This window comes from Oleomonas cavernae (assembly GCF_003590945.1).
GTDB classification, from domain to species: Bacteria; Pseudomonadota; Alphaproteobacteria; order Zavarziniales; family Zavarziniaceae; genus Zavarzinia; species Zavarzinia cavernae.
The window spans coordinates 1049244-1161991 of sequence record NZ_QYUK01000011.1 but is presented as its reverse complement, the minus strand read 5'-3'; the positions used below and the strand labels follow the sequence as shown (position 1 = coordinate 1161991).

The following is a 112748-nucleotide window of genomic DNA, read 5'->3' as shown; positions in this document are numbered from 1 at the left end:
TGCCCGGCGACATTGACGGCCTGGAAGGCCACCGGATGATCGGCCTGCGCTCCCTCTCCACCGGCGCCGTGCGACCGCTGGAATTCATGGTGGAGGGATCGCTGCGCAGCGTGACCCTGCCGACCCTGGTGTCGGTGACCGGCACCGAAAGCTACCTGATGGTGGCCCGGCTGGGCCTTGGGCTGTTTCAGGTTCCACGTTTTCACGCGGCAGCGGATCTGGCGCAGGGCACGCTGGTGCCCCTGCTCGCCGCCTGTCCGCCGCCGTCGGTGCCCGTCTCCCTGCTCTATCCAAGGAACCGGCAGCTATCGCCCCGGGTCCGGGTCTTCCTCGACTGGGCCGCACGGATGTCCGCCGGCAATCTCGGGGTGGCGGCCTAGCCTATGGAACCCGGCGCGGTTCGGCGGCGAAGGTGCTGAGGCCCAGCCAGCGCTGCATGGCGCCCGCGATCGCCGGATCGCCATCCAATTCCAGCCGGCCATCCTCGATCTCGCGCCGGGCGACGGCGATCCCCATCCAGATCGCGGTCATGATCCGCAAGGAACTGGTCACCAGCAGGTCGACGTCGAAACCCGGATCGAAACCGCACAGGTCGACCTTGCCGTCGTCGACCACCAGCCACCAATTCCGCTTGGCCTGGGGCAATTCCGGGTACTGAAACTGAATCGTACAGCGCCGGGGCGGCAACGGCTGGGGATTGAGGTTGCGGCGCATGTCCCACATCAGCAGCGAGGGATCGAGATTCTTCAGCGAAAGCTGGGATTCCACCCATCGCTGCCCCCAGAAGCCCATGCCCAGGACGATGGGCCGCAAATCCTCCCCCGCCGGCGTCAGGCGATATTCGGCAACCCCCTTGGCATTGGGCACCGCGGCGATGACCCCCGCCCGCTCCAATTCCTTCAGCCGCTTCGACAGCAACGTCGGCGACATGCGCGGCACGCCGCGCCGCAGGTCGTTGAATCGGGTGGTGCCGCACAGAAGCTCGCGCACCACCAGCACCGTCCAGCGCGAGCACAGGATTTCCGATGCCATCGCCACCGGGCAGAACTGGCCGTAGCCGCCTTCGCCGTCCATCGTCACCCCCGTCACCACGCCGGCGGACAGCATACGCGCAAAGCGGGGGTGGAACACGCCGCCAGTACAGTTCGTGAACTGGACCCCGGCCGATGCGACGGGGATTGTATCGGCGATCATGACACGCATGGAGGGAGCAGACATGAGCCAGGCCGTACAGGTTTCAACAATCATCGCCGCCACGGTGCCGACCCCGGCCGAACGGGTGCAGCCATTGCTGCCGGTCCTGGCAGGCCGGGCGGCCGCCATCGACGAGGGCGACACTTTCGTGACCGAGAACTACGCCCTGTTGAAGGAGGCGGGCCTGATCGAGGCCGGCGTGCCGGCCGAACTGGGCGGCGGCGGGGCCACCGTGGCCGAACTGGCGGAAATGCTGCGCCTGCTGGCCCACGGCTGCAGTTCGACGGCCCTGGCCTTTTCGATGCACACCCATCAGGTGGCGATCCCGGCCTGGCGCTGGCAACACCAGAAGGCGGCGGCGGTCGAGCCCTTGCTCAAGCGCGTGGCGGGCGAGCGGATCATCCTTCTGTCCAGCGGCGGCTCGGACTGGATCGGCGGTTCGGGCGAGGCCCGCAAGGTCGAGGGCGGTTACCGCGTCTCGGCACGGAAGGTCTTCACCTCCGGCGCCGCGGCCGGCGACCTCTTGATGACCGGTGCCGTGGTGCGCGGCGAGGCGGGCGACTCCGTCATCCATTTCGCCCTGCCCATGAAGGCGCCCGAGGTGCGGGTGCTCGACACCTGGCGGACGCTGGGCATGCGCGGCACCGGCTCCAACGACGTGGTGGTCGAGGATTTCTTCGTGCCCGACGCGGGCGTCGCCCTGACCCGCAAGGCCGGCGAATGGCATCCGCTGTTCCAGACCATCTCGACCATCGCCTTCCCGCTGATCTATGCCGTGTACTTAGGCGTCGCGGAACGCGCCCGCGAGGTCGCGATCGAGATCGCCAAGGCGAAGCCGGCGACGGAAGACATGCTCGCCCTGGCGGGCCGGATGGATACCGCCCTGCGCGCCGCCCAGCTTGCCCATGGCTGGATGCTGCGCGTGGTGGAGCGCAACGCCCCCTCGGCGGATACGGTGAACGAGGTCATGATCGGCCGCACCCTGGTGGCCCAGCATGCGATCGAGGCCGTCGACCTGGCGCTGGAACTGGCGGGTGGCGCCGGCTTCTACCGTGCCCGCGGGCTCGAGCGGCTGTTCCGGGATATCCAGGGCGCCCGCTTCCACCCGTTGCAGGCCGGGCCCCAGGCCCGCTATGCCGGCGCCATGGCCCTGGGCCAGCCGGTCGCCCGGATATTCTGAAACAGACGAGGAGACGGCCATGCTGGTAGCGAAAGACCGTGTGGAGGTGAGGATGGAAATTCCCGGCGCCGTGATCCGTCAGCGCATGGATTTCGGCGACGCGAGCGGATACGGCCGGATCAGCGCGGAGTATTTCACGCTGGCCGCGGGCGTCGATACCACGCCCCTGTTCCAGGGGCTGGAGGGCGATCTGTGCCAGTGCCCGCACTGGGGCTTCGTCTTGCGCGGCCGGCTTACCACCACCGACGCGGACGGCAGGCAGGAGACGGCCAGCGCGAACGATCTGTTCTACTGGCCGCCTGGGCACAACGTGAAGGTCGACGCCGATGCCGAGATCATCATGTTCAGCCCCCAGCACGAGCATCGCCACGTCATCGACCACATGATCGAGAAGACGAAGGCCTGAGGAAGAACAAGGCCTCAGGCGGGGGCCGTTGCGGTCGGCGCGGTTACAGCGCCGGCCGCAAGGTCGCCCCCTGCTGGAACCGCCGCACCGCGCGCAGGCCCAGCCACACGAAGATCACCAGCACCACGGCCTGCACCGCGCCGAAGACCGGGTCGGTCGGGTTGATCGGCGTGGGCGCCGCCGGATTGAGCGCCGGCACCTTGGAAAAGGTCTGGGCGATGGCGACGAAGGCCAGGAAATACTGGGCGGCGACCATCGAGGCGGCATAGATCCGGCGCCACGGGCCGGCCAGGCCAAAGCCGTAGCGCCCGATGACGGCAGCCGCCAGCAGGATCAGCGAGATCGCGCCCACGATGTGGGACGGCAGGATCTGCGTGAAGGGAAAGCCGAAGCCGGTGGCGCTGGTCACGATCGCGCTCACCAGGAAGATGGCGGTCGCCAGCGGCGTCTCGCGGCGCTGGATCAGGCCCGCGACCATCAGGAAGCCGACGGCCAGCGCAATCAGGCTCGCCCAGGTGTGAAAGCCCGTGAATGTGGTCGGATCGAACATGATGCCCCTCCATTGTCGCACGCAGCGGCTGTTCGCTGCCCAGCCTCAAGTCTAGTGCCAACCGCCGCGCGGGATACTGTACGCCAGATGGTCGCCGCCTATACCTTGGTTTAACGGGTGGGCTGGAGGGGGGTGGCTGCCGTACAGGCACTTGGAGGGCTGGAAGGGCGAACAACGCTCATGCCAAGCTGAAGGCCTTCCGCGCAAAGATCTCCAGGCTTTACCGCGGCAACGCCAGCACCTGCCCCGGATAGATCAGGTCCGGGTCCTTGATCTGGCCTTCGTTCGCCCGGTAGAGGTCGATGTACCGCGTCCCCGTCCCCAGCTCGTTGCGGGCGATGCGCCACAGGCTGTTGCCGGGCTGGACGGTGAAGCTGGTTGTTTGGGCGGTGACGATGCCGGCGCTGGCGACCGCTTCCGGCGTGGCCCGTTCGAAGGGCAGTTCGCGGCGGGCGATGACCTTGCCGTCGGCGCCGATCTCGTCGAGACGCAGGGCGTAGCGGCCGGGGTCGACGGCTACGTCGGGGGTTACGCGCCATCGGCCGTCGGGGCCCGCCGTGGTCTGCGCGATCAGGCGCTCGCCCAGGTAGATGCGGATGGTGGCGCCGGGCTGGGCCCGGCCGGCCAGGATCGGGGCACCGTCGGCGCCGTATTCGACCAGGTCCAGGGTGGGCGCGCTGCCGGTGGGCAGCGGCGCGCTCGCCGGCGTGCCGCCCGGCCCCTGGAGAATCTTCGAGGGTTCGGCCGCGCCGGCCTGGTCGCGGTTGGTGAGCACGGCAACGGGAGGCTCGCCCGTGCCGGCCGTCGCCGGCGGCTTGGCCCGCGACGGCACGTCGACCAGCACCACCTGGTCGGAGCGGACCGAGCGGCCGTCGGGCAGCTTGGCTTCGAGCGAGAGTTCGAGCGTGCCCTCGGGCAGCGGCTTGTCGATCATCATGGCCCAGGAGCCGTCGGCCCCGCTGGCCGACGTGCCCAGGGGGGTGCCGTTGCCCCGGATCTCGACCTGGGCCTGGGCAGGCGCCCGGCCGGCCATCACGGCGGTGCCGTCGGCGGCGATGCGGGCGACGTCGAAGGTGGGCGGCACCAGGGCCGGCGCGGCGGCATCGCCGGGCGCCGCTCCCGCGGGCGGGGGGGCGGCTGCCGCGGGCGGCGCGGCGGCGGCGGGCGGCACGTCGACGCCGCGGGTCGCGGGCGGGGCCGCCCCGGCATCGGCCGCCTGCGGGCCGGGCGCGGGCGGCGCCTTGTCGGCGGCCGAAAAATGCCACAGCAGGCCCAGGAGAAGGGCGACGGCCAGGGCGATGCCCCCGCCGACGGCGACACGTTTTCCCCGCTGCTGTTCCAGAACCGCCGCCATGGCCTCGAGTCCCCCGCGACGGGGCCGATACGCCAAGCCCCATCAGTTACTGACGGGATTACCATGCCTTACCGGGGGCAGGCTGAGAAGATAGGTTGCAATTGCAAGACGGTCTTCGTCGGTCAGGTGGCTGGTGCCGTCGTCGACCACCTCCGCCATCGAGCCCTGGACATTGTCGAAATCGGGCATGGTCCCGCTGGCCAGCACCTCCGCGATGTCCTCGGCCGACCAGGTGCCGATGCCGGTGTCGCGGTCGGGCGTGATGTTGGGCACTTTCTCGCCGTCCGGGCCATCCGCCGTCCCGGCTAGGTTGAGGCCGATCAAGGCCCCGCCCAGGGGGCTGCGCGGGGTGTGGCATTCGCCGCAATGGCCCAGTGCCCGCACCAGATAGGCGCCGCGGTTGACCTGCTCCCCTTGACCGGGCCGGGGCCTGAACTCGCCGGGGCGGAAGAACATCTGCTTCCAGCCCGCCTGCAAGGCGCGCCACGAGAAGGGAAAGGCCACCTCGTGGGCCTTGCGCGGGGCGGCGACTGGGGCGAGCGAGAACAGATAGGCCTTGATCGCCAGAGCGTCCGCCCGGGTCATGCCGGTATAGGAGGTGTAGGGAAAGACCGGGAAATAATGCTCGCCCGCGGGCGAGACGCCCTCGCGCAGCGCGCGCAGGAAATCCGCGTCCGACCACTTGCCGATGCCGGTGTCGGGGTCGGGCGTGATGTTGGGGGTATAGAAGGTGCCGAAGGGCGTCGCCATGCCCCGCCCGCCGGCAAAGGGCTGGCCGCCCTTGGGCACCGTGTGGCAGGCCATGCAGCCACCCGCCCGCACCAGATAGGCGCCGCGGGCGACCTGCGCTTCGTCGGCGATGGCGGGCTGGCCGGCGACGGCGATAAAGGCCAATGCCAGGGCCCGGATGATGCGCTGGAGCAGCATTGTGCGTCCTTCGAGACGCCGCCTTCGGCAGCTCCTCAGGATGAGGTAAGTCCTTTTGCCATAAAGATTTTCCTCATCCTGAGGAGGCCCGGAGGGCCGTCTCGAAGGACGCAAGTTGGCCGGGCCTTACTTCTCGGGCCCGCGGAAGATCTTGTGGCAGGCGCCGCAGGCCTCGCCGGCCTTGTCGACCGCGACACCCAGGGCGGCGGGGTCGCCGGATTTGGCCGAGGCCAGCACGGTGTCGGCGGCGGCCTGGAAGGCGGTCAGCTTCTCGTCCCAGCCGGCCTTGTTGCTCCAGATCTCTGGCAAGGCCCGGCTCTTGGGCGTAATCGAGCCTTCGGTGAAGAGTTCGGGGAGGGTATTGGCGACATCGACCAGGCCCTGCGCCTTGGCAACATCCTCGGGCGTGATGGTGCCGGCCTTGGCCGCCGCGGCCAGCGCCTTCAAGGCAGCGCCGTTTGCCTTCATGCCGGCCTCGCGCTTTTCATACAACTCGTCGGGGGTCGCCGCGAGCGCGATACCGGCCAGGCCGGCCACCAGGCCCAGTGCGAGGGCGAAACGCGGGCCGTGAAGCTGACGCAAAGCCATGCTAATCCTCCAAAACGTTCGGGTTTCTACCGCGCCCCGGCGAAAACATAATACAATCATACCCCCCGGGCCATCCGGCCCGCTCTGGATCCGAGAAAATCATGTCACCGGTCAAAAGCCTTTGTGTGTTCTGTGGTGCCTCCACGCCCAAGGATCCCCGCTTCGTCGAGGCGGCCGCCCGGTTCGGCCGCCTGCTCGCCGCCGAGAGGATCGAACTGGTCTATGGCGGCGGCGCCCTGGGGTTGATGGGCACCATTGCCCGGGCCTGCCGCGACAACGGCGGCCGCGTGGTGGGCATCATCCCCACCTTCCTGACCAAGCTGGAAGCCAAGCTGGAAGACATCGCCGAGACCATCGAGGTCGAGACCATGCACCAGCGCAAGCGCCTGATGTTCGAACGTTCGGAAGCCTTCGTCGTCCTGCCGGGCGGCATGGGCACCCTGGACGAGACGGTGGAAATGACCACCTGGGCCCAGCTCCAGCTCCACACCAAGCCGATCGTGCTGGTCGACTACCTCGATTATTGGCAGCCCTTCCTGGCCCTGGTCGACCATGTCATCGCCACCGGCTTTGCCCGGCCTGCGACCCGCGACATCTACACCGTGGTGCCCGATGTCGCCGCCGTCCTGCCGGCGCTGGCGGGCCTCACCATCGATCACAGCCCCACGCCCATGCCGGTCGCGGAATAATTTTGCGGCACTGCATCACTTTAGACGATTGGGGGGCTGATCACCGCCAATCGCTTGTGTATGGTGCCGCCCATCCACTCCCACAACCTAAGGAACGGGTCAGCATGGTCGCGAAGATTAAGGTCGCCAATCCGGTCGTCGAGCTCGACGGCGACGAAATGACCAGGATCATCTGGACCTTCATCAAGCAGAAGCTGATCCTCCCCTACCTCGACCTGCCCATCCAGTATTTCGACCTCGGCATCGAGCATCGCGACGCCACCAACGACCAGGTGACCGTCGATTCCGCCAATGCGATCAAGGCGGTCGGCGTCGGCATCAAGTGCGCCACCATCACCCCCGACGAGGCCCGGGTCGAGGAATTCAAGCTCAAGAAGATGTGGAAGTCGCCCAACGGCACGATCCGCAACATTCTGGGCGGCGTGATCTTCCGCGAGCCGATCATCTGCACCAACGTGCCCCGCCTGGTGCCCGGCTGGACCAAGCCGATCGTGGTCGGCCGCCATGCCTTCGGCGACCAGTACCGCGCGACCGATTTCAAGATCCCCGGCAAGGGCAAGCTGACCATCAAGTTCGTGGGCGACGACGGCACCGTGATCGAGCACGACGTGTTCGATTTCCCCGGCAGCGGCGTCACCATGGCGATGTACAACCTCGACGACTCGATCAGGGACTTCGCCCGCGCCTCGCTCAACTACGGCCTGCTGCGCAAGTGGCCGGTGTACCTGTCGACCAAGAACACCATCCTCAAGGCCTATGACGGCCGCTTCAAGGATATCTTCCAGGAGATCTTCGACGCCGAATTCAAGGCGCAGTTCGACGCCGCCGGCATCGTCTACGAGCATCGCCTGATCGACGACATGGTGGCCTCGGCGTTGAAGTGGGAAGGCGGCTATGTCTGGGCCTGCAAGAACTACGACGGCGACGTGCAGTCCGACACGGTCGCCCAGGGCTTCGGCTCGCTGGGCCTGATGACCTCGGTCCTGATGACGCCGGACGGCCAGATCGTGGAAGCGGAAGCGGCCCACGGCACGGTCACCCGCCACTACCGCGAGCACCAGAAGGGCAAGGCGACCTCGACCAACCCGATCGCCTCGATCTTCGCCTGGACCGGTGGCCTGAAACACCGCGCCAAGCTGGACGACAACGCCGACCTCGCCCGCTTCTCCCAGGCCCTGGAAGAGGTCTGCGTCGAGACCGTCGAGTCGGGCAAGATGACCAAGGATCTCGCGATCCTGATCTCCAAGGACCAGCCCTGGCTGACCACCGAGGCGTTCCTGGATACGCTCGACGTCAACCTGCAGACGAAGCTGGCGTAACGCTGACAGTAGCTCTCTCCGCTGAAAGCGGAGAGAGCGGAGATTTGTGTGCCACGTAAGCTGACGAGATGGCGATACTGGCGAAGCCCTCGAAGCCCTCGAAGCCCTCGAAGCTACTCGATGATGTCGATCCGTTTCAGAGGAGGGACAACAGTGCCCACAAAACCGAAGAAAACTGGAATATCAACACCCACGGTCGATTCTGAATTGTTTGACTGCGCAAAACGCGCATGCAAGAATTCGTATGCACCCTACTCAAGGTTTCGCGTGGGGGCTGCGGTCCGGGCAGCTTCAGGTAAGATATATACAGGGACTAATGTGGAGAATATCGCTTATCCACTAGGGACCTGCGCTGAAGCTGGCGCCATCGCCGCAGCGCGTGTTGCTGAGGGCGGCAACCTTGTGCTTGTAGATGTGGCCGTCTACGCAGAGGCGGGAGATGCACAGCATGTGCCTTGCACGCCCTGTGGTGGTTGCCGCCAGCGCATTCTTGAGTTTGGCAAAAATGTTCGTGTGCAGTTTTTTGGTACTGACCTTTGCTGCCACGAGGTCACCTCTGGCGATTTGCTTCCATTTTCTTTTGAATTTGACAGCAAGGCAGAACAATGAGTAAACCTGAGGCGACGTTACAGAATGAAGATGCGCACTATCAGACCTTACTCCTCCTTAAGGATGAGCAATGGAACATAAAGTATTTATACGATAGATTGAATATTATCGATAGTAAATCAAGCGCATTACTTAGATTCAATGGCGTTATATTTGGATTTTTAGGATTATTGGTTTTCAGATTAGTAGATAAGTTTGATCCACTAACACAACAATCCCCTTTCCCTTACCCATTTTCTATGATGCTGCTTTGCCTTTTTTGTTTTTTATTTCTAGCTTATGCGGAGTTTTGCTGCGGTATAATATTTTACCTGAAATTTGATAGAATAACAGATATAAAATACCTTGAGTGCTACAAGAAAAACTTCTTTAATATAACGATAGATAGAGAGCGCTGGTTTAGAAGAGCCCTTTTGTCAACATATCTGGGAAATTTTATTTTTGTGGGTTTATTTATTGCGATAACAGTAAACGAGCTAATCGCATTGTATTGAGAAATTCTCAAAAAAGGAAAAACAGCACCCCAATTACCTTCTACGTGAACAGCGCTGTAAAGTTGGCACCGCTTCGCTGCCCGTTCCCGTCATGGATCCCTATGAGGCCACGACAACCGGTTCGGGGCGCATCTCAACCCAAATGGTGCCGCGCCAGGAAGTCGTCGATCAGGGTGTTGACTTCGGCCGGGCATTCCAGCCCTGCCAGGTGGGCGGTGCGTTTCATCACCGTGAATTCAGCGCCCGGGATCGACCTGGCCATCGCGGCCGTTTCGGCGACCGGAAAGGTGCGATCCTCCTCCCCCGCGACGACCAGCACGGGGGTGCGGATGCGCGCCATCAAGCCATGCTGGTCCGGCCGCGCCGGCACCACGCTGCGGATCGCCCAATAGACCGAGCGGGCATTGGCCCGGCCCACGGCGGCACGGATCGCCTCGCCCACCTGCGGCCGTTCGCGGGCCGACGTGGGACCGATGAAGGCATCGACCGCCTGGCCCACCATGAAGCCCGGCACCCTGCCCGCCCGCCACAGGATGCGGGTGAGCAGGAAATACTCGAGCTTCTGGCGCCAGCCGCAGGCCGAGGCCGTGCAGTTCATCAGGATCGCCACGCCGACGCGGGCAGGATAGGTCGCGGCGAAGGTGCCGCCGATCATGCCGCCCCAGGAATTGCCGACGAAGTGCGCCCGGTCGATGCCCAGGGCATCCAGGATCTCGACGATCGCCCGGGCACATTCTTCGAAACTGAACAGGCGGGTCAGGGCCTGGCTGGCGCCGTGCCCCGGCGAATCGACCAGGATCACGCGGTAGCGGTCGCTGAAATGCGCGGCCTGGGCTTGCCACATGCCGCCGTCCATCAGCAGGCTGGGCCAGAACATCAGGGCCGGGCCGCTGCCGGCCAGACGCAGGCGCAGGCGCCCCAGGCCGGTATCGACATGTCGGCTTTCCATCGACTCGCCCATTCCCGACCTCCCGCGGCGCTTGTTGGCCCCAGGCTAGGCTCCAAGGCGGGATCGGCAAATGATATGTGCGCGGGTCATCCCATGAACGATGTTCATGGGATGACCCGCCAGCATTGCGCTGTCACCGGCAACCAAAGCCTTTGGTCTGCCGCCATCGCGTTTCGTCGGTGGCAGCTCAGTCCTTGGCCGCGGCATTGAACGCATCGAGCGCTTCCTGCCCCCAAGCCTCCCGGCTCTTGTAGTTTGGCGTACCGGCCTTTTCGAAGTTTTTCTCGAACGCTGCCACGGCATCCCCCAAAGCTTTGGTTTTCAGGACAGCGGAAATGGTACTTTTGTATTCGTGTACAAGTTCATGCTTCAGGTAGCCGTAATTGGCGAAGTCGGTTTTCCAGTCCAAGGCGTTCTTGTCGCACCAGGCAAAAAAACTCTTGCGACGCGGACCTGTCCATTGGGCCCAGCCATAGCCGCCTTTTCCTTCTGGCTGCCCGATCTCGTGCAGATTGCGAAAGCCATTGCACTCGTGTCCGATATTGCCGAGCACGCCGGCCGCCTGAACCTGATTCAATTCGAAATCCGCCATCAAATTGTGCATGACGCCAGGTGCTTTCTGTTTGAAAAGAGTGTGATCGGCCATTCTTGCCTCCCCTCATCAATCCTGTTCGCGACGTGATTATTCGGCGATATTGTTTCGGAGCACGACCGTGTGGGCAGCGCCTTTCGCAAGGCCGTTCGCATCAGTGGTGACCCGGGTGCGCAGCACGCGATCGCGCACATTGCCGCCGATCAAATAAATCTGCTTGGCCTGGAGATCGGTGCGCACCACCAAGTCGCAGTGCGAGGGAAAGGAATCGCCGCCGGCCTTTATGTAGGCAGCGATGTCGTCCAACCCCCAACCGGATGTATCGACCTGGGCGGGATCTTCGGACTTTCGACCCCGCCACATGAGATCCCCGACGAGCGGGACGATTTCGTCCGAACGGTAGGCGACAATCGTGTCCTGCGTGTTTCCCGATAGGCGATTGAGCACCGCCTTCGAGACGTAAGTGCTGTGGCTCATCGAATAAGGAAACCGGCTCTTTGCCCCGGCCGTCCGCATAACAAAAGAGATAAAGGCAGCCGACCAAGGCTCGGCCTTTTGGGACTCCCAACCATCGCTGTCCGGGTAGACGCCGACCTTCATATAGGTCCACGTCCGGTGCCTCCATCCGTCCTTGGATTCATCTCCGGGCACCCCATGGCTGCCGGGCGCCGTGTGAATTTGCAGCGTGCTGCTCTCCCCATCGACATACGGGCTGCCAAAGAACCACCACTCCGCCATCGCAATAGCGGCGGCACGTTGATCGAATTCAGTAACAACCATGGTCTCCCCCGTTTCTGGCATTCGTATTTCGGTTGACTGCTGAAACCCCTTCAAGGCTTGGGAAGCGTCATGCGATATTCGAGTGGGCCGCCGTTCGGCACACTGTCGAACATGACCAACACCCGAAGCTGACTACCCTCCATGTCAAGGACGGTGACAGCTTCCGCCTTGCCTCTCTGACCCTCCACGGTTACATCCGCCAAGGTCGCCAGTAGTGACGAAGCGCCAGTCTGAGGATCGAAGACAAACAACGAATAGGGAACGTCCGATTGTTCCAGCGTCGGCCCCGCGAGCACCAACCCCCGCCCGTCCGCCGCCGGCAACATCGTCAAATCGCGAATTCCCGCCCCCTGCCCCAGCGGCAGGCGCATGACGCTTGGCGCCTTCGCGGCGAAAAGCAGATCCGGTGGCACGCTGACGATGAAGGCCTTGCCGTCGCTCGAAGGCGCACGCAGCCCGACGAGCAATGTGCCGCCAGCCACGGCCAAGCCTTCTATGTTCAGGCCGCCGTCGGCCAACGGCTTAGCGAAATACGCACCGATATCCGGTGCTTGCCGCAACACGTCGGAAAGCCGATAGGTACGCCCGGTCACTACCGGATGAGCCGGATTTGCCACTGACACCCGGATAAGGAGAAAAGAGGAGCTTCGAAATTCCACATCCTTGCGGCTGCATCCGTGTGAGCCCACGACGAGGAAGTCTGTCCCGAAAGCCGCCACGGCCTCGCCGTCCAGATCCTTGAATTTCTTCGTACCGCCAGTGCAGCCGTGATCCGCTGGCGGTGTGCCCGTGGCATCGGCAGGTGCGCTGGTGTCTATCAGGGAAATTTCGTTACCGACAACCAGCTTCCCCTCAGCGAGGGTTACGAACTGTGCCGAGCGGTTCTCGTCATTGATCACCAGACAGCGTTTTTCTTGTCCGGCGACCTCCAAACAGGCGATACCGCTTATGTCTCTTGCCGCATCTTCCGAGGATTTGCCGTGGAAACTCCCGATGACCGGGATCGCGGCTGTCGGCTGGAGCGGTGCGATTGCCTCAGCAGCCAAGAGATCGCTGATGGCCCCAGCGCAAGCCAGCACCATCACTACCGCTAAAAGCAGCGATTTTCTCATCTCTTGTTCCCCCGACGATGCAACGACGACTGCAATCATCAAGGGCATTCAATCATCGATTGAATACTCGATCAACAATATACCTTCAAGGGTTTCGACAAAACACGATCGCGCCGAAGTTAAAACCTGGGCGCGACACCGGACATAGGTCTTGGAAAAGCGAACGCGCGCTCAAACTCTTGCAGCAGGGTCGAGTAGCGTTGAGAGCCCCCGCCAGAAGTTCGACGTCCACTCGCCGTCCACGAGTAAATGGCGAGGGGGACTGTTCACGCCGCGAACAGGAAATCCGCGGCGGTCACATTGGTGTGGGCAATGCCGACCAGGCGCACGCTGTCGCCGCTGCCGTTGAAGGTCACCAGCGTATCCCCGCCGTCGGCCGCGATCGACCCGCCGCCGCCGGTCAGTTCGGCCAGCGAGTGATAGCCGAAGCCGGCGACGTCGAGCTTGTCCTGGCCGTCGCCGAAATTGTTGATGGTGTCGGCAGCCGAACCGGCGGCGAAGACGAAACTGTCGGTGTCCAGGCCGCCGTCCATGGTGTCGTTGCCGCCGCCGCCGGTCAGCGTGTCGTTCCCGTTGAGGCCCGACAGGTTGTCGGCCCCGGCATTGCCGGTGATCTTGTTGGCCGAGGCATTGCCCACGCCGGTGGACGCCGCCGTGGTCAGGAACTCCAGGTTCTCGAACACGCTGGCGAGGGTGTAGCTGGCGAAATTGACGCGGACCGTGTCGTTGCCGCTGGCCCCCGCCTCGTTCACCACGTCGCCCGCATTGTCCAGGATGTAGATGTCGTCGCCGTGGCCGCCGCGCAGCGTGTCGTTACCCGTGCCGCCGTCCAGGATGTCGTTGCCGTCGAGGCCGTAGAGCGAATTGGCCCCGCTGTTGCCGATGATCAGGTTGTTGAGGGCATTGCCGAAGCCGCTGAACCCGCCGGTGCCGAGCAGGGTCAGGTTCTCGATGTCGACCGGCAGGGTGTAGCCCAGCGTGGTATTGACCAGGTCGGTGCCGTCGCCCTGGTCGTCGACATTGTCCAAGCCGCTGTCGACGAAATAAGTATCGTTGCCTGCGCCGCCCGACATGTAGTCGCCGTCGGCCCCGCCGTTGATCGTGTCGTTACCCGCCTCGCCGTAGAGCTGATCGCCGGCGGCACCACCCGTCAGCGTATCGTCGCCGCCGTTGCCATGGATCACATCATTGTTGTAGCCGCCAGTCACCGTATCGTTGCCGCTGCCGCCCTGCACCGCCACCGAGTAATTGGTCAGGGCGCCGTAATTGAGTGTGTTGCCGGCATCCGAAAGATGCAGGACCGAGATGCCCATGTATACCAGGCCGGTCAGGTTCGCCGTGCCGCCGTCGAGCAGGCGGATCTCGTAGGTACTGATGTAATTGGTAAAGCCGGTGAAGGTCGCGGTCGACATCCGCAGCTCGGTCGTGTTGGAGTAGAGCCCCTCCATGCCGCTCACGGTCGCAACCGACAGGTCGACCAGTGGATCAAGAGCTGCGAACTGAAGTTGGTCCACGCCAGCGCCACCGTTGTAGACCTCCCCTGCGACGAATTCCGAAGCTGCATTGACATAGAAATAGTCATCCCCGTCGTCGCCGTTGATCGTATCCATGCCGGCGCCGCCGGTGAGATTGTCGCCGACATCCCCGCCATTCAACGTGTCGTCGCCGTTGCCGCCGTTCAATGAGTCCGCGGCGCCGCCGCCGCTCAGCGTGTCATTGCCGTCGTTGCCGGCCACCGTATCGGCAACCACGTTGCCGATGACGGTATCGCCGGCCGTTCCGCCCTGGATGCTGCCGAAGCCATAGATCGTGATACCCGAGAGGTCGATCGTGTTGCCGGCGTTCGAAAGGTGCAGGACAGTCGCGGATACGCCAGAGACCGTGGACAGATTGGCTGTTCCGCCCGTCATCAGCCGGACCTCGCCGGCAGCGAAGTAGTCACTGAAGCCGGCGAACTGCGCCGTGGTCAGGCGCGTCTCGGTGGCATTGGAAACCAGCTGTTCCATGTTGCTGATCACCGTCGCCGACAGGTCCACCAGGGCAACGAAACCCGCAACATGAAGCAGATCGGAATTGGCACCGCCGTTGTAGGCCTCCGCCGCGACGATTTCCGCCCCATCGTCGATGCGCAGCGTATCGTCGCCGTCACCACCGTTCAGCGTATCCTTGCCCAGGCCGCCGACGAGGGTGTCCGAACCGCCGTTGCCGGTGAGGGTGTCGTTACCACCGTTGCCCAGCAGCGAATCGCCGTTGAGGCCGCCCGACAGCGTATCCGCCGCCGTGCCGCCCTGGATCGCCGTGAAGCCGTAATTGGTCAAGGCACTGACATCGACCGTCGTGGCGGTGTTGGCCAGGTACAAGGTGCTGAGGTACATGCTGGACTGGGTCGCCATGACGAGGCTGCCGCCATTGGTGAGCCGGGCATCCGCGACGCCGATCGTGTCGGTGAAGGCGCCCAGCTTGGCAACCGTCGCCTGGGTTTCGGTGGCATTGGAGGAGAGCTGCTCGATGCCGGTGAAGGTGGCGAGGGCCAGGTCCAGCACGGCGCCCCCGCCGTTGTAATCGAAGCGGTCCGTGCCGGCGCCGCCGTTATAGACCTCGCCCGCCACATAGTGGCTGGGATCCGTGACGCTCAGGATATCGTCGCCGCCGGCGCCGTTGACCGTATCCTGCCCGGCCCCACCGGTCAGTTGATCGTTGCCGTCGCCGCCGGTGATGACGTTGTTGGCCGCGTTGCCGACGCCGGTGGCGCCGAAGTTGAAGGTGAACTCGAGATTCTCGAAATTGGTGCCCAGCGTGAACCCGGCCAGGCTGGTGCGCACCGTGTCGGTGCCCTCGGCCGCCGCCTCGGTGATCGTATCGGAAGCGTCGACGACATAAGTGTCGTTGCCCAGGCCGCCCGTCATATTGTCGTTGCCGGTGCCCCCGTCCAGCGTGTCGTGGCCGTCGCCACCGGTCAGGGTGTCGACGCCCTCGTTGCCGGACAGGATATTGTTACCGGTGTTGCCGATGATGATGTTGTTGAGGTCGTTGCCGGTGCCGTTGATGAACATGGTCCCGGTCAGGGTCAATTGCTCGATCGCCGTCCCTAAGGTGAAGCTGACCGAGGCCTGGACGATATCGGCCGAGCCGCCGCCGCCGGTCTCGTCCGCCGTGTCGCCCGCGTTGTCGGCGATATAGGTGTCGTTGCCCGAGCCGCCCTGCATGGTGTCGGCGCCGGTGCCGCCGTCCAGCGTGTCGTTGCCCGAATTGCCGATCAGCGTGTCGTCGCCGCCCAGCCCTGAGAGGACATTGGCGCCCGAGCCGCCGGTCAGCGTGTTAATCCCGCTATTGCCGGTGCCGTTGACCGCGGCACTGGTGGTGATGATCAGGTTCTCGACCCCGCTCGCCAGGGTAAAGCCGAGGGAACTGCGCACCGTGTCGGTGCCGCTGCCGCCGGTCTCACTCGCCGTGTCGCCGGCCGCATCGACGAAATAGGTGTCGTCGCCCGCCCCGCCGCGCATGTCGTCGTCGCCCGCGGCGCCATCGAGCGAGTCGTTGCCCGCCCCACCCAGCAAGGTGTCGTTGTCACCGCCGCCGTTCAGCGTGTCGTCGTTGTCGCCGCCGTCCAGCGTGTCGTCGCCCGTGCCGCCGGTCAGCGTGTCATTGCCGACCAGGCCATAGAGGCGGTTGTTGACCGTGTTGCCGGTCATGGTGTTGGCAAGGTCATTGCCGGTACCGGTAATCGAGCCGGTGCCCTGCATCAGCATGTTTTCCACACCGGCCGACAGGGTGTGGGTGGCCGTGGTCTTCACCAGGTCGGTGCCGCTGCCGCCGCCCTCGTCGACCACATCGCCGGCACTGTCGACGCTGTAGGTATCGTCGCCGGCCCCACCCTGCATCAGGTCGGAACCGCGGCCGCCGTTCAACTCGTCATTGCCGTTGCCGCCCACCAGCGTGTCGTTGCCGCTGTTGCCCAGCAGGTCGTCGGCGCCCGTGCCGCCCAAGATGATGTTGGCGACGCTGTTGCCGGTGCCCGCGAAGGCGCCGGCGCCGGTGAAGGTCAGGTTTTCCAGATAGCTGGCCAGGGTGAAGGTCGCCAGGACTGTCTTGACCTCGTCGGTGCCCTGGTTGGCTTTCTCCTCAACCGTGTCGCCGGCATCGACGATGAAAATGTCGTTGCCCAGGCCGCCGCGCAGAATGTCGGCGCCGCCGGCCCCGTCGAGCGTGTCGTTGCCTTCCAGGCCGTTGATTTCGTCCGGATCCGCCGTCCCGTTCAGGACGTCGTCGTTTGTCGTGCCGTTGATGATCGCCATGGTGGCCCCCCGACCATTATTTTGGTCGGCGGTTTCCCCCCGCGCTTCATGAACGCAGCCCGCCGACGCCATTACTTGTCGGCACAACTATATCATGCTCGTTTCGTAAAAAAATCGCCTGAACCCCCCTCAGCCGGTATGCATCCACTGTGGTGACAAAATACCTGACGGTAATTGGAATACCTCTAACAAGGACGATACTCGGATCCCGCAGCGCGAGATAAGCGGCGCAAAGAAAAATGCGCCGCGCTGCAACATGACATCATGACATAAGTGTCAGATTCATTTCAGCCGCCACGGCCGCGCCGGCTTCCCCGGTCAAAGCACCGCAGGAAATACGAGCCCGCCGCGTATTTTCAGGAGCGGTATGCCATGCCATGGTGGCGCCCGTCCGAGCAGCGTGCCCAGCGGAGCCCTAGAGAATGACGAATGACATTGGCTTGATCGGCGCCCCCCGTCGCCGCCGCTGGCCCTGGATCGTCGGTGGCGTGGCGCTTGTAATCGTCTTGGGCCTGATCTTCTGGCCCCACAGCACCACCTCGCCGTACAAGGTCCAGGCCGTGAGCCAGGGCACCTTGACCGTGTCGGTCAGCGCCACCGGCACGATCCAGCCGGTCGACCAGGTCGAAGTCGGTGCCGAAATCACCGGCCGCATCGTCGAACTGCTGGCCGACTACAACGACCAGGTCAAGGCCGGCCAGGTCCTCGCCCGCCTGGACACTGCCCTGCTGGAAGCCAAGGTGAAGCAATCCGAGGCCAACCTGCTGTCGGCCCAGGCCGCCGTGGCCGAGGCGCAATCCGCCGTCGTGCTGGCCGAAGCCAAGGCCAGGCGCACCCAGGCCCTGGCCAGCACCAGCGTGGTCTCGGCCCAGGCCCGGGATATCGATATCGCCGAACTGGCCCGGTCCCGCGCCGCCAAGCAGGCGGCGGAAGCCGGCGTGAAGGTGGCCGAGGCGATCTTGTCCTCCGACCGCTCCAACCTCGACAAGGCGACCATCCGCTCGCCCGTCGACGGCGTGGTGATTTCCCGCGATGTCGAACTGGGCCAGACCCTGGTCGCCAGCCTGCAGACGCCCGTGCTGTTCAAGGTCGCCCGCGACCTCAAAGCCATGGAGCTGTATCTCGACGTCGACGAGGCCGACATCGGCCATGTCGCGGTCGGCCAGAAGGCCAGCTTCTCGGTCGATGCCTACCCGACCAGGCTGTTCGATGCCGAACTCACCTCGGTGCGCCTCGCCCCAAAAGCGAACAGGGCGTGGTGACCTATGAGGTGCTGGCAAGGGTCGCCAATCCCGAATTGCTGCTGCGCCCGGGCATGACCGCCACCGCCGACGTGATCAGCGCCGTGCGGAATGACGTCCTCCTGGTGCCCAACGGCGCCCTGCGCTTCACCCCCGCCGATGCCGCCATCGATCCGCTGGAGAAGCTGCCGCCCGACCAGCGGCGTATCTGGTTGCTGGAGGACGCCACCCCCAGGCCGCTGATCGTCACCATCGGCCTGAGCGACGGCCGCCTGACCGAGGTTTCCGGCGCCGGCCTGGCGGCCGGGGCCCAGGTGATCGTCGACATCCAGCGCGAAACCCCGGCCCGCTGACGCCATGACCCTGGTCAGCATGACGAATATCCGCAAGGTCTATGGCGAGGGCGAGGCGCAGGTGATCGCCCTCGACGGCATCGACATGACCATCGCGGCGGGCGAGTTCGTCGCCGTGATGGGGCCCAGCGGCTCGGGCAAGTCGACCACCATGAACATCATCGGCTGCCTCGACACGCCGACCTCGGGCTCGTTCCGCTTCAACGATATCGAGGTGACGACGCTCGACCGCACCGGGCGCGCCCTGCTGCGCCGGAACTACCTGGGTTTCGTGTTCCAGGGCTTCAACCTGTTGAAGCGGACCAGTGCCCTCGACAATGTCGAACTGCCCCTGGTCTATCGCGGCATGGCCAAGGCCCAGCGCCGCGAACTGGCCGCCGCGGCGCTTGAAATGGTCGGCCTCAAGGGCCGCGAGCGCCATACCCAGGCCGAGCTGTCGGGCGGGCAGCAGCAGCGCGTGGCGATCGCCCGCGCCATCGTCACCCGCCCGGCCCTGCTGCTGGCCGACGAGCCCACCGGCAACCTCGATTCCGAGCGCAGCCGCGAGATCATGGAACTGCTGACCGACCTCAATCAGGGCCAGGGCATCACCGTGGTCATGGTCACCCACGAGCCCGACATGGCCGCCTATGCCAGCCGCCAGATCCGCTTCCTCGACGGCCGCATCCTCTCGGACGTGCGCGCCGACCGGGTGCCGGCATGATGTCCTTTGCCGCCACCCTGCGCATGGCGTTCCAGGAGCTGCGGCGCAACCTGATGCGGTCGGCCTTGACGACGCTGGGCATCGTCATCGGCATCGCCGCGGTGATCGCCCTGGTGACGCTTGGCCAGGGTGCCACCGCCAGCATCACCAACGAGATCTCCAGCCTGGGCCGCAACCTGATCATCGTGGCCCCGGGCAATGCCGGCAAGGGCGGCCCGCCCCAGGCGGCACCGCCGTTCAAGCTGGCCGACGTCCGCATCATCGAGCGCGACGTGCCCGACGTGCTGGCGGTCGCCGCCGTCTCGACCGCCGCAGCACCCGTGGTCCTGGGCAGTGCCAGTTGGGCCACAACGGCGATCGGCACCGACGCCAATTACCTGGCGGTGCGCGAATGGGCGCTCAGCGCCGGGCGGCCGTTCGACGACGGCGAACTGCGCTCGGGCCGCTCGGTCTGCGTCATCGGCCAGACCGTGGTGCGCGAGATCTTCGGCGCCCAGGATCCCATCGGCGCGCCCTTGCGCATCGCGGGCTTCCCCTGCACCGTCATCGGCACCCTGACGGCCAAGGGCCGGTCGATCCTGGGCACCGACCAGGACGACCTGGTGATGATGCCGCTCAAGACGTTCCAGCGCCGGGTCTCCGGCTCCCAGGACGTCAGCCTGATCATGATCTCGGCCGCCAGCGCCGAGGCGACGCCGAAGGTCAAGACCGACATTCAGGCGATCCTGCGCGAGCGCCGCCACATCACAGCGAACAAGACCGACGATTTCCAGGTCAACGACGTCTCGGAAATCGCCAAGATCATCGGCGGCGTCACCGTCATCCTGACCGCCTTTCTGGGCGCCATCGCCGCGATCTCGTTGCTGGTGGGCGGCATCGGCATCATGAACATCATGCTGGTCGCGGTGACCGAGCGTACCCGCGAGATCGGCATCCGCCTCGCCATCGGCGCCCTGGAACGCGAGGTGCTGGCCCAGTTCCTGTCGGAAGCCGTGCTGCTGTCCCTGTTCGGCGGCATGATCGGCGTCGTCCTGGGGTTGACCTTGTCCGCCGTCGGCACCCAGCTCCTCGGCCTGCCCCTGCTGATCGACCCGGGCGTGGTGGTCCTGGCGACCTTGTTCTCGGGCCTCGTCGGCATCGTCTTCGGCTTCTTCCCCGCCCGCCGCGCGGCCCGGCTCGACCCCATCGACGCGCTCCGGCACGAGTAACGCGCTGGTTCGCGTCTCAGGGCGTGGCGGCCGCCTTCCCTGAGACGTCGCGCAGCACACTGGGAAGATTCCGACGAACGCCTTCGCGAAACGCGGCGAGGCTCTGCTCGTCGGATTGCGGCGGCCAGCCGCCCGGTCCTGTCAGCGCACGAATGGATTGATCCCAACGTTGGGCATCACCTGGCGTACTCGTCTCGTAGAACCTCATCGAGGCCAAGGCCTCGGGTGACGCATTGCAGAGGACGGCATCATCCCGGCGCCAGCTAAGGGTACGCGCCTCAAGCGCAAGTACCATGTCCGAAAGCCGCCGCAGTTCATCGGCCGATCGCCCCGCAAGGCTCGCGAAGACGGGCTTTGCCTCGACAAGCAGGACCGGGATTCGGGTCGCCGCAATCTGCCGGTTGGGGCACTTCGCCCCATCGGCCAACGCCACAACATACATGTAGGAGGCCAGGAGCGCCGCTGTTTCGGACAGGTTGCGAAGCGGCGGTTTCCCCAGGACCCTGCCTTGCGATGCCAACCAATAGTTTTTCATCTGGAGCATCGATACGAGCATGCTGTCGCCATTGCGGATTCGGATCATCGCCAGGTCAAGCAGGCCCCAGAACTCGGCCTCGTCCTTGTAGGAAAAGGCGAGCCGGCTATAGGCCGTGTAATTCTTCACGGCCAGACAACGAGCAGCCGCCTTGACCACCGGCAGGTCCAGCCTCGCCCGCCGTTGCGGGTCACTCAGGATATCGGGTACCGGATCGGGGCCGACGATCAGCCCCTGCTCCACCATCGAGAGCGCGGCCTTGTCCGGTCCCGACACGGCCCGGGCACATTCCTCGCCCAGCGCGACACGCGGGTCCGAGGTTCCGCCGACGGCACCGGCCGGTCCCCCTGGATCGGCGGCACATCCCGCCAGAAGCAGAACCCCACCAACAAAGATGCCGGACAGAGCCCCCGTTCGCATCGCCACCACATCCGATAAGTTGAATTCCCACATCATCTGCGACCCGAAAAGATAGGGCAAGCCTGTATCGTGTAATTGCCGCTCCTTCCCTGGTTGCGCCGGAATGCTTCACGTCGGCGGCGAAAAACCAAAGCAGGAGAGGCGCCATCGGCGCGCTCAGGTACGAGTGGAAGACACCATTTTCGTTGAGGCTGACATCGTATATGATATCCCCCGCGTATGTTTTCGATACGAACCTCATAGAGACTATTTCGAAAAACTTGCCCCGCCCGTCGCTGAGCCGCTCGGACAGCCGAGTTGCGTGGTTCGACAGGCTCACCATGAGGAAAATCTTTCTGCCACAAAGATTCTCCTCATCCTGAGCCTGTCGAAGGACGCCCGGCCTCTCGGCGAGACAGGATTTTCAAAACAGTCTCTCAGTCGCCGAGAAGCAATTCGGCTTGATCGTTCGACGGCCCGGCGAATACTTGCAACACCTTGGCTCCCACATCGCAGGAGGAGAAAGGAAATGAGTGCGTCGTCCTACCCGTTGCGCCTGCCGATTTACCTGATGGAGCAGGCCAAGGAAGTTGCCGCCGCGAGCGAAACGTCGCTGAACCAATTCTTCCTTGCCGCTATTGCAGAGAAGGTGGGCGAGGTACGGACCACACTGAAGGAACGGGCGGCTCGTGCCGACCTGGACAAGGCGCGCGCCGTGCTCGACCGCGTGCCGGATGTTCCACCCGGCGATGACGATCCCTGGCCACCTGCAGATCGATTGAAGTAGGCAGGTTCCCGGCGAAACGCCCCTTCCCCGCTTGGCGCCGGAATGCTTCACTCCGGCGGCGAAAAACAAAACGAGGAGAGGCGCCATGGCGCTGGATGCCGAGACGCGGGCGCAGTTCATCGAGACCCTGGGCCGCTTCGTGCGCGAACGCCTGCGCCCGATCGAGGCCAAGGTGGCCGAGGATGACGCGATCCCGGCGCAGATCATCGCCGAGATGCGCGAGTTGGGCCTGTTCGGCCTGTCCATCCCCGAGGAATACGGCGGCCTGGGCCTGTCTCTGTCGGACGAGATCGAGGTGATGTTCACCTTCTGCCAGACTTCGCCCGCGTTCCGCTCGGCCTTCGGTACCAATGTCGGCATCGGCAGCCAGGGCCTGGTGATCGATGGCACGGCGGCGCAGAAGGCCAGGTACCTGCCGAAGCTTGCGACCGGCGAGCTGGTCGCCTCGTTCTGCCTGACCGAGCCCGAGGCGGGCTCGGACGCCGCCTCGCTGAAGACCAGCGCGCGGCTGGACGGCGATACCTATGTCCTGAACGGCACCAAGCGTTACATCACCAACGCGCCCCATGCCGGCCTGTTCACCGTGATGGCGCGCACCGATGCGGGCAACAGGGGCGCCGGCGGCATCTCCGCCTTCGCGGTCGAGGCCGGAACCCCGGGCGTCCATGTCGGCAAGCCGGACAAGAAGATGGGCCAGCAGGGTGCCAAGATCGCCGACGTGATCTTCGAGGATGCCCGGGTGCCCGCCGCCAACCTGATCGGCGGCATCGAGGGCAAGGGCTTCAAGACCGCGATGAAGGTGCTGGACCGCGGCCGCCTGCACATCTCCTCGGTCTGTGTCGGCGTCGCCACCCGCCTGCTGGAAGACAGCATCGCCTATGCCCGCGAGCGCAAGCAGTTCGGCCAGGCGATCAGCGAGTTCCAACTGGTCCAGGCCATGCTGGCCGACTGCAAGACCGAGCTCTATGCCGCCCAATGCATGGTGCGCGATGCCGCCCGCCGCTTCGATGCCGGCGAGAATGTCTCGACCGAGGCGGCCTGCGCCAAGTATTTCTGCTCGGAAATGGTCGGCCGGGTCGCCGACCGCGCGGTGCAGATCCATGGCGGTGCCGGTTACGTGGCCGATTACGGGATCGAGCGCTTCTACCGCGATGTCCGCATCTTCCGGATCTATGAAGGCACCAGCCAGATCCAGCAGATGGTCATCGCGCGCGGCCTGACACGGGCCTGATCCCATGCTGGGCCAGGCGCCGATCATCCTCGAATACCCGGCGGAGGTACTGATCCTGCTGCTCGACGGGATCGGTGTCTTCGTCTTTGCGATCAGCGGCGCGACGCTGGCCCTGCGCCAGCGCCTGGACCTGTTCGGCGTGCTGATGCTGGCCTTCGTCACCGCCCTGTTCGGCGGCATCACCCGCGACCTGCTGCTGGGGGCGACGCCGCCCGAGACGCTGACCTCCTGGCACAATTTCGCCATCGCCATGGTGGGCGGCACCTTCACCATCTATGCCCAGACCTGGGTCGAGCGGATCAAATGGCCGGTCCGCCTGTTCGATGCCATCGGCCTTGGCCTGTTCGCGGCCGCGGGCACCCAGAAGGCGCTGGCCTACGGTGTCGATCCCTTGATGGCCGCCGTGGTCGGCATGATCACCGGCATCGGCGGCGGCATCCTGCGCGACGTGCTGGTGACCCGCACGCCCCTGGTGCTGCAGTCCGAGATCTATGCGGTGGCAGCCCTGGCCGGCGGGATCGTGGTAACGCTCGGCGCCTGGGTGGGGCTGCCGGCGCTGACCACCATGCTGATCGGCGCGGCATTGTGCGTGGCGCTGCGCCTGCTGGGCCTCTATCGCCAGTGGACCTTGGCCGTGCCACGGCGCAGACTCCGCAAGTAGCGTCCATCGAGGGAGCGTTCGATGTCCGAGAAAGGCCTGGTCTTTCCCAGCCGCCCGCTGACGGCCCGGCCGCCCGGCACGGGGCTCGCCTCCAGCCTGTGGTCGATCCTGGTCGCCGTGCTGGTGCTGGGCGGCTTCGTGGTGATCACCGTGCCGCCGATCCCCGATCTTCTCGCCGACTGGTCGATCCGCAAGACGGCGCAGCCCTCCCCCAATAGCCAGATCGCCGAGGGCGAATGCAAGACCCATCTGGTCCTGGTGACCTGCAACGCGACGCTGACGCTTTACCGGCCCGGTCAGCCCAAGCTCGAACACGAAACCACGATTTATTTCGTCGATCTGCACACCGGGGACTACAGCGCCATGGTGATGGCCGATCCCGCCCGGCCGGAATATCTGACCACCGACCTGGCCCTGGAGACCTTCTGGAACCGGGCGATCACCCTGGGCCTGTCGATCCCCCTGTTCGCGCTGCTGGCCTGGGGCATGCTGCGCTATGGTTTCGGCCGGCTGCGTGAAGGGCGCCGGCTGCGCGCTGCCCTGCGCGACAAGCCGATGCGGCCCACCATGCTGCGCCTGGAAGGCCGCGGCCCGAAGGGATGGGCGGTCGCCGGTGTCGATCACAACGGGGCGCCGGTGCGCCGGGTGTGGGCCGTGCCGCGCCGGGCAAAGCCCGTCGTCCTCGATGCCGACAAGGGGCTGATCCTGGGTGTTACCGTCGATGGTTCGGTCGCCATGCCGCTGGACGCCAAGTTGCGCTGGGTCGATTTCACCAAGCAGGAACGCGAAGCCCTGTCGAACTCGCTCACGGCTTGAGAGGACATCCTGCCTCACCCTGCGAATAGGGCTTCCCATCGTCCCGCCGGCGAACGATCCTGATCGAATGAACGATCGACAGACTCGTGCGGCAGTTGCCCTGCCCCTGATATGGGCAGAACTGGCCATGGCATCGTGGGAAACCATTGTGCACAGAACCTTCCTGATGATGACCGGGAGTTGCACGGTGGAAGAGTATCAGCGGATGACGGTCGAGAAGCTTCTCGCCCTCAGCCACTCGACCCAGATCCTGGTGTCCGGCCGCACCGGCCCGGCCGCCATCGCTTCGGCCTTGCGGCCCTGGCACGGCCCGGCGACCGCCAACGCCAAGCGCCTCCGGGGTAGCTGAGCCCCCTCCAAGCGGACGATGCCGCCGGGGCACCGGCCGGGCACTGTCACCCCCATAACGATAAGGGGGATCCGCCATGGCAACAGGAACCGCGCCGGACATGGCCCGGGTGTTCGAGCCTGTGCGCCTGGCCGGGCTTACCCTGCGCAACCGCCTCAAGAAGGCCGCGACCTTCGAAAGCCGCTCGCCCGGCGGCGTGCCGAGCGTGGCACTGGCGGATTTCCACGCCGGCGTCGCCCAGGGCGGAACGGCGCTCACCACTGTCTCCTACTGCGCCGTTTCGACCGACGCCCGCACCTTCGCCAACCAGATGCACATGCACGAGGGGATTTCGGGCGAGCTGCGCCGGCTCTCCGACGCGGTCCACGCCCATGGCGGCGCGATTGCCGGCCAGCTTGCCCATTGCGGCGCCTTCACCCGGCTGCGCCCGGTACGTAGCCGCCGGCCCAAGGGGGCATCGGCGCGGCTCAACGATTACGGCGTCCTGGCCGGCATCCCCTTCGCCGATGCCATGGGCAGCGCGGATTTCGAGGCGCTGCTGGCCGATTACGCCAGGGCCGCCCGCATCCTGGTCGGGGTCGGCTTCGACGCGCTGGAAATCCACATGGGCCACGGCTATCTGCTCAGCCAGTTCATCAGCCCCGCCACCAACAAGCGCCGCGACGACTATGGCGGCTCGCTCGCCAACCGCATGCGCCTGCCCCTGCGCGCGCTGGACGCCGTGCGCAAGGCGGTGGGCGACCAGGTGCCGCTGATCGCCAAGATCAACCTGGCCGACGGCTTCAAGGGCGGCCTGGAGACGGCCGAAGCGGTCGAGGCCTGCAAGCTGCTGGCACAGGGCGGCATCGATGCGATCGAAATGAGCGGCGGCTTCGTCAGCAAGACGCCCATGTACCTGTTCCGCGGCGCCAACCCGATCGACTATGTGATCAAGGGCGAGGCCAACCCCCTGTTCCGCGCCATGCTGCGCCTGATCGGCCGCCGGGTATTCCGCAGCGATCCTTTCACCGAGTTGTTCTTCCTCGACCAGGCCCGCCGTGTCCGCGCGGCGGTCGACGTACCCCTGATCTACCTGGGCGGCGCCACCTCGGCTGACGGTATCGCCCGGGCGATAAACCAGGAAGGCTTCGATCTCGTCTCGATCGGCCGCGCCCTGCTGCACGACCCCGATTTCGCGCAAGCCCTGCGCACCAACCCCGGCCACGTCAGCCCCTGCAACCACTGCAACGCCTGCGTCGGCACCATCGGCCAGCCGGAGGGGACAAGGTGCCTGCTCCATACGGCTTGACGCAGGTTCGTCCGGGGCCTTGCGCGCAAAACGGGGCCGGTCCGGCTTGCACGGCCGCCAGCACAGGAGGACGATGACCCACATCGTCGGCTGCATTTTCCTGGGGGAGGGAAACATGCCTGCTGGGTGGGGACACAGCGCCCGTTCGGGCGCGCCTGTACACGCGAATAGGCTCGTTGCCTGCCTTCTGGCCCTGGCGGTGGTCGCAGCCTGGCTGCTGGTGGCGCCGGGCGCACGGGCCCAGCAGGCGCCCTATCTCGAACTGGTCGAAACGGTGCCGGACCAGACCGGAAGCCATTGGGTCCAGGTCAGCCCGGGAGCAATCTCGCTGCGCGAGCCCCAGGGCGCCTATGCCGGCCAGATCGCCTGGTCGGCACCGCCGGCCACCATGGATGCGACGGGCTTCTCGATCACCGTCAATGTGCAGGTGCAAGGGCCTGCCGCCCGCATCCAGGCCGGCGGCGAAGTCGGCGGCAGCGGATTCGACATTGTCGAGAACCCGCCGGGCATCCTGGTACTGGCCGAAGTCGGCGAGAGCAAGTCGGGCAGCGCCACGCTCACCGTCAGGCCGCGGAGCGGGCTTGCCGACGGCTCGATCGCCGAACTCCTGGTCGGCGCCTCCTTCGGGCCGCATGTGATCTACCGCTACCGCGTCTCCAACACGGCCGGCGGCACGACCGGCGGGATGCCGCCTCCCCTGCCCCCGCAGATGCCGGCGGAAACCTTGGAGGCGGTGCTGGATTGCCCCAGCGAGATCGTCCGCTCCGCCCTTCCGTCGATCATCTGCAATATCGTCATCACCAGGTGGCGCCGCAACACGTCCGCGCCGGTCGAGGTCCTGATGCCTGCGGCGATCGATACTTTCGGCAACCACCCCAGCGGGCTCCAGGTGCTGGGTGCCGGATCGCACGACGTCTTCGAATGGGATAGCCCCTACAACTGGAGCCTGCTGGTCTTTGCCTGCCCGTCGCAACAGGGGACCGGGGCCAACTGCTACGACTCGGCCACGGTTCCCGACGCCCCCGCTTCGGTGCCGATCATCGTGCGCCAGAAGGGCGGCCCCGACGTCAACCTGCTGCTGACCATGAACGTGATCGGCCGGGGTGGGACGGGAACCGGCGGCGCCGGGCAAGGCACCACCGCCCGCATCGGCAGCGCCTGGCGGGCCGGCGACTTCTTGCACATCGAGACCGGGGCGCTTACCACCGGCCCGATCCTGCTCGACTGGCTCAGCGCCCGCTGGCAGATCGAGCCGGTCGCCGGCACCCCCTTTGTCCGCTTCCGCAACCACTGGAAACCCGACCACTATATCCACGTGGAGTCAGGCACCGTCGCAGCCGGGCCGATCAGCCCCGATTGGTGGAGCGCCATGTGGCTGATCGAGCCCTTGGAAGGCGGCCGCTATGTGCGGATCAGGAACCGCTGGCGGGAAAACGACTACCTGCACATCGAAACCGGCACCCTGCAGGCTGGACCCATCCAGCCCGGGTGGTGGAGCGCCGTCTGGTGGGCCCTGCAATAGCCGCCTGCCCGGCCAGCCGCGCCGCCGCCGCCGCGGTGCGCGGCAACCGTTCCCCTTGACCTTCTGCTCGCACTGCGCAAAGAACCCACCGGGTTTTATCTGCGCAGAACCAGAAGACCGAGGAGAGTTGATAATGAGCATCCGTTTCGACAATCGCGTCGCCATCGTGACCGGCGCCGGCGGCGGCCTGGGCCGCAGCCACGCCCTCGCCCTGGCGGCCCGTGGCGCCAAGGTGGTGGTCAACGACCTGGGCGGCGCGGTCGATGGGTCGGGCAGTTCGGCGGGTGCCGCCCAGCGCGTCGTCGACGAAATCAAGGCCCTGGGCGGCGAAGCCGTGGCCGACACCAATTCCGTGTCGACGCCCGAGACCGCCGAAGCCCTGGTGAAGACCGCGATCGACACCTATGGCAAGCTGGACATCCTGATCAACAACGCCGGCATCCTGCGCGACAAGAGCTTTGCCAAGGGCGAGCTCGCCGACTTCAGGCTGGTGCTGGAAGTCCACCTGCTGGGCTCGGTCTATGTCACCAAGGCGGCCTGGCCGCACCTGCAGGCCAACAACTATGGCCGCGTGGTGATGACCTCGTCGGCCTCGGGCCTCTACGGCAACTTCGGCCAGGCCAACTACGGCTCGGCCAAGCTGGGCCTGGTCGGGCTGATGAACACGATCAAGCTGGAAGGCCAGAAGAACGACATCCGCGTGAACACCATCGCGCCGGTCGCCGCCACCCGCATGACCGAAAACCTGCTGCCGCCGGCGGTTCTCGATACCTTGAAGCCGGAACTGGTCACCTCGGGCGTGCTGCACCTGGTTCAGGAAAACAGCCCCAACGGCGTGATCCTGGAAGCGGGTGCCGGCTATTACTCGGTGGTGCAGATCGTCGAGGGCACGGGTGCCAAGCTGGGCGCCGATGCGACCGTCGACGACGTGGCCGCCGCCTGGGACAAGATCAGCGACATGAGCGGCGCCACCCCTGCCTTCTCGTCGAACGAGAAGCTGGCGACCATCTTCGCCTCGTAATCGATTGTGCGTTTCTCGTCATCCCGGCCTTGAGCCGGGATCTTGTGACGCGAAAGCATCGAGAACACTGGTCTTGAGATCCCGGATCTGCGCTGCGCTCCGTCCGGGATGACGCAAGAAGACTGCGGGGCCCTTCCGGGCCCCGTTTTCGTTCAGGCCAGGCGCGCCCGAAATTCGAGATAGGCCGCCAAAACCGCCTCAGGCGCCTCGACCTGCGGGTAGTGCCCGACCTCCTTCAGCATGGTGACATCGGGGCTGGGCACCAGTTCGCGGTAGCGCGCCACCATGTGGGCGCCGGACACCGGATCGACCGCGCCATCGATCAGTTTCAGCGGCACCGGCGAGCGCTGCAGGGCGCCGACCCAGCGTTCGCGATGCCGGCGGCGCTCGGGGATATAGCGGATCAGCTTGTGCATGATCCGCGAGCCGCCGCCGGCCGACATCAATTGCCAGAAGCCGTCGATCACCGCCGCACTGGGCGGCGTGCCTGGCCCGAAGAGGCGGCTCATCGTCCGGGTGAGCCGCTCCTTGTTACCCAGGCGGCCGACCAGGGGCCCGAGCGGCGACAACAGCAGCTTCTGTGTCAGGACCGCGCGATGGGTCTCGGGAAACAGGCCGCCGTTGAGCAGGCCGACGCTGAGGATCTGCGGCCGGTGCCCGCCCTCGCCCTGGCGGGCCAGCAATTCCTGGGCGACGGTGTCGCCATAGTCATGCGCCAGGATGTGATAGCGCCCCACCCCCTGCCGGCGCAGGAAGGCCTCGAACAGGTCGGCCTGGTCGAGGATCGAGTAATCATAGGCGCGCGGCTTGGCCGAAAAGCCGAAGCCGATCATGTCCAGGGTCAGCAGCCGGAAGTGCCGGCTCAGGGCCGGCCACACCGCTTCCCAGTCCCACGAGGCGGTGGGAAAGCCGTGAATGAGCAGCAGGGCCGGCTTGCCCTCCTCGCCGGCCGCCTGCCAGAAGATCCGATGGCCGCGGTAGTCGAAGCTGCGGCCGCCGGCGCGCCAGGCGGTCAGCGGGATCTGGATCATCATCGGCCCTCGAACCGGCCGGGGCGCTTCTCGAAGAAGGCGGCGATCGCCTCGTCGTGATCGTCCGTGTGATGGGCCAGGGCCTGGAACGCGGCCGACATTTCCAGCACGCTCTCGTAAGGCGCCCGCTCGCCCTCGCGCAGCAGGCGCTTGGTCAGGCGCAGCACGTCGGGCGGCTGCGCGGCGATGCGGCCGGCGAAGGCGCTCGCTTCGGCCGCCAGTTCGGCATCCGGCACGACGCGCGAGACCAGGCCCCAGTCCCTGGCGGTGGCGGCATCGATCAGGTCGCCGGTGAAGAACAGCTCCGCCGCCCGGGCCGAGCCGATGAGACGTGGCAGGATCCAGGCCCCGCCGTCGCCCGGCACCAGGCCAAGCTTCAGGAACGAGACGGCGAACTTCGCCGCCTCACCGGCGATGCGGATATCGCACAGGCAGGCCAGGCCGCAGCCCTGGCCGATGGCCGGGCCGTTCACCGCGGCGATGGTCGGCACCTCGATATTGCGGATCGCCTGGGCCAGCCTCTGCACCGTGCGACGATAGCTGTCACGCTGGACCTTGGGGATGCCCGCCAGGATACCGACCTTGTCGCGCATGTCCTTGACATTGCCGCCGGCGGCGAAGGCGCTGCCCTTGCCCGTCAGGATGACGGCGCGGACCGAACGGTCGTCGTTGGCGCGCTGGCACAGCGAGACGAAATGATCGAGTTCCTCGAGCGAGCCCAGGGCATTGCGCGTCTCGGGCCGGTTCATCACCAGGCGGACGACGTGACCATCCTGTTCCCACAGCACCGGGTCGGTTGACGTCATGATGCCTCCCTAAGGCGTCATCCCGGCCTTGAGCCGGGATCTTTCAACAAGATTGCGTGCTGGTCACGAGATCCCGGCTCAAGGCCGGGATGACGACGTTGGCTTGAGTTTTCATTTCAGATGATCGGGGCGTCGAAGCGCAGGAGGTGGACGGCGCTGCGGTCGTCCTTGATGCCGAAGTCGTCGTCGTCGATCACCACCAGGGTGCGCTCGTCGATCCAGGTCATGCCTTCCAGCTTGGCCGGCAGGCCGGGCTCGCGATCGGAATCGACGATCAGCCGCTTCTCCAGGATGGGAACCCCTAAGCGCCGCAGGGCCCGGCCGTCGGTCTCCTCCAGGGTCGGGCGGCGCTCCGGGTCCATCCAGGCGGGGTCCAGGCGCATGTCGGCGGTCAGGCGGACATGGAAGATCTTGGACGAACGGTCGACCCGTTCCACCACGAGCAGGTCGTAGGGCCCGACCGAGGTCATGTCGCCCACCTTCACATCCTTGCGCTCCGCCCCCGGGTCGCCACGGAAGGCGACGGGCCGCTCGAAGCGGTAGAGATGCTCGCACTCGACCTCGCGCTTCTTCACGTCGAAGGTGACGATGCGGATGTTGCGCGACCATTTGGCCACTTCAGGGACCGGGTGTTCGAGCGGGCTTTGCGTGACGAAATGCAGGTAGCGGCCGTCGGGCGACAGGGTCAGCCCCTCGATCCCGCGATTGAGCCGGCGCTTGGCCCAGATCTCGGGCAGGCGCTCGCGCACCGGATAGGGCGCCTTGCGATAGAACTTGCCCACGCCCTTGGGGACAATTCGCTCCATCACCGTCCCGTCGGCCGCGACATGCAGCAGGCTGGGGCCGTATTCCTCGCCCACCCAGAAGGTGCCGTCCTGGGCGGCGGCGATCGCCTCCGGGTCGACCCCGCCGGGATCGCCGTGCAGCAGATTTCCCTTCAGGTCGAAGGCCTGCTCGATCTCGCGGGCATGTTCGGGGTCGCGCGGGTTGGGCAGGCCGGTGATCGGCTCGCCCTTGGCGTCTTTGAGGCCGATGCGCGCCGCCAGGCGGATGCGGATGGCGCTGATGTCCAGGCTGATGATCGAGGGCTGGAAATCCGGCTGGGGAAAGATCTTGGCGTCGCCGTCGCCGGCGCACAGCACGTCCGCCCCGTTCCCCAGGATCTTGGACGCCTCGTCGCAAGGGATGTTGGGGCCGCGGTCGGTGATGGCGAACAGCTTGCCCGGCGGATCGCCCGGGCGCCGCGACAGGCCGGAACCGATGCCCAGGGACAGGCGCAACTCGCGGCCTTCGGCACCGACGATCTTGCCCAGGTCGAAAGGCCGGATGGGCAGTGCGATGCGGCGTATTTCAATCAGCTTGGCCGGCATGGCGAATCACGTTTACTCCCTGGGCGTTCATTCTACCGCTCTTGCCTTCGCCTCGCGCTGTCGTGCCAACGGCGCAGGCTGAGTGTCGAGAGTGCCGTGAGAAGCCCGAAGATCGCAATCCCCGCGACGGCAATCAGGGCCAGCGCCGCGAACATGCGTGGCACGTTCAGCCGCTGCCCCGCCTCGATGATCCGCCAGGCCAGGCCCGTCGCCCCGCCGGCCGTGGTCGAGGAGACAAATTCGGCGACCACCGCCCCGATCAGGGCCAGGCCCCCGGCTATGCGCAGGCCCACCAGAAAATGCGGCAGGGCCGAGGGCAGGCGCAGCAGGAACAGCGTCTGCAAGCGCCCTGCCCCTTGCAGGCGGAACAGGTCCTCCAGCCCCGGATCGACCGAGCGCAGCCCGAACATGGTGTTCGACAGGATGGGGAAGAAGGCGACGATGGTGGCGCAGACCAGCATCACCGCGAAAGGATCCTCGACATAGATCAGCACCAGGGGCGCGATCGCCACGATCGGCGTCACCTGCAGGATCACCGCATAGGGGTAGAGGCTGCGCTCGATCCACCGGCTCTGCACGAACACGACGGCCAGCAGGAGGCTGGTCACGGCCGAGGTGACGAGGGCCGCCAGCGTGATCTGCAAGGTGACGAGCAGGGACGAGGCCAGGATCACCCGGTCGTTCCACAGGCTGGCCGCGATCACCGACGGGGCGGGCAGGATATAGGGTGGCAGGTCGTTGATGCGGACCATCGCCTCCCAGGCGCCCAGGACCACGAGGGCGACCAGCAGGGGGGCCAGGCGCTGCGCATGGCTCATGCCGCCTGGCCCATCGCGGCAGCGAGACTGGCCGAGACCCGGCCGCAGGTCGCGGCATAGTCGGCCGAGGCGCGAAAGGCCGCCCCCATCGCCGCATGAGCGGTGTCGTGGCTGGCCACCAGGTGTCCAGGGCGCGGCGCCATCACCACGATGCGGCTGGAGAGATAGGCACTCTCGAACACGCTGTGGGTCACGAACAGCACGGTCAGGCCAAGCCTCGCCCACAGGGCATAGAGCTCGTCGTCCAGGCGCAGGCGGGTGATCTCGTCGAGGGCGGCAAAGGGCTCGTCCATCAGCAGCAGGTCGGGCTTGGCCGAGAAGGCCCGGGCGATCGAGACACGCATCTTCATGCCACCCGACAATTCCCGCGGCACGGCCCGCTCGAAGCCGCTCAGCCCCACCTGCTCGATCGCCGCCTGGGCGGCGCGGGTCCGTTCGGCCCTGGCCACGCCCTTGAGGCGCAGGGGCAAGGCGACATTGTCGAGCACGCTGGCCCAGGGCATCAGGGTCGGCTCCTGGAATACCACCCCGATCTCGGGCCGCCTGCCCGCCCAGGCGAGAGCGCCGGCGCTGGGCTGTTCCAGCCCCATGATCAGGCGCAGCAAGGTGGACTTGCCGCAGCCCGAAGGCCCCAGGATCGACAGGAACTCGCCCCGTGCCACGGCCAGGTCGACACCGTGCAGCGCCTGTGTCCCACCGGGAAACCGGTGGGACAGGCCCGCGATCTTAAGCAGGCTCACTTAAGGCCGACGCCCTTGTTCACGAATTGCAGGGAATAGGCCTTGGCGAAGGCCAGGTCGGCCGGGTAGATGCCGACCTTCACCGTGCCGTCGAAGAAGGATTTCCAGCGTGCATCGGTCATCGCCCCGATGCCCAGCGTCAGGGCATCGCCGGATTCGACGATGCCGTGCTCGTTCAGCACCTTGATGGCATAGGCCAGTTGCTCGTCGTCCATTTCAGGGTTGGCGGCCTTGATCGCGGCATTGGCCTTGGCGGGATCGCCATGCAGATAGGTCTTCCAGCCGATGATCGAGGCATCGACGAAGCGCTGGACCACGTCGGGATGCTTCTCGACGAAGTCGCGCTTCACCTCGATCGTGGTCGAATAGGTGTCGTAACCATAGTCGGCCAGCAGTATCACCACCGGTTTCACCCCGGCCTTCTGCACCGTGAAGGGTTCGGACGACAGGTAGCCCTGCATCACCATCCTGGGGTCGGCCATGAAGGGGGCAGGCGAGAAATTATAGGGCCGCACCTGATCGTCGGTATAGCCCTGGGTGTGCTGCAGCCACAGCCAGAAGGTCTGCATCGCATCCTTCGACAGCATGATCGGCCGGCCCTTCAGCGAGGCGAGGTCGGTCGCCCCGGTATCGGGGTGGGCGATCAGCACCCGCGGCTCCTTCTGGAAGATCGAGGCGACCGCCAGGACGGGGATGTTGTTCTGGACATAGTTGAGGGCGCCGTAACCCTCGCCGCCCATGTTGAAATCGATCTTGCCGGCCGCCAGCAGCAGGGAATGGTTCACCTGCGGCCCGCCCATGCGGATCTCGACCTCGAGCCCGTATTTCTCGTAAGTGCCGTCGGCGACCGCCTGGTAGAAGCCGCCATGTTCGGCCTGGGCCAGCCAGTTGGTGCCGAACACCACCTTGTCCTTGGCCACCGCCGGCGCCGCCGCCAGGGCAGCCGCCATCACCAATCCCGCCAATCGCCCCAGCATGCCCGCACTCCACCGTTTTGGATGCAAACAGGATAAGGCGTGGGATGGGATGGGCAAGCGGAACCTGGAAACCACAGAACGTCATTCCGGCGAAGGCCGGAATCCATTCTGGGCCAGCGCGCGACGTCTCAATGGATTCCGGCCTTCGCCGGAATGACGGGGAAAGAGTCCCCTCCGCCGCGGCAGAGGGGACCAGATCAGATTACGACGCGGCCTGAAGCGGCGGCGCCTTGCGTTCCTGCTTGATGCCTTCAGCCACCAGGAAGGCCAGTTCCAGGGCTTGGGCGGCGTTGAGGCGCGGGTCGCAGTGGGTGTGGTAGCGGTCGCCCAACTGCTCGTCCGAGATCTCGACGGCGCCGCCGATGCACTCGGTCACGTTCTGCCCGGTCATCTCGACATGGATGCCGCCGGCATAGGTGCCCTCGGCCTGGTGGGCGGCGAAGAAGCCGCGCACCTCGGCCAGGATGCGGTCGAAGGGCCGGGTCTTGTAGCCGGTCGACGACTTGATCGTGTTGCCGTGCATGGGATCGCACGACCACACCACCTTGCGGCCCTCGCGCTTCACCGCGCGCAGCAGGGCGGGCAGCTTGCGCTCGACCTGGTCGTGACCCATGCGGGTGATCAGGGTCAGGCGGCCGGGCTCGTTGGCCGGGTTCAGGGCGTCGATCAGGGTGATCAGTTCGGACGGCTCCATGCCCGGGCCGACCTTGCAACCGATCGGGTTCTTGATGCCGCGCATGAACTCGACATGGGCGCCGTCCAGGTTACGGGTGCGCTCGCCGACCCACAGCATGTGGGCCGAGGTGTCGTACCAGCCGCCCTGGGTCGAATCCTCGCGCGTCATCGCCTGCTCGTAGCCCAGCAGCAGGGCCTCGTGGCTGGTGTAGAAGTCGGTCTGGCGCAGGCTGGGCGTGGTCTCGCCGGTGACGCCGCAGGCGGCCATGAAGTCCAGCGACTCCTCGATCCGCTGGGCCAGGTCGCGGTAGCGCTCCATGGTTTGCCCTGAGACGAAGCCCATGTTCCAGCGGTTCACCTGGTGCAGGTCGGCGTACCCCCTTGCGCGAAGGCGCGCAGCAGGTTGAGCGTCGAGGCCGCCTGGAGATAGGCCTGGAGCAGGCGGTTGGGATCGGGCACCCGGGCTTCCGGGTTGAAGTCCATGCCGTTGACGATGTCGCCGCGGTAGGACGGCAGGCTGACGCCGCCGATTTCCTCGTTCGGGGCCGAGCGCGGCTTGGCGAACTGCCCGGCCATGCGGCCCACCTTCACCACGGGGCAAGCCGCGGCATAGGTCAGCACCACTGCCATCTGCAGGATGACGCGGAACATGTCGCGGATATTGTTGGGGTGGAATTCGGCGAAGCTTTCCGCGCAATCACCACCCTGGAGCAGGAAAGCACGGCCTTCCGCCACCTCGCCCAGCGACTTCTTCAGGTTCCTGGCCTCGCCGGCAAACACCAGCGGCGGATACGACCGGAGCTTGCCTTCAACCACCTCGAGGGCGGCGGCATCGGGATAGTCGGGCACCTGCCGGATCGGCAGGTTGCGCCAGCTGTCGGGGCTCCAAGGCTTACCCATAGGACTTTCCAAACCTAAATAAGGCCAAAATTGATAGGGGAAACACATATAGGCGCTTCACCTGCGCTTTGCCAGCCTTTGCGCGGGCGGGTGGAGGCCCCCTGTGCCGCAATCGATCAAGGCGATGGCGGTTCCAGACAAGCCGCCCGAAGCGTGCTCCGCCACCGTCAATTCGACGGCCCGCCGACCGCCTCTGATCTTTGAGAAATATAAGATTCCGTAGCGGTAAGCGGTGTTGTCCGCGCCCCGACCATCTGGAAGACTGCACGCCGTGATCGAGTCCGAACGAAGCGGGCAAACCCGCCGGCAATGACCACCACCCACCCTAAACAGCTCGACACCGGGAGGAAGTAACCATGGCATCGATATCCCTGCATCCGTCCATCGACAATGGCATTGCGCCGGGCTCGAAGGATTTCGCCGGCGGCACCTTGGTGTGCAAATGCGCCGACCGGCCGGTCAAGGTGAGCGTGGCGGCGCAGACCGCGCACAACCACGCCTGCGGCTGCACCAAGTGCTGGAAGCCCAAGGGCGCCATCTTCTCGGTCGTCGCCGTGGTCTCGCGCGACAAGGTCTCGGTGACCGAGAACGCCGACAAGCTCGCCATCGTCAACAAGGACGCGCCGATCCAGCGCCATGCCTGCAAGGGCTGCGGCGTCCACATGTACGGCCGCATCGAGAACACCAACCATCCCTTCTACGGCCTCGACTTCATCCACACCGAACTCTCGCCCCAGAGCGGCTGGTCGCAGCCCGAATTCGCCGCCTTCGTCTCCTCGGTCATCGAATCCGGTGTCCGGCCGGAACAGATGGGCGCCATCCGCGGGCGCCTGCGTGAACTGGGGCTGGAGCCCTATGACGCGCTCTCGCCGGCCCTGATGGATGCCATCGCCACCCATGTCGCCAAGGCCTCGGGCGCCCTGGCGGCCTGATCACCGAACTTGCACACAACCGGCCGGGCCGCGCGCCCGGCCGGCTTTGCCATAAGGAATACTGTCATGGACGTTCGCGCCGCCGTCGCCTTCGAGGCCGGCAAGCCGCTCGAGGTCACCACCGTGCAACTGGAAGGCCCGCGCGAGGGCGAGGTGCTGGTCGAGATCAAGGCCACCGGCATCTGCCACACCGATGCCTTCACCCTCTCAGGCAGCGACCCCGAGGGCCTGTTCCCCGCGATCCTGGGCCACGAGGGCGCCGGCGTGGTGGTCGAGGTTGGGGCCGGCGTCACCACGCTCAAGCCGGGCGACCATGTCATCCCGCTCTATACCCCGGAATGCCGGCAGTGCGACTACTGCCTCAGCCGCAAGACCAACCTGTGCCAGAAGATCCGCATCACCCAAGGCCGCGGCCAGATGCCCGACGGCACCTCGCGCTTCTCCTACAAGGGCAAGCCGGTGCTGCACTACATGGGCACCTCGACCTTCGCCAACTACACCGTGGTGCCGGAGATCGCCCTGGCCAAGATCCGTACTGACGCGCCCTTCGACAAGGTCTGCTACATCGGCTGCGGCGTCACCACCGGCATCGGCGCGGTGATCAACACGGCCAAGGCGACGGCGGGCTGCAATGCCGTGGTCTTCGGTCTGGGCGGCATCGGCCTCAACGTGATCCAGGGCTTGCAGCTCGTCGGCGCCAACATGATCGTCGGCGTCGACCTCAACGACGACAAGGAAGCCTGGGGCCGCCAGTTCGGCATGACCCATTTCGTGAACCCGAAAAAGGTCAGCGGCGACATCGTCGCCCACCTGGTGGAACTGACCAAGGGCGGCGCCGACTATAGCTTCGACTGCACCGGCAACACCACGGTGATGCGCCAGGCGCTGGAATGCGCCCACAAGGGCTGGGGCGAGAGCGTCATCATCGGCGTCGCCGGGGCCGGCCAGGAGATCTCGACCCGGCCGTTTCAGCTCGTCACCGGGCGGGTCTGGCGCGGCACCGCCTTCGGCGGCGCGCGCGGCCGTACCGATGTGCCCAAGATCGTCGACTGGTACATGGACGGCAAGATCCAGATCGACCCGATGATCACCCATGTCCTGCCGCTCGAGCAGATCAACGACGCCTTCGACCTCATGCACCACGGCAAGTCAATCCGCGCCGTCGTCACGTTCTGAGGTTTTATGTCGTCATCCCGGCGAAGGCCGGGATCCATTTCCGGGCAGCTCGCGCTGGATCAGAATGGATCCCGGCCTCCGCCGGGATGACTCCACACAGGGTTGGAGTAACCCCATGACGATCGAAACCGTCGAGACCCACCGCGCCCATGGTGGCACCCAAGGCGTCTATCGCCACGCCTCGGGTGCCACCGGCACCACCATGACTTTCGCGGTCTTCGTGCCGCCGGCGGCGGCCAAGGGACCCTGCCCGGTGGTCACCTATCTGTCGGGCCTGACCTGCACCCATGCCAATGTCATGGACAAGGGCGAATACCGGCAGGCCGCGGCCGAGCTGGGCCTGATCGTGGTGTGCCCCGACACCAGCCCGCGCGGGGAAGGCGTGGCCGACGATCCCGCCTGGGACATGGGCCAGGGCGCCGGCTTCTATGTCGATGCGACGCAAGCCCCCTGGGCGCCCCATTTCAAGATGTGGTCCTACGTCACCCAGGAGCTGCCGGCGGTGATCGCACAGCATTTCCCGGTCGACACCGCGCGACAGGGCATCACCGGCCATTCCATGGGCGGGCACGGCGCCCTGACCGTCGCCCTGCGCCACCCCGGCCGTTTCAAGTCGACCTCGGCCTTCGCCCCGATCGTCGCCCCCACCCAGGTGCCCTGGGGCCAGAAGGCCCTGCCCGGCTATCTGGGCCCCGACACGGCGCTGTGGCGCCAGCACGACGCCGTCGCCCTGATCGAGGATGGCGCCCGCCCGCCCGACCTGCTGGTCGACCAGGGCACCGCCGACAGCTTCCTGGCCGGCCAGCTCAAGCCCGAACTGCTGCAGGCCGCCTGCGATGCCGCCGGCATCCCCCTCACCCTGCGCCTGCAGGAGGGCTACGACCATTCCTATCACTTCATCTCGACCTTCATGGCCGAGCACCTGGCATGGCACGCCGAGCGCTTGAAGGCTTGAGCCGATTTTCGCCAAACCGTCACGCAAAGCGCTTATCTTGCCGATTTGAGATCCAAATCAGTGAGATAGGCCCATGAACCTTGATGACGACGAAGTCGTGGCGCGCATCCGACGCGACATGATGGACAGCTACGAGGAAGAGCTCGAACTGGAACTCGAGGACCACGAGTTCGGGCCCGACGGCGAGGAAGTGAGAGCGCCGGACACGGCCGAGGAAAAGGAATTCCGCCGGTTCTATTTCCGCGAATTGCTGCGCCTGCAGACCGAATTGATCAAGGTCCAGGACTGGGTTGTCAATTCGCGCCAGAAGATCGTCATCGTCTTCGAGGGGCGCGATTCAGCCGGCAAGGGCGGCGCCATCAAGCGCATCACCCAGCGCCTCAATCCCCGCGTCTGCCGGGTCGCCGCCCTGCCCGCGCCCAACGACCGCGAACGTACCCAATGGTACTTCCAGCGCTATGTCTCGCACCTGCCGGCGGCCGGCGAAATCGTCCTGTTCGACCGTAGCTGGTACAACCGCGCCGGCGTCGAGCGGGTGATGGGCTTCTGCACCGACGACGAATACGAGGAATTCTTCCGCTCGGTGCCGGAATTCGAGCGGATGCTGGCGCGCTCGGGCATCAAGGTGCTCAAGTACTGGTTCTCGATCACCGACGAGGAGCAGCACATGCGCTTCCTCAGCCGCATCCACGACCCGCTGAAGCAGTGGAAGCTGAGCCCGATGGACCTTGAATCCCGCCGCCGCTGGGAGCTCTACACCAAGGCCAAGGAAGTGATGCTGGAGCGCACCCACATCGCGGAAGCGCCCTGGTGGGTGGTGCAGGCGGTCGACAAGAAGCGGGCGCGCCTCAATTGCATCAATCACCTGCTGACCCAGATCCCCTACGAACCGGTGGAACACCCCGCCATCGTCCTGCCCGAACGGACCCGGCACGACGACTATATCCGCAACCCGGTGCCCCAAGAGATGCTGGTGCCCGAGATCTACTGATCTCCTCCCTTGCGTCGTCCCGGCCGCCGCGCCGGGACGACCACCCCCCTTTCCCAAATCCCGGCCCGCCCGCACTGCCTAGTCCGCATGGACCATGCAGTGAACCGGCATCGGCGTGATGTTCAACCAGATCGGGAACAACCCGGCGGCCTACGGTGGAATCACGTGGCCGGTGGGGTGGCGATTTTGGCGATGATCGCCTTGTGAGGCGTGCCCGTCAGGGCAACGGCCTGATCCAGCAAAAGGGTGCACCGGGTTTGTTGGTGCAGCCAAAGCCGCGACAGACGGGGTCAAATCGGGGGTGTGCGTCATGGTAAAAGGCTTAAGCAATCGGCGCCGGGCATCGCGCGCCGTCGTCCGTGCCAGCGTGATCGCCGGCATCCTGGGCGGCACCGCCTCGGCCCTGTCGGAAGTGATCGACTTCGACAACGGTGCCAGCCTGTCGGTCAATGTGACCACCACCTACCAGGCCGGCATCCGCGCCGAAGATGCCAGTCCCCGCTCGTTCTCGCCCACGACCGACTATGCCCATGTCGTGCTGCTGCCGCAGATCCCGATCCTCCAGCCGATCGACGTCTCGACCCATGTGCCGCGCAGCTACAATTTCGACGATCCCAACCGGAATTTCGAAAAAGGCGACATGTTCACCAACATGTTCAGCGCCCTGGTCGAGGCCAACTTCAAATACGAGGACTGGGGCTTCAAGGCCAGCGGCAACGCCTATTACGATTTCGTCTATCACGCCGACAATTCCAACGACGTCAACTTTCCCGACGGCATCAACAAGCACGGCGGCCCGGCCGACGAGTTCACCGGCCAGACCCGCTATGCCAACGGCGGCCGCTTCCGCGCGCTGGATGCCTTTGCCTATGGCACCTTCGATGTCTTCGGCACCGACCTCTCGCTGCGTGTCGGCAACCAGGTGGTGGCCTGGGGCGAGAGCCTGTTCTTCGGCAATATCTCGCTCAGCCAGGGCGTGGTCGACACCACAAGGGCGAATACGCCGGGCGCCGAGGTCAAGGACATCCTGCTGCCGGTGCCGCAGGTCTCGATGAACTGGGGCGTTACCGATCGGCTCAGCATCCTGGGCTATTACCAGTTCGACTATGACTACAACCAGCTCGATGGCGTGGGCAGTTACTTCAGCCGGTCCGACATCATCGGGCCGGGGGCCGAATTCGCCTATGGTTCGGTCAACCCCTTCCCCGATGTCATTGCCAATTACGCCTCGGCCTGCACCCTGAGTTCGTCGATTCCCAATTGCAGCGCGCTGGGCCTGCCGCCGCAGATCGTGCAGATCCTGTCGAACCTGCTCAGCAACAACCTGCTGGGCATCGGCGATGCACAGAACGGGCGCTTCGACGTCGCCTACCGGGGCGAGAAGAAGCCCAACAACAATGCCCAATGGGGCCTGGGCCTGAGCTATGCCCTGACCGACGACATCAACGCCGGCCTTTATTTCCTCAAATACCACGAGAAGAACCCACTACCGGTCTTCGGCATCTCGACGGTACAGACCGACCCGTTCCGGCCCGGCACCCTGGGCGGCGCCCTGACCAGCGTCTGCGGCCTGCTGGGCATCGATTGCAGCGGCATCCAGCAGCAGGTCACCAATGCGATCGACAATATCGTCGCCGACGTTGCCCCGCTGTACCTGCCCTATACCTACGTCGCGCAATATTTCGACGACGTGAAGCTCTACGGCGCCAGCGCCTCGACCACCATCGGCCAAGTCAATCTGGGCTTCGACTTCGCCTACCGTCAGGATGCGCCGATGCTGGTCGACGGCAATATCTCAGGCATCACGGCACCCCAGCCGGTGCGGGGCGATGTCGTCCAGACCAATTTCAACGCGCTCTACGTCATGGGCTCGACCCCGTTGTGGGACTCGCTCAGCATCGTCGGCGAGGTCAGCTTCAACTATGTCGTCGATCACGAGACCCTGTACCTCTACGACATCCACGGCCAGCCGCTGAAGGACGGCAATGGCAACAACATCAACAAGTTCGACGACCTGACCGGCGACCGCTTCTCCTGGGGTTATCAGGCGCAGTTCGAATTCGGCTACAACGATGTCTTCCCCGGCGGTTGGGACATGTTCGTGCCGGTCATCGTCGGCCAGGCGATCGGCTCGCCGGCCTATAACGGCTCGCTGGGTGCCTTGACCGGCAACGGCGATTTCCGGGTCGCCACCGGGGTCAAGCTGCGGCACCTCAACAACCTCGAGGTCAGCATCATCTACAACGCCTTCCTCGGCTCGTATCACCGGGTCGAGCGGCCGCTGGCCGACCGCGACTATGTCGTCGCCACGGTGAAATACACCTTCTGACCTGCCCCCCGGTGCGGGGCGACTTGCATACAAGTGGGGTAGACAAGCATACGGGTGGGCGGGCAAGGTCGGGGCAACCCTTCCCGCCTTAGGCCGTCATGTCCGATGAAAAAAGTCCTGCTCGACCCGTTCCTGCTCGCCCTGATCGGCGTGGTCGTCCTGGCGGTGGTCTGGCCAGCTCCCGGGGTGACCGGCGGTTTCCTGCATATCGAATGGGTGGCATCCTACGGCATCGCCATCGTCTTCTTCCTCTACGGCCTGACCCTGGCGCCCGAGAAGATGCGCGCCGGCCTCAGCCATTGGCGGCTGCACCTGGTCGTGGTGCTGGCGACCTTCGCGCTGTTCCCGCTGGTCGTCCTGGCCGCCGGCCCGGCAGTGCGGCCCCTGCTGCCGCCCGAGGTGTGGATCGGCTTCTTCTATATCGCCGCCCTGCCCTCCACCGTCTCGTCGTCGGTGGCCATGACCTCGCTAGCCAAGGGCAACATCCCCGGCGCCCTGTTCAATGCGAGCCTGTCCAGCCTGATCGGCGTCTTCGCCACCCCGGCCCTGATGGCCTGGTTCCTGGCCAGTTCCGGCGCCGCTTCCCTGCCGCTGGGCGATGTCATCCTGAAAATCGTGCTGCTGGTGCTGGTGCCGACGGCGGTGGGGCAGCTACTGCATCGGCCGCTGGCGGCCTGGGTTGCGCGCAACGCCGGCTGGATCAAGACCATCGACCGGCTGGTGATCCTGTCGATCGTCTACAATTCCTTCTGCAATTCGATCGCCGAGGGCATCTGGACCCGGCACGAGCCGATCCTGCTGGTCGAGATCGCCGCCGGCGCGGTGGCCCTCTTCTTTATCGTCTACGGCCTGCTGCTGATCCCGTGCAAGCTGCTGAAGTTCAACCGCGAGGACCGTATCGCCGCGCTGTTCTGCGGCTCCAAGAAATCGCTCGCCACCGGCGTGCCGCTGGCCGGCATCATCTTCGCCACCATGCCGCCGGCGGCGCTGGGCCTGATCATCGCGCCGATCATGCTCTATCATTTCCTGCAATTGGTGATCGTCAGCGTCATCGCCAACCACTACGCGGCGCAGAAAATATAGTCACAGCCGTCATCCCGGCGAAGGCCGGGATCCATTGTCGTGGAACACGAGATGGATCTCGATTGCCATTGCCATGGATCCCGGCCTTCGCCGGGATGACGATCAGGTCGTTATTGCCGTCATATTTCAAACCGAAGGGATCCCCTTAGATGTTACATCTCTCGACGGTGGATGACGTGTTTGAACTATCGGGTCGGAGTTCGGTCATTGTCGTGCCGGGGATACCGAGGCACAGCGAACACAACTGGAAAATCAGGGGTGGCGACGCCGTTACGCTCGAAACGCCCGACGGCGACATCCTCGAAACCATCGTTGGTGGTATCGAATTCTCATCGCCGCCGCATCCAGACTTCATTCCTATTATGCTCGGTCCTGGCATAACAAAGCAGATGGTTCCTATCGGCACGAAGCTATGGGTCGACGAAAGCGCGACTTCCTGAACCATTCATGAGCTCACAACCTAGGCCGCATCCTCCGCCCGCACCAGGCGGTAGCCCACGCTGGGCTCGGTCTGGATATAGCGAGGCTGGGCCGGGTCGGGTTCCAGCTTGTCGCGCAGATGGCCGATGTAGACCCAGAGGTATTGCGTATAGTCGGCCTGGGCCGGGCCCCAGACGGTTTCCAGGATCTGCCGGTGGGTGACCACCCGCCCGGCGTTCAGCACCAGGACACGCAGCACATCCCACTCCCGCCGCGACAGCTTCACCGGCGCACCGCCTTTCGTCGTGACACGCGCGGCGATATCCACCCGCAGGTCTTCGGAGGCCCAGACCGAGTCGGCCGGGCTGGCGTCGCGGTGGCGCAGGGCGGCGCGCAGGCGGGCCAGCAACTCGCCGGTGCCGAAGGGCTTGGTCACGTAATCGTCGGCACCCAGGTCCAGGGCCTTGACCTTACTCGCCTCCTCGCCCCGGGCAGAGAGGATGATCACCGGCACTTTGGTCCAGCCGCGCAGGTCCTTGAGCACATCGATGCCGTCGCGGTCGGGCAGCCCCAGGTCCAGCAGGATCAGGTCGGGCCGGTTGGCCCGCGCCCGCCGCTCGGCATCCGCCGCCGTCGCCGCCTCGACCATGTGATAGCCATGGGCGCCCAGGCTGGTGCGCAGGAAGCGGCGGATCTGCTCGTCGTCATCGACCACCAGAATGGTCACGGCGGGATCAGGCATCGTCGCCCTCGCTGTCGGGCGGCGGCAGCGGGCCTATGGGATCGATGGGCAGGGTAACGCGGATCATCGCCCCCTCGCCCTGCGGCGCCGGCAGCGCCTTGATCGTGCCGCCGTGGACGCCGACGAAGCCCTTGCAGATCGACAGGCCCAGGCCGGTGCCGGCCTGGCGCCGGTCGCCCGCCCGCACCCGGTAGAACTTGTCGAAGATCAGGTCGCGCTCGGCCTCGGGAATGCCCAGGCCCTGATCAATCACATCGATCACGAGATTGCTGCCGGCGCGGGCCAGGCGCATCACGATCTCGCTGCCGGGATCGGAATATTTCTGGGCATTGTCGAGCAGGTTCACCAGCACCTGCTCGATCAGGATCGCATCGAGGTTCATGGGCGGCAGGCCGGGTTCGGCCTCGACCCGCACCTGGTGGCGGGCCAGCAGGGTCTTGGCCCGGCGCAGGGCGCTGCCCACGACATCGCGAATATCCATCCAGGCCCGGCTGGGCTTCAGCACCCCGGCCTCCAGCCGGGTCATGTCCAGCAGGTTGCCGACGAAGCGGTTCAGGCGCTCGCTTTCCTCCTGCACCGTGTCGAGCAGGTCGTTGCGGTCCTGTGCCGTCAGCCCTTCGTGGTTCAGGCGCAGGCTGGTCGCCGCCCCCAGGATCGAGGCTAGCGGCGTGCGCAGGTCGTGGCTGATCGAGTTGAACAGCAGGCTGCGCAGATGCTCGGTCTCGGCGGCGACGCTGGCCTCGGCCAGTTCATCGGCTAGGCGCACCCGCTCGACCGCGATCGCCGCCTGGTCGCACAGCGCGTCGACCAGGCGCCGCTCGTCGGCGTTCAGGGTCCGCTCCGCGCCCTTGCGCTCGATGCCGATGACGGCGGCGGGGCCGGACGCCGTCTTCATCGGCAGGAACAGCCGCTCGGCCCCGGCAGGGTGTCGGCGCCGCGACCGGCGGGACGGCCCTGGTCCCAGCACCATTGTGCCGCCGCCCGTTCCGCCTCGCTCAGCGTGTCGTCGGGCGGGTAGCCGGCGCGGATGTCGAGGCGGCCGGTCTCGTCGGGCAGCAGGAGCACCACGCGCGCCTTCAGCATCGAGGCCAGTTGATAGGCGATCGCCCACAGCAGATCGTCGAGCGCGGTCACCCCCGCCAGCTTGCGCGCGAAACTGTAGAGCGCGGCGGCATCGGCCGCCCGCCGCCGTGCCGCCTCGGCCAGCAGGCGCAGGCGCGCCGCCAGCCCGGAGAGAAACACCGCCACGCCCAGGAAGACGAACAGCGCCATGATGTTCGCCGGGTCCGCCACGGTGAATTCGTAAAGCGGCGGCATGAAGAAGAAATTATAGGCCAGCGTGCTGGCAAGCGCCGTGAACAAGGACGGCCAGCGCCCGAACGAGAGGGCCGAGGCCATCACCGCGGCGATATAGAACAGCGATACCACCGAGTTGGAGCTGACCATCGCCGCCAGTTGCGCGGCACCGGTCACGGCCGCCACCAGCAGGGTGCTCCACAGGAACGGCTTGGGGTCGAACGAGGCCTTCGCGACCGGTTCCGTCCGCGCCGCCGCTTCGACCTTGGCCTTGGCGACGGCCTCCAGATCCGGCAGGACGTGGACCTCGATCGGCCCGGCCCGGCGCAAGAGGCGCGAGACCAGGGAGCCGCGCAGCCATTCCTCGAAGCGGGACTGCCGCGATTGCCCCACCACCATGCGCGTCACGTTGCGCTCGTTGGCCGCCGCCACCAGGGCTTCCGCCGGGTCGGCACCGCTCACCGTCAGGGCTTCGGCGCCCAACTGCTCGGCCAGGCGCAGGGTATCGGCGATCTGGTCCCGGGCGGCTTCCGAGAGGCGTTCGTGGGCCAGGGTCTCGACATAGACGGCGAACCAGCGGGCATGCAGGCGTTCGGCGATGCGCGCCGCCGCGCGCACCAGGCGCTGGGACGACGGGCTGGGACTGACCGCGACCATCAGGCGCTCGCCCGCCGGCCAGGGGCCGGAAATGGCATGGGCCCGCATGTAGTGGACCATCTGGTCGTCCACCCGCGCCGCCGCCTGGCGCAGGGCCAGTTCGCGCAGGGCGGTGAGGTTGCCGGGCGAGAAATAGTGGCGCACCGCCCGGGTCGCCTGGTCGCCCAGGTAAACCTTGCCTTCCTTCAGGCGCTTCAGCAGGTCTTCGGGCGTCAGATCGACCAGTTCGATCTGGTCGGCCCGTTCCAGCACGCTGTCGGGCAGGGTCTCGCGCACCCGGATGCGGGTGATCTGGGCCACCACGTCGTTCAGGCTTTCCAGATGCTGGATGTTCAAGGTGGCATAGACGTCGATCCCGGCCGCCAGCACCTCGTCGACATCCTGGTAACGCTTGGGATGTCTCGACCCCGGCGCATTGGTATGGGCCAGTTCGTCGATCAGGACCAGGGCCGGCCGCCTGGCCAGCACCGCGTCGATATCCATCTCGTCGAGTTCGCGCCCGCGATAGGCGTGCAGTCGGCGCGGCAGGATTTCCAGGCCCGCCAGCTTGTCCAGGGTCTCGCGCCGGCCGTGGGTCTCGACCACGCCGACGACCGCGTCGATGCCGTCGCGCCGGGCGGCATGGGCGGCCTCCAGCATGGCATAGGTCTTCCCCACGCCGGGGGCGGCGCCGAGGAAGACCTTGAGCTTGCCGCGCCGCTCGGCCTGCGCGTCGGCTAAAAGCGCGTCGGGGGCCGGGCGGGCGTCTGAGTCGGCTGCTGGTTCGGGCAAAGCGCCCTTCCCTGGTTATTGTGGGCCGAGCTTATCAAGGGCGAGGTTCAAGGCCAGAACATTGACCCGCGCCTCGCCCAGCACGCCCAACTGGCGGCCCTGGATGTGGGCTTCGACCAGCGCCTTCACCCGGGCCTCGTCCAGGCCGCGGAGGCGGGCAATTCGCGGCACCTGGTAGAAGGCCGCCGCCGGCGTGATGTCGGGATCGAGGCCGCTGCCCGAGGTGGTGACCAGGTCGACGGGGACCATGTCGCCGCCATCCTCCGCCTTACGATCGGCGACGCCCTGCTTCACCCGGTCGATCAGGGCCTTGGAGGTGGGGGCATAGTTGGAGCCCGACGAGGCCGCGGCATCCCAGCCGGCTCCGGCGGCCGAGGGCCGCGAATGGAAGTAGCGTTCCCCAGCGAAGCCCTGGCCGAGAAGCGAGGAGCCGATGACCTGGCCGGCCTCGTTCCTGACCAGGCTGCCATGGGCCTGGTCGGGGAACACGGTGGTGGCGATGCCGGTCAGGGCCAGCGGATAGAGCAGCCCCGTGATCACCGTGAAGGCGGCGACGAGAACCAGGGCAGGACGGATGAGCGACAGCATGATGTTGGTCTCCGGATCAGGCCAGACCCAGCGCCGAGACGATCATGTCGATCGCCTTGATGGCACCGAAGGGCAGCAGGATGCCGCCCAGGCCGTAGATCAGCAGGTTGCGGCGCAGGAGAGACGCGGCGCCGACAGCGCGGTAGCGCACGCCCCGCAGGGCGAGTGGGATCAACGCGATGATGATCAGGGCGTTGAAGATGATGGCCGACAGCACGGCGCTTTCCGGGGTCGACAGGCCCATGACGTTGAGGCTGCCTAGCTGGGGATAGGTCGCCGCGAACATCGCCGGGATGATGGCGAAGTATTTGGCAACGTCGTTGGCGATCGAGAAGGTGGTCAGCGAGCCGCGAGTCATCAGCATCTGTTTGCCGATGCCCACCACCTCGATCAGCTTGGTCGGGTCACTGTCGAGGTCGACCATGTTGCCGGCCTCGCGCGCGGCCTGGGTGCCGGTGTTCATGGCGACGCCGACATCGGCCTGGGCCAGGGCCGGGGCGTCGTTGGTGCCGTCGCCGCACATGGCGACCAGGCGGCCCTTGCCCTGCTCTTCCCGGATCAGGGCCAGCTTGTTCTCGGGCGTCGCCTGGGCCAGGAAGTCGTCGACGCCGGCCTCGGCCGCGATGGCCGCGGCGGTCAGCGGGTTGTCACCGGTGATCATCACCGTGCGGATGCCCATGGCGCGCAATTCGGCGAAACGCTCGCGGATACCGCCCTTGACCACGTCCTTGAGGTGGACGACGCCCAGCAGGCGGCCGTTCTGGGCCACCCCCAGGGGCGTGCCGCCCGACCTGGAGATGGTCTCGACCGCCGTGTTCCATTCGCGCGGCACGCTCTGCGAGCCGACGAAGGCAAGCACCGCATCGACCGCGCCCTTGCGGATCGACACGGGCCCACGGACGGCATCCTTGTAATCGATGCCGCTCATGCGGGTCTGGGCGGTGAAGGGCACGAAATGGGCATCCATCGGCCCCATTTCATGAGCGCGGATGCCGTATTTCTCCTTGGCCAGGACGACGATGGAACGGCCTTCCGGCGTCTCGTCGCGCAGCGAGGCAAGCTGGGCCGCCTCCGCCAGGTCCTTGAGGTTCACGCCGGGCATGGCGATCAACTCGGTCGCCACCCGGTTGCCCAGCGTGATCGTGCCGGTCTTGTCCAGCAGCAGGGTATCGACGTCGCCCGCCGCCTCGACCGCGCGGCCCGATGTGGCCAGCACGTTGAAGCGGATCAGGCGGTCCATGCCGGCGATGCCGATCGCCGACAGCAGGCCGCCGATGGTGGTCGGGATCAGGGTAATGAACAGCGCCGCCAGCAGCACCACCGGGACCGAACCGCCGGCATAGTTGGCATAGGGTTCGATCGTCACCGTGGCGAAGACGAAGATGATGGTGAGGCCGGCCAGCAGGATCGACAGGGCGATCTCGTTGGGCGTCTTCTGGCGCTTCGCCCCTTCGACCAGGGCGATCATACGGTCGAGGAAGGTGTTGCCGGCAGCCGCGGTGATGCGGACCTTGATATGGTCCGACAGCACGCGGGTGCCGCCGGTGACGGCCGAGCGGTCGCCGCCGGATTCGCGGATCACCGGGGCCGATTCACCCGTGATCGCGGATTCGTCGACCGAGGCGATGCCCTCGATCACCTCGCCGTCCGACGGGATGATGTCGCCGGCATCGACCACCACGACGTCGCCGACCCGCAGCTTGTTGCTGGACACGGTGGTGACCTGGCCCGTGTCGTCGACACGCCTGGCCATGGTGTCGGAGCGGGTGCGGCGCAGGCTGTCGGCCTGGGCCTTGCCCCGACCCTCGGCCACGGCTTCGGCGAAGTTGGCAAACAGCACGGTGAACCACAGCCAGGCGGCGATTTGCCCTGAGAAGGCGCCGCCGGTACCCGTCACCAACTCGCGGATGAAGACGAAGGTGACGAGAACCGAGATGATCTCGACGACGAAGATCACCGGGTTGCGGATCAGGGTCCTGGGGTTGAGCTTGGCGGTACTGTCGACCAGGGCCCGGCTGACGATCTTGCGATCGAACAGCGAGATGGGCCGGGCGTCGTGGGTGATGGACATGATGGATTACCTCAGAACAACTGGCCGGCCTGGAGGGCGAAGTGCTCGACGATCGGGCCCAAGGCCAGCGACGGGAAGAACTCCAGCCCGCCGACGATCAGGATCACGCCCACCAGCAGGCCGACGAACAGCGGCGTGTGGGTCGGGAAGGTGCCGGCCGAGGGCGGCAGCTTCTTCTTGGTGACCAACGAGCCGGCAATGCCCAGCATCGGCATGATCATCAGGAAGCGGCCGATCAGCATCGCGATCCCTAGGGTGGTGTTATAGAAGGGGGAGTTGGCGGTGAGGCCCGCGAAGGCACTGCCGTTGTTGCCCGTGGCCGACGAGTAGGCATAGAGCATCTCGGAGAAGCCGTGCGGGCCGGCGCTGAGCAGGCCCTTCAGGCCGTCCGGGCTGACTGCGGCGATCGCCGTGAAACCCAGAATGCTGAACGGCAACACCAGCAGCGCCAGGAAGGCCAGGCGCACCTCGCGGCTCTCGATCTTCTTGCCCAGATATTCGGGCGTGCGCCCGACCATCTGCCCGGCGATGAAGACCGCGAGGACGACGAACAGCAGCATGCCGTACAGGCCGGCACCGACACCGCCGACGATGATCTCGCCCAACTGGATGTTGATCATCGGGATCAGGCCGCCCAGGGGCGTGAAGCTGGAATGCATGGCGTTCACGGCACCGCACGAGGCGGCGGTGGTGGTGGTCGCGAAGATCGCCGAATTGACGATGCCGAAGCGAACCTCCTTGCCTTCCATGTTGCCGCCGGGCTGCAGCACGGTGACCTGCTGGTCGATGCCGGCGGCAGTGAACTGCGGGTTGCCCGCGGACTCGGCGCTATAGACGACGCCCAGGCCCACCAGGAACATGATCCCCATGGCGGCCAGGATGGCCCAGCCCTGGCGCTGGTCCTTGACCATGCGGCCGAAGGTATTGGTGAGCGAGGCGCCGATCGCGAAGATCGCCACCATCTGTAGCAGGTTGCTGAGCGGCGTCGGGTTTTCATAAGGGTGCGCGGCATTGGCGTTGAAGAAGCCGCCGCCGTTGGTGCCCAGCATCTTGATCGCCACCTGGGACGCGACCGGCCCCTGGGCGATGGTCTGGCTGGCGCCTTCGACCGTGGTCGCCTGGACATAAAGATCCAGGTTCTGCGGCATGCCCTGCCACACCAGCACCAGCGCCAGCACGATCGAGATCGGCAGCAGCACATAGAGGGTAACGCGCGTGATATCGACCCAGAAATTGCCCAGGCCCTTCATGCTGGCACGCGAGAAGGCGCGGATGAAGGCGATGGCCAGCGCAATGCCGGTGGCGGCCGAGGTGAAGTTGTGTACGGCGAGGCCGACCATCTGGCTGAAATAGCTCATGGTGGCTTCGCCGACGTAGGACTGCCAGTTGGTGTTGGTGGTGAAGCTGGCCGCCGTGTTGAAGGCAAGATCCGGGCTCAGCGCCGGCAGCCCTTGCGGGTTGAGCGGCAGCACGTCCTGGAAGCGCAGGACCAGATAGGTCACCAGCAGCCCGGCCAGGTTGAACAGCAGCATGGCGACGCCATAGGCCAGCCAATGCTGATCGGACTTGGCGTCGACACCGCCGGCGCGATAGAGCAGCCGTTCGATCGGCCCGAGGACGGGCGACAGGAAGACCCGCTCGCCCTGGAACAGCCGTGCCATGTAGCCGCCCAGCGGCTTCACGCACAGCAAAACGAGACCGCAAAAGATTGCGATCTGCAAAATACCATTCGAGGTCATGGGAGGACTCGCTTCAGAACTTTTCGGGCCGGATCAGGGCGTAGACTAGGTAGCCGAGGATGAAGACGGAGACGGCGGCGCCGAGGGCATATTCCATGGCCGCCTCACATCCGCTCGCAGGCATAGGCGTAGGCGACGCTCAAGGCGAAGAAGGCCAGCGTCACGCCGATGAAGAAAAGGTCCATGTGTCAGGCTCCTGAATGCAGCCCGCAAGATAGGGTGGCGCCCCCTAAACGCGCCCTATGAGAAAACCCGCCGTCGTCATCCCAGCGAAAGTCCGGGATTTTGCTCGGAACGGTTTTTTGACCGTTTGGGCCCGCTCTTTTTCGTCATGGCCGGGCGAAGTCCCGGCCATCCACGTCGCCACGCCGCCTCTTGCGTCAACGGATGTAGCTCGTCCCGACGTGGATGCCCGGCACAAGGCCGGGCATGACGATCAAAAATGGTTCCAAGGTTCCCAAGGACAGCCAGGCGATCCCGGCTTTATCCGGGTGTCGGCGATGCTATTCTCGGCCCCGCCATCCCGCGTCATGGCCAGGGAGTCAGAACAAGCATGAGTGCCCACCCCCGTGATGAGGCGTCGCCCGTCACTGCCTTCGGCCCCGATTTCCCCTTTGCCTTCGACGACTGGATCGCCCACCCCGCCGGCCTCGCCGATCTACCGGCCGCCGCCCATGGCACCGAGGTTGCGGTGATCGGCGCCGGCATTGCCGGCATGGTGGCGGCCTACGAGCTGATGAAACTGGGCCTCAAGCCGGTGATCTACGAGGCCGGGCGCATGGGCGGCCGGCTGCGGTCGGAGCCGTTCGAGGGCGGCAGCGGCCTGATCGCCGAATTGGGCGGCATGCGCTTTCCCCGCTCCTCGACCAGTTTCTATCACTATCTCGACACGCTGGGGCTCAAGACCCGGCCCTTCCCCAACCCGCTGAACCCGGCGACCCCCAGCACCCTGATCGACCTGGAAGGCCGGCAGATCTATGTCGAACAGGGCGGCGAGTTGCCGCCCCTGCTGCGCGAGATCAGCGAGGCCTGGTACGACGCGCTGGAGGACGGCGCCGATTTCACCAGCCTGCAGCGCGCCATCCGCCGCCGCGACGTGGCCACGCTCAAGGAAATCTGGAACCGCCTGGTGCCCTTGTGGGACGAGCGCACTTTCTATGATTTCGTCGCCACCTCGCGCTCGTTCAGCCGGCACTCCTTCCGCCACCGCGAGGTGTTCGGCCAGGTGGGTTTCGGCACCGGCGGCTGGGACAGCGACTTTCCCAATTCCATGCTCGAGATCCTGCGGGTCGCCTGCACCAACCTGGACGATAACCAGCACCTGGTCGAAGGCGGGGTCGAGCAACTGCCGCGCGGCCTGTGGACCCTGGCGCCCGAGCGCCTGGTGCACTGGCCGGCCGGTACGACCCTGGCCAGGCTGCACGGCGGCGCCACCCGCGGCGCCGTCACCAGGATCAGCCGCACCGCGCCCGACGAGATCGGCATCACCGACCGCTGGGGCGACTCCCGCCGCTACAAGGCGGTGCTGGTCACCTGCCAGTCCTGGCTGCTGACCACCCATCTGCATTGCGACGAGAGCCTGTTCTCGCATCGCCTGTGGATGGCCCTGGACCGGACGCGCTACATGCAATCGTCCAAGACCTTCGTCATGGTCGACCGGCCGTTCTGGCACGACCGCGACCCGGTCACCGGGCGCCACACCATGAGCATGACCCTGACCGACCGCATCACCCGCGGCACCTATCTGTTCGACAACGGCCCCGACAAGCCGGGCGTGATCTGCCTGTCCTATTCCTGGATGAGCGATGCCCTCAAGGTGCTGCCGCTACCGGTCGAGCAGCGGGTGCAACTGATGCTCGACGCGCTGAAGCGGGTCTATCCGGACCTCGACATCGGCCGCCACATCATCGGCAGCCCGATCACGGTTTCGTGGGAGAGCGACCCGCATTTCCTGGGCGCCTTCAAGGGCGCCCTGCCCGGCCACTATCGCTATAACCACCGCATGTACACCCACTTCATGCAGGGCGAGATGCCGCCCCAGGAACGCGGCATCTTCCTGGCCGGCGACGGCATTTCCTGGACCCCGGCCTGGGCCGAGGGCGCGGTGCAGACGGCGCTCAATGCGGTGTGGGGCATCGCCCACCACCTGGGCGGCAACAGTCCGGCCGGCAATCCCGGGCCGGGCGAGGCCATGCCCCGCATCGGGCCGATCGCGCTGGGCGATTGAGCCTAGCTCTTGGTGGGCTTCTTCGCCGGGGCCGGCGGCTTCTTGGCCGAGGCAGGCTTGGTGGTGGCGGGCTTGGGCTTGACAGCCGGGGGCTTCTTGGTCGAAGCGGGCTTGGGCTTGGCCGCGGTGGGCTTGGGCTTGCCGGGCTTGGCGGCGGCGGGCTTGGGCTTGCCCGGCTTGGTCGCCGCCGGCTTGCGGCTGGAGGCGGGCTTGGCGACGGGCTTCTTGCCCGGCTTACGGCTGGCCGCCGTGGGCTTGGGCTTGCCGGGCTTGGCAGCCGCGGCAACAGCCCTGGCCCTGGTGGCCGCGGTCGCCACTTCGAACTCGCCCTCGCGCCGGTCGTAGACCAGCGCCTTCATGTCCGGCCCCTGGGCCTGGAACTCGCGCGGGTCGTAGACCGACAGCGAGCGGTAGTCGGCAGCGTAGAAACACGACAGGCCCGCGGTGCGGCAGACCGTGTCGACCGCCACCTCGGTGGTCTCGGTGCCCGAAGCCCCCAGGTCGACGCGCTTGGCCAGCAGGCCGCGATCGATCGAATTGGTGCTGAAGAAGACCTTGAGGTCGGACCGGGCGGCGATGGTGTCGAGCACGTTCTGGGCCGTGCCCTGGGTTGCGCCGCCCAGGGCGACGTTGCCGTCCAGCGTATCGCCGCTGAGCCCGACCTGTGCCTGGGGCCCGGCGGCGCGGCCAGCACTGGGATCGATCGCGGCAAAGGCGGCGACATCGTCACCCGCCTCCTCCTCGGCAATCTCATCGACTTCTACCGACGGGCTGGACACCGGGTTGGCCAGGCTGGCCACGGTCCCGGCGACTGCAGCGGCGGCGACGGAACGGGTGCCTGCGACCGCCGTGGGGGTTCCCCCGCGACACGCGCCTTGGCACAGCCATCGAGCATCGGCAGGCTGATCGCAAGGCAAGCCAAAGCCACCCAATGTATGGCGGAAACACGCGCCATGCCCCTCGTCCTTTGCCCCTCAAAGGCGGGTCGAACGATCGAACCCCGCACTGCACTATACATGAGTCGCACGCAGCTTCGTGGCGGAAAGCTCCCGGTGCAACGGCAAATCGACACTGATTAACCCGTTTGCCTTAACGTTGCGGTTAATCGAGCCCGTCCCCCGGCAACGGCCCGCGCGGGTCGCGGACCCAGGCCTCGATATCGCGCCACGCCCGCGGCCCCCGCAGGTCGCGCATCAGCATGTGATAACCCCGGGTGTAGTCCACCCGCCGAAAGTCGGGCGTGGCCCGGCGCAATGCCGCCGCAATGGCCTGGACCGACTCGAAGCGCACGAGCTGATCGTCGAGGCCGTAGAGCAGCAGGGTCGGGCAGCGGACGGCGGCGGTGGTGCGCTTGGCCTCGTCCATCAGGTCGACTAGGCCTTGCAGCGCATCGACGCGGGTCTCCTTCGCGACATTGGGGTCGTCCCGCAACTCGCGCATGATCGCCGCGTTGTCGGTCGGCTTGACCTGAATCCCTTCGGGCGCGTTGATCCGGTTCCAGGGCATGGCGAAGGCCATGCCGTCGAGCAGCCACTCGCCCGGGAACGGAATGTCCGCCCGGCCCCAGACCGCGGGCGCGACCAGGATCAGGCCCTCGACGGCCGGCGCATCAGGCCCCGCCATCAGGTTGATGGCGACCGCAGCCCCCATGCTCTCGCCCAGCAGATAGAGCGGCACGCCGGGATTGCGCGCCGCGACCAGACGCACCGCCGCCGCCGCGTCCTCGACCAGGGCCCGGGTACCGGGCCACAACAGCCGGGTCGGGCTTTGCCGGCCAAAGCCGCGCTGGGTATAGGCATAGGTGGCAATCCCGCGGCTGGCCCAGAACCGGGCCGGCAGGGCGAAAGCATGGGCATAGTCGTTGAACCCGTGGAGCGCCACGATCACCGCTCGCGGCTTCTCCCCCGGCGGCGGCGCCCAGACGGTGAGCGGCAGGACCGTCCCGTCGGCGGTCACGATCGCCCGATCGTCCAGGCGCGCGGTCTGGGTGGCTGGGCCCGTTCCCGTCACCACCGCCCCGCACCCGGCCAGCAATACGGCTGCCAGCGCGATCACAGCAACGCGGGATCGGCAAACAAGGAAACGAAGGGGCGTCATGCCACGCTAGCCGCGTCGCCTGGGCGGTCGGCCTCGTTTGCGCGCGGTCGCCTTTTTCGGCTCCTCATCTGCCTTGGTGCGATGGCCCACCAGCCATTCATAGATCCGCGTCGCGGGCCGCCGCACCTCGGGGCTGAAATCGAGCAGGAAGCGCTCGCCGCGTACATAGGCGACGAAAGCGGCGTAGACCGGCGCCTGCCGGTCGTTGTGCCCCGTCTCCTCGAACCAGACGATCAGCTTCTCGCCATAGCCTCGAGCCTGCGCTAGGCGCAGAAGGCGGTAGAGGTCGTCAGTGTAGCTATTTTCACCGGTCTCCAGGTCGCCGTTCAGGGCAGCGTCGAGATTGGCAGTCGCGGTGCCGAAATTGTCCCGCGCCAGCTCAAGCCCGGCGTCGAGGAGCTTCAACCCGGCCGGATCAAGTTCGCTGAGGGCCGAGCGCAGCCCAGCCGCTTCCTCGGTCCGCCCGGTGGCCAACCAAAGCCACGCCAGATTTGTATCGAGCAGCGTTTCATTCTCGGGCGAAACGTGTCGAGACTCGCGGTAGGCATTTTCCGCTCGGGCATAGTCCTTGAAACGATCGGCGAGCAGATTGCCTTTTATGACGAGCGCTCCCGCAGCCCGCTTGCGCAGCGCGGGCTCTCCGGTATCGCCGAACCGGGCGAGTACCTCGTCATAGACGGCGATCGCCTGCTCGCTCCGACCCAGGCCCCCCAGCCTGTATCCCTTGTTGACGAGCGCTCTCGCAACCTCCTCGCGCAGTGTGGGCTCCGCAGCATCGCCGAAGCGGGCAATCATCCCGTCATAGACGGCGACCTCTTCCTCACTCAGACCCAGAACGCCCAGCCTGTACCCCTTGTTGATGAGCGCTCTTGCAACCCCCTCGCGCAGCACGGGTTCGGCGGCATCGCCGAAGCGGGCGACCACCTCGTCATAGACGGCGATCGCCTCCTCGTTCCGATTCAGATCGCCCAGTGTGCTTCCCTTGTTGACGAGCGCTCTCGCAACCTCCTCGCGCAGCGCGGGCTCTCCGGCATCGCCGAAGCGGGCGATTATTTCGTCATAAATATCGATTGCCTCCTCGCTCCGATCCAGGCCACCTAGCGTGATCCCCTTGTTGGCAAGCGCTCCGGCTACCTGCTCACGCAGCGCGGGCTCCGCAGCATCGCCGAAGCGGGCAATCATCCCGTCATAGACGGCGACCTCTTCCTCACTCAGACCCAGAACGCCCAGCCTGTACCCCTTGTTGATGAGCGCTCTCGCAACCTGTACGCGCAGCACAGACTCCCCGGCATCGCCGAAGCGGGCGACCACCTCGTCATAGACAGCGATCGCCTCCTCGTTCCGATCCAGGTCGCCCAGCGTGATTCCCTTGTTAACGAGCGCTCTCGCGACCCGCTCGCGCAGCGCAGGCTCCGTGGCATCGGCGAAACGGGCAATCATCCCGTCATAGACGGCGACCTCTTCCTCACTCAGACCCAGAACGCCCAGCCTGTACCCCTTGTTGATGAGCGCTCTCGCAACCTGTACGCGCAGCACAGACTCCCCGGCATCGCCGAAGCGGGCGACCACCTCGTCATAGACAGCGATCGCCTCCTCGCTCCGATTCAGGCCGCCCAGCCTGATTCCCTTGCTGATGAGCGCTCTTGCAACCCCCTCGCGCAGCACGGGTTCGGCGGCATCGCCGAAGCGGGCGACCACCTCGTCATAGACGGCGATCGCCTCCTCGTTCCGATTCAGATCGCCCAGTGTGCTTCCCTTGTTGACGAGCGCTCTCGCAACCTCCTCGCGCAGCGCGGGCTCTCCGGCATCGCCGAAGCGGGCGATTATTTCGTCATAAATATCGATTGCCTCCTCGCTCCGATCCAGGCCACCTAGCGTGATCCCCTTGTTGGCAAGCGCTCCGGCAACCTGCTCACGCAGCGCGGGCTCCCCGGCATCGCCGAAGCGGGCAATCATCCCGTCATAGACGGCGATCGCCTCCTCGCTCCGATTCAGGCCGCTCAGCCTGATTCCCTTGCTGATGAGCGCTCTTGCAACCCCCTCGCGCAGCACGGGTTCGGCGGCATCGCCGAAGCGGGCGACCACCTCGTCATAGACGGCGATCGCCTCCTCGTTCCGATTCAGATCGCCCAGTGTGCTTCCCTTGTTGACGAGCGCTCTCGCAACCTCCTCGCGCAGCGCGGGCTCTCCGGCATCGCCGAAGCGGGCGATTATTTCGTCATAAATATCGATTGCCTCCTCGCTCCGATCCAGGCCACCTAGCGTGATCCCCTTGTTGGCAAGCGCTCCGGCTACCTGCTCACGCAGCGCGGGCTCCCCGGCATCGCCGAAGCGGGCAATCATCCCGTCATAGACGGCGATCGCCTCCTCGTTCCGATTCAGATCGCCCAGTGTGATTCCCTTGTTGACGAGCGCTCTCGCAACCTCCTCGCGCAGCGCCGGCTCTCCGGCATCGCCGAAGCGGGCGATTATTTCGTCATAAATATCGATCAAGATCTGAGGGCTCTCGGCTGTCTCCAGACGCGAAGCCAAATCGCCGAGATCACCAAGCTCGGTGCCGGTCCGCGATTGTTGCAAGTTAACAGCTGTGCGCATGGGCATGGCGCTTTCACCGGCCGCCTGCCGGCTGTAGCGAGCGGGATCCTCGACATATTCCACGGCCGCATCCACCGCCTCGCACCACATGGCGTGCAGGGGGCCAGCACCCGACCGCGCCCGTCCCGCCGAGGAAATGCGGCGCAGTTCGTCGGATGAATAGAAATTCGCCAAGAACGCCACCAGCCAGCGCACTCTTTGTTTGGTGCGGCGCGTGCCGTGGCGCATGAGATACCAGATGTTGAGAAAGCGCTCGACGAGTTGGTAACCCGAGCGAGCGCCCGAGACCGACACCTCCTCGATCAGCCCATCGTTCTTGAGGCGGGAGAGTTGAGGTGAGATCGTCGTCACCTCGATCGCCGTGGCTTGGGCCAAGTCGTGCGACGTGATGGGGTCCCAATGCAGCGCTACGGCATCGATGACGGCACGCTGCAATGTGGTGCGGTATTCCTCGACCCGTGCCTTGTAGTAGGGCGTCACTTGGTCGAGCAGGGCTTCGAGATCAGCCATGACCGTGTCGGTTTCGGCACTTTCGAGCAGCCGGTAGAGCATGGCCAGTACGCGCGGGTTGCCGCCGGTGAGTTCGTGCAGGGTGTGCAGGCGCTCGGGCTCGCGGTGCAGGATTTCGATGACGAGCCGCCCCGCCTCTCCCCGTACCTCGGCGAGAGCGCGCAGACACCGCACGAGTTCCTCGCGTGACAGCGGTTCCAGCAGGTGGGGGGCGAAGAATTCGTAGAAGGCAGCGGTGCGATCCCCGGTCTGGCGCAGGATTTGGGTCGCCGCGCCGTAGAGGATCGGCCCGCCGGGCGCCTGTAGGGCACGCCGCAGGGCCCATTGCTCCTGCTCGCCCAGGGCATCCACGATCAGGTCGAGATTGTCGACCAGCAACAGCGGCCGCAAGCCGAGCCCGCTCGCCTCGGTGATAAAGATTTCGCCGGCGGCCCCCTCCTCCCGCCAGACCGGGCTCGCCGTGAGCTGATCGAGGCGAGTGGCCATTTCATGCCGGTCATTGGCTTCACACCATTCGGCGAGCGCGTCAGCGCAATTGCGCCAGAAGTCGGCCAAGGTCAGCACATTGTACTGCTCCTCACGAAAGCGCAGCGGGACGAAGCGACAGCGGAGGTCGTCGTCGCGGGTGACACCGATGGCGACACGCCGCAGCAGGCTGGTTTTTCCCATCCCGCGCGGCCCCACGATCAAGTGGTGCTCGGCCGGCGCATCCGCCGACACCACTCGCAACTGGTCCAGCAGAAAGGCGGCGAGATCGCCGCGCGCGATGAAATTGGCCAAGAAGGCTTCATCGTCGAGCCGATCCTGATTGTAGAACGACATGCTCATGCGTGCAGATACCTCAACCAATAGCGCCTTAGAAGGCCGGAGCTAAAGCGCCAACGCCCCGCCCTATCTTGGAGGAAGCCGTCGTTGGCCAGGACGCAGAGCATATCCTTGAGCAGGCGCACCGAGATCGTTGGGTGTTCCGATCGAAGCCGGGCGAACAGCGTATCAAAAATCTCGCCGTCCACCGCCTCGCAGCAGACATCGAGGATGGCGTGGAGGAGGAGGCGTTCGGCCGCGGGGAAGTTCTTGTCGATATGTTCTTCCCAGGCCGCGAAGTTACTGCGATAGACGGGCTCGAGCAGCGCCGCGAAGGCCTCGTCGATATCCTCCTTGCGGGCGCGGCGCCGTCCGCTGAGGTTCTCACCTCGGGGCTCGATACGGTTGGCAACGAGCTTGAGATAGTAAGGTGAGAGCCACCCCAGTTCCGCCGCCAGATGGGCGAGCCCCTCCGCGTCAAGGGCGAAAGGTTTTCGGACCAGACCGCGGCTGCAGCAATCGGCGAGGTAGGAAGCGGCCGCAGCTTCGCCGAACGGGTGCAAGGCGAATACTTCGAGGTCGAGGAATGCACCTTGTATGCCGCTGCGCCGGGCGACCGCGTCCAGGCCGATGGAGCCGGTCAACAGCCAGCGCACTCCCGGATAACTCTGCCGCAGATTGCGCAAGTGGTAGAGAAACGCCTTGGTCCCGTCGGGGTCTTGCGCCAAGCGTTCCATCACGAAGAGCGAAATTTCGTCGATCAGGATCACCGTGGGCTTTCTCGCATCGTCGAGCGCGGCGACCAGCGCTTCGGCGAAATCCTTGGCATCGAGCCGACCTAATGCCTCGATCGGGTTTCCGTCTGCGGTACCGGCCAGGAACTGCTTCAGGCGCTGCTTGAGGTTTCGAGTTAGCTGATCGGCGAAACCGGCGGTCTGTTCGAGTTTGCGGCAGAGCGCACCCAGAAACTCCTTTTCGGTACGCATGCCCTCGACATCGAGAAATACGATCTCCCATCCATTTCTCAGCAGATCGTCCGCGACCTCCCTCATCAGCCAAGTCTTGCCGACACGGCGCGGCGCGAGCATTTGAACGCTCACACCTGCCTCAAAGATGCGAATCAACTCCGCCCGCTCCTCGCGCCGATTGTGCATATTCCCTCCCGATCCAGAATCCAAGAGAGGCTATTCAAAAATGAATAAATCCACAATAAAATAAATTCATAATCAGATAATTTCAATTTTACCCAATCAAAGTAAGGCGGCAACCGCCGCGCGCAGGGCGGGCAAGGCGTCGGTCGAGAACCAGGGATTGCGGGAAAGCCATGCGTTGTTGCGCCAGGAGGGATGGGGAAGCGGGAAGACCTCGGGAAGATAGGCCCGGAAATCGCCCACCGTCTCGGTCAAGCTGGCCCGGGCCCGCGTCCCCAGGTGCCAGGCCTGGGCATAGGCGCCGATCGCCAGGGTCAGACGGATTTGCGGCAGGCCCTCGATCAGGCCGGCGCGCCAGGCGGGCGCGCATTCCGGCCGCGGCGGCCGGTCGCCACCGCGCGGATCGGTGCCTGGATAGCAAAATCCCATCGGCAGGATGGCGATCCGCCCCTCGTCATAGAAGGTTTCGCGGTCTATGCCCAACCACTGGCGCAACCGATCGCCCGACGGATCGTTGAAGGGGATGCCGGTCTCGAAGACGCGCATGCCCGGCGCCTGCCCGGCGATCAGCAGCCGGGCGCTGGGCCGGCCGCGCAACACGGGACGGGGTTCGTGGTCCATCTTGGCCGCGCACAGGCGGCAGGCCCTGACCCGGGCGAGGAGCTGGTCGAATGGCTCGGCTGTCATCAGTTGAATCTGGCGCAGGAAGTTCCCGCCTGTCTCGTTTCATGACCATAGTGAGGCGCAGGGCAGATGGCGTGCCGAATGGCGGAATTCGAGAATGAGCGCTGAATTCGGCGCAAGTATGGTGCCGGAGGACGAAGCGCTGATGCGGCGAATCGCGGTCGGCGACGAGGCTGCTTTCGCGCTGCTGATGGACCGGCACCTGTCGCGTGCGGTGGCCCTGGCCACGCGCGTCACGGGCAGCCGTGCCGTGGCGGACGAGATCGCCCAGGAATGTTTCCTGCGCGTCTGGACCAAAGCGGCCAGTTGGCAGCCGACTGCGCGCGTCTCGACCTGGCTGTGGCGAATTGTGATGAACCTATCCCTCGATCATATGCGGAAAGCCCGCCCCGAACCCCTCGACGACGTGCCCGAACCGGTCGATCCCGGCCTCAGCCCGGAAGCGGAGACGGAACGCAATGCCCTGGGCCGCGCCCTGGAGGCGGCGCTGGCCGGCCTGCCGGCCCGCCAGTCCCAGGCCGTGCGCCTGTGCCTGATCGACGGCTTCAGCCAGTCGGAAGCCTCCGCCGCCCTCGACGTCACCGAGGGTGCCCTTGAATCCCTGCTCGTGCGGGCCCGCCGGGCCCTGCGGGCCAGTCTCGCCGCCTATGCCCCGGCGGAGGTCGGACAAGCATGAGCCCGCAGCAGATCTACCAGTTCACCGACGATCTCGACCGCTTCGGCCCGGATCTCAGCCTGTGGCCGGCCGACCGGCTGGGCGACGCCAGCCGCCTGCTGGCAACCTCGGCCACGGCACGGGCCCTGCTCGACGATGCCGTGCGCATTGCCGGACGATTGGCGCGGCCGGCGCCGGAGGTCAGCGCCTTGAAGGCGCGCATCCTGGCGGCGGCCAGGGCCGGCGGCCAGGCAATGCGCGACAATGTGGTGCCGTTTCGGGCGCGGCCGATCGTGACCCGGGCCGGCATGGCGCTGGCAGCCTCCCTGGTCTTCGGCCTGTTCGTCGGCTGGACGGGCATGATCAGCGATCCCTTGAGCAACAGCGGTGGCGACGACCTGGACGGCTCCACCATTCAGGCCCTGATCGTGGGAGACAACTATGACTCGTGAGCGCCGCTGGATCGTCGGCCTCGCCATCGTCGCGACCCTTTCGCTGGCGCTGAACCTCGTGGTCGCCGGCATCGTCATTGCCCATCGGTCGGACCCGCCGCCGCCGCCGTTCGACCTGGGCAGCCCCGGCGTCATCGACCAGATGTTTCGCGATCTGTCGCCCGAAGGCCGCGCCGTCATGCTGGAAAGCATGCGCGACGGCCGCAAGGAATTGCGCGACAGCTTCAAGGCCCTGCGCGAGATCAAGCGCGAGATCAAGCATATCATCGAGGCCGACACGGTGGATCAGGTGGCCCTGACGGCGGCTCTGGACCGGCTGGCCGGGCTCACCACCGCCGTGCAGGCCCGCCTGCAACAGGCCTTTGTCGAAGGTGTGGTCAAGCTCTCGATCGAAGACCGCAAGCGCCTGCGGCCCGGCCGCGGCGGCCCGCCGGGAGACGGCCCGCCGCCACCGCCCCCACCGGGCGACGGCCCGCCGCCTCAGGTGCCGTAAGCCTGGGCCAGCAGTTCGTAGGAGCGCAGCCGGGCGGCGAAGTCGAAGGTGATGGTCACGATCATCAATTCGTCCGCCCCGGTCGCCGCCACGATCTCGTCCAGCCTGGCCTTCACGCCCGCCACCTCGCCGGTGATGCCGCGGGCAGCGACCTGGTCGAGGCGGCGCCTGACCTCCGCCGGCAGCGCGGTGAGATCGATGTGGGCCGGATCGGGGAACGGGATGTTGCGCCCGGCCAGCAGGTTCAACACCCACAGGTCCCGCGTCCTGGCCAGGTAACGCGCCTCGTCCTGGGTGTCGGCGGCCAGCGCGAAGATCGCCAGCATCACCCGGGGCTGGGCCAGCAGGCCGGGGCGGAAGCTGCGCCGGTAGGCCTCGAGCGCCACGGCGAGATTGTCCGGGTTGATGAAATGGGCATAGGCGAAGCCGCAGCCGATCGCCCCGGCATAGGCCGCTGAATCGCCGCCCGAGCCCAGCAGCCAGACATCGGGCATGCCCGGCCCCACGGGCTGCGCCGCAACCCGGGCGAAGGGATGGTCCGGCGGCAATGGCCCGCGCAGGAAGCCGCACAGGTCGACCAGCAATTCGGGAAAGACTTCCGGGCCATAGCCGGTCGGCCCGGGGCGCAGGGCCGCGGTGGTCAGTTGATCGGCGCCCGGCGCCCGGCCCAGCCCCAGATCGATCCGGCCGGGATACAGGGTCTCCAGCATGCGGAAGCTCTCGGCAACCTTGAGCGGTGCATAGTGGCTGAGCATGACGCCGCCGGTGCCAAGGCGGATGGTCGAGGTCTGGGATGCCAGGTGCCCGATCAGGATTTCAGGCACCGAACCCGCGAACGCCGCCGAAGCGTGATGCTCGGCACACCAGAAGCGGTGATAGCCCAGCCGGTCGACGGCCCTGGCCAGTTCGATGGTCTCGGCGATCGCCTGGGAGGGCGTCCCGCCGGCGCGGATCGGCGACTGATCCAGGACCGAGAGGCGCGGCCTCATGCCTTGCCCCGCAGCGTGGGCACGATGCCCTCGGCGATCAGTCGGTCGACCTCAGCCGGCGTGTAACCCGCCGCAGACAGGACCGCGCGGCTGTCGGCGCCGAAGGCCGGCGGGGCACGGCGCACGCTGGCCGGCGTGCGGCCCAGCTTCACCGCCGGGCCGACGCTGCGCCAGCCGTCGTGCTCCACCACCATGTCGCGGTGGCTTGTATGCGGGTGGGTCAGGACCTGACCGATCGTCTGCATGGGCCCGGCCGGCACGCCCGCCGCCAGCAGCTCGAGGGTGAAGGCCTCGCCGTCAACCTGCGCCAACAGCGCCGTCATGACCTGTGTCAGCGCCGGGCGATTGGCGCTGCGTGAGGAATTGGTGCGGAAACGCAGGTCGTCAGCCAAGTCCGGCCGGCCCAGGATCTGGCAGCACTTGCGGAACTGCCCGTCGTTGCCCACCCCAGGAACACCGGGTTGGTACGTGTCTGGTAGAGATCGTAAGGCGCCACATTGGCGTGGCTGTTGCCGGTCAGGACCGGTTCCTTGCCGGTCATGAACCAGTTGGCGGCGTGGGGATGCTGCAGGGAGATGCCGGTATCGTAGAGCGTCGCCTCGACGAACTGGCCCCTGCCCGAGCGTGCCCGCTCCGCCACCGCCATCAGGATGCCGATGACCGCGTTCATGCCGGTCGCCATGTCGATGATGGCGATGCCGATGCGCACCGGCCCCGATTGCGGCGAACCGTTGACCGAGATCAGCCCGGTCATCGCCTGCACCACCGCGTCATAGCCCGGATTGCCGCCCAGCGGCCCGTCGGCGCCAAAGCCTGAGACGCGGCAATGGATCAGGCGGGGAAACCGCTCGCTCAGCACGGCCTCGAAACCCAGGCCCCAGCGCTCCATCGTGCCGGTCTTGAAATTCTCGACCAGGATGTCGGCCTCTTCGAGCAGGCGCAGCAGCACCTCGCGCCCGGCCGGCTTGGAAATGTCCAGGGCCATGCCCTGCTTGTTGCGGTTGATGCCGGTGAAATAGGCGCTGGCATCGGGATCGCCCGGGGCATAGGGCGGGCCCCATTCGCGGGTCTCGTCGCCTTGCGGCGGTTCGATCTTGATCACGTCGGCGCCGTGATCGCCCAGGATCTGGGTGCAATAGGGCCCGCCAAGCACACGCGACAGATCGATTACCCGCAGGCCTTCCAATGCCCCACTCATGCCCGACGCTCTCCGCTCTTCTTCGCGGGCCAGTGTGTGACGGCGCAATCGGTGGCACAATGGCGGCGGCAACAAGGACGGGAGAAGCCATGCCACGCCTAGAATTCTTTTTCGATATCTCCAGCCCCTGGACCTACCTCGCCTTCACCCAGATCGAGCAGGTGGTGGCCGAGATCGGCGGCACGCTCGACTACCGGCCGATTCTGGTGGGCGGCGTGTTCAACGCGGTCAACGACAGCGTCTATGCCTCGCGGGAGAATCCCAACCCGGTGAAGCTGCGCCACTATGTCAAGGACCTGGCCGACTGGGCCCGTTATGTGGGCATCACCATCGGCCAGCCGCCGGTGTTTCCGGTGAACAGCGTGAAGGTCATGCGCGGCTGCTTCGTGGCTGCCGAGAAGGGCTTGCTGCGGCCCTACGCCCGGGCCCTGTTCGAGGCCTATTGGGGCCGGCTGGAGGATATCTCGCAGGACAGCGTGATCGTGCCGGTGCTGGACCGGGTTGGCATCGGCCGGGCGGAATTCTTCGAGAAGATCGGGACCGCGGCCTACAAGGACCGCCTGCGCGCCAATACGGACGAATTGATCGCCCGGGGCGGCTTCGGCTCGCCGACCATGTTCGTCGACGGCACCGACATGTATTTCGGCAACGACCGCCTGCCGCTGGTCGCCGCGGCGCTCCGCACAAAGCCCTCTCCTCCGCGGGAGGAGAGGGTTGGGTGAGGAGGTCGTGAAGGCAGACACCGGCATCTCGCGGCGGCGCGACCCACCTCCCCCAGCCCCTCCCCCCGCAAGCGGGCGGAGGGGAGCGGAATCGGGCTGATCAGTCGTCGTTGCCAGGCTCGTCGTCGAAGCCTTCGTCTTCGAATTCGAGCTCGGCGATGAGCAGCACGGCGCTGTCGCCCTGGTCGTCCTCGATCACGTCGATGGCGCCGATTTCATAGACATCGACTTCGTCCTCGTCGAACGGCATGGCGAGCCGCAGCTCGGTGTTGCCGTCCAGCTTCGACAGTTCGGCGATCAGTTCCGATACCTTCATGGCGCTTACCTCTTGGCCCGTGCCGGCCGTTGCAAAGTCCGGCGACCATAGCCGGACTTTGTTGCAAGTCGAGAGGCTTTTATCGGCGATCCCGCATCCGGGGATCAGGCCGCCTTGGCCTCGATCGCACGCAGGATCGCCGCCAACGCCTCGTCCGCCTTGGCACCGTCCGGGCCGCCGGCCTGGGCCAGATCGGGGCGGCCGCCGCCACCCTTGCCGCCCACCGCCTCGACACCCACACGGATCAGGTCGACCGCGCTGAGCGAGCCCGACAGTTCCTCGGTGACGCCCACCACCAGGGCGGCCTTGCCGTCGTTCACCGCCACGAAGGCGACGACGCCGGCGCCGATCTGCTTCTTGGCCTCGTCCACCAGGCCGCGCAGATCCTTGGGGTTCACCCCGTCCAGCTTGCGCGCGACCACGGTGACGCCGCCGACCTGCGCCGATGCCATCCCCTCGCCGCCGCCACCGCCGCCGGTGGCCAGCTTCTTCTTCGCCTCGGCCAGTTCGCGCTCCAGCCGCTTGCGCTCGTCGAGCAGCGCCGCGACCCGGTCGGGCAGTTCGGCCGGCGTCGCCTTCAGGGCGTTCGCGGCCCGCTTCAGCAGGCTTTCCTCATCACGCAGATATTTGAGCGCCGCCTCGCCGGTCAGCGCCTCGATCCGGCGCACACCGGCGGAAACGCCCGATTCCGACAGGATCTTCAGGACGGCGATATCGCCGGTCCGGCGCACATGGGTGCCGCCGCACAGCTCGGTCGAGATGGCATGTTCCAGGTCTTCGCCGCCCATCGAGACGACGCGCACCTCGTCGCCGTATTTCTCGCCGAACAGGGCCAAGGCGCCGGCCCTCACCGCGTCGTCCGGGGTCATCAGGCGGGTGGTGACGCCGCCGTTGCCGCGGATGGCGGCATTGACCGCATTCTCCACCGCCTCGATCTCGGCCTCCGACATCGCCTTGTTGTGGCTGACGTCGAAGCGCAGGCGATCTTCCGCGACCAGCGAACCCTTCTGGGTCACATGAGGGCCGAGGACGTCGCGCAGGGCCTTGTGCAGCAGGTGGGTCGCCGAATGGTTGGCACGCAGCCGGTCGCGCCGGACCGTGTCAATGGCCAGATGCACGGTATCGCCCACGGCGATCTCGCCGCCCTCGACCGTGCCCTGGTGCAGGTGCAGGCCCAGCTTCTTGGCGGTATCGGCCACGGCCACGCTGTAGCCTGGGCCCCGAATGGTCCCGGTATCGCCGGCCTGGCCGCCGGATTCGCCATAGAACGGGGTCTGGTTCACCACCACGCTGACCTTGGTGCCCGGGGCGGCGCGATCGACGCGCTTGCCGTCCACCACCAGGCCGACCACGCGGGCCTCCGCCTCGTTGGTGTCGTAGCCCAGGAACTCGGTAGCGCCCACCTCTTCCTTCAGCTCGTACCAGACCAGATCGGTCGAGGCCTCGCCCGAGCCGACCCAGGCCTTGCGCGCCTCGGCCTTCTGGTGCGCCATCGCCGTGTCGAAACCCTCGGTGTCCACGGCGATGTTACGCGGGCGCAGGGCGTCCTGGGTCAGGTCCAGCGGAAAGCCATAGGTGTCATAGAGCTTGAAGGCGACGTCGCCCGGCAGGGGCTGGCCTTCCCCTAAATCGGCGACCGCCTCGTCCAGCAGCTTCAGGCCGCGTTCCAGGGTCTGCTTGAAGCGGGTTTCCTCCAGCTTCAGGGTCTCGGTGATCAAGGCTTCCGCGCGGATCAACTCAGGATAGGCCATGCCCATCTGGCCGATCAGCGCCGGCACCAGCCGGTACATCAAGGGATCCCTGGCGCCGATCAACTGGGCGTGGCGCATGGCACGGCGCATGATCCGGCGCAGCACGTTGCCGCGGCCCTCGTTCGAGGGCATGACGCCGTCGGCGATCAGGAAGGAGGAGGAACGCAGGTGATCGGCGATCACCCGGTGGCTGGCCTTGTGGATGCCGTAGGGATCGGTCGCGGTGGCATCGGCCGAGGCGAAGACCAGAGCCTTCATCAGGTCGGTGTCGTAATTGTCGTGCACACCCTGGAGCACGGCCGAGACCCGCTCCAGCCCCATGCCGGTATCGATCGACGGCTTGGGCAGGTTGATCCGGCTGCCGTCGGCCGACTGCTCGTACTGCATGAACACGAGATTCCAGATCTCGATATAGCGGTCGCCGTCGGCGTCCGGGCTACCGGGCGGGCCACCGAACACGCCGGGGCCGTGATCGAAGAAAATTTCCGAGCACGGGCCGCAGGGACCGGTATCGCCCATGGCCCAGAAATTATCGGACGTGGGGATGCGGATGATGCGCTCGTCGGGCAGGCCGGCGATCTTCTTCCACAGGGCATGGGCCTCGTCGTCGGTGTGATAGACGGTGACCCACAGCTTGTCCTTGGGCAGGCCGTATTCCCTTGTGATCAGGTTCCAGGCCAGCTCGATCGCAGTGTCCTTGAAGTAATCGCCGAACGAGAAGTTGCCCAGCATCTCGAAGAAGGTGTGATGCCGCGCGGTATAGCCGACATTGTCCAGATCGTTGTGCTTGCCGCCGGCGCGCACGCATTTCTGGGCGGTGGCGGCGCGGACATAATCGCGCTTCTCCTTGCCGGTGAAGACGTCCTTGAACTGGACCATGCCGGCATTGGTGAACATCAAGGTGGGATCGTTGGCAGGCACCAGCGGGCTCGACGGCACATGCCGATGGCCGGCCTTCACGAAATAGTCGGTGAAGGTGGAACGGATCTCGTTGATGCTCTTCATGATCCTCTGAACCGTGACTGGGCCTAAACGCTTGATCGTGCTTTCTTACCGGCTTGGATGCGGCAGGACCATTGAAAAACTCAATACTCGTCATCCCGGATGTAGCGCAGCGCAGATCCGGGATCTTGCGACCAGCGTTCTCGGCGTCCGATCGTCACGAGATCCCGGCTCTGCGGCCGGGATGACGAATTTTTGGAACCGCCTCTAAGACGGCACCGCGGCGGTCAGGCCGACGGGGTGCTTGGCGTAGAACACGGTCACGAAATCCGCCACCTCATAGGTAAGGGGTGTGTGGGCGGGAAACCAGAGCACGTCGCCGGCAACACAATCATAGGCCTTGCCGGCCGACGTCACCGTGAAGGCGCCGTCCAGGACCACGACCAACTCGTCGAAGGGCAGGCTCCAGGGGGCGGTCAGCTTGCGATAGGTGACCACGCCGCCGCCCATGGACTGGCTGATCTCAGGGCCGACCAGCTTGGCGATGCGGGCGTAGTCCTTCTCGGGCCTGTCCGGGCTGCCCATGTAGGTCTCGAAGGTGCGGTCGGCCGCCTTGAAGCACTTGATTTCAGGCATCGGCATCCTCCATCAGGCGGGCCACGAGGCTTTGGACATGGTGGATCGGCGCTTCCAGCGCCGGCGAGAAGCAGCCACCCTCGAAAGCCCTCGAGACCCGGCCCCGCTGCAAGCGCTCGACCATCCCGATGTCCTGGACATTGAGGTCGCCCCACAAAGCGTAGAGCGCCTCGCGCCTGGGCCCGAAGCGCTCGGCCGTCGCGCCCTCGCCCGGGAAATAGAAGTCGAGACGTTCGATCGAGCGGCCATGGTCGACGGGGGTGACGGTCACGGTGAAATAGTGATCGGGCATCAGGAAGATCAGCGTGTTGGGAAACAGCGCCAGGAATTCGCCGGACCGGGCCAGGCTCTCGGGCAGGCCGGGGAACCTCGGCAGGGCTTCGGCGCCCGGCTCGTCGCGCGCCGCGGTCAGGTTGCCCGTGCCGACCACGAAGCCGTCGATCACGTCGTAATGATCTTCCGCCTTGGAATATTCATTCACCTGCGGGTGGACGAAGGGCAGATGGTAGGTGTCACAGAAATTCTCGACGATCAGCTTCCAATTCGCCGCGACCTCGAACTCGACCTGCCGGGTGTGACTGGCGGCGGCGAAATCATAGGCCTGCCAGCGCCGGTACAGCGCCGCCGCATAGTCGCCGAAGTCGGGGGCATCGCCCGACAGGTTGACCAGGATCAGGTCGTGCCATCGGGCCAGGCGCACGGGTTTCAACCCGTTGGCGGCGGGATCGAAGCCCCGCACCTCGTGGCTGGCCATGCCGCCGAAGAAAGGTGTCGCCCGCAAGGCCCCCTCCAGGTCGTAGGCCCAGGAATGGTAGGGGCAGCGCAGCAATTGGCCATGGCACGCCGCCTCGACCAGTTTCAGGCCACGGTGCATGCAGACATTGTGGAAGGCCCTGATGGTGCCGTCCCGGCCGCGGACCAGGACGATGGGCTGGCCCACGGCATCGACCGGCAGGGCATCGCCGGGCTGGGGGAGATCGGCGCCGACCGCCACCGCCAGCCAGGACCGCGCCAGGACGCGGTCCCGCTCGACCGCGGCAAAGGCCGGCCCGGTATAGGCGTCGGCGGGCAGGCCCTGGGCTTCGACCAGGGGCCGGTCAAGGCGGGCAAGGAGGGAACTGGGTTGTGGCATTGGATGGAATCCGTATAAGCAACAATGAGTTATAAAATACTCCTAATGCTCCACTTCACGTCATCCCGGCCTTCGCCGGCATGACGGCGCGAGGTATTACGACAGGGCCGGCATGATCACGAACAGGGCGGAGGCCGGCCGGTCGGCGGCGGCATTGAAGAAGGTGTGCGGCTGGCGCGGGTCGTAGGTCAGGGTGTCGCCGGGGCCAAGGGTGATCACCTCGCCCTCCAGCCGCAGGGCAACCTGTCCCGTCAGGCAGAAGACGAAGACCTCATTGGCGGCCAGGCGGTAAAGCTCGTCGCCGCCGCTGGCGCCGGGTGCCATCTCCGACAGCACCGCCTGGAAGCGCGCGGTGCCCTTGGGCGAGACCAGGAAATCATCGAGGCCGCTGCCGCCGAATTCGATCGGCTGGCGGTCCCAGGCCCGCACCACCTGCTCGGGCGTCGCGTCGAACAACGCGCCCACCGGCAGCGCCAAGACATCGCAGATCGCCAGCAGCGAGGCGACCGAGGGCGAGGTCTGGTCGCGCTCGACCGCGCTGAGAAAGCTTTTGGTGAGGCCGGTCCGGGTCGCCAGGGTGTCGAGGGTGAGGTTCAGTTCGCGCCGCCGCTCGCGCAGGCGGTGGCCGATCAGGGCCTTCCTGCGGGCGCGTTCGGTCGCAAGAGCGCTCATGCGTGTTTCCATAGGGTCATGGAAGTACGCTATGGCTAAACTTTTTAAATCACTAGTGGATTCTCAGACCACGCACAAAAAAACGGGACGCCGATGGCCGGCGCCCCGTGGGGCCTCGTCCAAAGAGCCCAGATCAGATTAGGCGGTGCCATCCGGCCGCGGCAATGGCCGGATGGCAAAATAGTTCGGTCGCCTCAGGCGTCGGCCTCGCTGCCGTCGGCATCCGCTTCGGGCGCGCCCGCCATGGCGGCGGAGACGATGCCGGCATTGGCGCGGATCTTCCGCTCGATCTCGTCGGCCATCTCGGGATGGTCGGCAAGGAACTGCTTGGCGTTCTCGCGGCCCTGGCCGACCCGCTGGCTGTCGTAAGAGAACCAGGAGCCGGATTTCTCGACGATGCCGGCCTTGATGCCCAGGTCGATCAGCTCGCCGGTCTTGGATGTGCCCTCGCCATACATGATGTCGAACAGGGCCTCGCGGAACGGCGGGGCCAGCTTGTTCTTGACCACCTTCACCTTGGTCTGGTTGCCGACCACCTCTTCCTTGTCCTTGATCGCGCCGATGCGGCGGATGTCGAGGCGGACCGAGGCATAGAATTTCAGTGCGTTGCCGCCCGTGGTGGTTTCCGGGCTGCCGAACATGACGCCGATCTTCTGGCGGATCTGATTGATGAAAATGACCATGCAGTTCGACTTGGAGATCGAACCGGTCAGCTTGCGCAGGGCCTGGGACATCAGGCGCGCCTGAAGGCCGACGTGGCTGTCGCCCATCTCGCCTTCCAACTCGGCCCGGGGGTGAGTGCCGCCACCGAGTCGATGACCAGCACCTCGACCGCGCCGGAGCGCACCAGCGTATCGGCGATCTCGAGCGCCTGCTCGCCGGTGTCGGGCTGGGAAATCAGCAGCTCGTCAGTGTTGACGCCCAGCTTGCGGGCATAGATCGGGTCGAGTGCGTGTTCGGCGTCGACGAAGGCACAGATGCCGCCCTTGCGCTGGGAATTGGCCACCACCTGCAGGGCCAGGGTGGTCTTGCCCGAGGATTCCGGCCCATAGATCTCGATCACCCGGCCGCGCGGCAGGCCGCCGATGCCCAGCGCGATATCGAGGCCCAGGGAGCCGGTCGAGACCGCCTCGGCCTCCACCACGCTTTCGCGGGCACCGAGTTTCATCACCGAGCCTTTGCCGAAGGCCCGTTCAATCTGCCCGAGGGCGGCCTCTAGGGCCTTCTGCTTATCCATTGTGTCCGATCCAACGACGCGCAAAGCAGGCGACGACATGAGGAGATCCCCCTTATTTCAAAGCCGCGGGCAGTATTCAACCTGCAGCGAATGTACCTTATTTGTTCTCCTTCGCAATCACCTTTTGTTCCAGTTTTTCCACTAGCGGCCGTCGAGCACCTCGCGCACGAGCTGGCCCAGTTGCTTCAGGCTGAAGGGCTTGGCCAGGAAGGTAAACGCCAGCCCGGGGTCCAGGCTCTTGCGGAACTGTTCCTCGGCATAGCCCGAGATCATGATGACCTTCAGCGCCGGCAACCGCTCCATCGCCATCCGGGCCAGAGTCGGCCCGTCCATCGACGGCATGACCACGTCGGAGACCATCAGGTCGATTCGCTCGGTCCCCGCCTCGATCAGGTCCAGCGCTTCCTCTCCTGTCGCGGCCTCCAGCACACGGTAGCCCTGGCGGCGCAGGGCGCGAACGGCGAAATTGCGCACGGCATCCTCGTCCTCGACGATCAGGATGGTCTCGCTGCCCGAGGTGGCCGGCTCGGCCCGCTCGGCCGGCTCGGGCACGGCTTCCGCGGCCCCTTCGACATGGCGCGGCAGCAGGATGCGGAAGGTCGTCCCCTGCCCCGGCTCGCTCTCGGCGACGATCGAGCCGCCGGTCTGCTTGACGATGCCGTAAACCGTCGACAGGCCCAGGCCGGTGCCGGCGCCGATTTCCTTGGTAGTGAAGAAGGGCTCGAAGATCTGGGGCAGGACATCGCGCGGAATGCCGTGGCCGTCGTCGGTGACCTCGATCATGACATAGTCGCCGGGCGGCAATTGCATCGCGGCGATCCGCCTGGCCTCGCGCTTACCGGCGTTGCGGGTGCGGATCTGGATGCGCCCGCCCTCCGCCATGGCATCGCGGGCATTGACCACCAGGTTGATGATCACCTGGTCGAACTGGCTGGGATCGACGCGGACCAGCCCCAGGTCCTGGGCATGGTCGAGGTCGAGCTTGATATTGGCGCCGATCAGCCGGCGCAGCAGGGTCGAAAGATCGTTCAGGGTATCGCGAATGTCGATGATCTTGGGCCGCAGCGTTTGCCGCCGCGAGAAGGCCAGGAGCTGGCGCACCAGGTTGGCCGCCCGATTGGCATTCTGCTTCACCTGCATGATGTCCGGGAACGAATCGTCCTCGGGCCCGTGCCGGGTCAGCAGCAGGTCGCAGAAGCCGATGATCGCGGTCAGCAGATTGTTGAAGTCGTGGGCGATGCCGCCGGCCAACTGGCCGACCGCCTGCATCTTCTGCGACTGGACGAACTGCGCCTCCAGCGCCTTCTGGGCGCTGACGTCGATCATGTAGACGATGCGGGTCGGCCGCTCGCCGCTGCCTGCCCGCCTGGCCCGGGTGGCGAACATGCGCGTGGTAATCGCCGGCGTCGCCTTGAAGCGCAACTCGGCACTGGTGCCCTCGACCCCGGCCAGGACCTGGGCGAAATCGGCGGCGGTCTTGGCCTCGCCCTCGGGCCATTCGATCAGGTCGCGCAGATTCCTGGAGAGGATCAATTCGGTGTCGGCGACGCCCAGCGCCAGTTCGGCGAAGACCGGGTTGGCCTCCTCGACGCTGCCCTCGGCGGTCAGGGCGGCGATCCCCACCGGGGCATCGTCGATGAAACGCCCGAAGCGCTCGGCCGATTCCGCCAGGGCCTGGACCGAGCGGACGATTTCGCGCAGGTCGATGACCAGACCGCCGCGCGTGCCGCCGCCCAGCACGTCGGTCTGCAACACCACCTCGACCGGGAACGGCGGGCCGTCCAGGGGCAGCAGGTCGGCGTGGAAGCGGTCGTCGCCGGCATCCTGGTTGTCGGCCGGCTTGAACAGGCCGAAGACCGACATCTTGCCGCTGCCGACCTCCTCGACCGAGCGCCCCAGCCAGTCCGCCAGGGTGCCGTTGACGCCGGTCACCACGCCGTCGCGGTCCATTTCGAACCAGCCCAAGTCCGCGTGCTCGAAGATGCCGGGGTCGATCCGCGTCGGCCCCGCCAGTTCGCGCACGCTGAGCAGATAATAGTTGGTGAAGGGGCGCACCGGCCGGCCGGCCACTTCGACCTGGCGCCCGCCGCGATCGAGGATGAATTGCTGGGGCGTGCCGTCGGCCGGGAAATCGAGCCAGGCCTCGGGCACGGTCTCCTCGGGCAGGCGCGCCCGGTGCCAGGGCAGATTGTGCTGCAGAATCAGCCCGCCCGGCCCGACGATGGCCCGGGCGACCGACGACAGCGCTATCGCCGGGCCCATTTCCTCCATCATCGTGTCCAGCGCTTCGCGCTGGCGCCGCCTGGCAATCGCGTTGCGGATGGTGATGGCGCTCATCGGAATCGCCACGGCGATGGCGCCCACGAGGCTGTAGCGCAGGTCGTCGATGGCGATGCCGACGCCGATCAGGGCGCCGCCGGCACCGGCCAGGGTGCCGCGCACAAAGGGCAGAATCGACCGCGGTTCGCGGCGGCGCCCATTGGTACGGTTCGATTCCGGCTCGGCCATGTGTACTGCTTACGGGACTGGCGCGCGCTTTGGAAGCGGCCCGCGACGGCGCAGCACGAAGCCGATCACTTCGGCGACCGCGCGGTAGTGTTCGGGCGGCACTTCCTCGTCGACCTCGACCGTGGCGTAGAGCGCCCGGGCGAGCGGCGGATTCTCGAACAGCGGCACCGATGCCTCCTGCGCCACGGCCCTGATGCGGGCGGCGATGGCGTCGACACCCTTGGCCACCACCACCGGCGCCGCCATGCTGGCACCGTCGTATTTCAGGGCCACGGCATAGTGTGTCGGGTTGGTGATGATGACGTCGGCCGTGGGCACCGCCGCCATCATGCGCCGGCGCGAGCGTTCCCGCTGCAACTGGCGCAGGCGGCCCTTGATGGCGGGATCGCCTTCGGCCTGCTTGTGCTCGTCCTTGACCTCCTGCTTGGTCATGCGCAGGCGGCGCAGGCGATCGAGGCGCTGGAACAGATAGTCGGCGCCGGCGATCACCGTCAGCACCGCGAGCGCCCCGCCGAACAGCCGGATGATGGTATCCAGCACCAGCCCCGCCAGCAGCCCGAATTCATAGCCTGGTGCGGCGACCAGGGCATCGAAGGTGGGGAGTGCCGCCATCGTCGCCCCGACGCCGACGGCGACGATCTTGGCGATACCCTTGAGGAACTCGACGAAGCCGCGGCGCGAGAAGATCCGCGACAGGCCCTTCATCGGCGACAGCTTCGACAGGTCGGGCTTCAGCTTCTCGGTCGAGAAGATCAGCTTGTGCTGCAAGGCGTGGGCGCCGATCGCCGCCGCCACCAGGAGCAGCAGCGGCAGGCCCAGGGCCACCATCAGATCGCCCCCCACCTCGCCCAGCAGGTCGCTGCCGGCGCGCCCGTCCATGGGCATCTGCCAGCTATGGTCGATCAGCCCGGCTAGGCGGCCGCCCAGCGCCGGGCCGGTGACGGTGGCAATGAGGATGATCGCGCCCAGCCCCGCCGACAGCATGAACCAGTGGCTGACCTCGGCACTTTGCAGGACGTCGCCGCGCTTTTCGGCATCGGTGATGCGTTTGGCGGAAGGGTCTTCTGTTTTGCCGGAATCGTCTTGTTCTTCAGCCATGCCGCCTCACTGTACCAGGGGGCCCAGCGCATCGACGAAGCGATCCGCGAACAGGCTGATGCTGAGGCCGATGGTGGCGGCAAACAGCAGGAAGGCCAGCGGCAATTGCAGGGGCATGGCGATGAAGAAGACCTGCATGACCGGCATCAGCCGGTTCATCACCCCAGCAGCACGTTGAAGACGATGCCGAAGGCAAGGAAGGGTGCTGCCATCTGCAAGCCCAGGGTGAAGGTGTCTGCAACCACCCCGGTCGCCAGCGTGGCGAGGTCGCCGACGGCCAGCGGCGCGGTCGCCGGAAACAGGCGGTAGCTTTCGGCCACCGCGCCGATCAGCAGATGGTGCAGGTCGGCGAGGACGATCACCGTGGTGCCCGTCATGATGACGAAGTTCGCCGGCACCACCGATTGGGTCCCTTGCGTGGGATCGACGTTCTGCGCGACCGCCAGGCCCGACTGCACCGCGATGATGCTGCCGGCGACATGCAGCGCCACCATGACCATGCGGGCGATGCCGCCGATGGCCAGGCCCAGCAGCACCTCGCCGCCGATCAGCGGGACCAGCAGGGCCGCCTGCACCGGCAGGGCAGGCAGGGCGCCGGCCTGGGGCGCAATCAGCACGGTGAGGAACAGGGCCAGGATCAGGCGGATGCGGGAGGAGACGTACATCTCGCCGAACACCGGCAGGACCATGACCATGGCGCCGATGCGGGCAAAGACCAGGGCCAGCGAAAAGACGCCGCCGGGCAGGATCTGGTCCAGCATCGAGGGCGCCTTACCCGCCGGTGCCGCCGGAGACGATGCGCGCCATGATCTCCTGCGTGAAGGTGCCCATGGCGGCGCCCATGAACGGCAGGAACAGCAGGAGTGCCGCAAAGATCGCCAGGATCTTGGGGACGAAGCTCAAGGTCGCCTCCTGGATCTGGGTCAGGGCCTGGATCAGCGAGATCGACAGGCCGACGATCAGGGCGACCGCCATGATCGGCCCCGAGACCAGCATGATCGTCAGCAGCGCTTCGCGCGCAACATCGAGGGCTTCACCGGCGTTCACGAGGACTTCCTTCTGGCTCGTCCGTGGGCAGCTTCAGTGCGTCAGATCGGCATCCGCATAATGTCCTGGTAGGCGGCCACGACCTTGTCGCGGACGGCCACCACGGCCTGCAGGGTGACGTCGGCATTGGTCAGGGCCGTGACCACATCGGTCACGCTGGCCTTACCGCTGGCGGCGGCCAGCGAGGTCTGGTCGGCACGGGCGCCGGTGGCCATGGCGCTGTCCAGCGCCTGGCCCAGCACGTCGCCGAAGCTGGGACCGGCCTGGGCGCTGCCCATGCCGGCGGCGGGGGCCGCCTCGGTGCCGGTGCCGGCACCACGGCGCAGGGCATCGGTATAGGCGCTCAAGGCGCGGCCGGCGATCGGGTCCATGGTCTGTCTCTCCGTTAGCCGCGCAGCAGGTCGATGGTGCGCATCAGCATGCTGCGCGCGCTGTCGACCACGTTGAGGTTGGCTTCATAGGAACGCTGGGCCTGGCGCATGTCGCTGACCTCGACCAGCATGTTGACGTTGGGGGTACGCACGTAACCATTGGCATCCGCCGCCGGATGACCCGGCTCGTAGCGCGTGCCGAATTCGGACTGGTCGCGGGTCACGCCCTTGATCGCCACCGTGTCGGTGCCGGTTGCCCGGTCCAGCTCGCTGGCGAAGGTCACCACCTTGCGGCGATAGGGATCGTCGCCCGGCTTCAGGCCCACGGTCTCGGCATTGGCCAGGTTTTCGGCGATCACGCGCATGCGCACGCTTTGCGCCCGCATGCCGGCGGCCGAGATCATCAGGGTCTTGTTCAACTCGTCGATCGCCATGATTTCCTCAACCGCTCTGGCCGCGACCCAGCGCGGTCTTCAGCATCGACACCTGCTTGCGGTAGATGCCGGTGATGGTGTCGTAGTCCATCTTCGTCTCGGCCAGGCGCGCCATCTCTTCCTCGAGCACGACGGCATTGCCGGACGGGGTGGTCTCGAAATCGTCGGCCCGGGTCGACAGCGCCGTGCCGCGGTTGGGCTCGATGGTGCCGCCCAGGTGGCCGGCCGCCGTCACCGCCAGGCCCGCCGATGCGCTGGGCGTGGTGCTGCCCGACTGGGCCGCGACGTGACGGGCGAAGCTGTCGGGTGCCAGGTCGCGCGCCTGGTAGCCGGGGTATCGGCATTGGCGACGTTCTGCGCGATCACGCGTTGCCGGGCGCCCAGGAATTCCATCCGGCGCACCAGCATGCCGATCACCGGGATGCGATCCAAATCCATCGGGCTTTCGCCTCTGCCAGTCGTTGCGACCGAGGCCATGCTGCGGCCATCGCACTTAACGGCTGGTAAACGCCTCGGTGAGCACTCGTTAACCTTAATCGCGCAAGATCGGCCAACGTTCGAAGGAAACGACCCGCCGATGACCGAACCCCATCCCCCCGACAGAAGGCCGTGGCCCTGTCCTACGCCCCGGGCGAGGACGAGGCGCCGCGGGTGGTTGCCAGCGGCCGCGGCGAAGTGGCCGAGCGGATCATCTCCCTGGCCCTGGCCCATGGCGTGAAGGTGCGCGAGGACGGCGACCTGGTGGAAATCCTCGAGACCATCGAGTTGGACGAGACCATCCCGCTGGCGGCCTTCGCCGCCGTCGCCGAGATCCTCGCCTATGTCTACATGGCCAACAACCGGCTGCGCGACCTGCGCCTTGGCGGGGGCGCCCCATGATGCCGGAGCTGCTGCGGGCCGGCATCGCGCTGGCCGCCGTCGTCGTCCTGATCCTCGCCTTCGGCGCCGTCATGCGCCGTTTCGGCCACGGCCCGGCGACCCGCGCCGGCAAGCGCCTGGCGGTCACCGAATCCCTGAGCCTGGACGCCCGCCGGCGCCTGGTCATCGTGCGCCACGACGGGCGCGAACATCTACTGCTTCTAGGCCCGGCCGGCGACCTGGTGGTCGAGCGCGGGCCGCTGCCGCCCGAGACGCCATGAGGGAGACGCCATGAGCAAGTTCCTGCCCCGGCCGGCGATCCTGATCGGCCTCGCCATCGGCCTGCTCGGCTTTGCCGGCGCCGCCGCCGCGCAATCGCTCTCGCTCGACCTGGGCGGCGACCGCTCGGGCATGACCTCGAACCTGGTGCAGATCATCGTCTTGGTGACGGTGCTCAGCCTGGCCCCGTCGCTGCTGGTGGTCATCACCTCGTTCGGCCGCCTGGTCGTGGTGCTGTCCCTGCTGCGCAGCGCCATCGGCGCCCAGCAGACGCCGCCCAACACGATCCTCATCGGCCTCGCCCTGTTCCTCACCGCCTTCATCATGGCGCCGACCTTCGACAAGGCCTGGAAGGACGGCATCTCGCCCTATATGGAAGGCCAGATGGACGAGCGCGCCGCCTTCGACGCCAGCGCCGCCCCGTTCCGCGACTTCATGCTGAAGCACACGCGCGAGCCCGACCTCGCCCTGTTCATCGATTTAGGGAAAATGGAACGCCCCGCGACCCCGGAGGCGACGCCCCTGATCGCCCTGGTGCCGGCGTTCATGATTTCCGAACTGCGCCGCGCCTTCGAGATCGGCTTCCTGCTGTTCATCCCGTTCCTGGTGATCGACATGGTGGTGGCGTCGATCCTGATGGGCATGGGCATGATGATGCTGCCGCCCGTGGTGATCTCCCTGCCCTTCAAGCTGATCTTCTTCGTCCTGGTCGACGGCTGGCACCTGACCGTGGCCAGCCTGATCCAGAGCTACGGCGGCGGCTGACAACCAATCTTGCCAGTACGGCCCGGGGCGGTTAACTGTCCATCAGCACCGGCAACGCTGGATCGGCCATGCTGAAGGAATTCGGTCACGAGATCTGGATTGCGGACGGACCGCAGGTCGCGGTCGCCGGGTTTCACTATCCGACGCGAATGGCCGTCATAAGGCTCGCGGACCGGGGCCTGTTCATCTGGTCGCCGACCCGGCTTACCGACGCCCTGCGGGTAGAAGTGGATGCACTCGGCGAGGTGCGGCACATCGTTGCGCCCAATTCGCTTCACCACCTGTTTCTGCCGGAATGGCAGCGCGCCTATCCGGCCGCCAGGCTCCACGCCCCGCCGGGACTGCGCAAGAAGCGCCAGGACATCGCCTTCGATGCCGACCTCGGCGATGCGACGGACCCGGATTGGACCGGCGAGATCGACCAGGTCCTGATGCGCGGCAACCTGATCACGACCGAGGTGGTGTTCTTTCACACCAAGAGCGGCACCGTGCTCTTCACCGACCTGATCCAGCAGATACCAGCCAACCTGCTCTCGGGCTGGCGGGCCGTCGTGGCGAAACTGGACCTCATGGTGGGCCCCGAGCCGTCGGTGCCGCGCAAGTTCCGCCTCGCCTTCACCAACCGCCGCCCCGCGCGTGACGCGCTGAAGCACCTTCTCGCATGGCCCGCCGAGAAGGTGCTGATGGCCCACGGGGCACCGGTCGAGAAGGATGCCCCCGCCTTCCTGCGCCGTGCCTTCGGCTGGCTGATCGGCCCCCGGGCCTAGGGGACAAAATCCAACGTTTGGCTCCCGGTCTGTGAGCCTCCTGATCTCACCCCGTCGTCATCCCGGCGAAGGCCGGGATCCATTCTGGGGTAGCGCGCGATGTTGCAATGGATCCCGGCCTTCGCCGGGATGACTCGATAGCCCGGATGCCTCCACGGGTATCGAGCCTTGGATTCGATCCCCTAGGGTGCCGGGCGGTCCAGTTCGGGGTAGTGGCGGAAGATGCCGGACTCGTTGAAGGGGATGCGCCGGCTCGAGGCCAGGTAACGTGCGATGTTCGGGCGGCTGCGGACCAGTTCGCGCAGGGCCGACAGTCCTGGATAGTGCTCGGCGAAATTCTTCATGGCGCGGGGGAAGGCATAGTGCAGCCCTTCCACCACCTGGAACAGCGACAGGTCCACATAGGTCAGCGACTTGCCGAATATGTGGCTGTCGCTCTTGGGGTTCCGGGCCAGCACGCGCTCGAAATAGCCCATGTATTTGGGCACCCGGTGCTCGAGGAAATGGCCCGCCCGCAGCTTGGCCGTCTTCTTCTGGTCCTCGTAGTAGAGCTCGACCGCGATCGGGTGGTGGGTGTCATGCACCTCGGCGACGAAATCGGTGATCGTCAGTTGCAGCCCGTTCAGGACCAGGCGCTTGGCCTCGGCCTTAACAGATCGCTAAGCGCCTATTGATTAGCCTTGGCAGCCGCGACGGCAATGGCCGAGCGGCGGCGGCGCGCCTGGACCCGAAGGCCGCTGCCCTAGGGGCAGAACGCCGCGCCGGTGCTCGCGTTGATACACATCAAACCCCTTGGATACCAATCATTAATATACTCGCTCGACAATGGGCTCGATCATGCAGACACCGCCAACGGATCATCACCTGCGCCGGCCCGCCGTCATCGTCCTGGATGACGACCCCGATATTGCGCAGGTGCTGCGGATCAGGCTGGAGCGTGACGGTTTCAATGTCATCACCGCCCCCACCCTGGGCGAATTGGAGGCAGCCTGCCGCCGGGCCCTTCCGGCGGCGGTGGTGGTGGATCTCAACCTGGGGTGCCATGACGGCCTTCAGGCTTCGGAACTCCTCGCGAAATTGAGGTTTCGCGGGCCGGTCTTCCTGATGAGCGGATCGGACGAGCGGGTCATCGGCGCGGCCAGGCGTCACGGCGAGACGCTGGGCTTGAGCATTCCCGGCATCTTCCACAAACCCTTCTCGCTTTCGATGCTCTCCGCCGCGATCCGGGCCTCCGTCGCCGTGCCCGATGATCCCGACGCCAGTTCGGTCGCGGCCGACATCAAGAACGGCATCATTCGGCCCTATTTCCAGGTCCAGGTCGATCTGGCCACGGGCAAGATCGTGGGCGCCGAAGCCCTGGCCCGCAGAGTACCCTTTTCCGGCGCGGTCGGGCTGCCGGGCGGCTTCCTGCCGATCGTGGAGCGAGCAGGCCTTTGGTGCTCGCTGACCGAGCGCATCCTCGCCGACACGGCAAAAGCCATCGAGCACTGGCGGGAGTCCGGCATCTCGCCGTGCAAAATCTCGGTCAACCTGGCCGCCGTCAATGCCTCCGATCCCGACTTCGGCCTGACCGCCGCCAGCATCCTGAATGCCCGCAGCGTCGATCCCAAATGGATCAGCTTTGAAGTAACCGAACAGACCGCCATGTCGAACACCGGTGCATCCCTGCGCGCCCTGACCTGGCTGCGGATCAAGGGCTTCGACCTGTCGCTCGACGATTTCGGCACCGGGTTCTCGTCGCTTTCCGTGCTCCATGCGATGCCGTTCTGCGAGCTGAAGATCGATCGTTCGTTCGTCCAGCGCATCGGCAACGACCGGGACGCCCGCGTGATCGTCAAGACGACGATCGACCTCGCTCACAATCTGGGCCTCCTGTGCGTCGCCGAAGGGATCGAGGACGAAGCCACCTGTGCCGCCCTGGCGCAGATGGGCTGCGACCGCGGCCAGGGTTACCTGTTCGGCAAGGCCGTGGACGCCGCGACCTTTGGCAACCTGCTGAAATCCGGAGCGATCGACATCCCATGCAAGACACCACCCGCCGCCACCTGATGGCGATCGCGGCCGGCGCACTCCTGGCCGCCCGTGCCGGCCGCGGCCTTGCCGCCGAGCAAGCTTTGCTCACTGTTGCCAACGCCGCCGGGGCGGCGACCGCATTCGACAGGGCCGCCCTCGAAGCCCTCCCCCAGGCCACGATCGCCACCATGACGCCGTTTACCGAGGGCATGTCGGACTTCGGCGGCCCGACCATGCAGGCCGTGCTGGAAGCCGCCAACGCCACCGCCGGCACGCAGCTCAGGCTGACGGCACTGAACGACTACACGGTCGACGTGCCGATGAGCGATCTCGCCGCCTACGGGCCGATCCTGGCGATGCGCCAGGACGGCAAGCTCCTGTCCGTCCGCAACAAGGGCCCGCTGTGGCTGATCTATCCGCTGTCGCAGCGGCCGGAGCTGAACGTGCCCAAGGTCCACGACCGGCTGATCTGGCAGGTGAAAACCGTGGCCGTAACCTGACAATGCCCCGGCGAAGCCGCTGGCTTTGGATCGCCACCACCGTCATCGCCGCGATCTATATCGCGGCGTCCACCTATGTGGTCGCCCGTCTCGTCGAGACGCGCCAGCTTATCGGCAACACCTACCGCACCGGAAGCTGGGCCGCAGTCCAGTTGCAACAGGAATACGACCGCCTGCTGGTGGCCGACCTGTGGGCCGAAATCGATCGCACGCCCGCGCGCTATGACGCGCTGGGCGAACGCTACGACATCTTCTGGAGCCGCCTGATCATCCTCGAGACCGGTGTCGATGCCGAAGGCGTGCGCCAGATCCCCGGCGTCACGGAAACCCTGAAGAAGCTGCGCGCCGCCCTCGAGGCGACGGACCGGCGGCTGGGCCTGGACGGGACGTCGACGCGGATGCCGGCCGATGCCCCGCAAATCATCCGCCAGTCGCTGGCCGGCGAAGAAAACGGCATTCGCGAACTGGTCCGCTACACCCAGATGCAGGACCAATACGTCTACAATCGCGGCGCCCTCGTTCAGATCGCCGCCGAAATGATCATCTACCTGTCGGCCCTGTTCGTGCTGGGCCTGTGCTTCATCGCGCTGGCGATGATCCAGGCGCGCCGGGCCAGCGGCCTCTATCGCGAAGCCAGGGCCGCGAAGGCGGATGCGAACCGGCTGAGCCTCGCCATCGCCGCCTCCAGCGACGCGATCGCGCTCACCGATCCCAACGGCTGCTTCACCGCCATGAATCGCGCCCATCTGGAGATGTTCGGCATCCCCTCGTCGCAGGCCGTCCTCGGCAAGGCCTGGACCACCCTGTACTCGCCGGCCGAGCACGAACGGCTGATGCAGGAAATCATGCCGGAACTGGAGGCGCGCAATCACTGGCACGGCCACGCCGTGGGTCAGACCCTGAACGGCGACACCATCGACCAGGATATGAGCGTCACCCTGCTCGACGACGGCGGCATGCTGTGCATCAGCCGTGATGTCACGCGCCAGCGTGCCGATGCGGAAACCCGGCGTCGGCTGGAAGAACGGCTCGTGGTGGCGCAGAAAATGGAGGCGATCGGACGCCTGGCCAGCGGCTTTGCCCATGATTTCAACAATGTCCTGGGCTCGATCCAGGGCTATGCCGAAATCATCGAGGACGCGGCCGGTGGGGAAGCATCGGCGCGGCGCTTCGCCGGCCAGATTCTGACGGGTGTCCGGCGGGGCCAGAACCTGGTGGATCGCATCATGGGCTTTGCACGCCCGCGCCGCGGCGGCGGCGCCGAGACCTGCAATCTTGCCGCGGCCGTCGACGAGGCGGCCGGCCTGCTGATCGGCGCCCTGCCCAAGGGCATGACCTTGTCGGTGACCGGGACGGCGTCGGACCTGAAGGTGGACATGCCGGCAGATCAATTGATCCAGGTGCTGATGAACCTGGGTGTGAACGCACGAGACGCCCTGGGCGGCGGCCGCGGGCAGATACGCATCCAGATCGCCGGCCCACAGGATTTTTCCACCGATGCGCCGGTTCGCCTGGGATCGCGCCAGGCCGATCGGCGCTACATCAGGCTGGTTGTCGAAGACGATGGCTGCGGCATCCCCGAGAGCCAGTTGGTCAAGATCTTCGAACCGCTGTTCACGACCAAGCCCGAAGGCTCGGGCACCGGCCTGGGCCTGGCGGTGGTCCACGGCATCGTCACCGCCCACGGCGGCGAGATCGCCGTCTGGAGCACGCCCGGCAAAGGCACCCGCTTCGAACTCCTGCTGCCGCTCGCCAAGGGCGAAGCAACCCAGCCGGCCGCGGCGCCCGAGGCCGAAACGGCACCGCAGGCGCTGCGTGTCCTGCTCGTCGACGACGACAAGTACCTGTCGGAGGCCGCGGGGGAGGCCCTGACGCGGGCCGGCCATCACGTCGAATTCGCCAACGACGGCGAGTCGGGCCTTGCCGTGCTGCGCAACCGGCCCGGCGCCATCGATGTCGTGCTGACCGACGACCTGATGCCCGGCATACGGGGGCCGGAACTGATCCGCCGCCTGCGCGAACAGGGAAATCTCGTCCCGATCGTCTTGTGGTCCGCCAATGCCGACAGCCAGACCCTGGACGAAGCGGGCATCGTCGGCCCGGCCGTGAACGTCGAATTCTGCAGCAAGCCCGTATCGACGACCGAGTTGCTGGCGACCTTGCAGCGGGCAGCGTCGCCGATCCTGCGGCAAGGCCTGCGCTCCCGCTGATCTGCCGACGGGCATGACGGCCGGGGCAAGCCGGGATTCGGCCTCCCTTGCGCTTTCGCAGACCTGTGGCCATAATGCCACAGGTCCGTTAGCGGGGGCAGACGGATCGGGGGCCAGCAGTGGCGATCTTGAGTTTTTGGGCGCGGCCGGCAAAGGCCCGCCCCTTCCCATGGCCTGGGCGATGCCAAGCGGCGCGCCGGGGGCCTTTCTCATGTCTTGTCCTCTCCAACCCGCGAGGCCTGAGCGATGAGCACTATCAACGGGACGGCAAATGCCGAAACCCTGAACGGGACGGCCGACGCCGATACGATCAGCGGCCTGGGCGGCGACGACACGCTGGTGGGCAATGCGGGGGCCGACAGTCTCGACGGCGGCACCGGCGCCGATCGCATGGTCGGCGGCGCGGGCAACGATACCTATTACCTCGACGACATCGGCGACACGGTTCGGGAAATCAGCAGCGACAGCACCGATGTCGACACGGTCGTCACCGGCCTCGCGGCCTATACCCTGGGCAGCTATGTCGAGAATTTGACCCTGACACTGGCGACGGGCGCCACCGGGACCGGCAATACCCTGGCCAACCTGCTTGTCGGTTCAGCGGGCGACGACCTGCTGGACGGCAAGGCCGGGGCCGATGCCATGCAGGGCGGTGCCGGCAACGACACCTATTTCCTCGACGATGCCGGGGACAGTGTCGTCGAAGCATCGGGCAAGGGCACCGACATCGTCATCACCAGCCTTTCGGCCTATGCGCTGGGCGCCAATGTCGAGAACCTGACCTTGACCCGCGCCGCCGGCGCTGCCGGCACCGGCAATACACTGGCCAATACGATCATCGGGGCCGCAGGGGCCGACACGCTGGCCGGGGGCGACGGCAACGACACGTTGGACGGCGGCTTTGGCGGCGACGCCATGCAGGGCGGCAGCGGCAACGACACCTACTACATCGACGACGCGGCCGACAGCGCCGTGGAGCTTGCGGGCGAAGGCACCGACAAGGTCGTCATCCTGTTTTACGAGCAGTTTCCCGTCATCACCCTCGGCGACAATATCGAAAACCTCGACCTGCCCTCGGGCGCTTCGGAATCCCCGATCGATGCCACCGGCAATAGCCTGAACAACCACATTACCGCCCAAGGCTCGTCGGGCCTGACCGTCCACGGACTGGCAGGCAACGACACGATCGAGTCGGTCGATGCCTTCATCGTCGAACTGCATGGCGACGACGGCAACGACACGCTGAGCGTGACAGGCATGGACGGCGGCATCCTCGACGGCGGCACCGGCCGCGACAAGATGTACGGCGGTGCCGGGAACTGCACCTACCATGTCGACAACATCGGCGATGTTGTAACGGCATCGATCTCCCAGGCCGCGAATGCCGCCGACACCGTCGTCACCGGCCTGGCCGCCTATACCCTGGGCGCCAACCTGGAAAACCTGGTGTTCGATTTCGCCGGCACGCCGGCCGACGCCACGGGTACGGGCAACGAGTTGGACAACCACATCACCGGCAGCGACGGCAACGACACGCTGGGCGGTCTCGACGGCAACGATACGCTGGACGGCGGGCTCGGCCACGACACGATGACGGGCGGCGGCGGCGATGATTCCTATATGGTCGACGATGCCGGCGACGTGGTGACGGAGGCCGCCGGCGGCGGCGTCGACACGGTCGCCACCAGCCTCGCCAACTATGTCCTCGGCGCCAATCTCGAGAACCTGTCCCTGACCCGCGCGGCCGGCGCGACGGGCACCGGCAACGCGCTCAACAATACGATCGTTGGCGGCGATGGTGCCGATACGCTGGACGGCGGCACCGGCGCCGATACCCTGCGGGGCTGGCTGGGCAACGACATATTCCATGTGGACAATCTGGGCGACGCGGTGATCGAACTGGCCGGCCAGGGTACCGACCTTGTCCAGACCAGCCTGGGCAGCTACACGCTGGGCGCCAATATCGAGAATCTGGCCCTGGAGAATGCCGCCGGGGCGAGCGGCTTTGGCAACAGCTTGAACAACCTGATCTTCGGTGCCTCGGGCAACGACACGCTGGACGGATCGAGCGGCGCCGACACGCTGCGGGGCGGCACCGGCAGCGACACCTACTATGTCGACAACACTGGCGATGTGATCAACGAGGACGCAAGCGGCGGCATCGACACGGTCCGCTCCTCCGTCAGCTACACGCTGTCGGCCAATGTCGAGACCCTGATCCTGACCGGCGCCTCGCCCCTCAACGGCACCGGGAGCGCCGATGCCAACACGCTGTTCGGCAATGCCGCCGCCAACACCCTGAACGGCGGGGCGGGACAGGACACGCTGGTGGGCGGTAGTGGCGACGATCACTATTTTGTCGACGACGCCGGCGATGTGGTGACCGAGGCTTCGGGCGGCGGCACCGACACGGTCAACAGCACGGCCGGCAGCTACACGCTCGGCGCCAATGTCGAGAACCTTGTCGTCAGCACGGCCGGCGGCGGTGCCGGCACGGGCAACACCCTGAACAACACGATCACCGGCGGGGTCGGCAATGACACGCTGGACGGGGGGGCCGGCGCCGACACCATGCAGGGCGGGGCGGGCAACGAGATATACCATGTCGACAACGGGGGCGATGTGGTCATCGAGTTCTCGGGCGGCGGCACCGACCTGGTGATGACGACGCTCGGCACCTACACGCTGGGCGCCAATGTCGAGAATCTGGCCCTGGAGAATGCGGGCGGGGCCAGCGGCTTCGGCAACAGCCTGGGCAACCTGATCTTCGGCACCTCGGGCAACGACACGCTGGACGGATCGACCGGCGCCGACACGCTGCGGGGTAGTGCCGGCAACGACACCTATTATGCCGATACCGCCGGCGACACGATCATCGAGGATGCCGGCGCCGGAACCGACACGGTCCGCTCGTCGGCGAGCTATACGCTGTCGGCCAATGTCGAGACTCTGGTCCTGACCGGCGGCGTGTCGATCAACGGCACCGGCAATGCTGATGCCAATACGCTGACGGGCAACAGCGCCGGCAATACGCTGTCGGGCCTGGGCGGCGACGACACGCTGAACGGCCTGGCCGGCGCCGACACCATGCGCGGCGGGGCGGGCAACGATACCTATTATGTCGACAACACGGGCGACGTGATCGTCGAGGATTCCGGCAACGGCACCGACCTTGCTCATTCGGCCGCCACCTACACGCTGTCCGCCCATGTCGAGAACCTGACCCTTGACGGCGCATCGGCCATCGACGCCACGGGGAACGGCGCCAACAACAGGCTGACCGGCAACAGCGGCGCCAATACCCTGTCCGGCCTGGGCGGGGACGACCGGCTGGCCGGCGGCGGCGGCAACGACAGCCTGTTGAGTGGCGCGGGCAACGACAATTTCGTCTTCGCCCCCGGCGGCGGCCATGACACCGCCGACTACAAGGACGGCCTCGACCAGATCAATGTCGTCGCCTACGGCTACCACGGCTTTGCCGAGATGCAGGCGGGTGGCGGCGGCATCGCCTCGATCAACGGTGGCGCCGATACGCGCGTAACCTTCAGCGCCGGCAATTTCGTCGACCTGATCGGCACGCCGCTGGGCGACATGGGCACGAGTTCATCCGACTTCATCTACGCCTCGTGAGAACGCAAGCCCGGTCGCGGCCGTGCAAGATGAAATAAGTATTGCCCCCGTGAAACCGTGGCGCTGGCCGAGCGCGGGCAGCCCTTCTTCAGTTTCGGATTGACAAGACCGAACCGGATCAAAAACATGCCGGGATCACAGGCCCGTCATCGATCGAAGTTGAAGCAGGGAATAAAGCATGTTGTTTGTGACGCATCACAAATGCGCCTCCACGCTCAGTGGCCGATACGTCAAGCAGCTCTGCCTCGACAACGACCTCACCTTCTATGGATCGCCGCGGGGCAACAGGCCGCCCTCGCCGGACCACGACGTGAATTTCCTCAGCAACGCCTCCTACCCGTTTTTGACCGAGCATGTCGCCCGGCGGGCCATCCACATCATTCGCAACCCGCTGAACGTCGCCCAATCGGCCTACTACTCGCACCTGCGCTCGCATCCCGTGAAGAAGACGCTGCCCATGCTGGTGGCCCAGCGCCGCGTCCTCGAGCAATGCTCGCCGGAAGAAGGCAAGATGCTGACCGTCGTCTTTTGCGAGCGGAATGACTTCTTTCATCTCACGCCCGGACCGCTCTGCGGGTTGCGGCAATGGGATTATGACGACAACCGGTTCGTGACCGTGCGCATGGAAGATTACGGCGACCGCATCGACCTCGCCTTGTCGCGCGCCGCGGCCGAGCAAGGGGCCGACCTGAAATGGCCGGACGCGAGCGCCTTCACCTTCAAGGCCATGTCCGGCGGCCGCGCGCCCGGCGTGGTCGACGAGAACTCGCCCTATCGCTCGGGCCACCCCGACGCCTGGCGCACCGAGCTGCCGCGCGGGGTGATCATCTATATCCGCGAGCATTTCAGGCCGCTACTCGAACGGTTCTACCCGGACTCGCTCGCGGACTAGCGCGTCTCGGGTTTAGTCGGAAGCATCACCCTCCGATTTGCCGCTGCGGTGTTTGAGGCGCCAAGAGACCGCCCCTCTTCGAGGTTAATGCATGATACTCCAGCCGTCATGACCGGGCTTGTCCAGGTCATCCACGTCGGGACGAGCCACATCCGTTGACGGCATAGGCAGCTTGCCGACGTGGATGGCCGGGACTTTGCCCACGGCTGTCCGGTTAAGGAAATCGGGTTGTTTCACGGCATATGCGTACCACTCTTAATCGTCATGACCGGGCTTGTCCCGGTCATCCACGTCGGGCCGAGCCACATCTGTTGACGGCATAGGTAGCTTGCCGACGTGGATGGCCGGGACTTCGCCCGGCCATGACGAGTTAGGGTGGTGAGGATGGAAGGAAAACCACCCGAAGGAAATGGCCTCCCACGCTCGTTTTCCTTAAACGGACAGCCGTGGGACAAGCCCGGCCATGACGAGTTACGGCGCGTGTCTTATAGAAGCGGCCAGACGCCTAGTTGATCGCGTTCAACTGACCCGCGGCCAGGCGCTGGCGCAGCATGTCCATGAAGCCGGTGTCGGCGCCGGCATTGGCCATGGTCTGGGCCAGATTGCGGGTGGCGATGGCCGAGGGGTCGGTCGTGCCGGTCAGCATGGCGAAGGCCTCGGCGCTCTTGCTCTGGGCCATCGAGGGGCCCCACTTCTGGACCAGCGCCTTCAGCCGCTCGGCATCCTTGGCCAGCGCGGCGGCGATGGCGAGGCGCAGCGCCAGGCGTTCGGTCCCGGCGCCGGGCGGCCCGCCGGCGGGTGGCGTTACATTGGCCAGCAGGCGGCCGAGGCTTTGCGCAGCGCCGGCCCAATCGCGGGCATTCCAGGCGATCTCGGCCCCCAGGCGCGCCGCATCCTCGCTGCTATCGCCGGCGAGCAGGGCCTTGGCCTCGGCGCCGCGGCCGAGATCGGCCAGGGCGCCGGCGCGCAGCAGGCGGCGCAGCCGGGCGGTGGCTTCGGGCAAGGTCGGCTGCTCGGTCCCGTCGAGCACGCCCAGTGCCTTGGCGGCTTCGTGATCCGCCAGGTGCAGCAAGGCGAGATTGGCGGCGACCTGGGCCTGGGCGATCCCCTGCAGGCGGTAGGTGACCTGGTGGGTGAGCAGCGTCTTGGCCTGGTCCAGCAACTCGACCTGGATCAGCCGGTCGGCCAGACGGCGGATCATCTCGTCGCCGTCGGCCCCCAGGGGGGTCAGGTCGCGGTAGTCGAAATAGAGCGCCACCGCCTGGACCGGCGGCAGGGCATCGGCCGCCCCCAGCAGGAACAGGCGGCGGAAGGCGGCGACCTGGGTTTCGGCCAGGGCATCGCGGCCGGGGTCATCGGGAAACAGCTTCATGGCAACGCGCAAGGTCTCCAGACCGTCACGCCAGCGCCCTTCGGCCAGTTGCAGGTCGGCCAGGCGGCGCAACACGGCCAGTTCCTTGGCGTCGCCGCGCCAGGCATAGCGCAGCCGGTCCAGCCGCTCGATCGCCTGGGGCCGCGTCATGGTGCCGTCGGCCAGGCCAAGTTCGATCAAGCCCAGTTCGGCATCGACCCGGGCGGTCCGTTCACCGCTGGCCAGGGCCGCCTCGAATTGCTCGCGGGCAGCCGGTACATCGGCGTTGCGCAGGGCGACGCGGCCGGCCAGGGCCTGCGCCTGGGCCTTGGTCGCGGCCGTGGCGGCCCGTTCGCCCAGCGCGCGGGAAAACTCGGCGGCAGCGGCCAAGTCGTCGGCGGCCAGGGCGGTATCGGTCATCGCCGCCAGCAGCCGCGTGGCGATATGGGCCGGGTAGTGGTCGACCGCCGCCGTCCCGGCGAAGACCCGGTGCGCCTGCGCCGTCTGCCCCTGGGCGGCCAGCGCATAGCCACGCCACAGCACCGCATCCGGGGAAAATTCCAGGGCCGGCAGGCTCAGGTCGGTCAAGGCTTCCGCCGGACGCTCCTGCATGGCCTGGGCGATGCCCCGCATCTGGCGAAAGCCCAGGTCATCGGCCAGGGCCGGATCGTCCTGCGCGATCAGCTTGGCGAGGCCGATCGCTTCGGCGCCCAGGCCCTGGGAGACCAGGTAGCGGGCAAAGCGCAAGCGGGCCTGCTGCCGGTTCGCCGGTTCGGCCGTCGATACCTCGCGGGCAAGCTGCGCCCGAAGGTCACCGACATTGCCCGGCAGCGCCCAGGTGCCGACATCGAGGCCGGCCTGGGCCGGTCCCCGGCCGTGGCCCGGCACCGCCGGCGGCGTTCCCGACAAGGTCAGCCCCCCTTGGGGCCCCGTGATCACCACGGCATTGGCGTCGACCAGCGTCTCCAGCCCGTCGGACAAGGGCAGGAAGGCGATGCCCTGGGTACTGGCGAGGAGGCTCAAGTCCGGCAATCTCGCCGCCGCCAGAATCCCTGCCCCGCCCTTGGTGACCGGCACCACCGTGATGGTGTCGCCGATATCGGGATCGATGAGGTTGAGTGCTGCATGGGCACCGGCCACCTTGATCGCCAGTTGCCGGTTGCCATGGGTGTCGGTGGCGATGCCGACGACCAGGGGCGTTGCCGGCGGCCGGGCATCGGGCGCGAACACCAGGCGCCAGCGATTGCCGTCGGCCGAAACCTCGGGCGGCAACTGGCGGCCGACGAGCCGGAAGCCCGAGGCGTGGGCCAGGTCCAGCGGCTCGATCCGGCCCAGCGTGCCGAGCGGGGTATCAGCCAGCGAAGCGGCATCGAAACCGGGACGGTCGAAGACCACCCAGACCGCATCCCCCGGGCGAAGACGACAGCCCCCGCGGGTGCCGGAAAGCCGGCTTCGACCTCGATACCGCCCAGGGCGGTCCGCACCTGCAGGCTGGTCTCGCCCACCGCCGGGGCCGGCTGGGCCGGCGTCGTCGCGGCGACGGGGCCGGGCGGCGCGACGGGCCGGGCCACGGCCGGGGCCGGCATCGCGGCGACGGGCGCGGGCGGCGGCGCGGGGGCGGCCGGTTCATGGGACGGCGGCGCCGCTTCGACCGCCGCGGCGGGAGCCGGTTCGACCGGGACCGCTTGCGCCGGCGGCTTGGCCTGAGCAGGCTTGGCGGGGGCGGGCTTGGTGGGGGCGGGCTTGGCGGGCACAGGCTTGGTGGGGGCAGTCGCCGGCCGCAGGTCCAGCACCAGCTTGCGCTGATAGGTTTCGGGCTTGAGGGTGACGGCCTGTTTCAGGGCCACGCGCAAGGTGCGCCCGTCATCGCTCAACTGGGCGACGCCGGCAAAGCGCGCCAGCTTGCCCAAGGCGGTCTTGGGATCGACGGTGACCGCCTCGGAAAAGGTGACGACGAGGAAATCGCCGTCGAGGCTGGCCTGGCCGCTGACGCCGGGCCCGAGGTCGAACACCAGGCGGCCATAGTCGCCGTGGTCCCAGCCGCGCGCGCCGATCGCCGTCGCCGCCCGGGACTGTACCCCGAGGGCAAGCACCAGCAGCCCGGCCAGGGCGCCGGCTTGCGCCCAGCGGCGCCAGCGCGGCGCCTCAGAGCGACGCGAAGAGACGGTCAATGTCATCCTGTGTCGCCGCCACGTCGGGCAACTGCGGCCCGTTCAAGAGGTCTTCCGGCTCGGGTTCGGCGGGCGCGGTCGCTGCCGCACGCGCCGCCTCGCCGGCAATGCGCACCAGCCGCGACAGCCGTTCCTCGATCACCACCAGCGTCGTCACCACCTTGGCGATGCGCTGGCCGGTAATGTCCTGGAAGTTCGAGGCCTCGTAGATGCGCGTGGTGATGCTCCGCAACCGCTCGGCCTCGCCCCCGCCCAGTTCCTCGGCCAGGTTCTCGAGTTCTTCCGCCGCATCGAGGAAGACCCCGGTTGCCTCCTCGGTCGCGCGCACGACCGAGCGCAACTGGTCGTTGGCGTGCGGGATGTGCTCGCCGGTCAACTCCGCCGGCTGGATGGCCGCGATGTCCTCCTGGGTCTGGCGGACATAGGCCAGCAGGTCGGCGAGTTCCTGGGCGGTGTCGGTGTCGATCGCCTGGGCTTGGCCTATCGCCTGGGTTTCGCTTTCGAAGCTCTGCATCAGGCCGGCGACCACCCGGCCGATTTCGGCCACCGGCACGCTGCCGCCGGTCTCCGTCGCCAGGGCCGCCAGGCGATCGTCGTAGGTCATGATCTTGGTATTGCGCATGGTCTCGCTCATGGGCCTGCTTCCCTTAGCCCGCCGTGCCGGCGGCGGCGGCCGGCGCTGGCGGGACTGGTACCTTCCTGGTGGCCAGGGCCACGGTCAATGCCTTGGCCGCCTGAGGATCCATCGCCGCGAGCACCGGCGCAATCTTGGCCTCCTTCATGCGGCTGGCGACCTGGAGCAGCACCGCAAAATCCAGCGTGTTGAAGATCCCGGCGGCTTCCGCCGGCTTCATCGTTTCATAGACCTTCACCAGGCGGGCCAATTGCGCATCCTCGGCCTGGGTCGCCGCCGCGTCGGCGGTGGCAATCTTCGCCTCCAGGGCCTTGAGCTCGGCCAGCTTCTGGTCGACGCGCGCCTCGGCCGCGGCGATCAGGGCTTCGCGCCCGTCGAGTTCGCGCGCCCGTGCCTCGATTTCCGCCCGCCGGCGACCGAGGTTCTGCAGCACGTCGACCTCGCCCGCGGTCAAGGTGTTGGGATCGAAACCCGTCGCCGGTGCCGGCGGCGGTGTTGGCGCAGCGGCGGTCGGTGCCGGCACCGCCGGTGTTGCATCGTGCGCCGGGGCATCGTGCGCCGGGGGGCCGGCTCGGCCGCGATCGCCTTCGCGGTGCCGGGCAGGAAGTCCCCGGCGGTGCTCAGGGTCTGGGGCAGGCGCACGGCGATCGCCAGCGCGGCCACGCCGGCCAGCACCGGCAGCAGGTAAAAGCGCCGGGCCATGATCTAGCGGACGTCACGCAGCGCGCGCAGCAGCGAGGGCTCGCCGCCGCCGTTGCCGCGCATCGACGGCTCCGCCGGGCGGGCGGGCGCGCCGACCTTGACCAGGCGGTCGGCCAGATTGTTGGCCGAGGCGACCAGCAGGGCCAGTTCGTCGGTCGACTGCCGGGCGACATCGACCTGGTTACCCAGGCGGGTGGCCGAGGCCTCGGCGGCCATGCGCAGTTCCATCAGCCCGGCCTGGGCGCGGCGGGTCGCCTCGTTCAGGCCCTCGACCAGCAGGCGCAATTCGTCGTGGCCGCCCTTGAGGCCCTGCAGCTTCTTGTGCAGGCGGACCGCCAGCACCACGGTCGCGATCAACAAGCCGGCAAGCACGAGATCAAGGATGAGACCGATCGTGGTCATGGCTTGGCCCCCTCTTTCCTGTTCTTCATCAGCGATTGGTCGACCCGGACCGAAATGGTCGAGCCGATGCGCCCCATGCGGCCACGCAGCATCGCGGTGCCGCCGCATTTGAGATCGACGGGCGAGTCCGGCGTGCAGTTCAGCATGATGGTCTGCCCGACCTTGAACTTCATGACCTCGCCCAGGTTCATGATCTGCTCGTCGAGCACGGCGTCGACCTGAACCTCGGTCTGCCACAACTCGGTCGCCAGGTGGCTTTCCCAGATGGTGTCGCGGCCGAACTTCTCGCCCATGAACATCTGGAGCAGGAGTTCGCGCACCGGCTCGATCGTGGCATAGGGCAGCACCAGTTCCAGGCGCCCGCCGCGGTCTTCCATGTCGACGCGCAGGCGCACCAGGATCGCCGCATTGGCATCGCGCGCGATGGTGGCGAAGCGCGGATTGACCTCCAGCCGCTCGAAGGTGAAATCGACCGGGGTCAAGGGCTCGAAGGCCGCCTTCATGTCCTTCAGCACGACCTGGATCATGCGTTCGACCAGGTTACGCTCGATCGTGGTATAGGGCCGGCCTTCGATGCGCATGGGCGTAGTGCCCTTGCGCCCGCCCAGGAGCACGTCGACGATCGAATAGATCAGGTTGGATTCGACCGTCAGCAGGCCGAAGTTGTCCCACTCGGGGGCCCGGAACACGGCCAGGATCGCCGGCAGCGGGATCGAATTCAGGTACTCGCCGAAGCGGATCGAGGTGATGTTGTCGAGCGTTACCTCGACATTGTCCGAGGTGAAATTGCGCATCGAGGTCGACAGCAGGCGCACCAGCCGGTCGAACACGATTTCCAGCATCGGCAGGCGGCCGTAGGAGACCAGCGAGGAATTGATGATCGAGCGGATGCCGGTCTGGCTGCCCGAGGAGTCGGTCGCGGCGTCGAAGCCCAGCAGGCTGTCGATCTCGTCCTGGCTCAGCGCCCGCCCGGTCTGGCCGGCCAGGGCATCGTCGCCCTCGGCGGCGGCGTCGCTGCCGTCGCCGGCATCCGCCATCGCGGCCCATTCGGCCGCCATCTTGTCGTCGTCGCTCAGGGTCTGATCGTCGGGCGCATCAGCCATCACTGCACCAGCATTTCCTTGAACAGGACGTCGTCGATGACGGCCGGCGCCATCAACTGATTGGCGCGGGCCAGCAGTTCCTCCTTCAGGCGCATCACCCCGGCCGACCCTTCGAGGTCGCTCAGGCGCAATTCCCGCAGGTAGATCTGGAAACTGTCGACCAGGCGCGGCTGCAATTTCTGCAGCACGGGCGTCACGGCCGGGTCGCTGAACTGCAAGGCCAGCTTGATCTTCAGGTAGGCGGCGCGGGTCCCCGTGGTCTGCAGGTTCACCAGCATGTCGGGCAGGTCGTAGAACACCGGATCGGGGGCGTGCTGTGCGGCCTCGGCCTCCGCAGCGGCGTGGGCCTCCTCCTCGCTCGATGCCCCCAGCAGCGAGTCGAGCATGCCCATGTACCAGGCCCCGCCGGCGCCCAGCAGCACGACCAGGAGCGGCACGACGATCAGCAACAGCTTCTTGCTGCCGCGCTTGCCGGCCGATCCCCCTCGCCGCCGCCTTCGGCCGGGCCGAGGCCGCTGACCAGTGCGTCGAGGTCGTCCTTGGTTGCCGCTTTGCTAGCCATGAGTGCGCCAAGCTCCGTAGGGCCGTGCCCCTGTTCTGGCGCCAAGCTACGGCGATCTTCGTTAACAAGCGGTTTTGATCGAGGCAACTTCTGGGCAGCTTCTGCCGGGCAAGGCTGGACCGGTCCGGGGCCTGCCCAGGCCCCTCGCCCACCCCTTGCCCCATGAAATCAAGGCGTTAGCGATTGGCACGCGGCATGCACCTGTTCCTGGCGAGCACATCATCGGCCTGTCGCCGGTGTCGCTGGAGAACGCAAACGGTGGAAAACGCGCTTTATGTCGGCCTGTCCCAGCAGATGGTGCTGGAGCGCCAGATGGAAATGGTGGCCAACAACATCGCGAATCTGAACACCACCGCCTTCAAGGGCGAACGGCCGGTGTTTCAGGAATACGTGATGCAGGCGGGCCAGAACAAGCCGGTCTCCTTCGTGCTGGATTACGGCGTTTCGCGCGACAGCCGCGCCGGCGTCCTCACCCCCACCGACAGCCCCTTCGACGTCGCCATGAACGGCGACGGCTGGTTTTCGGTCCAGACCCCCAACGGCGTCCGCTATACCCGCAACGGCCATTTCACCATGGACCCGGACGGCCGCATGGTGACGCGCGAAGGCTATGCCCTGCTCGACGACGGCGGCGGCGAGATCACCATCGACCAGCCCGAACTGGGCACCCCCGTGATCGGCCGCGACGGCACCGTGGCCCAGGGCACCAATCAGATCGGCCGGGTCGGCGTCTTCACCTTCGCCAACGACCAGCAACTGCGCGCCGCCGGCGACAGCCTGTACGAAGCCCCGGCGGGCGCCGCCCCGACCGCGGCCAACGACACCGCCCAGGTGGTCCAGGGCATGCTCGAAGGCTCGAACGTGCAGCCGGTGGTCGAGATGACCCGCATGATCGACCTGCAGCGCCGCTACCAGACCATGCAGAACCTGATGACCAGTGATCACGACCTGCAGCGCACCGCCATCCAGCGGCTGGGCAGGGTCAACCAGGCCTGACGAGGAGAATTCCCATGCGCAGTCTTTCCATCGGCGCGACCGGCATGCTGGCCCAGCAGCTCAACGTCGAAGTCATTTCCAACAACCTGGCCAACCTCTCGACCACCGGCTTCAAGCGCCAGCGGGCCGAGTTCCAGGACCTGCTCTACGAGAACCTGAAGCGCATGGGCACCAGCTCGTCCGACGCCGGCACGGTGATCCCGTCGGGCATCCAGCTCGGCACCGGCGTCAAGACCGGCTCGGTCTACCGCATCATCGGCCAGGGCAACATGACCATGACCGAGAACACCTACGACATGGCGGTCCAGGGCCGCGGCTATTTCCGGGTCGAGCTGCCCAGCGGCGACGAGGCCTATACCCGCGCCGGCTCGTTCCAGCTCAACGGCGACGGCCAGCTCGTCACCCAGGACGGCTATACGGTGCAGCCGGGCATCGTCATCCCCCAGGATGCGACGGAAGTCTCGATCTCCGCCTCGGGCGAGGTCGCGGTCAGCGTGCCCAACCAGGTAACGCCGCAGGTGGTGGGCCAGCTCGACCTGGCGACCTTCATCAATCCGGCGGGCCTGGAGGCGACCGGCAACAACCTGTTCCTGGAGACCCCGGCCTCGGGCACGCCGACCACCGGCATCCCGGGCGACGTCGGCTTCGGCACCCTGCTCCAGGGCTTCCTCGAATCCTCGAACGTCAACCCGGTGCAGGAGATCACCAACCTGATCTCGGCCCAGCGCGCCTACGAGCTCAATTCCAAGGTCATCACGGCATCCGACGAGATGCTGCAGACCGTCAGCCAGCTACGGTGAGGAGAGCGCCATGATCCGCTTGTGCTTCGGCATCCTGCTCTGGGCCCTGGCCTGGGGCCTGGCCATGCCCGTCCGCGCCGACGAGGCGGCCCCCATGGCCGTCCCAACCGTAACCATCCCCGTCCTGGCCCGCGACCTGGCCGCCGGCGAGGTGGTAACGGCCGACGACCTGGTCGACCTGCCCGTCCAGGGCCCGGTCGCCGGCAGCGTCGTGCAGCGCGAGCAGGACATCGTCGGCCTCGCCGCCCGCAAGCCCCTTCGCGCCGGCAAGCCCGTCGCGCTGAGCGAACTGCGCCAGCCGATCCTGGTCGCCAAGGGCAGCCTGGTAAACATCCGCGTCTCGATGCCGGGCATCGAGCTCTCGACCACCGCCAAGGCGATCGAACAGGGCGCCATGGGCGAGGTCGTGCGGGTCATGAACCTGACCTCCAACCGCATCGTCCAGGCCGTCGTCACCGGCCCCGGCGAGGCGCAAGTCCCCGTAACCGCCGCCCCGGCCGTCCCCCTCACGCCAGAAGGCTGACCATCATGACCAAGAAGATCGCCGCCCGCTTCGCCCTCGTCGCCCTCGCCGCCAGCCTGGGTGCCTGCTCGAGCCTCACCGAACGCCTGGACCGCATCGGCCGGGCCCCGGACCTGACCCCGATCGCCAACCCGACCACGGCCGCCGGCTACACCCCCGTCAGCCTGCCCATGCCCAACGACCCTCAGGGCCGCGCCGCCGGCGCCTCCTCGGCCAGCCTGTGGCAGACCGGCTCGCGTGCCTTCTTCAAGGACAACCGCGCCGCCCGCGTGGGCGACATCCTGACCGTCGCGATCGATATCGACGAACAGGCCAGCCTGTCGAACGAGACCAAGCGCAAGCGCGCCGCGACCGAGGGCATGGGCCTCAACGGCCTGCTGGGCCTCGAAGGCGCGGCCGGCCAGTTCCTGCCCGAGGGCTACAACCCCAGCGCCGCGGTCGACGTCGACTCCGACACCGCGACCAACGGCACCGGCTCGGTCGACCGCTCGGAAGCGGTGAAGCTGACCATCGCCGCGGTGGTGACCCAGGTCCTGCCCAACGGCAACCTGGTCATCCAGGGCAGCCAGGAAGTGCGCGTGAACTACGAAGTGCGCGAATTGCTGATCGCCGGCATCGTGCGCCCCTCGGACATTTCCGCCGCCAACACGATCAAGCACACCCAGATCGCCGAGGCCCGCATCTCCTACGGCGGCCGCGGCCAGATCACCGATGTCCAGCAGCCCCGCTACGGCCAGCAGCTCCTCGACGTGATCCTGCCGTTCTGACGGGCCCCTCAGGCGCCGGGCAGCAGCCCGGCGCCTGAGGGTTACGCCACCTGTCACAGACTATTCAAATTCCGCCCTGCGCCCTTGTGATACCAGTCCGCACACTGGGGAAATCATCTGAGGGGCACTTTTATGACCAACTTGACCATTACAGCCGGGACCACGCGCACGACGCGTCTCGACATGAACACGGCCGGTGTCAACGACCTGACGGTCGAGGCGACCGCCGCCATCTCGGTTTCCGCCAACGCCCAGGCGGTGCGCTTCACCGCCGCCACGACCGACGGCGTCATCACCAACAGCGGCACGATCGAGGACACCGCCGGCGCCGGGCGCGCGATCCGCATCGAGACGGGCGTCGGCAGCAGCTTCACCGCGACCTTCACCAACAATGCCGGCGGCATCATCCAGTCCGACGACGACGCCATCCAGGTCCAGTCGGCGATCACCAGCGGCACCATCGGGATCGAGAATGCCGGCCTGATCAAGTCGACGGTGGGCCAGGCGATCGACTTCGGCGCGGTCAACGGCGCCACCGTCACCCTGACCAACACCGGCGCCATCCAATCCGGCGCGAACGATGCCATCCGGACCGGCGCCAATGCCGAGGTCGTCAATTCCGGCACCATCAACGGCGGCACCACGGCCGGCTTTACCGCCTCGACCGACGGCGTCGACTTCCGCGCCTTCAGCGGCTCGCTCCACAACCTGACCGGCGGCGACATCTCCGCCGATCGCCACGGCGTCAACGCGGGCGACAACGACGTTGCCGGCACCATCATCGTGATCAACGAGGCCGGCGCCGCCATCACCGGGCGCAATGGCTCGGGCGTCGGCTCCGACGGCGGCGGCGGTGTCACCAACTACGGCACCATCACCGGGTCGTTCAGCAACGACATCGCCTCCGACGTGAACAGCGCCGGTGCGGGCGGCACGCCCGACGGTCAGGCTGACGGCGACGGCGACGGTGTCGACTTCGACTTCCAGGCGACCATCATCAACTACGGCACGATCCAGGGCACCGGCGCCGGCGGCCATGGTTCCGACGGCCTGGCCAACACCAGCGAAGGCATCGCGGCAGGCGGCGGCAGCATCACCAACCACGCCGGCGCCACCATCAGCGGCGCCGGCATCGGCATCCTGGTCGACGACAGCTCGCAGGGGAACGCCACGTTCCAGACCACGATCGTGAACGACGGCACGATCGAGGGCACCGCCCTGTTCGGCATCAAGCTGGTCAGCGCCCTGGCCGACACGATCGAGAACAACGGCACCATCACCAGCGGCAACGGCACCGCGATCCTGTTCGGCAGCGGCGACAACACGCTGACGCTGGGCAGCGGCTCCAGCATCGACGGCCAGAGCGACGGCGGCCTGGGCACCAACACGCTGGCCTATTCGGGCTGGACGACCCGGGTCATCGTCAACCTCGCCAGCGGCTATGCCAGCGGGGCCGACGGGGTCGCGAACTTCCAGAACGTCACCGGTTCCGGCGGGGCGGACCTGCTGCTGGGCGATGCGGGCGCCAATGTCCTCTCCGGCGGCGGCGGCAACGATCGTCTCTATGGCGATCTGGGCGATACCCTCAACGGCGACACCGGCACCGACACCATCACACTCTATGATGCGCCGGCGGATGTGGACGGCGGCGACGGCAGCGATACGCTGATCGTCGACGGCACGATCACCTTCGCCGCGGGCAGCATCGCCAATGTCGAACGGATCGTGGTCGAGGACGGCGCGCTCGCCGACTTCACCCTGCTGGCCGACGGCCTGACGCTGGCGGCGCGCAGCAGCGCCGGCGGCGGCGTCGAGATCATCGGCACCGCGGGTGCCGACCGCATCTCGGCGCGGCTGGGCAACGATACCCTGCAGGGCGGCGCGGGCGACGACCTGCTGATCGGCGGCAGCGGCGACGACACCTTCGCCTACGCTCGCGCCGGCTTTGGCAAAGACACCGTCACCCGCTTTGCCGACGGCCTCGACAAGGTCGAGATCAGCACCACCCTCGCCGCCGACTTCGGCGCCCTCACCATCGTCGACCAGGGCAGCCGGACGGTGATCGACTTTGGCGGCGGCGACATGATCGTCCTGCGCGGCGTCCATGCCACCGACGTCGACGCCAGCGACTTCCTCTTCGTCTGAAACGAAACGGGCGCCTTCCCACCGGAAGGCGCCCGATTCATTCAAGCGTCCCCGCTTCACTCAAGCGCCATTGAGGCGCCGCGAAGCTTCAGCGAAGCGAGCCAAGGCGGGCGGATGCCCGCCGCCCGGCGCCTGAGGGACGACGTCAGTCGTCTCTATAAGTTCTCTCCCGCCGCTCGTGCCGTTCCTGCGCTTCGATCGACAGGGTGGCGATCGGGCGGGCGTCGAGGCGGCGCAGGCTGATGGGGTCGCCCGTCTCTTCGCAATAGCCGTAGTTGCCATCTTCGATTCGCCGCAGCGCGGCATCGATCTTGCCGATCAGCTTGCGCTGGCGGTCGCGGGTTCTCAGTTCCAGGGCCCGCTCCGATTCGGCCGATGCGCGATCGGCCATATCGGGTTCCGCCACCGTGTCTTCCTGCAGGTGCTGGAGGGTTTCCTGGCTCTCCCGCAGGATTTCCTCACGCCACGCCAACAATTTGCGCCGGAAATACTCACGCTGGCGCGGGTTCATGAACTCTTCGTCTTCGCTCGGATAATAGTCCGGCGCCAACTCTGCTCCCATGCCATCCCTCATCCACGAACGTAGGCCGCAAGGCGGGCGGAGTATAGGCAGCGCCCGCCCTGTGTTCAAGAGCGCTTACGGGACAAAATATCGCGTATTTTCAGCCACTTACGCGCAAGACCCGCATCCGAGGATCAAAAGCCCAGTTTGGCCAGCTCCACTTCGGCCCGCAGTTCGATGTCGGCCAGCACCGAGATCAGGCGCGGATCGGAGAGTTTTTCCTGCCGGCTGCGCACCAGGTTGAGCAGGTCGTGCAGCTTCTCTTTGGGGACATGGCCGAACAGCAGGCCCATGCGCAGCTCCTCCAGCCGGTCCAGCACATCATGGCCGCGCCTGGCCGCGCGCCGCCGCTCGCCGTCGACATCGACCTCCTGCAAGGCGAACAGCGAGGCCACCCCGCCCATGGGCGCCGCCGCCCCGACCGAGACTGCGGGCCGCGCCTCATCGAGATCCGGCACGGAAAACTGACCGCCGCCACCGGTGCCACGCTTGGCGCCGGGGCCGCTGGGCCCGCCGATCCTGCCATTCCCGTCAATCTTCATACCGCCGCCACCCGTGGTGATGGCGCGATGATGCGGCGGGTAGGGTTAATGGGTGGTGAAGGGGTGGGGGCTTACATGGCGCCAAGCCCGTTTCCATCAGTTGTCCTTGATTGTCGTGTCTCACCCAAAGGGTGCAGTCCAAGGGGGTGCAGTCCACCAAATTCCTGGCACTTTTTTTGGACGTGCGCTTATATAAAGCTGTTTATCCGTCCGAGGCCGATGCCTCGGTCTATATCGTTGATACCTGCGTCGTAATGTAAAATTACGTTGTCGCGATCATGGTATCTTTTTGCTGGAGCAATAAAATGCTATTTGTGGTCTGCACGATAGCATTCATTATAGGGCCAGGAATCGACATCTTTCTTGGTGTATTTGTTGGATTTGCGAATATAATTTATAGTTTTGCTTTTTATATTTTGTTTTTGTTCAGCTCGTTTAAAAAAAACAGATTATACAAAACTATAATATTTTCCTTACCTTTAATCGCCGCGCCTTTTCCACACTACCTCCATATATGGAACGCGCCATATTACTACAAATTTCATCAATTTGTTTGGGAAACAGGAACATTCGACTACGAATTAAAGCGCGTTATACTACAATTTATAGGATTTTTGATCATTTACATTTTCTTGCGATTGAGGGAACGCAAAGAGGCGCGCATCCATGATTAGCATTAATAGGGCAAAAATAGTAGCAAAAATAGGGGACAGACCACGTTAAAACAAAAATAGGGTAACAAAAATAGGGGACAGACCACGTTTATCCACTGCCCGCCTCGCTCTCCGCCAGCCGCTTCGGCCGACCAGCCCGGCCGCGGGTGGCCCGCCGGCCCAGCGTGGCTTCGACTTCTGCGGCGAAGCGTGGCGTGCCGAGCGCATAGTTGCCGTTGGTCGCCTGCCTGATCTGCTCGACGAGATCGGCACTCAGCCGGCCGCGGAACAGCGCCCGATATTCCTTCGCGCAGGCAGCCTGATCGGCACCCAAGGCGCGATAGAGCGGATGCGCCGTCGCCAGGGCGGAGCCGTCCCCCTGCGCGTTGACGCGGTAGCTCGACCAGGGATAGTCACCGGGATGCGCCGTTATCCCCGCACGGACGGGATTGAGTTCGATATAGCGATGGCAGGCCAACACATAAGCCTCTTCCTGTAAGAGGCAGGAGCGGAACCGCCCCTCCCACAACGTCCCGCTGCGCCCATAGCGGCGATTGACATACTGTACATACCGCTGGCCCAGGCCCTTCATCAGATGCCCGGCATTCTCCGGCGCCGCTGGCGTCAACAGCAGATGGACATGATTGGTCATCAAGCACCAGGCATGAATGGCGCAGGCGTGCCGTTGTGCCTGCTCGGCCAGATGATCGAGATAGAAGCGGTAATCCGCCTCGGCGAAGAAGCAGGCCGAGCGATTATTGCCCCGCTGGATCAGGTGCAGCGAGGCACCGGGGAGGATGACGCGGGGACGCCGGGGCATGGCGCATGGCCCTCTCGGTCAGGATCGGGAGGAAATTAACATTGAAATCGTGGTCCGTCCCCTATTTTTGCGCGGGCGAATCAGCGACGTTCAAGGTCACTTCCTGCCGTGCCCGTCATCATGGCTCGTTGCGATAATCAGCAGTGATCCCCTTCCACACAGTCAAAAAAACGACGGACGTCAACGTTGACCCGGTCTGCAAACCGGACGGAGTGATCCAGGATTACAGGGATGCGGGAAACCAAACTGGGCGGAAAGTCCGCGATTTTTGCCGGCTGAAACGGAGCAGCGATAAATTCGTACTGATTTAGGTAGTCCCGGATCCTGTGGATATCGCTCCAATCAAATACAAATATCCCACGTTCTGGATAATATTCATACGTCGACTGGTAAATAATATCGCCGTCAGAACCAACAATACGCGGATATTTGAAAAAATCGCCGGTCACGTCGGGATCATTCCACTGCAACCTCAACACTTCGACTGGTATTGGTGCGCGACCAGCCGTGAAGAAAACACCGACCGATCCAAAGCTATCGGCGCAGAACCATTCCCAATCGATGTCCTCTGGATATGCCGGATGCAGCATTCTGTCGTATCCCCGATTGGCGCCACCCATTCACCGTCGCAGCCCGCTACGAACAATCATAGCGTGAACATCGCGGTTCAACCAACCCGCCGCATCGCGGACAGCGCCAGAATTGGGACGCTGTCGGCAAACGACCCGGCAGACACAGCCCCAATTCTGCCGATTGCCCGAATGCTGCATTGCGGTCATCGTGATGGGGTCATCCGCGTCCCCCGTGATGGAGTTCCCCCGTATGCCGCTTCGCCCGTTGGCCCGTCGCCTATCGCTCGCCGCTGTTGCCTGCCTGCTGCCCACGGTCGCTTTCGCCCATGGCGGGCATGGCGATGGCGGCGGCCTGGCCCAGGGCTTCGCCCATCCGATCGCCGGCCTCGACCACATCCTGGCCATGGTAACCGTCGGCATCTTCGCCTGGCAGATGGGCGGCCGCGCCCTGTGGCTGGTGCCGGCCAGCTTCGTCGGGATCATGGCGGTGGGCGGGGCGCTGGGCGTCGCGGGCGTCGAGGTGCCCCTTGTCGAACTGGGCATCGCCCTGTCGGTCATCGTGCTGGGCGCGGTCGTCGCGGCGGGCGTCGAGGCGCCGCCGGCCCTGGCCATGGGCCTCGTCGGCTTCTTCGCGGTCTTCCACGGCCATGCCCATGGCGCGGAGATGCCGCAAGACGCTTCGGCGTTCGGCTATGGTGCCGGCTTCATGGCCGCCACCGCCCTGCTGCACCTGGGCGGCATCGGGCTGGGCTTTGCCGTCGGCAAGGCCGGCGAGAAATACGGCGCGCTGGTCGTCCGCGCTGCCGGCGGCCTCATCGCCCTGGGTGGCCTGGGCCTGCTGGGCGGCGCGCTCTGAGCCCGGTGCGCAGGGCGGCAGAGATTGCCGCCCTCCTGGCAGGGCTTGCCGGGCCCGGGGCCGGGCATAGACGGCAAGGCGTTGATTTCATTTAGCTAATTCCTGGCATGGCTTTGGCATCGTCTCCCCCGAGCGGAAGAAATCCGCGCGTTCGGAAGGAAGCCGATGTCGAAGTACTTCGCCCCCCTCTTGGTCCTGCTGACCGCCCTGCTCGCCCCGGCGTGGGCGCAGGCCGTCGAATCGCGGATCAAGGACATCGCCAGCGTCCAGGGCGTGCGCGACAACATGCTGGTGGGCTATGGCCTGGTCGTCGGGCTGGACGGCTCGGGCGATTCCCTGCGCAACTCCCCCTTCACCAAGCAGAGCCTGGAGGCGATGCTGGAACGGCTGGGCGTCAACACCCGCGACAGCGACCTCAAGACCAAGAATGTCGCCGCGGTCATGGTTACCGCCGAACTGCCGCCCTTCGGCCGCGCCGGCAGCCGGATCGACGTCAACGTCTCGGCGCTGGGCGATGCCAAGAGCCTGCTGGGCGGCACCCTGCTGGTCACGCCCCTCCTGGGCGCCGACGGCGAGGTCTATGCCGTCGCCCAGGGCCAGGTCGCGGTCAGCGGCTTCAAGGCGCAAGGAGCGGCCACCACCGTGACCAAGGGCGTGCCCACCTCGGGCCGCATCGCCAACGGCGCGGTGGTGGAGCGCGAGGTGGCCTATGCCTTCGGCACCGAGCCCACCCTGCGCCTGGCCCTGCGCAACCCCGATTTCACCACCGCGCGGCGCATCGCCCAGGCGGTCAATGCCAAGCTGACCGGGGCGGCCCGGGCGCTCGATCCCTCGACCGTGGAAATCCAGATCCCGCCGGCGGCACGCGCCGATATCGTCGCCTTCGTCACCGGCATCGAACAGTTGCGTGTCACCCCCGACACGACCGCCCGCATCGTCATCGACGAAGCCTCAGGCACCATCGTCATCGGCGCCGATGTCCGGGTCTCGACCGTGGCGATCGCCCAGGGCAACCTCACCGTGCGCATCACCGAAACCCCGCAGGTCTCGCAGCCCGCCCCGTTCTCGGACGGCTCGACCGTGGTGGTGCCGCGCACCGACGTCCAGGTCGACGAAGGGGGCGAGCAGCGGGTCGTGGTCATGCGCTCGGGCGTCAGCCTGCAAGACCTGGTGAACGGCCTCAACGGGCTGGGGGTGGGCCCGCGCGACCTGATCTCGATCCTGCAGGCGATCAAGGCCGCGGGCGCCCTCCAGGCCGATATCGAGGTGATGTGATGAGCACCCTCGCCGATCCCGTCACCGTCGCCTATCCGGCCTACAAGGCCCTGCCCGCGGTCCCGGCGAAGCTCAAGGCGTCGGCCCAGGATTTCGAGGCCATGGTGCTGAGCGAGATGATGAGCCCGATGTTCGCGGGCCTGAAGACCGACGGCCCCTTCGGCGGCGGCCAGGGCGAGGAAGCCTTTCGCGGCTTCCTGACCCAGGAATACGGCAAGGCGATCGCCGCCCGCGGCGGCATCGGCGTCGCCGACATGCTGATCCGTTCCCTCATGGTGACCCAGGAGATCCCCCATGGCCAATGACGCGCCCCCACCTGACGCCCCCCTGCCCGCCCGCGAAGTGGCGATCCTCGCCAGCCTGACCGATCGCCTGACCCAGGCGGTGGAAAACGAGTGCGGCGCCATGGCCGACCGCCGCTTCGAGAAACTGCAGCCGCTGGTCGAGGCCAAGCTGCAGGTGGTCACCGCCTATGACGCGCAGCTGCACCGCCTGGGCGGGCCGGAAGCGGTCGCCCGCGACATCGGGGCCAGCGCCGCCCTGCGCGAGCCCACCGCCCGCCTGCGCGAGATCCTGGCCCTGCACACGGTCCAGATCGCGGCCGCCCGCACCGTGGCCGATCGCCTGATGCGCTCGATCGCCGACACCGTCGCCACCCAGGCCCGGCCGGTGCTGGGCTATGGCCCGGGGGCCGCGGTCCGCACCGCCAGCGCGGCGCCGGCGGCGATGGCCTTCCACGCCCAGGTCTAGGCGCCCGGACCTAGGTTTGGGCGTATTGCTGGGCCAGGCGCCAGAACCGCTCTGCCGGGGCGGTGGCGCCCTCGGCCCTGGTGAAGAAACTGAACGGCACGGGCGGCGAATCCTGCAACGGACGACGGGTGCGCTTGACCGATTTCGCCAGGCTCGAGCGGCCAAGGCCGAAATCGGTGACGATCAGGGGCGGCGTCTCGCGCTGGTCCGCCTCGGGCTCCTCGTGGAATTCCACGATCTGGACCAGTTGCGCGCCCGCCTGGGCCAGCGGCTTGAAGGCCACGTCGAACAATTGGGGATAGAGGCCGCGGGTGAACACCGCCACCCGCCGCCCGGCCAGGGCCGCGGCCGGCAGCGGCCCGGTCCCGGCCAGCGGATCGTCCGCAGCCAGCAGGAATTCGACCGCCAGGGTACAGATCGGCACCTGCCGCAACCCCTCGGGCTGCAGCCAGCCGATGCCGAAGGCGCCGTCCAGCGCCCCGCTCAGCACCCGCTCGAGCAGCAGGGGCGTCCAGCCGATCTCCAACTCCAGGCTGACATCGCCGTGCCGGGCCATGAAGTCCGAGACCAGTTTCGTGCGGACCGGGATGCGGGCGCTGTAGGGCGGCGCGCCGATGCGCAGGCGTGCCGGATCCGCGTGGCCCAAGGCGCGCGCGGCCTGGGCCAGGGCCGCGGCGGCCTGGGCCAGCGGGCGCGCGGCCGCCAGAAAGGCATGGCCTTTCTCGGTCAGCTCGATGCGCCTTGTGGTACGGGTGAACAGGGCAAAGCCCAGTTGCGCCTCGAGCAGCCTGATCCGCTGCGACAGCCAGGGCTGGGCCAGCCCCAGCTTGGCCGCGGCCCGGGTGAACGAGGCCTCCTCGGCCACCGCCACGAAATGCACCGCCGCCTTGATGTCGAAGTTCACGATCGCCGTGGCCCCTGCCTGCCACCGGGCAGGATAGAGGCGAAAGCGATGGCGATCGACGGCAAAAGGTGCCGGGCAGTCGTTGCCCAGCCGGCAAGTTTTGCCGGGTAAAACCCCTCGAGCCGGCAAATTTTGCCGAGCTGCCGGCGCGAAATTCCCAAATCGGCAAGATTTTCCGCCATTCCGGTTCTTTGGCACGGACCCTGCACTGATCCTGCCGAGGCTCAGAAGAGCTTCGAAACCAAGACCCAGAAGGATCAAGCAAATGGCCGATATCACCCTGACCGCCACCTCGCGGTCCAATCTTCTCTCGCTGAACCAGACCACCGACCTCGCCAACCGGACCCAGACCCGTCTGGCCACCGGCCTGAAGGTGTCCAGCGCCATCGACGACGCGGCGGCCTATTTCGCCTCCAAGACCCTGTCGGATCGCGCCAACGACTTCTCCGCCCGCAAGGACGAGATCAACCAGGGCATCTCGACCCTGAAGGCCGCGGTGAACGCCACCGAATCGGTCGACAAGCTGTTGAAGCAGATCAAGGGCGTCGCGATTTCGGCCAAGACCGCCGACGATGCCGGCAAGGCCGACCTGGGCGCCCAGTTCGCCGACCTGCTCGACCAGGTGAACAGCCTGCTCGGCGACGCCAGCTACCAGGGCACCAACCTCGTCAACTCGACGACCCAGTCCCTGACCGTCCGCTTCTCGGAAGTGACCACGGCGCAGCTCGACGTCAGCAGCCGTGACCTGCGCGCCGGTGCCCTGTTCACCGCTGCGGCCAATGCCTCGGACGTCGGTTCGGACATCGCCGCGGCCCTGATCGGCGGCAGCTCGTTCACCGCCATCGCGACCTCGGCGTTGATCACCACGATCAACGACATCACCTCGGCGGTCGACTCGGCGGTCTCCACGGTCCGCGCCACGGCCTCGAACCTCGGCTCGAACATCACCCTGCTGCAGACCCGCGCCGACTTCACCAGCAACTATGTGAACTCGCTGACGGAAGGCGCCGACAAGCTGCGCCTGGCCGACCTGAACGAAGAAGGCGCCAACCTGGTTGCCTTGCAGACCCGCCAGCAGCTTGCCCTGCAGGCCCTGAACTTCGCCGGCCAGAGCGAGCAGAACGTCCTGTCGCTGTTCCGCTGAGCGACAGCAAAAACAGGGTTGGTAACGGAAGGGCGGCCTTGGGCCGCCCTTCTGCTTTGAGGCAAGCGCCCGCGCGCTTTACCTCGAATTAACGAAACCGGGCCCAGAGTGACCTCCGTCGAGTGAGACGAGGAGGTTTCGGCGTGCCCCTGAAAATTACGCTAGCACCGGAAGAGAAGATCATCGTCAACGGCGTCGTCATCGCCAATGCCGGTGGGCCTGCGACTCTGTCGGTGCTCAATCGCGCCCAGATCCTGCGCGGCAAGGACATCCTGGCCGCGGAAGACGCCCAGACGCCGGCCACCCGTATCTATTACGTGCTTCAGTGCCTGTACCTGTTCCCCGACCGCGCCGCCGACTATCAGGCTGCCGCCAAGGGATTTCTTGCGGACTACGCCGCCGCGGCCCCCAGTGCCGCCGCCACCATCGCCGAGATCACCGAACAACTGGCGACCCGGCAGATCTATCCCGCGCTGAAGACGGCCAAGAAGCTATTGGCGCACGAGAAGGAGATTTTCGCCCATGTACCCGACCCAGCGCCGGCCCACCTATAGCCAGATCCCGCCCGAGGGCGATCCGCGGCGCACCGAGGGCTGGGCCCTGACGGAGTCCGCCCGCCGCCTGGCGGAGGCCCAGCGCAACCCGGCCGACAACGCCGCCTTCCTGGATGCCGTCCGGCGCAACTGGCGCCTGTGGACGATCTTCCAGGCCGGCGTGATGTCGCCCGACTCGCCCATGCCCAACGAGCTGAAGGCCAATGTCCTGTCGCTGTCGAACTTCATCGACCGCCACACGGTCGGCGTGCTCGCCGATCCCAGCCCCGGCAAGCTGGACATCCTGATCCGCATCAACCGCGAGATCGCCGCCGGCCTGCTGGCGACGCCCGCGACCGCGGCGGTGACAGCAACGGTTTCCGTGCCGGCCAAGCCCGCCGGCGGCTTCAGCCACTCGGTGTAACCTTGACCATTGCCAGCCTCGCCGCCGCCCCCGCGGCGCCCGCCACCAGCGCCGACCAGATGATCGCCCCGTTCCTGGGCGAGATCGTTGCCCTGCTCGACGCGGGCGAACGCGACCAGGCGATTGCCCGGGTCGAGGGCCGGCTGGAACAGGCGCCCGCCGATGCCGCGGCGCTGACCGCGATGGGCCACCTGGGCTTCCTGTCGAGCGATTTCGCCCTGGCCCTGGAGGCCCTGCGCGAAGCCCACGACCTGGCCCCGGCGAGCGCCGTGATCGCCGAGGCGCTGGCCATTCTCTTCGCCCTGGCCGGCGAACTGGCCGAGGCGACCTATTATGCCAAGCTGTCCAAGGCCAACGGCCTGGACGAGGCGACCCTGGCGCTGTTCCCGCGCGGCTGGCCGCGCTTCACCACCGCCTTCAGCACCATCGGCGAGCGCCCGTTCCTGGCCCGCGGCCTGGCCGCGCTGGCGCGGGGCGAGATCGACGAGGCCCGGAAGAACCTGGCCGTGCAGGCGGCTTTCAGCCCCAACGACGGGATGACCCAGCGGGCCCTGGCGGATGCCGAACTGGCCGCGGGGCAGCCGCGCCGCGCCGCCGATATCCTGGCCCGCTTCGCCGCCAACGGCACCGCCGACAGTTGGGACCTGTCGCGCCTGGGGCTGGCGCTGGCCTGCGCCGGCGAGGCACAGGCGGCCCACGGCAT

General features: G+C 66.4%; 107 protein-coding genes and 5 pseudogenes (2 of these 112 cut by a window edge). 54 read left to right on the top strand and 58 right to left on the bottom strand.

Annotated features, from left to right (window positions below; all coding sequences use genetic code 11):
- Positions 1–380, top strand: the 3' portion of a protein-coding gene (locus D3874_RS09255; RefSeq protein ID WP_119777834.1) for a LysR family transcriptional regulator. 523 nt of this gene lie to the left of the window's left edge; only the last 380 of its 903 coding nucleotides appear in the window; its start codon lies beyond the left edge, outside the window; the stop codon is at positions 378–380.
- 1 nt (position 381) lies between these two features.
- On the opposite strand, the gene D3874_RS09250 is transcribed toward D3874_RS09255, so the two are convergent.
- Positions 382–1194 carry a winged helix-turn-helix transcriptional regulator gene (locus D3874_RS09250; RefSeq protein WP_233559888.1) on the bottom strand — a complete coding sequence of 271 codons (813 nt, stop codon included), beginning with the start codon at positions 1192–1194 and terminating at the stop codon, positions 382–384.
- 22 nt (positions 1195–1216) lie between these two features.
- On the opposite strand from D3874_RS09250, the gene D3874_RS09245 reads away from it, so the two are divergent.
- Together D3874_RS09245 and D3874_RS09240 are read left to right on the top strand one after the other, a co-directional pair.
- A complete protein-coding gene (locus D3874_RS09245; protein WP_119777833.1) occupies positions 1217–2374 on the top strand; it encodes an acyl-CoA dehydrogenase family protein in 1158 nt (385 codons plus the stop codon).
- Between the two features lie 19 nt (positions 2375–2393).
- Entirely contained in the window at positions 2394–2780 is a 387-nt protein-coding gene (locus D3874_RS09240) for a cupin domain-containing protein (protein ID WP_119777832.1), read from the top strand.
- A gap of 43 nt (positions 2781–2823) precedes the next feature.
- Here the strand turns inward: D3874_RS09240 and D3874_RS09235 are convergent, their stop codons facing one another.
- The 4 genes from D3874_RS09235 to D3874_RS09220 form a co-directional block, all read right to left on the bottom strand.
- The gene (locus tag D3874_RS09235; protein ID WP_119777831.1) at positions 2824–3330 is read right to left on the bottom strand and encodes a hypothetical protein; all 507 of its coding nucleotides are present in this window, start codon (positions 3328–3330) and stop codon (positions 2824–2826) included.
- A 220-nt stretch (positions 3331–3550) separates the two neighbouring features.
- The gene (locus tag D3874_RS09230) at positions 3551–4684 is read right to left on the bottom strand and encodes a LysM peptidoglycan-binding domain-containing protein (protein WP_119777830.1); all 1134 of its coding nucleotides are present in this window, start codon (positions 4682–4684) and stop codon (positions 3551–3553) included.
- 42 nt (positions 4685–4726) lie between these two features.
- Entirely contained in the window at positions 4727–5611 is an 885-nt protein-coding gene (locus tag D3874_RS09225) for a c-type cytochrome (protein ID WP_119777829.1), read from the bottom strand.
- 126 nt (positions 5612–5737) lie between these two features.
- Entirely contained in the window at positions 5738–6199 is a 462-nt protein-coding gene (locus tag D3874_RS09220; RefSeq protein WP_158595914.1) for a c-type cytochrome, read from the bottom strand.
- A gap of 101 nt (positions 6200–6300) precedes the next feature.
- Here D3874_RS09220 and D3874_RS09215 point away from each other — a divergent pair, with 101 nt between their 5' ends.
- From D3874_RS09215 to D3874_RS27915, 4 genes are all read left to right on the top strand, one after another.
- Positions 6301–6888, top strand: a complete 588-nt coding sequence (locus tag D3874_RS09215) for an LOG family protein (RefSeq protein ID WP_119777827.1) — start codon at positions 6301–6303, stop codon at positions 6886–6888.
- A 104-nt stretch (positions 6889–6992) separates the two neighbouring features.
- Entirely contained in the window at positions 6993–8207 is a 1215-nt protein-coding gene (locus tag D3874_RS09210) for an NADP-dependent isocitrate dehydrogenase (protein WP_119777826.1), read from the top strand.
- A gap of 120 nt (positions 8208–8327) precedes the next feature.
- Positions 8328–8816 carry a cytidine deaminase gene (cdd, locus tag D3874_RS09205; RefSeq protein WP_233559887.1) on the top strand — a complete coding sequence of 163 codons (489 nt, stop codon included), beginning with the start codon at positions 8328–8330 and terminating at the stop codon, positions 8814–8816.
- Entirely contained in the window at positions 8813–9310 is a 498-nt protein-coding gene (locus tag D3874_RS27915) for a hypothetical protein (protein WP_147385593.1), read from the top strand. Before cdd ends, D3874_RS27915 begins: the two co-directional genes overlap by 4 nt.
- Before the next feature lie 133 nt (positions 9311–9443).
- On the opposite strand, the gene D3874_RS09200 is transcribed toward D3874_RS27915, so the two are convergent.
- The 5 genes from D3874_RS09200 to D3874_RS09180 form a co-directional block, all read right to left on the bottom strand.
- The gene (locus D3874_RS09200; protein ID WP_119777825.1) at positions 9444–10271 is read right to left on the bottom strand and encodes an alpha/beta fold hydrolase; all 828 of its coding nucleotides are present in this window, start codon (positions 10269–10271) and stop codon (positions 9444–9446) included.
- A 175-nt stretch (positions 10272–10446) separates the two neighbouring features.
- A complete protein-coding gene (locus D3874_RS09195; protein WP_147385592.1) occupies positions 10447–10905 on the bottom strand; it encodes a phage tail tip lysozyme in 459 nt (152 codons plus the stop codon).
- Between the two features lie 36 nt (positions 10906–10941).
- The gene (locus D3874_RS09190; protein ID WP_158595913.1) at positions 10942–11631 is read right to left on the bottom strand and encodes a DUF2272 domain-containing protein; all 690 of its coding nucleotides are present in this window, start codon (positions 11629–11631) and stop codon (positions 10942–10944) included.
- A gap of 50 nt (positions 11632–11681) precedes the next feature.
- Positions 11682–12782: a DUF3616 domain-containing protein gene (locus D3874_RS09185; protein WP_199699002.1), complete on the bottom strand. Its 1101-nt coding sequence runs from the start codon at positions 12780–12782 to the stop codon at positions 11682–11684.
- 227 nt (positions 12783–13009) lie between these two features.
- Positions 13010–17038 carry a beta strand repeat-containing protein gene (locus D3874_RS09180; RefSeq protein ID WP_158595912.1) on the bottom strand — a complete coding sequence of 1343 codons (4029 nt, stop codon included), beginning with the start codon at positions 17036–17038 and terminating at the stop codon, positions 13010–13012.
- Positions 17039–17460: 422 nt separating this feature from the next.
- Between D3874_RS09180 and D3874_RS09175 the strand changes: the two genes are divergently transcribed.
- From D3874_RS09175 to D3874_RS09160, 4 genes are read left to right on the top strand one after another with little or no spacing between them, the layout of a single operon-like run.
- Entirely contained in the window at positions 17461–18300 is an 840-nt protein-coding gene (locus D3874_RS09175) for an efflux RND transporter periplasmic adaptor subunit (protein ID WP_119777821.1), read from the top strand.
- A complete protein-coding gene (locus tag D3874_RS09170) occupies positions 18294–18632 on the top strand; it encodes an efflux RND transporter periplasmic adaptor subunit (RefSeq protein ID WP_119777820.1) in 339 nt (112 codons plus the stop codon). The genes D3874_RS09175 and D3874_RS09170 overlap by 7 nt, the downstream gene beginning before the upstream one ends.
- Positions 18633–18636: 4 nt before the next feature.
- Complete coding sequence (locus D3874_RS09165; protein WP_119777819.1) at positions 18637–19335, top strand: ABC transporter ATP-binding protein; 699 nt, start codon at positions 18637–18639, stop codon at positions 19333–19335.
- Positions 19332–20543 (top strand): ABC transporter permease, encoded by a 1212-nt coding sequence (locus tag D3874_RS09160; protein ID WP_233559886.1) that lies wholly within the window; start codon positions 19332–19334, stop codon positions 20541–20543. The genes D3874_RS09165 and D3874_RS09160 overlap by 4 nt, the downstream gene beginning before the upstream one ends.
- 16 nt (positions 20544–20559) lie before the next feature.
- On the opposite strand, the gene D3874_RS09155 is transcribed toward D3874_RS09160, so the two are convergent.
- Positions 20560–21558: a hypothetical protein gene (locus D3874_RS09155; protein WP_147385591.1), complete on the bottom strand. Its 999-nt coding sequence runs from the start codon at positions 21556–21558 to the stop codon at positions 20560–20562.
- A gap of 448 nt (positions 21559–22006) precedes the next feature.
- On the opposite strand from D3874_RS09155, the gene D3874_RS09150 reads away from it, so the two are divergent.
- From D3874_RS09150 to D3874_RS09115, 8 genes are all read left to right on the top strand, one after another.
- The gene (locus D3874_RS09150) at positions 22007–22264 is read left to right on the top strand and encodes a hypothetical protein (protein WP_119777817.1); all 258 of its coding nucleotides are present in this window, start codon (positions 22007–22009) and stop codon (positions 22262–22264) included.
- A gap of 85 nt (positions 22265–22349) precedes the next feature.
- A complete protein-coding gene (locus D3874_RS09145) occupies positions 22350–23495 on the top strand; it encodes an acyl-CoA dehydrogenase family protein (protein ID WP_119777816.1) in 1146 nt (381 codons plus the stop codon).
- Between the two features lie 4 nt (positions 23496–23499).
- Positions 23500–24156, top strand: coding sequence for a trimeric intracellular cation channel family protein (locus D3874_RS09140; protein WP_119777815.1), 657 nt, complete (start codon positions 23500–23502; stop codon positions 24154–24156).
- A 21-nt stretch (positions 24157–24177) separates the two neighbouring features.
- The gene (locus tag D3874_RS09135) at positions 24178–24972 is read left to right on the top strand and encodes a hypothetical protein (protein WP_119777814.1); all 795 of its coding nucleotides are present in this window, start codon (positions 24178–24180) and stop codon (positions 24970–24972) included.
- Positions 24973–25120: 148 nt separating this feature from the next.
- On the top strand, positions 25121–25321 hold the full coding sequence (locus D3874_RS09130; protein WP_158595911.1) for a hypothetical protein: 201 nt from the start codon (positions 25121–25123) through the stop codon (positions 25319–25321).
- A gap of 76 nt (positions 25322–25397) precedes the next feature.
- Positions 25398–26609 carry an NADH:flavin oxidoreductase gene (locus tag D3874_RS09125; RefSeq protein WP_119777812.1) on the top strand — a complete coding sequence of 404 codons (1212 nt, stop codon included), beginning with the start codon at positions 25398–25400 and terminating at the stop codon, positions 26607–26609.
- Between the two features lie 199 nt (positions 26610–26808).
- Positions 26809–28131, top strand: coding sequence for an RICIN domain-containing protein (locus tag D3874_RS09120; RefSeq protein ID WP_119777811.1), 1323 nt, complete (start codon positions 26809–26811; stop codon positions 28129–28131).
- Between the two features lie 133 nt (positions 28132–28264).
- Positions 28265–29152, top strand: coding sequence for an SDR family oxidoreductase (locus tag D3874_RS09115; RefSeq protein ID WP_119777810.1), 888 nt, complete (start codon positions 28265–28267; stop codon positions 29150–29152).
- 152 nt (positions 29153–29304) lie between these two features.
- On the opposite strand, the gene D3874_RS09110 is transcribed toward D3874_RS09115, so the two are convergent.
- The 7 genes and pseudogenes from D3874_RS09110 to D3874_RS09075 all read right to left on the bottom strand — a co-directional run bounded on the left by D3874_RS09110 (position 29305) and on the right by D3874_RS09075 (position 36469).
- A complete protein-coding gene (locus D3874_RS09110; RefSeq protein WP_119777809.1) occupies positions 29305–30186 on the bottom strand; it encodes an alpha/beta fold hydrolase in 882 nt (293 codons plus the stop codon).
- Entirely contained in the window at positions 30183–30989 is an 807-nt protein-coding gene (locus D3874_RS09105) for a crotonase/enoyl-CoA hydratase family protein (RefSeq protein ID WP_119777808.1), read from the bottom strand. The genes D3874_RS09110 and D3874_RS09105 overlap by 4 nt, the downstream gene beginning before the upstream one ends.
- 116 nt (positions 30990–31105) lie before the next feature.
- The gene (locus D3874_RS09100) at positions 31106–32359 is read right to left on the bottom strand and encodes an esterase-like activity of phytase family protein (RefSeq protein ID WP_119777807.1); all 1254 of its coding nucleotides are present in this window, start codon (positions 32357–32359) and stop codon (positions 31106–31108) included.
- A 32-nt stretch (positions 32360–32391) separates the two neighbouring features.
- On the bottom strand, positions 32392–33177 hold the full coding sequence (locus tag D3874_RS09095) for an ABC transporter permease (RefSeq protein ID WP_119777806.1): 786 nt from the start codon (positions 33175–33177) through the stop codon (positions 32392–32394).
- Positions 33174–33917 (bottom strand): ABC transporter ATP-binding protein, encoded by a 744-nt coding sequence (locus tag D3874_RS09090; protein ID WP_119777805.1) that lies wholly within the window; start codon positions 33915–33917, stop codon positions 33174–33176. Before D3874_RS09090 ends, D3874_RS09095 begins: the two co-directional genes overlap by 4 nt.
- On the bottom strand, positions 33914–34894 hold the full coding sequence (locus D3874_RS09085) for an ABC transporter substrate-binding protein (RefSeq protein ID WP_119777804.1): 981 nt from the start codon (positions 34892–34894) through the stop codon (positions 33914–33916). The genes D3874_RS09090 and D3874_RS09085 overlap by 4 nt, the downstream gene beginning before the upstream one ends.
- Before the next feature lie 202 nt (positions 34895–35096).
- Positions 35097–36469, bottom strand: a pseudogene (locus D3874_RS09075) (class II 3-deoxy-7-phosphoheptulonate synthase).
- Positions 36470–36825: 356 nt separating this feature from the next.
- Here D3874_RS09075 and gfa point away from each other — a divergent pair.
- From gfa to D3874_RS09040, 7 genes are all read left to right on the top strand, one after another.
- Positions 36826–37401 (top strand): S-(hydroxymethyl)glutathione synthase, encoded by a 576-nt coding sequence (gene gfa, locus D3874_RS09070; protein ID WP_119777802.1) that lies wholly within the window; start codon positions 36826–36828, stop codon positions 37399–37401.
- Between the two features lie 66 nt (positions 37402–37467).
- Positions 37468–38577 carry an S-(hydroxymethyl)glutathione dehydrogenase/class III alcohol dehydrogenase gene (locus D3874_RS09065; RefSeq protein WP_119777801.1) on the top strand — a complete coding sequence of 370 codons (1110 nt, stop codon included), beginning with the start codon at positions 37468–37470 and terminating at the stop codon, positions 38575–38577.
- Between the two features lie 115 nt (positions 38578–38692).
- Entirely contained in the window at positions 38693–39532 is an 840-nt protein-coding gene (fghA, locus tag D3874_RS09060; protein ID WP_119777800.1) for an S-formylglutathione hydrolase, read from the top strand.
- A 73-nt stretch (positions 39533–39605) separates the two neighbouring features.
- Positions 39606–40523: a polyphosphate kinase 2 gene (gene ppk2 / locus D3874_RS09055; protein WP_119777799.1), complete on the top strand. Its 918-nt coding sequence runs from the start codon at positions 39606–39608 to the stop codon at positions 40521–40523.
- A 310-nt stretch (positions 40524–40833) separates the two neighbouring features.
- Positions 40834–42852: a DUF1302 domain-containing protein gene (locus D3874_RS09050; RefSeq protein WP_119777798.1), complete on the top strand. Its 2019-nt coding sequence runs from the start codon at positions 40834–40836 to the stop codon at positions 42850–42852.
- Positions 42853–42957: 105 nt separating this feature from the next.
- Positions 42958–43935: a bile acid:sodium symporter family protein gene (locus D3874_RS09045; protein ID WP_119777797.1), complete on the top strand. Its 978-nt coding sequence runs from the start codon at positions 42958–42960 to the stop codon at positions 43933–43935.
- A gap of 149 nt (positions 43936–44084) precedes the next feature.
- Entirely contained in the window at positions 44085–44375 is a 291-nt protein-coding gene (locus tag D3874_RS09040) for a hypothetical protein (protein ID WP_119777796.1), read from the top strand.
- 20 nt (positions 44376–44395) lie between these two features.
- Here D3874_RS09040 and D3874_RS09035 read toward each other — a convergent pair whose 3' ends face one another.
- The 7 genes from D3874_RS09035 to kdpF are packed head-to-tail and all read right to left on the bottom strand — an operon-like array spanning position 44396 to position 52316.
- Complete coding sequence (locus D3874_RS09035; RefSeq protein WP_119777795.1) at positions 44396–45097, bottom strand: response regulator; 702 nt, start codon at positions 45095–45097, stop codon at positions 44396–44398.
- The gene (locus D3874_RS09030; RefSeq protein WP_199699001.1) at positions 45090–45992 is read right to left on the bottom strand and encodes a sensor histidine kinase; all 903 of its coding nucleotides are present in this window, start codon (positions 45990–45992) and stop codon (positions 45090–45092) included. The genes D3874_RS09035 and D3874_RS09030 overlap by 8 nt, the downstream gene beginning before the upstream one ends.
- Positions 45989–47821: a DUF4118 domain-containing protein gene (locus D3874_RS29185; protein ID WP_199699000.1), complete on the bottom strand. Its 1833-nt coding sequence runs from the start codon at positions 47819–47821 to the stop codon at positions 45989–45991. Before D3874_RS29185 ends, D3874_RS09030 begins: the two co-directional genes overlap by 4 nt.
- Positions 47822–47836: 15 nt before the next feature.
- Positions 47837–48409: a potassium-transporting ATPase subunit KdpC gene (gene kdpC, locus D3874_RS09015; protein WP_119777794.1), complete on the bottom strand. Its 573-nt coding sequence runs from the start codon at positions 48407–48409 to the stop codon at positions 47837–47839.
- 16 nt (positions 48410–48425) lie between these two features.
- Positions 48426–50480, bottom strand: a complete 2055-nt coding sequence (gene kdpB, locus D3874_RS09010; RefSeq protein ID WP_119777793.1) for a potassium-transporting ATPase subunit KdpB — start codon at positions 50478–50480, stop codon at positions 48426–48428.
- 11 nt (positions 50481–50491) lie between these two features.
- The gene (gene kdpA / locus D3874_RS09005; protein ID WP_119777792.1) at positions 50492–52219 is read right to left on the bottom strand and encodes a potassium-transporting ATPase subunit KdpA; all 1728 of its coding nucleotides are present in this window, start codon (positions 52217–52219) and stop codon (positions 50492–50494) included.
- Between the two features lie 13 nt (positions 52220–52232).
- Positions 52233–52316: a K(+)-transporting ATPase subunit F gene (gene kdpF, locus D3874_RS31950; RefSeq protein WP_119777791.1), complete on the bottom strand. Its 84-nt coding sequence runs from the start codon at positions 52314–52316 to the stop codon at positions 52233–52235.
- A 456-nt stretch (positions 52317–52772) separates the two neighbouring features.
- Between kdpF and D3874_RS08995 the strand changes: the two genes are divergently transcribed.
- Positions 52773–54446: a flavin monoamine oxidase family protein gene (locus D3874_RS08995; RefSeq protein WP_119777790.1), complete on the top strand. Its 1674-nt coding sequence runs from the start codon at positions 52773–52775 to the stop codon at positions 54444–54446.
- Between the two features lie 2 nt (positions 54447–54448).
- Here the strand turns inward: D3874_RS08995 and D3874_RS29180 are convergent, their stop codons facing one another.
- The 5 genes from D3874_RS29180 to D3874_RS08970 form a co-directional block, all read right to left on the bottom strand.
- The gene (locus tag D3874_RS29180) at positions 54449–55246 is read right to left on the bottom strand and encodes a hypothetical protein (RefSeq protein ID WP_199698998.1); all 798 of its coding nucleotides are present in this window, start codon (positions 55244–55246) and stop codon (positions 54449–54451) included.
- 301 nt (positions 55247–55547) lie between these two features.
- A complete protein-coding gene (locus D3874_RS08985) occupies positions 55548–56456 on the bottom strand; it encodes an alpha/beta fold hydrolase (RefSeq protein WP_158595910.1) in 909 nt (302 codons plus the stop codon).
- A 93-nt stretch (positions 56457–56549) separates the two neighbouring features.
- Positions 56550–60476: a tetratricopeptide repeat protein gene (locus D3874_RS08980; protein WP_147385590.1), complete on the bottom strand. Its 3927-nt coding sequence runs from the start codon at positions 60474–60476 to the stop codon at positions 56550–56552.
- Positions 60473–61606 carry an AAA family ATPase gene (locus D3874_RS08975; RefSeq protein WP_119777787.1) on the bottom strand — a complete coding sequence of 378 codons (1134 nt, stop codon included), beginning with the start codon at positions 61604–61606 and terminating at the stop codon, positions 60473–60475. Before D3874_RS08975 ends, D3874_RS08980 begins: the two co-directional genes overlap by 4 nt.
- 96 nt (positions 61607–61702) lie before the next feature.
- Positions 61703–62290 (bottom strand): uracil-DNA glycosylase family protein, encoded by a 588-nt coding sequence (locus tag D3874_RS08970; RefSeq protein WP_119777786.1) that lies wholly within the window; start codon positions 62288–62290, stop codon positions 61703–61705.
- Between the two features lie 94 nt (positions 62291–62384).
- On the opposite strand from D3874_RS08970, the gene D3874_RS08965 reads away from it, so the two are divergent.
- From D3874_RS08965 to D3874_RS08955, 3 genes are read left to right on the top strand one after another with little or no spacing between them, the layout of a single operon-like run.
- On the top strand, positions 62385–62963 hold the full coding sequence (locus D3874_RS08965; RefSeq protein ID WP_233559885.1) for a sigma-70 family RNA polymerase sigma factor: 579 nt from the start codon (positions 62385–62387) through the stop codon (positions 62961–62963).
- A complete protein-coding gene (locus tag D3874_RS08960) occupies positions 62960–63394 on the top strand; it encodes a hypothetical protein (protein ID WP_119777784.1) in 435 nt (144 codons plus the stop codon). Before D3874_RS08965 ends, D3874_RS08960 begins: the two co-directional genes overlap by 4 nt.
- A complete protein-coding gene (locus D3874_RS08955; protein WP_119777783.1) occupies positions 63384–63887 on the top strand; it encodes a periplasmic heavy metal sensor in 504 nt (167 codons plus the stop codon). The genes D3874_RS08960 and D3874_RS08955 overlap by 11 nt, the downstream gene beginning before the upstream one ends.
- Here D3874_RS08955 and D3874_RS08950 read toward each other — a convergent pair.
- Both D3874_RS08950 and D3874_RS08945 read right to left on the bottom strand, forming a co-directional pair.
- Entirely contained in the window at positions 63875–64876 is a 1002-nt protein-coding gene (locus tag D3874_RS08950; protein WP_119777782.1) for an LLM class flavin-dependent oxidoreductase, read from the bottom strand. The two genes, D3874_RS08955 and D3874_RS08950, sit on opposite strands and share 13 nt — an antisense overlap.
- A pseudogene (locus D3874_RS08945) lies at positions 64873–66074 on the bottom strand (CaiB/BaiF CoA transferase family protein). The gene D3874_RS08950 and the pseudogene D3874_RS08945 overlap by 4 nt, the downstream one beginning before the upstream one ends.
- Positions 66075–66163: 89 nt before the next feature.
- Here D3874_RS08945 and D3874_RS08940 point away from each other — a divergent pair.
- Complete coding sequence (locus D3874_RS08940) at positions 66164–66796, top strand: 2-hydroxychromene-2-carboxylate isomerase (protein WP_119777781.1); 633 nt, start codon at positions 66164–66166, stop codon at positions 66794–66796.
- Positions 66797–66896: 100 nt separating this feature from the next.
- Here D3874_RS08940 and D3874_RS08935 read toward each other — a convergent pair whose 3' ends face one another.
- From D3874_RS08935 to D3874_RS27910, 14 genes and pseudogenes are all read right to left on the bottom strand, one after another.
- Positions 66897–67112 carry a hypothetical protein gene (locus tag D3874_RS08935; RefSeq protein ID WP_119777780.1) on the bottom strand — a complete coding sequence of 72 codons (216 nt, stop codon included), beginning with the start codon at positions 67110–67112 and terminating at the stop codon, positions 66897–66899.
- A gap of 104 nt (positions 67113–67216) precedes the next feature.
- Complete coding sequence (gene alaS, locus D3874_RS08930; protein ID WP_119777779.1) at positions 67217–69868, bottom strand: alanine--tRNA ligase; 2652 nt, start codon at positions 69866–69868, stop codon at positions 67217–67219.
- A gap of 204 nt (positions 69869–70072) precedes the next feature.
- Positions 70073–70441 (bottom strand): cupin domain-containing protein, encoded by a 369-nt coding sequence (locus D3874_RS08925; protein WP_158595909.1) that lies wholly within the window; start codon positions 70439–70441, stop codon positions 70073–70075.
- Positions 70434–71573 (bottom strand): aromatic ring-hydroxylating oxygenase subunit alpha, encoded by a 1140-nt coding sequence (locus D3874_RS08920; protein WP_119777777.1) that lies wholly within the window; start codon positions 71571–71573, stop codon positions 70434–70436. The genes D3874_RS08925 and D3874_RS08920 overlap by 8 nt, the downstream gene beginning before the upstream one ends.
- Before the next feature lie 96 nt (positions 71574–71669).
- Entirely contained in the window at positions 71670–72245 is a 576-nt protein-coding gene (locus tag D3874_RS08915) for a helix-turn-helix domain-containing protein (protein ID WP_119777776.1), read from the bottom strand.
- A 194-nt stretch (positions 72246–72439) separates the two neighbouring features.
- A pseudogene (gene recA, locus D3874_RS08910) lies at positions 72440–73482 on the bottom strand (recombinase RecA).
- A 141-nt stretch (positions 73483–73623) separates the two neighbouring features.
- The gene (locus D3874_RS30145; protein WP_119777775.1) at positions 73624–75990 is read right to left on the bottom strand and encodes a hybrid sensor histidine kinase/response regulator; all 2367 of its coding nucleotides are present in this window, start codon (positions 75988–75990) and stop codon (positions 73624–73626) included.
- A 9-nt stretch (positions 75991–75999) separates the two neighbouring features.
- Positions 76000–77088, bottom strand: coding sequence for a flagellar biosynthesis protein FlhB (gene flhB / locus D3874_RS08900; protein ID WP_119777774.1), 1089 nt, complete (start codon positions 77086–77088; stop codon positions 76000–76002).
- Between the two features lie 6 nt (positions 77089–77094).
- Positions 77095–77777, bottom strand: a pseudogene (locus tag D3874_RS08895) (flagellar biosynthetic protein FliR).
- A gap of 82 nt (positions 77778–77859) precedes the next feature.
- The gene (gene fliQ, locus D3874_RS08890; protein WP_119777772.1) at positions 77860–78135 is read right to left on the bottom strand and encodes a flagellar biosynthesis protein FliQ; all 276 of its coding nucleotides are present in this window, start codon (positions 78133–78135) and stop codon (positions 77860–77862) included.
- Between the two features lie 41 nt (positions 78136–78176).
- Complete coding sequence (gene fliE / locus D3874_RS08885; protein ID WP_119777771.1) at positions 78177–78506, bottom strand: flagellar hook-basal body complex protein FliE; 330 nt, start codon at positions 78504–78506, stop codon at positions 78177–78179.
- A gap of 14 nt (positions 78507–78520) precedes the next feature.
- Positions 78521–78940: a flagellar basal body rod protein FlgC gene (flgC, locus tag D3874_RS08880; protein WP_119777770.1), complete on the bottom strand. Its 420-nt coding sequence runs from the start codon at positions 78938–78940 to the stop codon at positions 78521–78523.
- A gap of 7 nt (positions 78941–78947) precedes the next feature.
- Positions 78948–79175: a hypothetical protein gene (locus D3874_RS08875; RefSeq protein WP_119777769.1), complete on the bottom strand. Its 228-nt coding sequence runs from the start codon at positions 79173–79175 to the stop codon at positions 78948–78950.
- Entirely contained in the window at positions 79172–79378 is a 207-nt protein-coding gene (locus D3874_RS27910) for a hypothetical protein (protein ID WP_147385589.1), read from the bottom strand. Before D3874_RS27910 ends, D3874_RS08875 begins: the two co-directional genes overlap by 4 nt.
- A 168-nt stretch (positions 79379–79546) precedes the next feature.
- On the opposite strand from D3874_RS27910, the pseudogene D3874_RS08870 reads away from it, so the two are divergent.
- The 4 genes and pseudogenes from D3874_RS08870 to D3874_RS08855 form a co-directional block, all read left to right on the top strand.
- Positions 79547–79819: pseudogene (locus D3874_RS08870) on the top strand (EscU/YscU/HrcU family type III secretion system export apparatus switch protein); the annotation flags it as partial.
- Positions 79816–80079 (top strand): FliO/MopB family protein, encoded by a 264-nt coding sequence (locus D3874_RS08865; protein ID WP_233559884.1) that lies wholly within the window; start codon positions 79816–79818, stop codon positions 80077–80079. The pseudogene D3874_RS08870 and the gene D3874_RS08865, both read left to right, overlap by 4 nt.
- Before the next feature lie 10 nt (positions 80080–80089).
- Positions 80090–80842: a flagellar type III secretion system pore protein FliP gene (gene fliP, locus D3874_RS08860; protein ID WP_119777767.1), complete on the top strand. Its 753-nt coding sequence runs from the start codon at positions 80090–80092 to the stop codon at positions 80840–80842.
- Positions 80843–80910: 68 nt separating this feature from the next.
- Positions 80911–81609 (top strand): DUF4336 domain-containing protein, encoded by a 699-nt coding sequence (locus tag D3874_RS08855; protein WP_119777766.1) that lies wholly within the window; start codon positions 80911–80913, stop codon positions 81607–81609.
- Between the two features lie 182 nt (positions 81610–81791).
- On the opposite strand, the gene D3874_RS08850 is transcribed toward D3874_RS08855, so the two are convergent.
- Positions 81792–82193, bottom strand: coding sequence for a glutathione S-transferase C-terminal domain-containing protein (locus tag D3874_RS08850; protein ID WP_199698997.1), 402 nt, complete (start codon positions 82191–82193; stop codon positions 81792–81794).
- 253 nt (positions 82194–82446) lie between these two features.
- Here D3874_RS08850 and D3874_RS08845 point away from each other — a divergent pair, with 253 nt between their 5' ends.
- The 5 genes from D3874_RS08845 to D3874_RS08825 all read left to right on the top strand — a co-directional run bounded on the left by D3874_RS08845 (position 82447) and on the right by D3874_RS08825 (position 90854).
- Entirely contained in the window at positions 82447–83658 is a 1212-nt protein-coding gene (locus D3874_RS08845; RefSeq protein WP_158595907.1) for an EAL domain-containing protein, read from the top strand.
- Positions 83631–84122 carry a hypothetical protein gene (locus D3874_RS08840; protein WP_119777763.1) on the top strand — a complete coding sequence of 164 codons (492 nt, stop codon included), beginning with the start codon at positions 83631–83633 and terminating at the stop codon, positions 84120–84122. Before D3874_RS08845 ends, D3874_RS08840 begins: the two co-directional genes overlap by 28 nt.
- Before the next feature lie 2 nt (positions 84123–84124).
- Positions 84125–86332 (top strand): ATP-binding protein, encoded by a 2208-nt coding sequence (locus D3874_RS08835; RefSeq protein ID WP_119777762.1) that lies wholly within the window; start codon positions 84125–84127, stop codon positions 86330–86332.
- 246 nt (positions 86333–86578) lie between these two features.
- Positions 86579–89962, top strand: a complete 3384-nt coding sequence (locus D3874_RS08830) for a beta strand repeat-containing protein (protein WP_119777761.1) — start codon at positions 86579–86581, stop codon at positions 89960–89962.
- A 178-nt stretch (positions 89963–90140) separates the two neighbouring features.
- Entirely contained in the window at positions 90141–90854 is a 714-nt protein-coding gene (locus tag D3874_RS08825; RefSeq protein WP_119777760.1) for a hypothetical protein, read from the top strand.
- Positions 90855–91359: 505 nt separating this feature from the next.
- On the opposite strand, the gene D3874_RS08820 is transcribed toward D3874_RS08825, so the two are convergent.
- From D3874_RS08820 to D3874_RS08810, 3 genes are all read right to left on the bottom strand, one after another.
- Entirely contained in the window at positions 91360–93600 is a 2241-nt protein-coding gene (locus tag D3874_RS08820) for a hypothetical protein (RefSeq protein ID WP_119777759.1), read from the bottom strand.
- 750 nt (positions 93601–94350) lie between these two features.
- Positions 94351–95010: a protein phosphatase CheZ gene (locus D3874_RS08815; RefSeq protein WP_119777758.1), complete on the bottom strand. Its 660-nt coding sequence runs from the start codon at positions 95008–95010 to the stop codon at positions 94351–94353.
- Between the two features lie 13 nt (positions 95011–95023).
- Positions 95024–95533, bottom strand: coding sequence for a MotE family protein (locus tag D3874_RS08810; RefSeq protein WP_147385588.1), 510 nt, complete (start codon positions 95531–95533; stop codon positions 95024–95026).
- Between the two features lie 15 nt (positions 95534–95548).
- Between D3874_RS08810 and D3874_RS28460 the strand changes: the two genes are divergently transcribed.
- Positions 95549–95698 carry a hypothetical protein gene (locus tag D3874_RS28460; RefSeq protein ID WP_158595906.1) on the top strand — a complete coding sequence of 50 codons (150 nt, stop codon included), beginning with the start codon at positions 95549–95551 and terminating at the stop codon, positions 95696–95698.
- A 17-nt stretch (positions 95699–95715) separates the two neighbouring features.
- On the opposite strand, the gene D3874_RS08800 is transcribed toward D3874_RS28460, so the two are convergent.
- From D3874_RS08800 to D3874_RS08790, 3 genes are read right to left on the bottom strand one after another with little or no spacing between them, the layout of a single operon-like run.
- A complete protein-coding gene (locus D3874_RS08800; RefSeq protein WP_119777755.1) occupies positions 95716–96114 on the bottom strand; it encodes a DUF6468 domain-containing protein in 399 nt (132 codons plus the stop codon).
- Positions 96111–97217 (bottom strand): flagellar motor switch protein FliM, encoded by a 1107-nt coding sequence (gene fliM, locus D3874_RS08795; RefSeq protein WP_119777754.1) that lies wholly within the window; start codon positions 97215–97217, stop codon positions 96111–96113. The genes D3874_RS08800 and fliM overlap by 4 nt, the downstream gene beginning before the upstream one ends.
- Positions 97217–97666: a flagellar basal body-associated FliL family protein gene (locus D3874_RS08790; protein ID WP_233559883.1), complete on the bottom strand. Its 450-nt coding sequence runs from the start codon at positions 97664–97666 to the stop codon at positions 97217–97219. Before D3874_RS08790 ends, fliM begins: the two co-directional genes overlap by 1 nt.
- Positions 97667–98037: 371 nt before the next feature.
- On the opposite strand from D3874_RS08790, the gene flgF reads away from it, so the two are divergent.
- The 5 genes from flgF (at position 98038) to D3874_RS08765 (ending at position 103010) form a co-directional block, all read left to right on the top strand.
- Positions 98038–98775, top strand: a complete 738-nt coding sequence (gene flgF, locus D3874_RS08785) for a flagellar basal-body rod protein FlgF (RefSeq protein ID WP_119777753.1) — start codon at positions 98038–98040, stop codon at positions 98773–98775.
- A gap of 14 nt (positions 98776–98789) precedes the next feature.
- Positions 98790–99575, top strand: a complete 786-nt coding sequence (gene flgG, locus D3874_RS08780; protein WP_119777752.1) for a flagellar basal-body rod protein FlgG — start codon at positions 98790–98792, stop codon at positions 99573–99575.
- A gap of 10 nt (positions 99576–99585) precedes the next feature.
- A complete protein-coding gene (gene flgA / locus D3874_RS08775) occupies positions 99586–100098 on the top strand; it encodes a flagellar basal body P-ring formation chaperone FlgA (protein WP_119777751.1) in 513 nt (170 codons plus the stop codon).
- 5 nt (positions 100099–100103) lie between these two features.
- Positions 100104–100865 (top strand): flagellar basal body L-ring protein FlgH, encoded by a 762-nt coding sequence (gene flgH / locus D3874_RS08770; RefSeq protein ID WP_119777750.1) that lies wholly within the window; start codon positions 100104–100106, stop codon positions 100863–100865.
- A 132-nt stretch (positions 100866–100997) separates the two neighbouring features.
- A complete protein-coding gene (locus tag D3874_RS08765) occupies positions 100998–103010 on the top strand; it encodes a beta strand repeat-containing protein (RefSeq protein ID WP_119777749.1) in 2013 nt (670 codons plus the stop codon).
- A gap of 145 nt (positions 103011–103155) precedes the next feature.
- Here the strand turns inward: D3874_RS08765 and dksA are convergent, their stop codons facing one another.
- The 4 genes from dksA to D3874_RS27905 form a co-directional block, all read right to left on the bottom strand.
- A complete protein-coding gene (dksA, locus tag D3874_RS08760) occupies positions 103156–103572 on the bottom strand; it encodes an RNA polymerase-binding protein DksA (RefSeq protein ID WP_119777748.1) in 417 nt (138 codons plus the stop codon).
- 134 nt (positions 103573–103706) lie between these two features.
- Positions 103707–104114 carry a flagellar assembly protein FliX gene (locus D3874_RS08755; protein WP_119777747.1) on the bottom strand — a complete coding sequence of 136 codons (408 nt, stop codon included), beginning with the start codon at positions 104112–104114 and terminating at the stop codon, positions 103707–103709.
- A gap of 762 nt (positions 104115–104876) precedes the next feature.
- Positions 104877–105587, bottom strand: a complete 711-nt coding sequence (locus D3874_RS08750; RefSeq protein WP_119777746.1) for a transposase — start codon at positions 105585–105587, stop codon at positions 104877–104879.
- A gap of 137 nt (positions 105588–105724) precedes the next feature.
- The gene (locus D3874_RS27905; protein ID WP_147385587.1) at positions 105725–106177 is read right to left on the bottom strand and encodes a hypothetical protein; all 453 of its coding nucleotides are present in this window, start codon (positions 106175–106177) and stop codon (positions 105725–105727) included.
- Positions 106178–106409: 232 nt separating this feature from the next.
- Between D3874_RS27905 and D3874_RS08745 the strand changes: the two genes are divergently transcribed.
- From D3874_RS08745 to D3874_RS08730, 4 genes are all read left to right on the top strand, one after another.
- Entirely contained in the window at positions 106410–107015 is a 606-nt protein-coding gene (locus D3874_RS08745; RefSeq protein ID WP_119782220.1) for a HupE/UreJ family protein, read from the top strand.
- A 165-nt stretch (positions 107016–107180) separates the two neighbouring features.
- A complete protein-coding gene (locus tag D3874_RS08740; RefSeq protein ID WP_119777745.1) occupies positions 107181–108290 on the top strand; it encodes a flagellar basal body P-ring protein FlgI in 1110 nt (369 codons plus the stop codon).
- A complete protein-coding gene (locus D3874_RS08735; protein WP_119777744.1) occupies positions 108290–108595 on the top strand; it encodes a rod-binding protein in 306 nt (101 codons plus the stop codon). The genes D3874_RS08740 and D3874_RS08735 overlap by 1 nt, the downstream gene beginning before the upstream one ends.
- Positions 108585–109040 (top strand): hypothetical protein, encoded by a 456-nt coding sequence (locus D3874_RS08730; RefSeq protein ID WP_119777743.1) that lies wholly within the window; start codon positions 108585–108587, stop codon positions 109038–109040. The genes D3874_RS08735 and D3874_RS08730 overlap by 11 nt, the downstream gene beginning before the upstream one ends.
- A gap of 10 nt (positions 109041–109050) precedes the next feature.
- Here D3874_RS08730 and D3874_RS30140 read toward each other — a convergent pair whose 3' ends face one another.
- Complete coding sequence (locus D3874_RS30140; RefSeq protein WP_274380575.1) at positions 109051–109944, bottom strand: LysR family transcriptional regulator; 894 nt, start codon at positions 109942–109944, stop codon at positions 109051–109053.
- A gap of 265 nt (positions 109945–110209) precedes the next feature.
- Between D3874_RS30140 and D3874_RS08720 the strand changes: the two genes are divergently transcribed.
- The 4 genes from D3874_RS08720 to D3874_RS31135 all read left to right on the top strand — a co-directional run.
- The gene (locus tag D3874_RS08720; RefSeq protein WP_119777741.1) at positions 110210–111088 is read left to right on the top strand and encodes a flagellin; all 879 of its coding nucleotides are present in this window, start codon (positions 110210–110212) and stop codon (positions 111086–111088) included.
- A gap of 143 nt (positions 111089–111231) precedes the next feature.
- On the top strand, positions 111232–111642 hold the full coding sequence (locus D3874_RS08715; protein WP_158595905.1) for a flagellar biosynthesis repressor FlbT: 411 nt from the start codon (positions 111232–111234) through the stop codon (positions 111640–111642).
- A complete protein-coding gene (gene flaF, locus D3874_RS08710; RefSeq protein WP_119777739.1) occupies positions 111611–112045 on the top strand; it encodes a flagellar biosynthesis regulator FlaF in 435 nt (144 codons plus the stop codon). Before D3874_RS08715 ends, flaF begins: the two co-directional genes overlap by 32 nt.
- Before the next feature lie 2 nt (positions 112046–112047).
- On the top strand, positions 112048–112748 hold the 5' end (the start) of the coding sequence (locus D3874_RS31135; RefSeq protein ID WP_119777738.1) for a tetratricopeptide repeat protein. The gene runs 1207 nt beyond the window's last position; only the first 701 of its 1908 coding nucleotides appear in the window; it begins with the start codon at positions 112048–112050; its stop codon lies off the right edge, out of view.

What these genes read in the sequence shown, in the direction of transcription:
- D3874_RS09185 (WP_199699002.1), bottom strand. Translation starts at nt 12,782, where the DNA reads ATGATTGCAGTCGTCGTTGCATCGTCGGGGGAACAAGAGATGAGAAAA.
- D3874_RS09210 (WP_119777826.1), top strand. Translation starts at nt 6,993, where the DNA reads ATGGTCGCGAAGATTAAGGTCGCCAATCCGGTCGTCGAGCTCGACGGC.
- D3874_RS08975 (WP_119777787.1), bottom strand. Translation starts at nt 61,606, where the DNA reads ATGCACAATCGGCGCGAGGAGCGGGCGGAGTTGATTCGCATCTTTGAG.
- D3874_RS08855 (WP_119777766.1), top strand. Translation starts at nt 80,911, where the DNA reads ATGCTGAAGGAATTCGGTCACGAGATCTGGATTGCGGACGGACCGCAG.
- D3874_RS09225 (WP_119777829.1), bottom strand. Translation starts at nt 5,611, where the DNA reads ATGCTGCTCCAGCGCATCATCCGGGCCCTGGCATTGGCCTTTATCGCC.
- D3874_RS08955 (WP_119777783.1), top strand. Translation starts at nt 63,384, where the DNA reads ATGACTCGTGAGCGCCGCTGGATCGTCGGCCTCGCCATCGTCGCGACC.
- D3874_RS27915 (WP_147385593.1), top strand. Translation starts at nt 8,813, where the DNA reads ATGAGTAAACCTGAGGCGACGTTACAGAATGAAGATGCGCACTATCAG.
- D3874_RS08815 (WP_119777758.1), bottom strand. Translation starts at nt 95,010, where the DNA reads ATGAGCGAGACCATGCGCAATACCAAGATCATGACCTACGACGATCGC.
- D3874_RS08765 (WP_119777749.1), top strand. Translation starts at nt 100,998, where the DNA reads ATGACCAACTTGACCATTACAGCCGGGACCACGCGCACGACGCGTCTC.
- D3874_RS08840 (WP_119777763.1), top strand. Translation starts at nt 83,631, where the DNA reads ATGCAAGACACCACCCGCCGCCACCTGATGGCGATCGCGGCCGGCGCA.
- flgA (WP_119777751.1), top strand. Translation starts at nt 99,586, where the DNA reads ATGATCCGCTTGTGCTTCGGCATCCTGCTCTGGGCCCTGGCCTGGGGC.
- D3874_RS08720 (WP_119777741.1), top strand. Translation starts at nt 110,210, where the DNA reads ATGGCCGATATCACCCTGACCGCCACCTCGCGGTCCAATCTTCTCTCG.
- D3874_RS09250 (WP_233559888.1), bottom strand. Translation starts at nt 1,194, where the DNA reads ATGATCGCCGATACAATCCCCGTCGCATCGGCCGGGGTCCAGTTCACG.
- D3874_RS09045 (WP_119777797.1), top strand. Translation starts at nt 42,958, where the DNA reads ATGAAAAAAGTCCTGCTCGACCCGTTCCTGCTCGCCCTGATCGGCGTG.
- D3874_RS08940 (WP_119777781.1), top strand. Translation starts at nt 66,164, where the DNA reads ATGCCACGCCTAGAATTCTTTTTCGATATCTCCAGCCCCTGGACCTAC.
- D3874_RS09135 (WP_119777814.1), top strand. Translation starts at nt 24,178, where the DNA reads ATGTCCGAGAAAGGCCTGGTCTTTCCCAGCCGCCCGCTGACGGCCCGG.
- D3874_RS09035 (WP_119777795.1), bottom strand. Translation starts at nt 45,097, where the DNA reads ATGCCTGATCCCGCCGTGACCATTCTGGTGGTCGATGACGACGAGCAG.
- D3874_RS08745 (WP_119782220.1), top strand. Translation starts at nt 106,410, where the DNA reads ATGCCGCTTCGCCCGTTGGCCCGTCGCCTATCGCTCGCCGCTGTTGCC.
- fliE (WP_119777771.1), bottom strand. Translation starts at nt 78,506, where the DNA reads ATGGACCCGATCGCCGGCCGCGCCTTGAGCGCCTATACCGATGCCCTG.
- D3874_RS09065 (WP_119777801.1), top strand. Translation starts at nt 37,468, where the DNA reads ATGGACGTTCGCGCCGCCGTCGCCTTCGAGGCCGGCAAGCCGCTCGAG.
- D3874_RS08865 (WP_233559884.1), top strand. Translation starts at nt 79,816, where the DNA reads ATGATGCCGGAGCTGCTGCGGGCCGGCATCGCGCTGGCCGCCGTCGTC.
- D3874_RS27910 (WP_147385589.1), bottom strand. Translation starts at nt 79,378, where the DNA reads ATGGATTTGGATCGCATCCCGGTGATCGGCATGCTGGTGCGCCGGATG.
- flhB (WP_119777774.1), bottom strand. Translation starts at nt 77,088, where the DNA reads ATGGCTGAAGAACAAGACGATTCCGGCAAAACAGAAGACCCTTCCGCC.
- D3874_RS08970 (WP_119777786.1), bottom strand. Translation starts at nt 62,290, where the DNA reads ATGACAGCCGAGCCATTCGACCAGCTCCTCGCCCGGGTCAGGGCCTGC.
- D3874_RS09140 (WP_119777815.1), top strand. Translation starts at nt 23,500, where the DNA reads ATGCTGGGCCAGGCGCCGATCATCCTCGAATACCCGGCGGAGGTACTG.
- D3874_RS09235 (WP_119777831.1), bottom strand. Translation starts at nt 3,330, where the DNA reads ATGTTCGATCCGACCACATTCACGGGCTTTCACACCTGGGCGAGCCTG.
- fliP (WP_119777767.1), top strand. Translation starts at nt 80,090, where the DNA reads ATGAGCAAGTTCCTGCCCCGGCCGGCGATCCTGATCGGCCTCGCCATC.
- D3874_RS08830 (WP_119777761.1), top strand. Translation starts at nt 86,579, where the DNA reads ATGAGCACTATCAACGGGACGGCAAATGCCGAAACCCTGAACGGGACG.
- D3874_RS09230 (WP_119777830.1), bottom strand. Translation starts at nt 4,684, where the DNA reads ATGGCGGCGGTTCTGGAACAGCAGCGGGGAAAACGTGTCGCCGTCGGC.
- D3874_RS09050 (WP_119777798.1), top strand. Translation starts at nt 40,834, where the DNA reads ATGGTAAAAGGCTTAAGCAATCGGCGCCGGGCATCGCGCGCCGTCGTC.
- flgH (WP_119777750.1), top strand. Translation starts at nt 100,104, where the DNA reads ATGACCAAGAAGATCGCCGCCCGCTTCGCCCTCGTCGCCCTCGCCGCC.
- D3874_RS08950 (WP_119777782.1), bottom strand. Translation starts at nt 64,876, where the DNA reads ATGAGGCCGCGCCTCTCGGTCCTGGATCAGTCGCCGATCCGCGCCGGC.
- D3874_RS09125 (WP_119777812.1), top strand. Translation starts at nt 25,398, where the DNA reads ATGGCAACAGGAACCGCGCCGGACATGGCCCGGGTGTTCGAGCCTGTG.
- D3874_RS08995 (WP_119777790.1), top strand. Translation starts at nt 52,773, where the DNA reads ATGAGTGCCCACCCCCGTGATGAGGCGTCGCCCGTCACTGCCTTCGGC.
- D3874_RS09110 (WP_119777809.1), bottom strand. Translation starts at nt 30,186, where the DNA reads ATGATGATCCAGATCCCGCTGACCGCCTGGCGCGCCGGCGGCCGCAGC.
- D3874_RS09200 (WP_119777825.1), bottom strand. Translation starts at nt 10,271, where the DNA reads ATGGGCGAGTCGATGGAAAGCCGACATGTCGATACCGGCCTGGGGCGC.
- D3874_RS08845 (WP_158595907.1), top strand. Translation starts at nt 82,447, where the DNA reads ATGCAGACACCGCCAACGGATCATCACCTGCGCCGGCCCGCCGTCATC.
- D3874_RS09085 (WP_119777804.1), bottom strand. Translation starts at nt 34,894, where the DNA reads ATGCTGGGGCGATTGGCGGGATTGGTGATGGCGGCTGCCCTGGCGGCG.
- D3874_RS08935 (WP_119777780.1), bottom strand. Translation starts at nt 67,112, where the DNA reads ATGAAGGTATCGGAACTGATCGCCGAACTGTCGAAGCTGGACGGCAAC.
- D3874_RS08920 (WP_119777777.1), bottom strand. Translation starts at nt 71,573, where the DNA reads ATGCCACAACCCAGTTCCCTCCTTGCCCGCCTTGACCGGCCCCTGGTC.
- D3874_RS09245 (WP_119777833.1), top strand. Translation starts at nt 1,217, where the DNA reads ATGAGCCAGGCCGTACAGGTTTCAACAATCATCGCCGCCACGGTGCCG.
- D3874_RS09115 (WP_119777810.1), top strand. Translation starts at nt 28,265, where the DNA reads ATGAGCATCCGTTTCGACAATCGCGTCGCCATCGTGACCGGCGCCGGC.
- D3874_RS08925 (WP_158595909.1), bottom strand. Translation starts at nt 70,441, where the DNA reads ATGCCTGAAATCAAGTGCTTCAAGGCGGCCGACCGCACCTTCGAGACC.
- D3874_RS08730 (WP_119777743.1), top strand. Translation starts at nt 108,585, where the DNA reads ATGGCCAATGACGCGCCCCCACCTGACGCCCCCCTGCCCGCCCGCGAA.
- D3874_RS08960 (WP_119777784.1), top strand. Translation starts at nt 62,960, where the DNA reads ATGAGCCCGCAGCAGATCTACCAGTTCACCGACGATCTCGACCGCTTC.
- D3874_RS08800 (WP_119777755.1), bottom strand. Translation starts at nt 96,114, where the DNA reads ATGACCACGATCGGTCTCATCCTTGATCTCGTGCTTGCCGGCTTGTTG.
- D3874_RS08835 (WP_119777762.1), top strand. Translation starts at nt 84,125, where the DNA reads ATGCCCCGGCGAAGCCGCTGGCTTTGGATCGCCACCACCGTCATCGCC.
- D3874_RS09105 (WP_119777808.1), bottom strand. Translation starts at nt 30,989, where the DNA reads ATGACGTCAACCGACCCGGTGCTGTGGGAACAGGATGGTCACGTCGTC.
- D3874_RS08735 (WP_119777744.1), top strand. Translation starts at nt 108,290, where the DNA reads ATGAGCACCCTCGCCGATCCCGTCACCGTCGCCTATCCGGCCTACAAG.
- D3874_RS09180 (WP_158595912.1), bottom strand. Translation starts at nt 17,038, where the DNA reads ATGGCGATCATCAACGGCACGACAAACGACGACGTCCTGAACGGGACG.
- fliM (WP_119777754.1), bottom strand. Translation starts at nt 97,217, where the DNA reads ATGGCTGATGCGCCCGACGATCAGACCCTGAGCGACGACGACAAGATG.
- D3874_RS09215 (WP_119777827.1), top strand. Translation starts at nt 6,301, where the DNA reads ATGTCACCGGTCAAAAGCCTTTGTGTGTTCTGTGGTGCCTCCACGCCC.
- cdd (WP_233559887.1), top strand. Translation starts at nt 8,328, where the DNA reads ATGATGTCGATCCGTTTCAGAGGAGGGACAACAGTGCCCACAAAACCG.
- kdpB (WP_119777793.1), bottom strand. Translation starts at nt 50,480, where the DNA reads ATGTCCATCACCCACGACGCCCGGCCCATCTCGCTGTTCGATCGCAAG.
- kdpF (WP_119777791.1), bottom strand. Translation starts at nt 52,316, where the DNA reads ATGGAATATGCCCTCGGCGCCGCCGTCTCCGTCTTCATCCTCGGCTAC.
- D3874_RS09095 (WP_119777806.1), bottom strand. Translation starts at nt 33,177, where the DNA reads ATGAGCCATGCGCAGCGCCTGGCCCCCCTGCTGGTCGCCCTCGTGGTC.
- D3874_RS09220 (WP_158595914.1), bottom strand. Translation starts at nt 6,199, where the DNA reads ATGGCTTTGCGTCAGCTTCACGGCCCGCGTTTCGCCCTCGCACTGGGC.
- D3874_RS08755 (WP_119777747.1), bottom strand. Translation starts at nt 104,114, where the DNA reads ATGAAGATTGACGGGAATGGCAGGATCGGCGGGCCCAGCGGCCCCGGC.
- D3874_RS09190 (WP_158595913.1), bottom strand. Translation starts at nt 11,631, where the DNA reads ATGGTTGTTACTGAATTCGATCAACGTGCCGCCGCTATTGCGATGGCG.
- D3874_RS08980 (WP_147385590.1), bottom strand. Translation starts at nt 60,476, where the DNA reads ATGAGCATGTCGTTCTACAATCAGGATCGGCTCGACGATGAAGCCTTC.
- flgG (WP_119777752.1), top strand. Translation starts at nt 98,790, where the DNA reads ATGCGCAGTCTTTCCATCGGCGCGACCGGCATGCTGGCCCAGCAGCTC.
- D3874_RS08965 (WP_233559885.1), top strand. Translation starts at nt 62,385, where the DNA reads ATGAGCGCTGAATTCGGCGCAAGTATGGTGCCGGAGGACGAAGCGCTG.
- kdpA (WP_119777792.1), bottom strand. Translation starts at nt 52,219, where the DNA reads ATGACCTCGAATGGTATTTTGCAGATCGCAATCTTTTGCGGTCTCGTT.
- flgC (WP_119777770.1), bottom strand. Translation starts at nt 78,940, where the DNA reads ATGGCGATCGACGAGTTGAACAAGACCCTGATGATCTCGGCCGCCGGC.
- D3874_RS08915 (WP_119777776.1), bottom strand. Translation starts at nt 72,245, where the DNA reads ATGAGCGCTCTTGCGACCGAACGCGCCCGCAGGAAGGCCCTGATCGGC.
- D3874_RS30145 (WP_119777775.1), bottom strand. Translation starts at nt 75,990, where the DNA reads ATGGCCGAGCCGGAATCGAACCGTACCAATGGGCGCCGCCGCGAACCG.
- D3874_RS09030 (WP_199699001.1), bottom strand. Translation starts at nt 45,992, where the DNA reads ATGAAGACGGCGTCCGGCCCCGCCGCCGTCATCGGCATCGAGCGCAAG.
- D3874_RS09145 (WP_119777816.1), top strand. Translation starts at nt 22,350, where the DNA reads ATGGCGCTGGATGCCGAGACGCGGGCGCAGTTCATCGAGACCCTGGGC.
- D3874_RS27905 (WP_147385587.1), bottom strand. Translation starts at nt 106,177, where the DNA reads ATGCTGCATCCGGCATATCCAGAGGACATCGATTGGGAATGGTTCTGC.
- D3874_RS09100 (WP_119777807.1), bottom strand. Translation starts at nt 32,359, where the DNA reads ATGCCGGCCAAGCTGATTGAAATACGCCGCATCGCACTGCCCATCCGG.
- kdpC (WP_119777794.1), bottom strand. Translation starts at nt 48,409, where the DNA reads ATGCTGTCGCTCATCCGTCCTGCCCTGGTTCTCGTCGCCGCCTTCACG.
- alaS (WP_119777779.1), bottom strand. Translation starts at nt 69,868, where the DNA reads ATGAAGAGCATCAACGAGATCCGTTCCACCTTCACCGACTATTTCGTG.
- dksA (WP_119777748.1), bottom strand. Translation starts at nt 103,572, where the DNA reads ATGGGAGCAGAGTTGGCGCCGGACTATTATCCGAGCGAAGACGAAGAG.
- D3874_RS09195 (WP_147385592.1), bottom strand. Translation starts at nt 10,905, where the DNA reads ATGGCCGATCACACTCTTTTCAAACAGAAAGCACCTGGCGTCATGCAC.
- flaF (WP_119777739.1), top strand. Translation starts at nt 111,611, where the DNA reads ATGTACCCGACCCAGCGCCGGCCCACCTATAGCCAGATCCCGCCCGAG.
- ppk2 (WP_119777799.1), top strand. Translation starts at nt 39,606, where the DNA reads ATGAACCTTGATGACGACGAAGTCGTGGCGCGCATCCGACGCGACATG.
- D3874_RS08740 (WP_119777745.1), top strand. Translation starts at nt 107,181, where the DNA reads ATGTCGAAGTACTTCGCCCCCCTCTTGGTCCTGCTGACCGCCCTGCTC.
- D3874_RS08825 (WP_119777760.1), top strand. Translation starts at nt 90,141, where the DNA reads ATGTTGTTTGTGACGCATCACAAATGCGCCTCCACGCTCAGTGGCCGA.
- gfa (WP_119777802.1), top strand. Translation starts at nt 36,826, where the DNA reads ATGGCATCGATATCCCTGCATCCGTCCATCGACAATGGCATTGCGCCG.
- D3874_RS09040 (WP_119777796.1), top strand. Translation starts at nt 44,085, where the DNA reads ATGTTACATCTCTCGACGGTGGATGACGTGTTTGAACTATCGGGTCGG.
- D3874_RS09165 (WP_119777819.1), top strand. Translation starts at nt 18,637, where the DNA reads ATGACCCTGGTCAGCATGACGAATATCCGCAAGGTCTATGGCGAGGGC.
- D3874_RS09150 (WP_119777817.1), top strand. Translation starts at nt 22,007, where the DNA reads ATGAGTGCGTCGTCCTACCCGTTGCGCCTGCCGATTTACCTGATGGAG.
- fghA (WP_119777800.1), top strand. Translation starts at nt 38,693, where the DNA reads ATGACGATCGAAACCGTCGAGACCCACCGCGCCCATGGTGGCACCCAA.
- D3874_RS09175 (WP_119777821.1), top strand. Translation starts at nt 17,461, where the DNA reads ATGACGAATGACATTGGCTTGATCGGCGCCCCCCGTCGCCGCCGCTGG.
- D3874_RS09160 (WP_233559886.1), top strand. Translation starts at nt 19,332, where the DNA reads ATGATGTCCTTTGCCGCCACCCTGCGCATGGCGTTCCAGGAGCTGCGG.
- D3874_RS09240 (WP_119777832.1), top strand. Translation starts at nt 2,394, where the DNA reads ATGCTGGTAGCGAAAGACCGTGTGGAGGTGAGGATGGAAATTCCCGGC.
- D3874_RS08750 (WP_119777746.1), bottom strand. Translation starts at nt 105,587, where the DNA reads ATGCCCCGGCGTCCCCGCGTCATCCTCCCCGGTGCCTCGCTGCACCTG.